The sequence below is a fragment of the Gammaproteobacteria bacterium genome, assembly GCA_022450155.1.
Lineage (GTDB): Bacteria > Pseudomonadota > Gammaproteobacteria > Arenicellales > UBA868 > REDSEA-S09-B13.
Map to the genome: position 1 here is coordinate 57,672 of JAKUQR010000005.1, position 98,296 is coordinate 155,967.

Annotated in this window: 92 protein-coding genes and 1 tRNA gene (1 of these 93 running past the window's edge); 36 read left to right on the top strand and 57 right to left on the bottom strand. The window is 51.8% G+C overall.

The genetic code is table 11. The features are described from left to right. Window positions 1-850 carry the beginning of an ATP-dependent zinc metalloprotease FtsH gene (gene ftsH / locus MK323_04025; protein MCH2481326.1) on the bottom strand. Its footprint begins 1,106 nt before the window's first position, so the window shows 850 of its 1,956 coding nt (coding positions 1-850); it begins with the start codon at window positions 848-850; its stop codon lies beyond the left edge, outside the window. Window positions 851-1,014: 164 nt separating this feature from the next. Beyond that, entirely contained in the window at window positions 1,015-1,584 is a 570-nt protein-coding gene (locus MK323_04030; protein ID MCH2481327.1) for an RlmE family RNA methyltransferase, read from the bottom strand. Between the two features lie 118 nt (window positions 1,585-1,702). Between MK323_04030 and MK323_04035 the strand changes: the two genes are divergently transcribed. Beyond that, window positions 1,703-2,017 carry a YhbY family RNA-binding protein gene (locus MK323_04035; GenBank protein MCH2481328.1) on the top strand — a complete coding sequence of 105 codons (315 nt, stop codon included), beginning with the start codon at window positions 1,703-1,705 and terminating at the stop codon, window positions 2,015-2,017. Between the two features lie 6 nt (window positions 2,018-2,023). Further along, window positions 2,024-2,794: an NRDE family protein gene (locus tag MK323_04040; GenBank protein MCH2481329.1), complete on the top strand. Its 771-nt coding sequence runs from the start codon at window positions 2,024-2,026 to the stop codon at window positions 2,792-2,794. Between the two features lie 31 nt (window positions 2,795-2,825). Here the strand turns inward: MK323_04040 and MK323_04045 are convergent, their stop codons facing one another. The 4 genes from MK323_04045 to MK323_04060 form a co-directional block, all read right to left on the bottom strand. Then, the gene (locus MK323_04045; GenBank protein ID MCH2481330.1) at window positions 2,826-3,209 is read right to left on the bottom strand and encodes a DUF192 domain-containing protein; all 384 of its coding nucleotides are present in this window, start codon (window positions 3,207-3,209) and stop codon (window positions 2,826-2,828) included. Window positions 3,210-3,324: 115 nt separating this feature from the next. Then, window positions 3,325-4,281 carry a Gfo/Idh/MocA family oxidoreductase gene (locus MK323_04050; protein ID MCH2481331.1) on the bottom strand — a complete coding sequence of 319 codons (957 nt, stop codon included), beginning with the start codon at window positions 4,279-4,281 and terminating at the stop codon, window positions 3,325-3,327. An 82-nt stretch (window positions 4,282-4,363) separates the two neighbouring features. Then, window positions 4,364-4,702, bottom strand: a complete 339-nt coding sequence (locus tag MK323_04055; GenBank protein MCH2481332.1) for a P-II family nitrogen regulator — start codon at window positions 4,700-4,702, stop codon at window positions 4,364-4,366. A gap of 48 nt (window positions 4,703-4,750) precedes the next feature. After that, entirely contained in the window at window positions 4,751-5,233 is a 483-nt protein-coding gene (locus tag MK323_04060; GenBank protein MCH2481333.1) for a peroxiredoxin, read from the bottom strand. A 241-nt stretch (window positions 5,234-5,474) separates the two neighbouring features. Here MK323_04060 and ltaE point away from each other — a divergent pair, with 241 nt between their 5' ends. Beyond that, the gene (ltaE, locus tag MK323_04065; protein MCH2481334.1) at window positions 5,475-6,443 is read left to right on the top strand and encodes a low-specificity L-threonine aldolase; all 969 of its coding nucleotides are present in this window, start codon (window positions 5,475-5,477) and stop codon (window positions 6,441-6,443) included. A 25-nt stretch (window positions 6,444-6,468) separates the two neighbouring features. Here ltaE and MK323_04070 read toward each other — a convergent pair whose 3' ends face one another. Further along, entirely contained in the window at window positions 6,469-9,933 is a 3,465-nt protein-coding gene (locus tag MK323_04070; GenBank protein MCH2481335.1) for an indolepyruvate ferredoxin oxidoreductase family protein, read from the bottom strand. A 142-nt stretch (window positions 9,934-10,075) separates the two neighbouring features. Here MK323_04070 and MK323_04075 point away from each other — a divergent pair, with 142 nt between their 5' ends. Beyond that, the gene (locus tag MK323_04075) at window positions 10,076-11,080 is read left to right on the top strand and encodes a GlxA family transcriptional regulator (protein MCH2481336.1); all 1,005 of its coding nucleotides are present in this window, start codon (window positions 10,076-10,078) and stop codon (window positions 11,078-11,080) included. 29 nt (window positions 11,081-11,109) lie between these two features. On the opposite strand, the gene tadA is transcribed toward MK323_04075, so the two are convergent. From tadA to guaB, 3 genes are all read right to left on the bottom strand, one after another. Further along, window positions 11,110-11,568, bottom strand: a complete 459-nt coding sequence (tadA, locus tag MK323_04080) for a tRNA adenosine(34) deaminase TadA (protein MCH2481337.1) — start codon at window positions 11,566-11,568, stop codon at window positions 11,110-11,112. Window positions 11,569-11,856: 288 nt separating this feature from the next. Continuing rightward, a complete protein-coding gene (gene guaA / locus MK323_04085; protein MCH2481338.1) occupies window positions 11,857-13,440 on the bottom strand; it encodes a glutamine-hydrolyzing GMP synthase in 1,584 nt (527 codons plus the stop codon). Window positions 13,441-13,476: 36 nt separating this feature from the next. Beyond that, window positions 13,477-14,943, bottom strand: a complete 1,467-nt coding sequence (guaB, locus tag MK323_04090) for an IMP dehydrogenase (GenBank protein MCH2481339.1) — start codon at window positions 14,941-14,943, stop codon at window positions 13,477-13,479. Window positions 14,944-15,045: 102 nt separating this feature from the next. Between guaB and MK323_04095 the strand changes: the two genes are divergently transcribed. Together MK323_04095 and xseA are read left to right on the top strand one after the other, a co-directional pair. Beyond that, complete coding sequence (locus MK323_04095; GenBank protein MCH2481340.1) at window positions 15,046-15,381, top strand: hypothetical protein; 336 nt, start codon at window positions 15,046-15,048, stop codon at window positions 15,379-15,381. An 87-nt stretch (window positions 15,382-15,468) separates the two neighbouring features. Continuing rightward, the gene (gene xseA / locus MK323_04100) at window positions 15,469-16,839 is read left to right on the top strand and encodes an exodeoxyribonuclease VII large subunit (protein ID MCH2481341.1); all 1,371 of its coding nucleotides are present in this window, start codon (window positions 15,469-15,471) and stop codon (window positions 16,837-16,839) included. Window positions 16,840-16,871: 32 nt separating this feature from the next. On the opposite strand, the gene der is transcribed toward xseA, so the two are convergent. The 11 genes from der to MK323_04155 form a co-directional block, all read right to left on the bottom strand. After that, window positions 16,872-18,242, bottom strand: a complete 1,371-nt coding sequence (gene der, locus MK323_04105; protein MCH2481342.1) for a ribosome biogenesis GTPase Der — start codon at window positions 18,240-18,242, stop codon at window positions 16,872-16,874. A 45-nt stretch (window positions 18,243-18,287) separates the two neighbouring features. Continuing rightward, window positions 18,288-19,433: an outer membrane protein assembly factor BamB gene (gene bamB / locus MK323_04110; protein MCH2481343.1), complete on the bottom strand. Its 1,146-nt coding sequence runs from the start codon at window positions 19,431-19,433 to the stop codon at window positions 18,288-18,290. Window positions 19,434-19,450: 17 nt separating this feature from the next. Then, on the bottom strand, window positions 19,451-20,116 hold the full coding sequence (locus MK323_04115; GenBank protein MCH2481344.1) for a tetratricopeptide repeat protein: 666 nt from the start codon (window positions 20,114-20,116) through the stop codon (window positions 19,451-19,453). Next, window positions 20,109-21,377, bottom strand: a complete 1,269-nt coding sequence (gene hisS / locus MK323_04120) for a histidine--tRNA ligase (protein ID MCH2481345.1) — start codon at window positions 21,375-21,377, stop codon at window positions 20,109-20,111. Before hisS ends, MK323_04115 begins: the two co-directional genes overlap by 8 nt. Window positions 21,378-21,410: 33 nt before the next feature. Beyond that, window positions 21,411-22,715 (bottom strand): DUF4115 domain-containing protein, encoded by a 1,305-nt coding sequence (locus MK323_04125; protein ID MCH2481346.1) that lies wholly within the window; start codon window positions 22,713-22,715, stop codon window positions 21,411-21,413. Between the two features lies 1 nt (window position 22,716). Beyond that, entirely contained in the window at window positions 22,717-23,487 is a 771-nt protein-coding gene (pilW, locus tag MK323_04130; GenBank protein MCH2481347.1) for a type IV pilus biogenesis/stability protein PilW, read from the bottom strand. Then, window positions 23,481-24,581, bottom strand: a complete 1,101-nt coding sequence (rlmN, locus tag MK323_04135; GenBank protein MCH2481348.1) for a 23S rRNA (adenine(2503)-C(2))-methyltransferase RlmN — start codon at window positions 24,579-24,581, stop codon at window positions 23,481-23,483. Before rlmN ends, pilW begins: the two co-directional genes overlap by 7 nt. 6 nt (window positions 24,582-24,587) lie before the next feature. Beyond that, window positions 24,588-25,016, bottom strand: coding sequence for a nucleoside-diphosphate kinase (gene ndk, locus MK323_04140; protein ID MCH2481349.1), 429 nt, complete (start codon window positions 25,014-25,016; stop codon window positions 24,588-24,590). Between the two features lie 146 nt (window positions 25,017-25,162). Next, entirely contained in the window at window positions 25,163-26,554 is a 1,392-nt protein-coding gene (gene mtaB / locus MK323_04145) for a tRNA (N(6)-L-threonylcarbamoyladenosine(37)-C(2))-methylthiotransferase MtaB (GenBank protein ID MCH2481350.1), read from the bottom strand. A 69-nt stretch (window positions 26,555-26,623) separates the two neighbouring features. Then, complete coding sequence (locus tag MK323_04150) at window positions 26,624-26,950, bottom strand: iron-sulfur cluster assembly accessory protein (protein ID MCH2481351.1); 327 nt, start codon at window positions 26,948-26,950, stop codon at window positions 26,624-26,626. A 104-nt stretch (window positions 26,951-27,054) separates the two neighbouring features. After that, entirely contained in the window at window positions 27,055-27,783 is a 729-nt protein-coding gene (locus MK323_04155) for an RNA methyltransferase (GenBank protein MCH2481352.1), read from the bottom strand. Between the two features lie 137 nt (window positions 27,784-27,920). On the opposite strand from MK323_04155, the gene MK323_04160 reads away from it, so the two are divergent. The 3 genes from MK323_04160 (at window position 27,921) to MK323_04170 (ending at window position 31,730) form a co-directional block, all read left to right on the top strand. Then, window positions 27,921-28,709, top strand: a complete 789-nt coding sequence (locus MK323_04160; protein MCH2481353.1) for an inositol monophosphatase — start codon at window positions 27,921-27,923, stop codon at window positions 28,707-28,709. Between the two features lie 8 nt (window positions 28,710-28,717). Next, on the top strand, window positions 28,718-31,309 hold the full coding sequence (gene mutS / locus MK323_04165) for a DNA mismatch repair protein MutS (protein MCH2481354.1): 2,592 nt from the start codon (window positions 28,718-28,720) through the stop codon (window positions 31,307-31,309). Window positions 31,310-31,406: 97 nt separating this feature from the next. Then, complete coding sequence (locus MK323_04170) at window positions 31,407-31,730, top strand: ferredoxin family protein (GenBank protein MCH2481355.1); 324 nt, start codon at window positions 31,407-31,409, stop codon at window positions 31,728-31,730. A gap of 45 nt (window positions 31,731-31,775) precedes the next feature. Here MK323_04170 and MK323_04175 read toward each other — a convergent pair whose 3' ends face one another. The 13 genes from MK323_04175 to queA all read right to left on the bottom strand — a co-directional run bounded on the left by MK323_04175 (window position 31,776) and on the right by queA (window position 43,113). Further along, the gene (locus MK323_04175; GenBank protein ID MCH2481356.1) at window positions 31,776-32,261 is read right to left on the bottom strand and encodes a YajQ family cyclic di-GMP-binding protein; all 486 of its coding nucleotides are present in this window, start codon (window positions 32,259-32,261) and stop codon (window positions 31,776-31,778) included. Window positions 32,262-32,355: 94 nt separating this feature from the next. Continuing rightward, the gene (locus tag MK323_04180; protein ID MCH2481357.1) at window positions 32,356-32,844 is read right to left on the bottom strand and encodes a phosphatidylglycerophosphatase A; all 489 of its coding nucleotides are present in this window, start codon (window positions 32,842-32,844) and stop codon (window positions 32,356-32,358) included. Next, a complete protein-coding gene (thiL, locus tag MK323_04185) occupies window positions 32,841-33,806 on the bottom strand; it encodes a thiamine-phosphate kinase (GenBank protein ID MCH2481358.1) in 966 nt (321 codons plus the stop codon). The genes MK323_04180 and thiL overlap by 4 nt, the downstream gene beginning before the upstream one ends. Then, the gene (gene nusB, locus MK323_04190) at window positions 33,785-34,264 is read right to left on the bottom strand and encodes a transcription antitermination factor NusB (GenBank protein ID MCH2481359.1); all 480 of its coding nucleotides are present in this window, start codon (window positions 34,262-34,264) and stop codon (window positions 33,785-33,787) included. Before nusB ends, thiL begins: the two co-directional genes overlap by 22 nt. Before the next feature lie 5 nt (window positions 34,265-34,269). After that, window positions 34,270-35,376: a 3,4-dihydroxy-2-butanone-4-phosphate synthase gene (ribB, locus tag MK323_04195; GenBank protein ID MCH2481360.1), complete on the bottom strand. Its 1,107-nt coding sequence runs from the start codon at window positions 35,374-35,376 to the stop codon at window positions 34,270-34,272. Between the two features lie 46 nt (window positions 35,377-35,422). Continuing rightward, window positions 35,423-36,028 (bottom strand): riboflavin synthase, encoded by a 606-nt coding sequence (locus MK323_04200; GenBank protein MCH2481361.1) that lies wholly within the window; start codon window positions 36,026-36,028, stop codon window positions 35,423-35,425. A gap of 3 nt (window positions 36,029-36,031) precedes the next feature. Further along, the gene (ribD, locus tag MK323_04205; protein MCH2481362.1) at window positions 36,032-37,126 is read right to left on the bottom strand and encodes a bifunctional diaminohydroxyphosphoribosylaminopyrimidine deaminase/5-amino-6-(5-phosphoribosylamino)uracil reductase RibD; all 1,095 of its coding nucleotides are present in this window, start codon (window positions 37,124-37,126) and stop codon (window positions 36,032-36,034) included. A gap of 11 nt (window positions 37,127-37,137) precedes the next feature. Then, the gene (gene nrdR, locus MK323_04210; protein MCH2481363.1) at window positions 37,138-37,656 is read right to left on the bottom strand and encodes a transcriptional regulator NrdR; all 519 of its coding nucleotides are present in this window, start codon (window positions 37,654-37,656) and stop codon (window positions 37,138-37,140) included. A 33-nt stretch (window positions 37,657-37,689) separates the two neighbouring features. Next, window positions 37,690-38,697 carry a protein translocase subunit SecF gene (secF, locus tag MK323_04215; GenBank protein ID MCH2481364.1) on the bottom strand — a complete coding sequence of 336 codons (1,008 nt, stop codon included), beginning with the start codon at window positions 38,695-38,697 and terminating at the stop codon, window positions 37,690-37,692. 11 nt (window positions 38,698-38,708) lie between these two features. Continuing rightward, entirely contained in the window at window positions 38,709-40,595 is a 1,887-nt protein-coding gene (gene secD, locus MK323_04220) for a protein translocase subunit SecD (GenBank protein MCH2481365.1), read from the bottom strand. A 6-nt stretch (window positions 40,596-40,601) separates the two neighbouring features. Then, a complete protein-coding gene (gene yajC / locus MK323_04225) occupies window positions 40,602-40,928 on the bottom strand; it encodes a preprotein translocase subunit YajC (GenBank protein MCH2481366.1) in 327 nt (108 codons plus the stop codon). Window positions 40,929-40,964: 36 nt separating this feature from the next. Next, window positions 40,965-42,080, bottom strand: a complete 1,116-nt coding sequence (gene tgt / locus MK323_04230; GenBank protein MCH2481367.1) for a tRNA guanosine(34) transglycosylase Tgt — start codon at window positions 42,078-42,080, stop codon at window positions 40,965-40,967. Next, complete coding sequence (queA, locus tag MK323_04235) at window positions 42,070-43,113, bottom strand: tRNA preQ1(34) S-adenosylmethionine ribosyltransferase-isomerase QueA (protein MCH2481368.1); 1,044 nt, start codon at window positions 43,111-43,113, stop codon at window positions 42,070-42,072. The genes tgt and queA overlap by 11 nt, the downstream gene beginning before the upstream one ends. A gap of 190 nt (window positions 43,114-43,303) precedes the next feature. Between queA and MK323_04240 the strand changes: the two genes are divergently transcribed. Next, window positions 43,304-44,257 (top strand): isopenicillin N synthase family oxygenase, encoded by a 954-nt coding sequence (locus MK323_04240; protein MCH2481369.1) that lies wholly within the window; start codon window positions 43,304-43,306, stop codon window positions 44,255-44,257. Window positions 44,258-44,288: 31 nt separating this feature from the next. Here the strand turns inward: MK323_04240 and MK323_04245 are convergent, their stop codons facing one another. Both MK323_04245 and MK323_04250 read right to left on the bottom strand, forming a co-directional pair. Beyond that, a complete protein-coding gene (locus tag MK323_04245) occupies window positions 44,289-45,407 on the bottom strand; it encodes a beta-lactamase family protein (GenBank protein MCH2481370.1) in 1,119 nt (372 codons plus the stop codon). Window positions 45,408-45,488: 81 nt separating this feature from the next. Next, a complete protein-coding gene (locus MK323_04250; protein ID MCH2481371.1) occupies window positions 45,489-46,454 on the bottom strand; it encodes a pyridoxal-phosphate dependent enzyme in 966 nt (321 codons plus the stop codon). A 136-nt stretch (window positions 46,455-46,590) separates the two neighbouring features. On the opposite strand from MK323_04250, the gene MK323_04255 reads away from it, so the two are divergent. From MK323_04255 to lipA, 9 genes are all read left to right on the top strand, one after another. Beyond that, window positions 46,591-46,677, top strand: a tRNA-Leu gene (locus MK323_04255). Window positions 46,678-46,825: 148 nt separating this feature from the next. Then, window positions 46,826-47,194 carry a VOC family protein gene (locus MK323_04260; GenBank protein MCH2481372.1) on the top strand — a complete coding sequence of 123 codons (369 nt, stop codon included), beginning with the start codon at window positions 46,826-46,828 and terminating at the stop codon, window positions 47,192-47,194. Window positions 47,195-47,235: 41 nt separating this feature from the next. Beyond that, on the top strand, window positions 47,236-48,168 hold the full coding sequence (locus MK323_04265) for a dihydrodipicolinate synthase family protein (GenBank protein MCH2481373.1): 933 nt from the start codon (window positions 47,236-47,238) through the stop codon (window positions 48,166-48,168). Between the two features lie 60 nt (window positions 48,169-48,228). Next, on the top strand, window positions 48,229-48,798 hold the full coding sequence (locus MK323_04270; GenBank protein MCH2481374.1) for a septation protein A: 570 nt from the start codon (window positions 48,229-48,231) through the stop codon (window positions 48,796-48,798). A gap of 69 nt (window positions 48,799-48,867) precedes the next feature. Then, on the top strand, window positions 48,868-49,134 hold the full coding sequence (locus MK323_04275) for a BolA family transcriptional regulator (GenBank protein ID MCH2481375.1): 267 nt from the start codon (window positions 48,868-48,870) through the stop codon (window positions 49,132-49,134). Window positions 49,135-49,192: 58 nt separating this feature from the next. Next, complete coding sequence (gcvT, locus tag MK323_04280; protein ID MCH2481376.1) at window positions 49,193-50,317, top strand: glycine cleavage system aminomethyltransferase GcvT; 1,125 nt, start codon at window positions 49,193-49,195, stop codon at window positions 50,315-50,317. A gap of 23 nt (window positions 50,318-50,340) precedes the next feature. Then, entirely contained in the window at window positions 50,341-50,718 is a 378-nt protein-coding gene (gene gcvH / locus MK323_04285) for a glycine cleavage system protein GcvH (protein MCH2481377.1), read from the top strand. Window positions 50,719-50,750: 32 nt separating this feature from the next. Beyond that, window positions 50,751-53,660, top strand: a complete 2,910-nt coding sequence (gene gcvP / locus MK323_04290) for an aminomethyl-transferring glycine dehydrogenase (GenBank protein MCH2481378.1) — start codon at window positions 50,751-50,753, stop codon at window positions 53,658-53,660. Between the two features lie 38 nt (window positions 53,661-53,698). After that, window positions 53,699-54,664, top strand: coding sequence for a lipoyl synthase (gene lipA / locus MK323_04295; protein ID MCH2481379.1), 966 nt, complete (start codon window positions 53,699-53,701; stop codon window positions 54,662-54,664). On the opposite strand, the gene MK323_04300 is transcribed toward lipA, so the two are convergent. The 4 genes from MK323_04300 to MK323_04315 all read right to left on the bottom strand — a co-directional run bounded on the left by MK323_04300 (window position 54,632) and on the right by MK323_04315 (window position 59,760). Beyond that, complete coding sequence (locus MK323_04300; GenBank protein MCH2481380.1) at window positions 54,632-55,837, bottom strand: PLP-dependent aspartate aminotransferase family protein; 1,206 nt, start codon at window positions 55,835-55,837, stop codon at window positions 54,632-54,634. The two genes, lipA and MK323_04300, sit on opposite strands and share 33 nt — an antisense overlap. Before the next feature lie 24 nt (window positions 55,838-55,861). Continuing rightward, window positions 55,862-56,461, bottom strand: coding sequence for an HNH endonuclease (locus tag MK323_04305; GenBank protein MCH2481381.1), 600 nt, complete (start codon window positions 56,459-56,461; stop codon window positions 55,862-55,864). Between the two features lie 204 nt (window positions 56,462-56,665). Continuing rightward, window positions 56,666-57,889 carry an MFS transporter gene (locus tag MK323_04310; protein MCH2481382.1) on the bottom strand — a complete coding sequence of 408 codons (1,224 nt, stop codon included), beginning with the start codon at window positions 57,887-57,889 and terminating at the stop codon, window positions 56,666-56,668. Between the two features lie 230 nt (window positions 57,890-58,119). Beyond that, on the bottom strand, window positions 58,120-59,760 hold the full coding sequence (locus MK323_04315; GenBank protein ID MCH2481383.1) for an ABC transporter ATP-binding protein: 1,641 nt from the start codon (window positions 59,758-59,760) through the stop codon (window positions 58,120-58,122). Between the two features lie 191 nt (window positions 59,761-59,951). On the opposite strand from MK323_04315, the gene MK323_04320 reads away from it, so the two are divergent. The 4 genes from MK323_04320 to MK323_04335 all read left to right on the top strand — a co-directional run bounded on the left by MK323_04320 (window position 59,952) and on the right by MK323_04335 (window position 64,427). After that, window positions 59,952-60,827, top strand: a complete 876-nt coding sequence (locus MK323_04320) for an alpha/beta hydrolase (protein ID MCH2481384.1) — start codon at window positions 59,952-59,954, stop codon at window positions 60,825-60,827. Between the two features lie 10 nt (window positions 60,828-60,837). Beyond that, window positions 60,838-62,118: a kynureninase gene (gene kynU / locus MK323_04325; protein ID MCH2481385.1), complete on the top strand. Its 1,281-nt coding sequence runs from the start codon at window positions 60,838-60,840 to the stop codon at window positions 62,116-62,118. Window positions 62,119-62,199: 81 nt separating this feature from the next. Next, window positions 62,200-63,303 (top strand): indoleamine 2,3-dioxygenase, encoded by a 1,104-nt coding sequence (locus MK323_04330; protein ID MCH2481386.1) that lies wholly within the window; start codon window positions 62,200-62,202, stop codon window positions 63,301-63,303. Window positions 63,304-63,335: 32 nt separating this feature from the next. After that, window positions 63,336-64,427 (top strand): aminotransferase class I/II-fold pyridoxal phosphate-dependent enzyme, encoded by a 1,092-nt coding sequence (locus MK323_04335; protein ID MCH2481387.1) that lies wholly within the window; start codon window positions 63,336-63,338, stop codon window positions 64,425-64,427. 27 nt (window positions 64,428-64,454) lie between these two features. Here the strand turns inward: MK323_04335 and MK323_04340 are convergent, their stop codons facing one another. The 3 genes from MK323_04340 to MK323_04350 all read right to left on the bottom strand — a co-directional run bounded on the left by MK323_04340 (window position 64,455) and on the right by MK323_04350 (window position 68,879). Next, entirely contained in the window at window positions 64,455-65,162 is a 708-nt protein-coding gene (locus MK323_04340; protein ID MCH2481388.1) for an SDR family oxidoreductase, read from the bottom strand. Between the two features lie 86 nt (window positions 65,163-65,248). Beyond that, window positions 65,249-66,376 carry a mandelate racemase/muconate lactonizing enzyme family protein gene (locus MK323_04345; GenBank protein MCH2481389.1) on the bottom strand — a complete coding sequence of 376 codons (1,128 nt, stop codon included), beginning with the start codon at window positions 66,374-66,376 and terminating at the stop codon, window positions 65,249-65,251. Window positions 66,377-66,467: 91 nt separating this feature from the next. Next, a complete protein-coding gene (locus MK323_04350) occupies window positions 66,468-68,879 on the bottom strand; it encodes a transketolase (GenBank protein MCH2481390.1) in 2,412 nt (803 codons plus the stop codon). Between the two features lie 129 nt (window positions 68,880-69,008). On the opposite strand from MK323_04350, the gene MK323_04355 reads away from it, so the two are divergent. The 6 genes from MK323_04355 to MK323_04380 all read left to right on the top strand — a co-directional run bounded on the left by MK323_04355 (window position 69,009) and on the right by MK323_04380 (window position 76,223). Next, on the top strand, window positions 69,009-69,482 hold the full coding sequence (locus MK323_04355; GenBank protein ID MCH2481391.1) for an Lrp/AsnC family transcriptional regulator: 474 nt from the start codon (window positions 69,009-69,011) through the stop codon (window positions 69,480-69,482). 43 nt (window positions 69,483-69,525) lie between these two features. Next, window positions 69,526-71,037: an acetyl-CoA acetyltransferase gene (locus MK323_04360; GenBank protein ID MCH2481392.1), complete on the top strand. Its 1,512-nt coding sequence runs from the start codon at window positions 69,526-69,528 to the stop codon at window positions 71,035-71,037. 9 nt (window positions 71,038-71,046) lie between these two features. Beyond that, a complete protein-coding gene (locus MK323_04365; GenBank protein ID MCH2481393.1) occupies window positions 71,047-72,024 on the top strand; it encodes an SMP-30/gluconolactonase/LRE family protein in 978 nt (325 codons plus the stop codon). Window positions 72,025-72,116: 92 nt separating this feature from the next. Next, the gene (locus MK323_04370; GenBank protein MCH2481394.1) at window positions 72,117-73,055 is read left to right on the top strand and encodes a hydroxymethylglutaryl-CoA lyase; all 939 of its coding nucleotides are present in this window, start codon (window positions 72,117-72,119) and stop codon (window positions 73,053-73,055) included. Window positions 73,056-73,074: 19 nt separating this feature from the next. Next, window positions 73,075-74,217, top strand: a complete 1,143-nt coding sequence (locus MK323_04375; protein ID MCH2481395.1) for a CoA transferase — start codon at window positions 73,075-73,077, stop codon at window positions 74,215-74,217. 125 nt (window positions 74,218-74,342) lie between these two features. Continuing rightward, window positions 74,343-76,223, top strand: a complete 1,881-nt coding sequence (locus tag MK323_04380) for an NAD(P)/FAD-dependent oxidoreductase (GenBank protein MCH2481396.1) — start codon at window positions 74,343-74,345, stop codon at window positions 76,221-76,223. Window positions 76,224-76,254: 31 nt separating this feature from the next. On the opposite strand, the gene MK323_04385 is transcribed toward MK323_04380, so the two are convergent. The 6 genes from MK323_04385 to MK323_04410 form a co-directional block, all read right to left on the bottom strand. Further along, the gene (locus tag MK323_04385; GenBank protein MCH2481397.1) at window positions 76,255-77,226 is read right to left on the bottom strand and encodes a 3-hydroxyacyl-CoA dehydrogenase NAD-binding domain-containing protein; all 972 of its coding nucleotides are present in this window, start codon (window positions 77,224-77,226) and stop codon (window positions 76,255-76,257) included. 62 nt (window positions 77,227-77,288) lie between these two features. After that, window positions 77,289-78,488: an acyl-CoA dehydrogenase family protein gene (locus tag MK323_04390; protein MCH2481398.1), complete on the bottom strand. Its 1,200-nt coding sequence runs from the start codon at window positions 78,486-78,488 to the stop codon at window positions 77,289-77,291. A gap of 71 nt (window positions 78,489-78,559) precedes the next feature. Then, a complete protein-coding gene (locus MK323_04395; GenBank protein ID MCH2481399.1) occupies window positions 78,560-80,668 on the bottom strand; it encodes a 3-hydroxyacyl-CoA dehydrogenase NAD-binding domain-containing protein in 2,109 nt (702 codons plus the stop codon). Window positions 80,669-80,778: 110 nt separating this feature from the next. Beyond that, a complete protein-coding gene (locus tag MK323_04400; protein MCH2481400.1) occupies window positions 80,779-81,609 on the bottom strand; it encodes an ABC transporter permease in 831 nt (276 codons plus the stop codon). Between the two features lie 3 nt (window positions 81,610-81,612). Continuing rightward, window positions 81,613-82,569 (bottom strand): ABC transporter permease, encoded by a 957-nt coding sequence (locus MK323_04405; protein ID MCH2481401.1) that lies wholly within the window; start codon window positions 82,567-82,569, stop codon window positions 81,613-81,615. A 31-nt stretch (window positions 82,570-82,600) separates the two neighbouring features. Beyond that, window positions 82,601-84,178 carry an ABC transporter substrate-binding protein gene (locus tag MK323_04410; GenBank protein MCH2481402.1) on the bottom strand — a complete coding sequence of 526 codons (1,578 nt, stop codon included), beginning with the start codon at window positions 84,176-84,178 and terminating at the stop codon, window positions 82,601-82,603. Window positions 84,179-84,373: 195 nt separating this feature from the next. Between MK323_04410 and MK323_04415 the strand changes: the two genes are divergently transcribed. After that, window positions 84,374-84,895, top strand: coding sequence for a hypothetical protein (locus tag MK323_04415; protein ID MCH2481403.1), 522 nt, complete (start codon window positions 84,374-84,376; stop codon window positions 84,893-84,895). Window positions 84,896-85,002: 107 nt separating this feature from the next. Here MK323_04415 and MK323_04420 read toward each other — a convergent pair whose 3' ends face one another. Continuing rightward, the gene (locus MK323_04420; protein ID MCH2481404.1) at window positions 85,003-85,671 is read right to left on the bottom strand and encodes an ureidoglycolate lyase; all 669 of its coding nucleotides are present in this window, start codon (window positions 85,669-85,671) and stop codon (window positions 85,003-85,005) included. 528 nt (window positions 85,672-86,199) lie between these two features. Here MK323_04420 and MK323_04425 point away from each other — a divergent pair. Continuing rightward, window positions 86,200-86,796, top strand: coding sequence for an HD domain-containing protein (locus MK323_04425; protein ID MCH2481405.1), 597 nt, complete (start codon window positions 86,200-86,202; stop codon window positions 86,794-86,796). Window positions 86,797-86,830: 34 nt separating this feature from the next. Then, window positions 86,831-87,670 (top strand): phytanoyl-CoA dioxygenase family protein, encoded by an 840-nt coding sequence (locus tag MK323_04430; protein ID MCH2481406.1) that lies wholly within the window; start codon window positions 86,831-86,833, stop codon window positions 87,668-87,670. 340 nt (window positions 87,671-88,010) lie between these two features. On the opposite strand, the gene MK323_04435 is transcribed toward MK323_04430, so the two are convergent. Then, window positions 88,011-88,871, bottom strand: a complete 861-nt coding sequence (locus MK323_04435; protein MCH2481407.1) for an endonuclease/exonuclease/phosphatase family protein — start codon at window positions 88,869-88,871, stop codon at window positions 88,011-88,013. Between the two features lie 293 nt (window positions 88,872-89,164). Between MK323_04435 and MK323_04440 the strand changes: the two genes are divergently transcribed. Beyond that, window positions 89,165-90,061: a phytanoyl-CoA dioxygenase family protein gene (locus MK323_04440; protein ID MCH2481408.1), complete on the top strand. Its 897-nt coding sequence runs from the start codon at window positions 89,165-89,167 to the stop codon at window positions 90,059-90,061. 45 nt (window positions 90,062-90,106) lie between these two features. On the opposite strand, the gene MK323_04445 is transcribed toward MK323_04440, so the two are convergent. Next, entirely contained in the window at window positions 90,107-90,907 is an 801-nt protein-coding gene (locus tag MK323_04445) for an enoyl-CoA hydratase (protein MCH2481409.1), read from the bottom strand. Window positions 90,908-91,047: 140 nt separating this feature from the next. Between MK323_04445 and MK323_04450 the strand changes: the two genes are divergently transcribed. Together MK323_04450 and MK323_04455 are read left to right on the top strand one after the other, a co-directional pair. Further along, window positions 91,048-91,368, top strand: coding sequence for a hypothetical protein (locus MK323_04450; protein ID MCH2481410.1), 321 nt, complete (start codon window positions 91,048-91,050; stop codon window positions 91,366-91,368). A gap of 57 nt (window positions 91,369-91,425) precedes the next feature. Further along, window positions 91,426-92,580, top strand: coding sequence for an acyl-CoA dehydrogenase family protein (locus tag MK323_04455; GenBank protein MCH2481411.1), 1,155 nt, complete (start codon window positions 91,426-91,428; stop codon window positions 92,578-92,580). Window positions 92,581-92,594: 14 nt separating this feature from the next. Here MK323_04455 and MK323_04460 read toward each other — a convergent pair whose 3' ends face one another. Continuing rightward, on the bottom strand, window positions 92,595-93,842 hold the full coding sequence (locus MK323_04460; GenBank protein MCH2481412.1) for an aminotransferase class V-fold PLP-dependent enzyme: 1,248 nt from the start codon (window positions 93,840-93,842) through the stop codon (window positions 92,595-92,597). A 229-nt stretch (window positions 93,843-94,071) separates the two neighbouring features. Between MK323_04460 and MK323_04465 the strand changes: the two genes are divergently transcribed. After that, on the top strand, window positions 94,072-94,545 hold the full coding sequence (locus tag MK323_04465) for a GNAT family N-acetyltransferase (GenBank protein MCH2481413.1): 474 nt from the start codon (window positions 94,072-94,074) through the stop codon (window positions 94,543-94,545). Window positions 94,546-94,659: 114 nt separating this feature from the next. Here the strand turns inward: MK323_04465 and MK323_04470 are convergent, their stop codons facing one another. The 4 genes from MK323_04470 to MK323_04485 all read right to left on the bottom strand — a co-directional run. Continuing rightward, window positions 94,660-95,382, bottom strand: coding sequence for an amino acid ABC transporter ATP-binding protein (locus MK323_04470; protein MCH2481414.1), 723 nt, complete (start codon window positions 95,380-95,382; stop codon window positions 94,660-94,662). Window positions 95,383-95,479: 97 nt separating this feature from the next. Further along, window positions 95,480-96,802, bottom strand: a complete 1,323-nt coding sequence (locus tag MK323_04475) for an amino acid ABC transporter permease (GenBank protein MCH2481415.1) — start codon at window positions 96,800-96,802, stop codon at window positions 95,480-95,482. A 1-nt stretch (window position 96,803) separates the two neighbouring features. Next, the gene (locus tag MK323_04480) at window positions 96,804-97,964 is read right to left on the bottom strand and encodes an ABC transporter permease subunit (GenBank protein MCH2481416.1); all 1,161 of its coding nucleotides are present in this window, start codon (window positions 97,962-97,964) and stop codon (window positions 96,804-96,806) included. Window positions 97,965-98,040: 76 nt separating this feature from the next. Continuing rightward, window positions 98,041-98,296 (bottom strand): amino acid ABC transporter substrate-binding protein (locus MK323_04485; GenBank protein MCH2481417.1); only part of this gene is annotated, 256 nt, incomplete at its 5' end.

Below are 98,296 nucleotides of genomic sequence, written 5' to 3' on the forward strand. Positions count from 1 at the left end.
CAACCAACAATTGATTAAGGGTTTGCTCCCGTTCATCATGTCCGCCACCGAGACCTGCACCGCGCTGCCGCCCAACTGCGTCGATTTCATCTATGAATATGATGCAAGGGGCGTTCTTCTTGCCCTGTTCAAACATATCTCTGACGCGGGACGCACCAACCCCGACGAACATCTCAACAAAATCAGAACCAGAAATCGTAAAAAACGGAACCTTTGCTTCACCCGCAATAGCCTTAGCGAGCAATGTTTTACCCGTGCCTGGACTGCCTGTCATCAACACCCCACTAGGAATTCGACCGCCCAGTTTTTGAAATCGAGAAGGATCACTCAAAAATTCAACCAGCTCCTGAACTTCTTCTTTAGCTTCGTCGACACCTGCAACATCGGCAAAGGTGATATTGTTTTTGTCTTCGGTCAGCATTTTGGCCTTACTTCGCCCAAACGACAGCGCGCCGCGCCCGCCCCCACCCTGCATCTGACGCATAAAGAATATCCACACACCAATCAGCAGTAGCAACGGAAACCAACTGATGAAAATCTGCATCAACAAGGAGGTGCTTTCTTCTTTTTGGGCCTTAATGGTGACATTGGCCTCGAGCAAATCGTTAACCAGTCCGGGGTCACCGGGTGAGTAGGTGACAAAACGCTGGCCAGCTCGAGTCCGGCCTTGGATCGAACTGCCGTTTATTGTTACCTGCTCGACACGACCTTGTTTTACATCGTGCAAAAACTCAGAATAATCCAGTTCCGCACTGGTACGACTGTCCCGGGGCGTGAAATTGTTGAACACCGCCATGAGTACCATTGCGATAACCAGCCAAAGTATAAGATTTTTTGTCAGATTGCCCATGAAAGGTTCACGTTATCCTTAGAAAAGAACGACTCAAAGCGAATAAAGCCCGCGTCGATCATTACGCTTTTCTGCCTGAAGTCGAATTTTGAGGGTTTTCACCCGTTTCTACAACTGTTTAGGCCACCATATCCAAACTTCTAGTGTCCTGATTTCTGCTCATCTCAACACTTTTCCGTGGGCCTTGAAGCCAGCAGGTAATATTCAGCGCTGTCAAGACGTGATGCCTGCGGTTTTCGCACAACCACTTTTCCAAATGAAGATGCTAACTCGCGACGGAAATCAGCCGTGCCTTCGCCTTCAAACACCTTGACCACAAACCTTCCGTTGGGCCCCAACGATTTCAGCGCGACCGACAATGCCAGTCGCGCCAAAACCAGGCTGTTTGCCTGATCGGCCGTTTTTATACCAGTCAAATTGGGGGCCATATCAGATAATACAAGCCCTACAGGTTGGTTTTTTAACCGTAATTCAAGTTCACAGTACAACGCATCGTCACCGATATCCCCCTGAATAAAAACCACACCATCTATGGGCACTATTGGCAGCAAATCTACCGCAAAGACTTTGCCCTCAACACCTACCTTTTTCGTTGCATACTGCGACCATCCTCCAGGCGCTGCGCCAAGGTCGAGAACAGTGTCACCGGACACGATCAGTCGATCCTTCTGATCGATTTCTGACAGTTTATACGCCGCCCGGGAACGGTAGCCTTCCTTTTGGGATTCCCTCACAAATGGATCACGCTGCTGCCGGTCTAGCCAATGTCTGCTTTTCAATTTCCGTCTGGCCACAAAGCAAGTCTTCACTGAGGTAGTCGAAACTCGGTCAAGCCTATACCATAACCCAGTAATGAAACTGACTGGAAACCAAATCAGACATTTAAGAGGCCTGGCTCACCACAAGCGGACGATCGTCACGGTTGGACTTTCAGGTCTTACCGAGAGCGTCATCGGAGAACTAGAGTCGGCCCTGAAGGCGCATGAACTCGTAAAAATACGATTGCCGACAGGCAATCGTCTAGAAAAACAAGCTGTGCTTCAGCAGTTGTGTACCAGTACTGCTGCGACATCGATACAACTCATCGGTCGAATCGGCATTATCTACCGATCCGGGGAACCTCCGGTCATATTGTTACCGGGGCGTAACCCCACCATCGCAAGCTGACAGTCAATGTGCCTGATCCTGGTCGCAAAAGGTGCTCACCCAAGCTATCCGCTGATTATCATTGCGAATAGGGAGGAGTATCACTCCCGGCCTACGCAAAGCTTATCTTTCTGGCACGACCATCCCACAATCGCTGCGGGGAGGGATCTCACGGCAGGTGGAACCTGGTTTGGCCTTAATCGCCAGGGCCTGTTCGCAGCGGTTACGAATTTTCACGAACCAACTGTTGCCGTGAAATCCGACTATTCACGTGGCATGCTGGTGCTCGACTGGCTTCGACAAAAGCCCGAATCAGCAGATTGTCGCCTTCAGAATCCTGGTCAACTTCAACGCTACCAGGGCGTCAACGTTATTTTCGGTAACATTGCTACCTTGTGGTGGGATTCAAACCGGGTCAGTGACCCTCGTCAGATTCCAGCTGGAATCACAGGGCTCAGTAATCATCTTTTAGATGAACCGTGGCATAAAATCACCTATGGCAAACAGGTCTTCAAAAATATCTTGAGCCGCAGTTTCAGATTGGATACGTTTTTTGAACTCCTGTCAGACCGCACACCGGCTAGAGGAACTGCTACCAGGGGCTCTGGCTTTTTACCCGATCTAACAGCAGCACAGTCCCCAATTTTTGTCAAAGGGCCACTTTACGGAACCCGCAGTTCAACGGTACTTCTGCTGAACCAACAGAACCAGGTTGAACTCGTTGAGCGGTCTTATGGCCCAGATGCGGAAATCCTGTGCGAAAATCGTCTCAATTTCCAGTTACAGCCCATCTCGTGAATACGCTGTTGTCCACCATAATCGGTGGTTGTCACTGATTTCTGTTCGATACCCGCATACGCCATAGACGTGGGTTTCGCCTGAGCTGGTCCAGGCGCCCCGCCGCTGTCTCAAGTGCGAATTGAAAAACTGTGTCGGAACGATAATATGTCGTCGACCGGTCAGATTCTTGGAGCGCCATACGTTGAATATTGATCACCTGCCTAAACACGTCTATAAACACAATATCCAACGGCAGTGCTACGCCACTCATGTGAAAGTTCGCCTTAACCGGCGCTGGAAAAACAAAAAGGAGAGACCGCTCAGTAACAAGGCCAGGACAGACCCCTTGGAATCCACGTCCTCTTTGCTCTGGAGTTTTTGCCACCCACGCCGCAAAGACTAACGGCTTCTCCTCTTCGGCAGAAAATTCCACCCAAACCTGCTTCATTGGCGTCCAAAACGAGGCGTCGTCAGAGCAGCCTGCGCCGATCGTTTGCCCAGCAACACCGCTAACCACTACGACATACAGCCCTATAATTGCTCTGCGCCTAAACAAGCGAATGAAGCGATCGCTCGATCTTTTCACGTACGTCGTAGGCGACCTTTAGAGCTCGTAATCCGTCACTGCCCGACACCAGCGGTTGCGCACCTTCTCTAACACAATCTATGAAGTGGGCCAACTCAGCATCCAGTGGCGGAGTCGGTTCAACCTGAATAGAAGAGTTAATAATCGGCGCGAACCCTCCGTCTGGTGGTTGTTCCCCAGGACGAGATATCTCGATCTGTTGATCCTCAAAATTCAAAGCAAGATAACAAGCATCAGCGAATACCCGAATCCGTCTGAATCTTTTTGCTGAGACCCTACTTGCAGTGACGTTCGCGATAGCACCATCCTCGAATTCAAGGCGCGCGTTCGCGATATCAACATGATTTGTCACAATCCTGGCACCAACTGCAGAAACGTACTTCAATTCTGATTGAACCAGTGAGAGCACGATGTCAATATCATGGATCATGAGATCAGTTACCACGTCAACATCTGTGGCTCTCTCCACAAATTCGCTCAACCTATGCACTTCTATAAAACGTGGGCGATCCAGTTCCTGATGGAGTCGGGTAACCCCGGCATTGAATCGTTCGAGGTGCCCTATCTGAAGTATCGTGCCAGTCTGCTGGGCTTCATTCACAATTGATCGGGCATCACTCAGGGTGTGCGCGACCGGCTTCTCCAACAATACGGGTATTCCTCTTGACAAGAAAGGCAGCGAGACCTCCCGATGACAGGTGGTTGGCACGACTACGCTGACAGCATCTATGGAATCGGCCAGCTGATCTACGTTGCTATAAAAGCTACAGCCGCATTCAGCTGAGACCTGCTTTCCCGCATCTGAGTCCACGTCGTTGACACCAATCAGGGCCGCACCGGGCAACCGGGCGTAGATCCGAGCATGTATAGAGCCAAGATATCCAACCCCGACTACTCCGATCTTTACCGGTTCAATCATCAATATTTCCAGGGATCAAGAAATCACGTACACACCGCGAAATCAACTGGTTTGGCCTTTAACCGTATCCCGCACAATACAGTCAAAGTGCATCTTGGTCGGTCTCACCCGTGCGGATGCGGTGTATCTGTTCAAGCTCGTAAACAAATATTTTTCCATCTCCAATTTTTTCTGTGCGAGCCGCGTTTATTATCGTTTCGACCACCTGGTCGACGATGGCCGTGTCGACCGCGACCTCTATTTTCATTTTTGGAATAAAGTCTACGACGTATTCTGCTCCCCTATATAGCTCTGTATGACCTTTTTGGCGACCGAAGCCTTTTACCTCGGTAATGGTCATACCTCTGATCCCGACCTGACCTAAAGCGTCACGTACATCATCAAGCTTGAAGGGTTTGATTATTGCGGTAACCAGTTTCATAGTCAGTTCCTTGGATTGGTAAATCTTTTAAAACAACTCTAGACTTTCCTACAACAGCGCCAAAATGCTTTTTGCATCGCTGACTTCGAACTTTCTGGGTTCCTCAACTTGCAGGTGTGTAACAACGCCGTCGTTCACGACCATCGCATACCGCAATGAGCGAACACCAAAGCCCGCACCGGACATATCGGAGTCCAGGCCGATAGCCCTGGTAAATTCTCCATTACCATCCGCCAGCATCATCACTTCCTCACCTGCCCCGTGAACATCTCCCCAGGCGGCCATCACCCATGCATCATTCACTGAAAGGCAGATAATGAGTTCCACACCGTTGGCACGAATTTGGTCGGATAACTCAATATATCCTGGCAGATGAAGCTTCGAACATGTAGGCGTAAATGCACCGGGTAGCGCAAACAACACCACCCGCTTATCCTGAAAGAGCTCACCAGTACGAACCGACTCCGGCCGTTCTTCACCCATAACCTTAAGTTCTACATCTGGAACTGGTGCACCAATCTGTATTGCCATTAAGCCCCCCTTTCTGTAAAAAATCCTATTAGCGCATAGTATCCACAATTGCCACCCCGCCTGCCAACAGACATCTTAATTGGATCTATGGATTCCGAACCCCATGCGATGGCACCACCGCTATGATAAATTACCTTTCGAAATCAGTTTGTTTACCGCCTCCAAAACTAAATTATGGTGTTTCGAATTGGATTCTGTAGTTGACCTGAGAAGCGATACTGTCACTAAGCCTAGTATTGGCATGCGTCAAGCTATGCTTAATGCTGATGTTGGCGATGACGTTTATGGGGAAGATCCGACGGCCGCCGCTCTAGAAGAGAAAGCAGCCGAACTATTGAAAACGGAATCTGCACTTTTTGTGACAAGCGGTACCCAGAGCAACCTCCTGGCTCTGCTGAGCCATTGCCAGCGTGGGGACGAATACATTGCGGGTAGCCAGGCACACAGTTACCTCGAAGAAGGTGGGGGTGGAGCCGTTTTGGCCAGTATCCAACCACAGCCAATTGAAAACAGTCACGACGGTACCATCGATTTGAACAAGGTCGAAGCTGCGATCAAACCAGATGACTTTCACTACGCAACGACCCGACTGTTCTGCCTGGAAAACACTTTTTATGGCCAACCTCTACCCATTACCTATCTGGAAGAGGCGGCCACTCTGGCCCGGCACCATGGATTGTCGTTGCATCTAGATGGTGCCCGCTTATTCAATGCGGCTATCAAACAAAATACGCCAGCACATGAAATTTCCCAACACTTCGATTCTATATCAGCCTGTCTTTCGAAAGGCCTGGGTGCCCCCATGGGATCAGTCCTCTGCGGAACCAGAAAATTCATTCAAGATGCCAGGCGCTGGAGAAAGATGCTGGGGGGCGGGTGGCGGCAAGCCGGAATCGTGGCATCGGCTGGACTCTACGCACTCGAGCACAATATTGAACGACTGGTCGACGACCACGAAAATGCGCTTCTCCTCTCAAGACTGCTCGAGGAAATCGATGGCTTGGCTATCGACAAGCCCAAAGAACGGACAAATATGGTCTTTGTAACCGTGCCCGAAGTGATTGTACCCGAGCTAACACCCCGACTTCGCCAGGCCGGCATTCTAATCACCTGCGAGAGTAACCCCGTCAGGTTGGTAACACATCTGGATATCGATAAGCCCGCGATCTATCGCTCAGTAGAAGCTTTCCGACACGCTTTAAGCCATTAGGTCCTGATTACGAAAAATTTATTCGTCAGGCAGCGTCCTCCACCTCAACTGGCTGCGCCTGAAACTTTAACCAGAGGTTTTCTGCCGTTGTCTGCGCTTTGCTTGCGTTAGCGCTTTTAATGTGCCCAAAACCTCGAATAGATAACGGCAGTAAAGCGATTTCAATCGCGACTTCGAGATTGGCAGCAGACAGTCCTGCACACAGATTATTCACTGTCTGCTCGTAATCCTTAATCAACTGTTGATCAAGCAACTTCTCCTTGCTGTACCGAAACGGGTCTAGCACGCTTCCGCGTATTCGGCGTAACGAAGTCATCAACCTGAATAGCGAGAATATCCAACCGCCAAACGCTCTTTTTTGAATCGCACCGTTTTTACGACTGAGTTTTGAGATGATAGGTGGGGCCAAATTCAGCTTTAGTCGATAGGGCCCCTCGAAGGTGCGCTTCAAGCTCTCCTTGAAGCTTTTATCCGTATACAAGCGAGCGACTTCATATTCGTCTTTAACAGCCAGCAATTTGTGATAGGCCTGTGCAGTCGCAAGTGTAAGTCGCAAATCAGTTCGTTCAATGCCGGATTCCACATTTTGCACGACATCCACCAACGCACGATAACGCCTGGCATATCCTTTGCTCTGATAAGTCACCAGGTGACTTTCCAGCCGCTCTACCGTTTGTGCAACAGTTTCGTCGATAGCAGCTGGCTGATTGGCAGGGAAAGATCCCAGCAAACGGGCAACTTCATCGGGATTTGCTACTGCTGCCCGGCCCATTCGGAATGCCTGAATATTCATCTCGACTGCCTGCCCGTTGAGCTCAATAGCTTTTTCAATCGCAACGGAAGGCACGGGTATACCCCCAAGCTGGTATCCAAATCCCAGAATCATCAAGTTTCCAGCAATCGATTCTCCAAAAGCTGCTGTAGCGGCCGCCGTTGAGTCGACCGTATGAAGAGATCTGCCAACACAATCTCGAATGGAGAATAACAGTTTCTCTAGTGGGAACTGTGTGTCGGGGTCCTTAATAAAATCACCAGACATCTGCTGATGGGTATTCACGACAGCTACTGTGCCCGTCCTCAATTTTCTTAAATTTTCAGCAGAAGCAGAGGTCACGATATCGCAACCAAGCAGAAGGTCCGCGCCACAATCAGCAACATGGGTGGCGCTGATATCCTCGGGCTTCTCTGCCAGAATAATATGGCTAGTAACGGCACCCCCTTTTTGCGCCAGTCCAGCCATATCCAACACGGAGCAACCCTTACCCGCGAGATGAGCCGCCATACCTAGTATTGCACCGACAGTTACGACACCCGTCCCTCCTATACCCGTAAGCAGAATACTGTAATGCCCGCTAATAGCGGTCACTTCTGGCTCCAGTAACAAAGACTCCGCCAGCGCCTGAAAACCAGTATTGCTACGCTCTTTTTTTAGAGTTCCCCCGATCACCGTTACAAAACTCGGGCAAAAACCGGACTGACAAGAATAATCCATATTACAGGTCGATTGATTGATCGCCCTTTTGCGCCCAAATTCTGTCTCGACAGGCACCAAGGCAACACAATTCGATTGAACCCCACAATCGCCACAGCCTTCGCAAACGGCTTCATTGATAAATAACCGTTTATCAGGAATCGCCATCTCACCCCGACGACGACGCCGACGTTTTTCAGCCGCACAGGTTTGGTCGTAAACAATCACACTGGTACCAGTAACCTCACGCATTTCGCGTTGTACCTGATCAAGATCGTCACGATGGTAAATTGTGGTATCCGGTGCCCATTGACTGGTTTTGGAGTATTTTTGCGGATCATCGGACACAACAGCGATGCGCTTGACACCCTCCGCATGGACTTGACGAGTAATGGTCGCCGGATCAACCTGACCGTCAACGCGCTGTCCCCCGGTCATCGCAACCGCATCGTTGTGCAGTATCTTGTATGTGATATTGACACCTGCCGTAACGCTGGCACGAATCGCTAGAATTCCTGAGTGAAAATAAGTGCCATCACCGATGTTTTGAAAGACGTGCTTCGTTTCACTGAATGGACTCTCCCCGATCCAACTGGACCCTTCCGCCCCCATCTGAGTAAACCCAACTGTGTTTCTATCCATCCATGCGGCCATAAAATGACAACCGATACCAGCCATTGCCCGACTTCCATCGGGCACCACGGTAGAACTGTTGTGAGGACACCCCGCACAGAAGTATGGTGTCCGTATCATCGCCGGAGAGGTTGAACAATCGCGTCGCTGTCTTTCTTTGAGAGTTTGAATCTGCGTGCTGAGATCCTCGTTGCCACTGATGTTGGCCAATCGCTCGCCGATCACCAGGGCTATATCCATGGCTTCCAGTCGCCCGTGCGCCGGAAATAAGGTTTGCCCGTTTTCAGTTCGTTTACCTACGATAACCGGGGCATTGGGGACACCGTAGAGAATCTCTCGAATTTGCTGTTCGACCAGACCTCGCTTTTCTTCAACAACGATAAGTCGTTTCAGGCCTTGCGTGAAGTCGCGAAGTCCGTGTGGCTCAAGGGGCCAGGACATTCCGACTTTATAGAGTTTCAAGCCCAGGGCCCTTGCGCGAGTTTCGTCGATATTCAGCTCTAATAACGCACGCCTAACATCCAGATAGGATTTACCCGTCGTCACAATCCCTGTATGGGCATCGTGGTCACCCAAAATCTGGCGATCGATTGGATTGGTGCGACCGAACGCCTCGACTGCCTCGAGTTTGTATCGGTGCAGCCTCTCCTCCTGTTCCAGAAATCCATCGGGCCAACGAATATGCAGCCCACCGCTGGGAAGAACAAAGTTTTCGGGCACCTCGGTTTGAATACGGTCAAACGAAACCGAGACAGAGGCGGATGCCTCTACTGTGTCATGTACGCACTTAAGACCTACCCAACAACCGCTGTAGCGAGATAATGACCAACCGTAGAGTCCGTAATCCAGAATATCCTGAACTCCAGCTGGATTGAGGATTGGTACCATCGCATTGACCAGCGAATACTCACTCTGGTGGGCGGTGGTCGACGATTCACAGGCATGGTCGTCCCCCACCAATAGTAGGACACCCCCGTGGCGGGAGGTCCCTGCTAAATTTCCGTGTCGTATCGCGTCACCCGAACGGTCCACGCCAGGACCTTTTGCGTACCACATCGCAAACACACCGTCATATAAACCATCACCTCCCAGACCGGCCTGCTGCGTCCCCCAGACTGCCGTTGCTCCCAGGTCTTCATTAACTGCTGGCGCAAACTTAACCCGGTGTTGGGTCAGGAATTCCTGGGCGAGGAATAGTTGCTGGTCTAGGCCACCAAGGGGAGAACCACGGTATCCCGTCACAAACCCCGCGGTATTCAGCCCGATAAGCTGATCTTTCTGAGACTGAAGCATTGGCAGCCGAACCAGGGCCTGAATCCCGGACACAAAGATCTGACCCTTTTCGAGCGTATACTTATCCTCAAGCGCAACGTCTCGTAGTTTCATCTGCCCTTCTCTGACTCATCCACCAACGAATAATAACAGCTTCATGATCGAACCACTTCCTTCTGAGCCTTGTATTTTCCGATCTCGATACGTTAAATACCACACTACTCTTATATCTTTAGGCCGCCAGTCCTGAATCTCGATGAGCACGCACCCCACGCCGACCAGATATGGATTTTTGTTGTGTCCGAACTTCACCCTGATCGCATTGTCTTCGGCTGTAGAGCCATTGCGCATGGCGAACAGAATCAGTGGACGCAGCCTCTACGAGTACACTCTTTTTAGCTTCGATGGCAAGGAGGTTAGATCGAGTGGCGGATTAGATCTAGCGCCGGTTTCAAAACTAACCGATCGCGAACAACTCGATGCGTTGTTTCTTTGCGCTGGAACAACACTCGATGGCGCCTGGGACCAGATCGTCGTCTCTCAGCTAACCCCTCTGACCCGACGCAAGATTATTATTGGTGGAATCTGTACAGGGAGCTATCTTCTGGCCCGTACTGGACTGCTTAACGGCTACCGATGCACCATCCACTGGGAAAACATCTTTGATATGCACGATGAATTTCCAGAACTGGTTGTGTCCTCGGAACTCTTTGAACTCGATCGGGAACGCTATACCTGCTCGGGTGGTACTGCACCACTAGATATGATGTTGACTCTCGTCGCCCGTGACCACGGTACCGAGTTGGCCACTTTAATTTCTGAGCAGTTTATCTGTGAGCGAATACGTGATTCTAAGGATCGGCAACGGATACCACTTCGCCAACGTTTCGGAGCTAGCCAACCTAAGTTAGTCGACGCGGTCGAACTGATGGAAAACAACATTGAAGAACCCATGAGCCTGGATGAACTCGCTCACCACGTCGGAATTTCCCGCCGACAGTTGGAGCGAATATTTCAGAAACATCTAAATTGCGTGCCCACCCGTTACTACCTGAACCTCCGTCTACGTAGAGCACGTGAACTGCTATTACGGACTCCAAGATCAATCGTCGATGTCGCCTTTTCCTGTGGGTTCGTCTCCGCACCACACTTCAGCAAATGCTATCGGGACTTTTTCGGAAAACCGCCGCGCGAAGAACGACAAGCCAAATCTCAGTCCAGTACAAACAACAGGCCGGCTTCCACCAGTTCCACGGTTTAATTCGATGTGACCACTCCGGAACTGAATGCCTATCGTCTCCGCAATGCAAAAAACTGCTCCAGTCGCTCACTACAGTCGGTCTCTAGTATTCCCGCAATAACTTGACATCGATGGTTAGTCAAGGGTGATTCAAGGAGGTTCATGGCCGAACCCGCAGCACCGATCTCCGAATCACGCGCACCAAAAACCAGATTACCGACGCGGGCGTGCAACAGAGCACCAGCACACATGGGGCATGGTTCAAGGGTAACGTACATTATCGTCTCAGGTAATCGGTAGTTTCCGATGCGAGCGCCCGCATCACGAAGCGCCATCACCTCTGCGTGTGCGGTCGGATCTGACAATCCAATTGATCGGTTGTGACCGCGACCAACAATCCGATCACCGGCTACCACAATAGCGCCTACCGGAATCTCCCCATTCACTGAGGCCACAGCAGCTTCTTCGAGCGCAACCCGCATCCATGACTCATGGTTTGGCTTAATCAAAGTAGACACAACGATTGATGGTCCTGAATAGACCGAACGCCTGATCCTGGATCAGGTCTGTTCCCTTACAGGGTAACAAGTTAGTCTTTATCACGACATGTATCATCGAGTACCGCCTGAATTGTTGGTCAACCCATCCGCCATTGTTGTATTGCAGATAATCGATTCTTCTAGAATTGACCCAGTCAACTTTACCCTTTGGAGATTTGCATCAGCACCAGATTTTGTTAAACATCACGCAAAACTGCCGCGGAAAAGCACTCAAGGTCACCATCGAATCTTCAACACCTATTCCCACTCTATAGTTGCGGGGGGCTTAGATGAGATATCGTAAGTCACTCGACTCACACCACGGACCTCGTTAATGATACGGGTGGAAACACGCGCCAACACCTCGTATGGAAGTCGCTTCCAGTCCGCAGTCATGAAATCAGTGGTTTCAACCGCACGAAGAGCAATCACGTACTCATATGACCGATTGTCTCCAACAACACCGACTGACCGTACTGGCAGAAAAACTGCAAATGCCTGACTTGTGGAATCGTATAGATTGCTCCTATGAAGCTCATCAAGGAATATAGCGTCCGCCTGGCGAAGGATATCGACATATTCTCGCCGGACCTCACCCAGAATTCTCACCCCCAGCCCAGGTCCCGGGAACGGATGCCGATGGACAATAGGTTGCGACAGTCCCAGTGCTACGCCCACCGCGCGCACCTCGTCTTTAAACAGTTCGCGCAGCGGTTCCAGCAGTTCAAGCTTTAGAGTATCCGGTATGCCACCCACATTGTGATGCGATTTGATTACCTTTGCCTTACCAGTGCCCGTACCTGCCGACTCGATCACATCAGGATAGATAGTACCCTGCGCCAGCCAGCAAATATTTTCTATTTTGTCTGCCTCTTCCTGGAAAATATCCACAAATACTCTGCCTATCATCTTTCTTTTGAACTCGGGATCCGTTATTCCAGACAAGGCTTCTAGAAATCGCTCTGAAGCATCCACCTGAACAATGCGCATACCGAAATCGTCCCTAAAGGTCTCCATAACCTGCTTGACCTCACCCTGACGTAGCAGTCCGTTATCCACAAAAATACAAGTCAACTGATCTCCAATCGCTCGATGGAGAAGCGCAGCGACAACTGAAGAATCCACACCACCGGATAACCCCAAAACCACCCCGTCTTCACCGACCTGGTCTCTGACTCTGAACAAGAGGTCATCAATGATATTTGCCGGCGTCCAATCACCGCCGCAGCCACAGATGTCCCGGACAAAACGTTTCATCATTGCCCGACCCTGTGTGGTATGGGTCACCTCAGGATGGAACTGGACCCCAAAGAACCTGCGATCGGAATCTGCGATCGCAGCCATCGGTGCGTTCTCGCTCACAGCCAGAACCCTAAAACCATCGGGCAGGGTGTTCACTCGGTCGCCGTGACTCATCCAGACTTTGAGAACACCTGTACCGTCGGAATCTAGGCGATCATGAAGACCGTCGATCAAAGGATTCGTCGATGTCAAGCGGATCTCTGCAAATCCGTACTCTCGTTGTTTTGCGGCTTCGACTTTACCGCCGAGCTGAGCAGCCATCGTCTGCATGCCGTAACAAATACCCAGAATCGGGCAATCCAGGTTGAACACTTCCTGATCGGCACGCGGTGTGTCACTTTCTGTGACCGTCGCCGGACCGCCTGACAAAACGACACCGGCCGGCCTGAAAGCTTTTATCCTGCTGATGTCTGCATCAAACGGCAAGATTTCACAGTAAACATTCAGTTCACGGATACCCCGAGCAATCAGCTGTGTGTACTGTGAACCGAAATCCAGAATCAGGATTTGCTGGGCATGCGGGTCGCTGGAGTGGTTCATCAGACCATCAGTCAGTTATGGTCTACCCCGAACGTGTCAGGTATCGCTACTGTAATTTGGTGCTTCTTTGACCACGGCGACATCGTGCACATGACTCTCTCGCATACCTGAATGGGTGATACGCACAAAACGACATCTGGTTCGCATTTTATTAAGGTCAGGGCAGCCGGTATATCCCATACTTGCGCGAAGACCACCGGCAAGTTGATGAACGATTGATGCCATCGGACCTTTGTATGGCACGCGACCTTCAATTCCTTCCGGTACGAGTTTAGCAACATCAGGTTCACCTTCCTGAAAATATCGGTCTTTTGACCCCTGTTCCATAGCACCCAGAGACCCCATCCCACGGTAACTTTTATAGGAGCGTCCTTGATACATCTCAATCTCCCCTGGAGATTCGTCTGTACCCGCGAAAAGACTGCCTATCATCGTGCAGTGGGCACCAGCAGCAATTGCCTTGGCGATATCACCGGAATAACGAATACCCCCATCGGCGATCAGCGGTATTCCTGACGTTACCAACCCTCTGACCACATCCTGTATTGCCGTAATCTGGGGAAGCCCTACGCCCGCGATGATTCGCGTGGTGCATATAGATCCTGGACCGATCCCTACTTTTACACCATCCGCACCAACTCCGGCCATCGCCAGCGCTGCATCCGCTGTCGCTATATTTCCGCCAACAACATCGACTTGGGGATATTCCCGCTTAATTAATGCTATTCGATCGAGCACACCTCTGGAATGCCCATGGGCCGTGTCCACAACGATTGCGTCGACACCCGCATCCACAAGTTTGTCTACCCGCTCCTGTGTATCTGCGCCTGTGCCTACAGCAGCGGCAACGCGCAATCGACCTTTCCCGTCCTTACTCGCAGTTGGATATTCGGTCTGCTTCTGTAGGTCTTTAACTGTGACCAGGCCTTTTAGTTCGAAATCATCATCTACCAGCAGGACTTTTTCTATTCGGTGTTCATGCAGCAAGTGTTTGATTTCACCCTTACCGGCACCCTCCGGCGCAGTAATCAGTTTATCTCTGGACGTCATTACCGCCGTAATCGGCTGGTCAAAACGTGTTTCAAATCTGAGATCTCGGCTGGTCACTATGCCCGTCAACCGCCCCGAAGCATCGAGAACCGGGACACCCGATATCTTCATTTTCTGAGTAAGATCTATAACCTCTCGAACGGTCACTGTCTCAGCGACACAGATAGGGTCTGTAATCACCCCACTTTCAAACTTTTTCACGATAGACACCTGGGCGGCTTGTGCATCAGGACTCAGATTCCGGTGCACAACACCTATCCCGCCCTGCTGAGCTATACATATGGCGGTTTCCGATTCGGTCACCGTGTCCATCGCCGCGGTGACCAGTGGCAAGCTGAGGGCGATATTGCGGCTAAATGGCGTGCTCAAACTGACGTCCCGAGGTAGAACTTCCGAAAAAGAAGGGACAAGGAGGACATCGTCAAAGGTAAGCGCAAGTTCCATGTCTTCCATCAGCGGATTATAGGAGTTGACTTTCCACGGGTAAACCTTGCGGGGTCTGTGTAACTCAATACCGACGCCAAGCAGCAGTTATCTGCTCGATAAGACTACTGAATGAATCGATTACGCGATCTTCTCCTAGTTTCGTTCATTGCATCACTGAGCCTGGTATTTACACCGGTATACGCCGGCAGCAATGCTGCTGAAACCATAACCCAGGCAGAACAGGATTTGAAATCTGCCACTCGCGCCGGTGCGGTATGGCGTCTCGTTGACAAAGCAACTGGATCTGGCGCTGTAGGGATTGATAAACTCCTGAAGCTTGCCAAAAAGAAGCTTGATGAAGGCCATAACGATGAAGCAAAACGACTGGCTGCTCTCGTATCGTGGGCCGCGCTGTCTGGAATCAGCCAGGCCAAGTCACAGGAACAGGCAAAACCACTTTACTAACCTCACTGATCAGTTGTTGCCAAAAAGCCGGCAAAGCCGGCTTTTTTATTTGTTGAGTTTCATCGATCAACAATTCACAATGCTCCAATGTTGATCGACCATGTCTTTAGTGTTTCCGAATTCACTCGATCAATCCGCGACCTTCTAGAAGAATCCTATCCAGAAGTCTGGGTACGGGGTGAGATCTCGAATCTTGCAACCCCAAGGTCAGGCCATGCGTATTTTTCACTGAAAGACGAGGACTCACAAGTGAGATGCGCTTTGTTCCGCACTCACCGACTTCGACTTGCTTTGCCACTTGAGGAAGGCACTGCTGTGTTAATCCGAGGCAAGCCTTCGATCTATCTTGGTCGAGGCGACTTCCAGATTATTGTCGATTACGTCGAACCTGCCGGCGAGGGAGAACTTCGAAGGCGATTCGAACAGCTCAAGGCTGAACTCGAACGACAAGGTTTATTTGATGAAAATATAAAGCGAGCGTTGCCCTCCATACCCAACAAGATCGGCGTAATCACGTCTCCTACCGGCGCAGCAGTACACGACATTTTAACGACGCTGGAACGCAGGTTTGCGATGGCAAAAGTTCTCGTGCTGCCAGTTGCTGTGCAAGGCGATAATGCAGTTCCTGCTATCGTCAACGCATTGAATCAAATACGACAAATTCGGAGTTGTGAAATTGTGATCCTTGCTCGAGGCGGGGGCAGTCTTGAAGACCTGTGGGCTTTTAACGAAGCAACTATCGTTCACGCGATTCGCGCCTGCCCCGTTCCTGTGGTTACTGGAATTGGCCACGAAACAGACTTTACACTCGCTGATTTTGCTGCCGACTTTCGAGCCGCAACGCCGACAGCGGCTGCAGAAGCAGTGACGCCCGATAGAAACGAGTTATCCGCTCGTTTAGCTGGTTTGGGCAATCGAATATCTCTGACGATGCTCAGAATATTACAGGATCGCGGACAGCAACTAGATGCCGCAGCAGGACGACTGCACCACCCCAAGACTCGTCTCAACGGCCAGCGTTACCAACTTCTTGCCCAACAGGCCAGGCTTCAGTCGGCTGTCCGCGAACCCCTCCACGGCTACCGCTTGGCTCTGACACAGATAATTCAGCGACTGCACGTCAATTCACCCGTTGCTACCATCAGATCAAATCAAGTTGGCTTTCAGGCATTTTTACGCCGTCTGCAACGTTCGGGCACAACCATCACAGCCTTACATCGGCAACAGGTCGGTACCTCTGAAGGCGCACTTGAGATTCTCAACCCAAGACGAACACTAGGGCGGGGCTACGCGATCGTAAAACGTCTAACCGATGGTACGATAGTGACTTCAGCGGCTGATACCACCCCTGGGGATGCGCTAATTACGGAGTTACGCCAGGGTAGCGTTAGCAGCACCGTGACAGGCATCAGCACAGACTTGACCGACCCCACCAGTCACCACACGGACTCAGACTGAACTGGCAAATCAGGCTCTAGCTTGTACTTCTTTTACCTTGCTTGACCACGAATTCTGGATGATTTTTGTCTTCCGGATGTCCGCCTACCAGCGGAATAAGGGTTCTTTGATGTTCGCAGTTCAAGCCGAACCCGTGTACCCACCAGTTCAAATGCTTTACCAAAAGTACTTGCGATGTATCGTAGGTAGTTCGCTGGCAACTGTTCAAGCATATTGCCATGTAACACGACGGTTGGTGGGTTTTTGCCGCCCTGGTGGGCATACTTGATCTTTACCGGACGGCCCTGCCGCAAAGGTGGAGCGTGACGTGTCATGGCCTCTCTTAACACAGCATTGAGCCGGGAAGTTGGCATCTCAATCCAATTGGAGCGCAAAGCGGCCATCACTGATTTGACCACATCGGTAACTCCACTGCCATACAACGCGGAGATATAGAGTGTATGGTGTTCGGGCAAGAATGGAAATCGCCGATCCAACGTCCGACGGAGATAATTTTTGTCCCGACGTTCCATTCCATCCCATTTATTGACAACCAGCACCACACTCCGGCCACTCGCCTGGATCAGGCCAGCGATTGTGAGGTCCTGTTCTAGTACCCCTTGCCGGCCGTCAAGAATATGCACGACAACCTGCGAATCCGCTATCGCCTGAAGGGTCTTCACCACAGAAAATTTCTCCAGCGACTGTGTGACTCTGGAGCGACGACGTACACCTGCCGTATCAATCAACATTAATGGCTGATCGAATCTATCTAAGGCAACTTCGATACTATCCCGCGTGGTGCCCGGTTCGTCAGTGACGATTACTCTTTTTTCCGACAGCAACGCATTCGTTAACGTAGATTTACCGACATTGGGTCGCCCAATGAGCGCTACACGCGGACGATCAGATTGTTCAGGCTTATGTTCTACGCTCGGAAACTCAGTCTCCAGCAACATAAGAAGATCGACAACACCAAAACCTGTTCTTGCCGATACCGCTCTTGGGATCCCTAAACCAAGTTCATTAAACTCGGCTGAAACGATGTCCGGCTCCAGGTCCTCCACTTTGTTGACGACCACGAAAACCTTTTGGCCACTTTGCCGCAACCGTTTCGCTATTTCAAATTCCTCGGGTACAGCACCAGCACGCCCATCTGTCAAAAACAGCAGAGCGTCGGCTTCACCTAATACGTGCTCGATCTGCTCTTGAACCGCGATTTCGATCGCACCACCTCTGGTCGTAAGACCACCAGTATCAACAACCAAGCACCGTAAACGACCCTGAAGACACATTCCATAAATCCTGTCTCGAGTCACACCGGGTTGATCATCTACCAATGCTTTGCGACTGCGGGTCAGTCGATTAAACAGCGTCGACTTACCCACGTTGGGTCGGCCAATGAGTGCGATAACCGGGAGCATCGTATTTCACCTTCACCAAGTGGAAGGTGTTAAAAATTGTTTTCCTCAGCTGCCCTCGTCAAGCAGCCAGGCTGTAATCGTACCTTGTTCTGACAATGTATAAAATCCTTCGAAATCCTGACTGACTGACGTTGCCATAATTGCGCCAGCACGGACTCGACCTCGACCCTTTAGCTGACCTGTGTTTACATCCATTACATGAACATAACCCTGATAGTCGCCGGCCACACAATACTTAGAACCTGGAATCGCGATAGGATTCGTTACCCCTCTGCCCTTGAGTCGATCCTGCTTCCATACCTCGATACCAGTCTTTTGGTCAAGTGCCACCACAACACCGTCATCCAGTGTTATTAGCAATTCATTGTCACTGACAGCCAGGTTCCTTAAGGTAGATCTTGGCATCTTCCACTCTACTTTTTGAGCCGTTAAGGAAATCGCATACACCTTATCCTGGTAGGCGGCCACAAACAGCCGGTTACCTGCTATCAGAGGATCTGCATCAATATCGATCAGGCGGTCTATCTGATTGGACCCCCGAGGACGGGAAATCGGCGTTTTCCAGAGCTCCCGCCCAGATTCGGTGTCTATCCCGGACAAGTGACCACTGGCGTAACCAACCACTACAATTTCATCAACCTGGACAGGCACAGACAGCCCTCGAACACTGAGCGAAGGTACATTATTTCTTAAACGCCAACTAACCGTGCCGGAGTTCTTGTCCAGACCGATAACTTGGCCGTCCCCTGTCCGAACAATGATACGCTCGTCTGCGACGATGGGCCGCGCAAGCACTTCTGCGCCAACAGTAGACTGCCACAGCAAATTTCCGTCAGTCGCATCTAGGACCAGCAGTTGCCCCTCCGTCGAAGCCACGACCACAATTCCATGTCCGAACCCGACCCCTGCTGAAATCTCCAATTCCGAATCCACCTGCCAGACAACAATGCCCGTAGCAGCATCCAAGGCGTAAACCTTACCCCCCGGTTCTGCCGCGAATATTCGTGACCCCTCGACTAATGGCTGCAGCAGAATATTGGCCGAATCGTAGGATTCCCCAGTATCAAATCGCCAGATGGGTGCCACCTTGAAAGAGGATTGCTCGGGTACAACTGCAGGTGGCGGGCCTTCACGCATAAAATGAATCGGGCGCGGTGCACAGCCGACCACCACTGTGACCACAATGGTCACGGCTAACAACTGCTTAATCACTGGTTGCTACCGATACTACCCGCATAGTTTCGTTTGGACGTGAGTAAGGCCCTGGAGGAAGATGCCGGTGCAAGTGCCTGAAGCGCTCGATCGTAGGCCTCCGCGGCGTCAGAGTACTTGTGCTGCGCAACAAGAATATCGCCGAGAACTTCCGGGTACTCGGACTCAAAACCACCGACATCGTCTGTGGTTACCAACTCTTGTGCCCGAACCAGGTCACCCGCTAACAATGTCACTCGGGCCAGCCGAAGCCGAGCGAGCTGACGCATCGCTGGATCGTTTGACTTTGTCATGACATGGGTGAGTGCTTCCATGGCATTCGAAAGCTCGTTATTTTTTATCGCCAGTTTTGCGATCATCAGGTAGGCCATATCGACATATGGTGTGGACCGGTAGTCCTTAGCGAGCATCTGTGCTCGATCTTGTGCCTGCTCGACCGAACCGGATTCATCGTATGCCAGCATTTCCTGGAACACGTCAGATGCCGATAAAGCACGATTCTCGGTATACACCTGCCAACCTTTGAAACCGCCAACTCCAGCGACACCGATAGCGACTCCCGCCACCATTCCCATGCCATTCTTCTTCCACCACGCTCTTAGTTTTTGAGTGTCATCATCTTCGGCAACATGAATTTCCAGTATTTTGTCGTTCTCAGCCATCATCACCCTCGCTCGTTACTTTTGCTTCACTCAACCTACAACAAACATAATTAGCGAGTTCCGACTCGTTGACCTGAGTCTGGTCACCAGACTCACGCAATGATTTAACGGTGGCATAGCCGTTCGTAAACTCGTCATCGCCAATCACAACGAGTAATTGAGCACCACTCTGATCCGCCCGCCGAAGTTGACGTTTAACCGCCCCACCCCCGCAATTAACGACAGTATGTATTCCAGTATCGCGAAGCTTCTCGGCAGTCTTCAAGGCGTAACTCATCGTATGACTCCCAATAACGCACACCCAGACATCGGGTTGATTGTTCACGGTGGAGCCCGCAATGTTCTCGTAAACCTCGACCAAACGTTCAACACCACACGCAAATCCTGCAGCCGGTACGGGTTGACCACCCAGTTGCAACACCAGACCATCATAGCGGCCGCCAGCACACACGGCGTTCTGTGCTCCAAGCAAATCAGTTGTCCATTCAAATACAGGTCCCGTGTAATAGTCCAGCCCCCGAACTAATCGGCTGTTGACTTCAAACTCAATCCCGTTCTCAGACAAAATAGTTTGCAAAAGCGAAAAGTCGTCTTTCGACTGACCGTCAATAAAACTGAGTAGATCCGGAGCCTCAGCCAATATCTGCCTGGTCTGCGGGACCTTACTGTCCAGTATGCGTAGCGGATTTCGATCAAGTCGCCGTTGGCTGTCTGGATCAAGATCATCTCGGTGTCGATCGAGATAGGATTTGAGCGCCTCACGGTACAACCCACGCGCCTCCGGGTCTCCCAGGGTGTTAATCTCGAGCGTCAACCGACTGAGTCCGAGTTGCCGCCAAAGCCTAGTCCCGACCATCATGATTTCAGCATCAATATCCGGGCCTGACCATCCCAAGGCCTCGATTCCAAACTGCTGAAACTGCCGATAGCGACCTTTCTGAGGTCGTTCCCGCCGAAACATCGGCCCCATGTACCAAAGCCGGTGGTGTTGATTGTGCAAAAACCCATGCTCGATTCCAGCCCGCACACAGGCCGCAGTCGCCTCGGGTCTCAGAGTCAAGCTGTCGCCGCTGATATCATCAAACGTATACATTTCTTTTTCAACGATATCGGTCTGTTCACCAATTGATCGCTTGAAAAGCTCCGTCCGCTCAAGCAGTGGCGTCCGTATTTCTCGGTACCCATATGAATTGACAACCTCACGAATTGCGCTTTCTACCCGGTACCAGACATCGGATCGCCCTGGCAGCAGATCATTCATACCGCGCACAGAATTGATCTTCTCCACCTGGAGCTATTCTCCCCGACCTTGGTTTGTGATGGCCCTATGCTTGCCACCGATCTGAGTGATGCCGACTTGAAAACGGATTTGCCCACCATTATCAGGAGATGGGATCTCGACCACCTTTCCGTCATAGAGCACCCGGACGCCTTCGGACACACGCAAGCGAACATCGAATGGGGGCGTTCCAGATAGCGTGACTACTTTACCCGATGGCAAATAGCGCCGAAGGAGTTCATCACCTTCACCATCATACACTATGACCTGACTACCGCGTTTAAGCACAATGGTGATCTTGTGCCTCGACTGAGCCACGACTCCGGGCAAACCGGACTCCCGACCTGCGAGGACTTTGGACTGCTTTAGCTTAATCCCCTCTACTGGCGTCTCTGAAGTGTCGAATCCGCTACTGCCGGCAGGAGTGGATTCTGCTCGTGACAATCTTACCTGTGCTACAAAACCCGTCTGCACCAGTACGTCTGCAACGGGATTGATTGCCGACCGCTCCGGAGCCACGTTTGTTTGTAAAATCTGCTTTTTGCTTTGTTTCTTCTTTACGCTTGTATTCCGCGATAGATCAGTCGTAGTCGGGCGTACGGCTATTTGTTTAGAATCCGGTGTCGGGGAAACAGTCTGGTCGTTACGCATCGCTACTGAATCATCACCCACTGTCTGCTGTGACTCGCCCAACCTTGTACCAGCAGTTGATTCAGCTTCGCCAATCTTGTTGTTATTTGTCACAGAAGATGGTGCAACCTGTATCACGCCAATGACTTTTCCCTCCTCCGTCACCGTCGAGCCTTTATTCGAGACCGACTCAGCCTCACTGGTTTTCTCAGATCGCGTGTCGACTGGAACAGGTTCCTTCTGAATCTTTGCCAGTTCATCGTTGAGTTCGTTGCTGGCGAGATCAATTCTCTCGACATCGCCGGATCTCTTTAGATAGGCACCATAAAGCCCACCCACAACAACGATCATCACGACGACAGTGACTACCCAGCGATAATGAATCGCAATGGGCTGCCGGTGGTTAATATTTTCTGTGATCGTACCCGGTCCATCTTGGGTCGGCGGCAGAAACTTTTCATGCTGCTGTATGGCACTTTCGACATTGACGTTGACCAGTTTTCCATAGCTGCGTAAATAACCGACCACATACGTCCATCCAGCCAACTGATCGTAGTCGTCGTTTTCAAGCGCCTGAATAATATAGGGCAGCAAATTAAGTTCATCCGCGACCTCTTTCTCGCTCCAGCCATAAAGCTGACGAGCACTGCGCAATAGCTCACCGGGTGTAGAGCCAGTCCTGTCACCCATATCAGCCACCTTGAGCACCCGAAATCAGCTGTTTCACTTCAGCAGCTTGCGGGCTATCGGGATAAGACGTACGCAGCAGGTACGCATAGTGCTCCACCAGCGAGTCGGACCCAAGCTCCCTCTCGTTGTTCACTGCCAGCAGCAAACTGTCCGGGGTGGGATTACCCAGTTCAAAATACCGTTCCAGAAAACCACGCGCCGACAGGTGCCGGCCCAGTCTAAAACTCACGGCAGCAGTTTCGTACAACACAGGGCCATTTACTGGTTGAACCCGCAAAACCTTGGCGAGATGCTCGTAAGCCTGCTCATGCCGACCACTTAGATTCATACACACCCCTATCCGGTAGTGGCTGATATATCGACTGGGATTGAACGGGTCATTCAACGCAGTTGTCAGTTGGTCTATGCCCTCCAAATGAAGCCCCAAGGTGCATAGATAACTGCCGAAGTCGTTTCTGACCCGATAGTTACCTGGATCAGCAACAATTGCGTGTTCATAATGTTCACGGGCCAACGTTGTATGCCCGAGTTTCAACTTCAGCAAGGCCATCGCGTGGTGTGCACCCGAATGACCCGGACCGAGCGCCAATGCATATTCCAGCGCTTCTTGCGCAGCAGCCAAACGCCCCTGCTGGAGATATGCAAGACCCAGGCGTGTATGGAGATCAACTCGTTGAGGCACGCTCCATGTTTTCGATCCTTGGTCGTCAGTAACACAACCTGTGAGGAGGATGATGACGACGGTCAAGGCTGCAACGTTTAACTTCAACATTGTGCTATCGCCTGTTCGTGTTTCCAGCGTCTTCTGGTTCGATCTGTAAAATGGCCAGCGAGCTGCCCACAGGCAGCCTCGATATCCTTACCCCGAGTGCGTCGTGTGACCGTCATTAAACCAGAGGATAATAGAATCCTCCGGAAAGCATCTATTGTACTTTGATCACTACATTCATATTCTATTCCAGCCGATTTATTGAAAGGAATAAGATTGATTTTTGCTGGCAGGCCATACAACAATCGGGCCAGTGCTTGCGCCTCCCCTGCTGAATCATTGACACCCTTAAGCATTACGTATTCAAAAGTTACTTGGCGTTTGTTTCCGCCAGCTGCATAACGACGACAAGATTGCAACAGCTGTTCTATCGGATACTTCTGGTTCAATGGAACAAGCTCGTCTCGGAGTTTGTTATTTGTCGCATGCAACGACACTGCCAGACTTACAGGACAGTCCAGAGCAAGTCTCTCTAACGCGGGCACCACGCCCGCCGTGCTTAAAGTGATTCGCCGGCGCGACATGCCAAACGAAAGATCATCCAGCATCAAATGCAACGCGGCAACAACCGCGTCATAGTTCAATAAAGGCTCACCCATCCCCATCATCACAACATTGGTTACTGGCCTATCCCCGTAGCCAAGTGCCTGCAAATCCGTCTTAACGACCAGCAGCTGTCCAATGATTTCGGCGGTGGTAAGATTCCGACTAAATCCCTGCCTGGCGGTGGCACAGAACGTGCAGTTAAGCGAGCAACCCACCTGGGCAGATACACATAAGGTACCGCGGTCGTCTTCAGGGATGAAGACAGTCTCGATACAGTTGCCATCTTCAAGTCGCAGCAACCATTTTCGAGTGCTGTCTGAAGATTGCCGGACTGTAACTGTTTCAGGAACAGAGATCTGCGCCAACTGCTGGAGCTGATCCCGCAAAACCTTGCTCAAATCGGTCATCTGAGAAAAGTCATTTACCCCGCGTTGATAGACCCACCGCAGCACCTGGCGGGCATGAAACTCACGAGCACCCAGACTCGCGAAGAAACTCTGCATTTCGATGCGAGCCATGCCGATCAGGTTTTGACGTTCAGGCTCAGTCATTACATTTCAATTGCGACTGCAAATGTCAGACGGATCAAAAAAGTAATTGATCTCCTGTAGGGCTGTGGTCAGCCCGTCAGATCCATGAACAGCGTTCGCCTGTACTGACTCTGCAAAGTCGGCACGGATGGTTCCGGCCGTGGCTTCTGCCGGATTGGTGGCACCCATCACGCCGCGGTTTTGTTGGATGGCCGCTTCACCCTCTAGGACCTGAACGATTACCGGACCCGAAATCATGTACTCAACCAGTTCACCGTAGAACGGTCTATCCTTATGCACGGCGTAAAAGGTCTCTGCTTGCTCACGACTCAAATGCATCATTCGGCAGGCAACGATTTTGAGTCCTGCCGATTCAAAACGATCCATAATCTTGCCGATTACATTCTTAGCAACAGCATCAGGTTTTATGATGGATAGGGTCTGCTCAATCGTCATTGAATACTCCGGCTTGGTGGGGTGAATTGGGTTAAATTGGGTTGGCTGACTGTGTTGCGCTTCCATCCAAGTTTACCGACACAAAACACGGAACCAGAAGTCGTTAGCGGGCACTACTGACAGCATCGCGTAACTCTATGATTTTATTACCTGCGTATAACCTCGGCAATCAAAGTATCGGCTTGCACTGCGATGACACTAACGTTGACAAATTCACCGATGTCGCCGGTGCAGACATCTACTTTAACCGGCATATAGTTGGCTAACCGTGCGTTATAACCAGGCATCGGCCGGGTTGACGAACGCTCAATCAAAGCCTCGCTCGATCGACCAGACCATGAACGGAGTGCGCGATGGCGCCATTTCGCGCTCTCTACCCTGATCAAACTGGCGCGTTCACGTCGCAGCTCGAGAGGCACCTGGGCAGGAATGCGTGATGCAGGTGTACCGTCACGGAGCGAATAGGGAAATACATGGGGATAGAGGATCTGCAGATCCTCTACTGCGTTGACAGTATCCCGAAACTGTTCATTCGTTTCGGTCGGGAATCCGACCATCAGGTCTGCGCCTAGCACCAAATCCGGTACCATTTCTTGTGCCCTTATTACACGCTCGTACAATAGTTCTCGACTGTAACGCCGTTTCATACGTTTGAGAATCAACGTATTGGCGCTTTGAATCGACACATGAAGATAAGGGCAGAATCTCCCGCCAGACGACAATTGTTCTAGCAGTTCATCCGTAATGTGGTGAGGGTCAATCGAGCTCAGTCGAACTCTGAAATCCCCGCTCAGATCATCTATTTTCTTGAGCAGTCTTACCAGCCCAGCACCTTGAACTTCCGCCGGATCATTTGTCTCTGAAGTACGAAACGATCCCAGGTCAACACCGCAAATTACGATTTCATGGTGCCCCTGGGATATGAGCTGCTCAACCTGCTCAAGTACTGCAGAAACCTCAAATGAACGGCTAGGACCCCGCGCTTTATGAATGACGCAAAAAGTACATGAATGATCACACCCCTGCTGTACCTGAACGAAGGCCCTCGTCTGGTCATCATAACGGGGCACCAACTCCGGCGGCATGCAAGACCCGTTACCCAGACCGTAGTCAGAATACTTGTCCGCTTGGTCCTGCAGATCGCTGCTTACCGTGTTTGCACGCAAAATCTCAGGGATGCTGAATTTCGCGTCGTTTCCCACGACCAGATCAACCCCATCGATTTCTGTGAGTTCGTTTGGGGCGAGTTGCGCGTAGCACCCTGTTACAACGACTTTGGCACTGGGGTTACGCCGTAGCACCCGCCGTATCTCTTGGCGGGTCTGGCGGTCGGCTTCTCGAGTTACGGTACAGGAATTAATGACATATAAATCGGCTTCCTGGCTCGAATCCACCATTGTCCAGTGATCACGAATCAGCCCCTGCGCGATAATATGAGACTCGTAAACATTGATTTTACAACCTAAGGTCTTCACAGCCGCGCGGCGACCGGTCGCGTTTAGACTATCAGGCACAGCAGATTCAACCCGCGTCGTCATGACAGTAATACCGTAAAGAGAAAGGGCGCCGCGGCGCCCTCAACGAAAGAATTCGGAGCGGATACTGGGTCAGTCGACTGTAAAGCTCTCGCCACAGCCACATTCATCTTTTGCATTGGGGTTTTTGAACTTGAAAACCGCTGACAAACCGTCTGCCTGATAATCTATCTCCGTGCCGTCGAGGTACTTGACACTGTCACTATCTACGATGACGTTAACCCCTTGGCTCACGTATATACTGTCCTTTTCGTCGATTTTATCCGCATAGTCCACAACATAGGCCAGACCGGAACAACCTGTCGTTTTTACACCCAATCTAAGTCCTTCGCCGTAGCCGCGTACGCTGAGATATTCCCGTACACGAGTTGCAGCTGCTTTGGTCAATGTTATCGTCATGGCTTAATTTTCTTCTTTGTTGCTGAGAGCCAATTTGCCTCGGACTCGCATATTTCCCAGCATTACAGTCGTTAGTCTAACATGCAACGACTGCCTCATGGTCCCTAATCCTTACGACAGTAGCACTGAATCGAGGTCAATATGCCACGCAAAATATTGACCTCATCCTCGCGCAGAGGCGTACGACTGAATATACGCTTTACCTTGCGTAACAGTTTCTGGGAAGGCGTTTTTAGAAATCCTGTTTCAATGAGCATATCTTCCAGATGCTTGTAAAATCCTTGAACCTCTGACGAGGTAGCCAGTCGTTCTTGATCGGAAACTAATTCTGTTTTGTGAGCATCCGGTTCAAAAGTTTTCTTAAGCTCGTACACCATGATCATAACCGACGCTGCCAGATTAATTGACGCAAACCCCTCTTCCACCGGAATGCGAACATGATACTGGCAACGTTCAAGCTCACTATTAGTCAAACCAGAAGCTTCTTGACCGAATACGAAGGCTATTTGATCTGTCAAGACTCGCTCTCTTACTTTGGCCATGACAGCTTTGGGGGAAAACTCAACCCAACCCACCGATCGTTGCCGTGCGGTCGTACCAATCACAAGTCCACAGTCGGCCACCGCATCATCCAGGCTTTCGCAGACTGTTGCACGTTCGAGTAGATGATCGGCGCCGGCGGCGCGAACCGTAGCTTCGCCCGATGGAAACGTTTGTGGTGCAACGAGATAAAGGCGATCAAGACCCATGTTCGCCATTGCTCGGGCAGTGGCACCGATGTTACCAGGATGGGTCGTGTTAACCAGAACGATTCTTATTCGGTCGAGTCTCATATACCACCTCGTTTGATGTTTAGAGCATATACCGCCAGGGCTACAATCCGTTATCCTGTATTCATCAGCAACAATCAGCCCTCCCGGCCAAAATTGCTGTCTACAGAGACCAGTCAGCAATTAAAGGAAACCAATCCATGCATCAAAGGCTTAATCATCCAATGCTCAACACTGCCATCCGAGCTGCACGACAATCGGGGCGTATTATTCTAATGCACTACAATCGCCTTGATCGCCTCGAGGTAACCTCCAAGGGTCGTAATGACTATGTCAGTCAGGCCGATACCGAAGCTGAGGAAGCCGCATTAGAAATCCTAACCAGCGCGTATCCAGAGCATGGTGTCCTCGCCGAAGAAAGCGGCATACGGGAAGGAGGTGACTACACATGGGTCGTTGACCCACTGGACGGGACCACCAATTTCCTCCATGGGTTCCCACAGTTTTCGGTCTCCATAGCTGTGCTACGCGGTCAAACAATCGAACATGGGGTTGTTTATGATCCACTTAGAAATGAGCTGTTTACCTCAACTCGAGGCCAAGGGGCTCAGCTTAACGAACGGAGAATACGCGTCAGTTCTGTTGCCCGACTTGAGCAATGCTTGCTCGGCACTGGGTTTCCTTTTCGGGAAATAGAAAACTTTGACCATTGGATGAAGACGTTTCGGAAGCTAACTATGAAAACGTCCGGAGTCCGGCGAGCAGGATCAGCAGCACTGGATCTTGCTTATGTTGCTGCAGGGCGGCTCGATGGGTTTTGGGAATTCGGATTGCAGCCCTGGGATTGTGCCGCAGGGGCGCTGCTGATTCGTGAGGCCGGTGGCCTGGTGTCTGACATGGACGGCGACCAGCAATTTCTCGAAAATGGAAACGTAACGGCAGGTAACCCCCGAATTTTTGACGACCTGCTGAAATCATTACGTCCATAGACACTCCAATGGTAAAAGCTCGTGACTCGACCCAGAGTGGGCATACACCCATGATGCGCCAGTATCTGGAGATCAAATCGTTACACCCCGATACACTGGTCTTTTATCGTATGGGTGATTTTTACGAACTGTTCTATGCAGACGCAGAGAAAGCATCCCGCCTGCTCGATATTACGCTAACAACCCGAGGTCAATCAGCAGGCCGGCCCATTCCCATGGCTGGCGTACCTGCCCACAGTGTTGACCAGTACCTGACCCGCCTGCTTCGACAGCGTGAGCCTGTCGCCATTTGCGAGCAAGTTGGTGTTGCAGGCAAAAGCAAAGGTCCTGTGGAGCGAAAGGTTATTCGGGTCATAACGCCGGGTACACTGACCGACGAGAACCTGCTTGATGAACGGCTGGAAAACAGCATTGCAGCAGTCTATGTGGACGGGTCCAAATGTGGTTTAGCAGTATTGGAAGTCTCAAGCGGGCGTTTCTACGCCTGTGAACTGCCAGATCCCACGGAATTGTCCAACGAACTTGAACGTACGGCACCAGCTGAATTGCTATACCCAGAAGAGGCTGATCCCGATCTGTACCCCCGGATCAAGTCAATATCTTCCCGCAACATCCCCTCCTGGTACTATGATCTGAACCGTGCCAGTCAACGCTTGTGTGAGGTCTTTGGCACTCATGACCTGAAAGCTTTTGGTAGCAATGATTATCCGACTGCAACATCAGCTGCCGGCGCGCTGGTGCAATACGTACAAGATGTCCATGAAAATGCATTGGCACATGTCGACGGCTTAAAAATAGAGAACTACTCCAATCATGTTCTGCTCGATGCCTCAACACGCAGAAACCTAGAAGTTGAAAGATCCCATGGAGCCGGCGGCCAATCGCTGCTCCATCTTTTTGATCGTTGTGCAACCAGCATGGGTAGCCGACAACTCCGGCGTTGGATAACCCGACCCACAAGAGATCGTCACGAACTTAATATCAGGAATGACTCAGTCGAGGAGCTCCTCGACAACCGTACAGCAGAAATTTTTGAGCAACTCAGGCAAATTGGTGATCTAGAGAGAATTCTGTCACGAGTTGCCATAGGCTCGGCACGGCCGTTTGACTTGGTTAGGCTCAGGCAAGGTTACCGCGCGCTGCCGGAATTGGTCGATAAGCTTAAGAATTACAACAGTGAGCGACTGATTCAAATTTCCAGACTGGCTGGTCCCGAACCCGAAACTCTCGGGCTGCTAGACCGAGCCATTGATGACGAACCTGCGGCACAATTGCGCGATGGCGGAGTGATCCGTACCGGATTCGACCGGGAGCTTGATGAACTCCGAGAGTTGCAAACCTCGAGTACAGCGCGGCTGCTTGAATTCGAAAAAATGGAGCAGGAAAATTCAGCAATTCGTGGTCTGAAAGTAAAATTCAACCGGGTACACGGTTACTACATAGAAATACCAAGATCCCGAACCGATGATGCGCCAGCTCATTATCACCGCAAGCAAACGCTCAAAAACGTTGAACGTTATTCGACTGACGAACTGAAGTCGTTCGAAGATCGATTGCTGGGCGCCAAAGAAAAAGGGCTGGCCCGTGAGCGTCTGCTTTACGACCGAGTATTAACCCAACTGCAGCCGGCTATATCGCGGCTACAGCGCGGTGCACAGGCACTCTCAGAGCTAGACGTTCTGGATACGTTTGCAAGACGAGCAGAAGAACTTAGATTGTGCCGTCCTCAGTTGACCTCTGAGTCTGTACTGCAGATAAAGGCAGGGCGCCATCCAGTAGTCGAACACAGCCAGGATGAACCATTTATCAACAATGATCTCGAACTGGGCCCGCACAACCGGATGCTGATGATTACCGGACCAAACATGGGTGGGAAAAGCACCTATATGAGACAGACCGCCTTGATCGTTCTACTTGCACACACCGGAAGTTTCGTACCCGCAGATGAGGCAATAATAGGCCCGGTCAGCCAAATTTTTACACGCATAGGGGCGTCTGACGACCTTACTGGGGGTCGCTCGACCTTCATGGTCGAAATGACTGAGATGGCCTACATCCTTCGCAACGCCACTCGTGACAGTCTTGTGCTGGTAGATGAAATCGGCCGAGGTACCAGCACGTTCGATGGTCTTGCCCTGGCCTGGTCCTGTGCACTTGACTTGGCTGAAAGGGTTCAAAGTTTCTCCCTTTTCTCTACCCACTATTTTGAGTTGACCTCGCTTCCTGAATCATCCGGGAATATGGACAATGTTCATTTAGATGCCATTGAACACGACGGCAAGGTAGTCTTTCTCTACAAAGTCAAACCTGGGCCAGCAAACCAGAGCTATGGTCTTCAGGTTGCTCGATTGGCTGGAATCCCAGAATCGATCCTGATTGACGCGAAACAGCGACTGTCTAATCTGGAACAAGGGCACTTGCAGGACATCTCAAAGCAAACTGATCAGCTAACGATATTTTCAGACCCTGACCGTGAGCCACTGAAGCGTCTCCGCCAGTACCTTGAGAGAATCGACCCCGAATCAATCAGCCCTCGAGACGCCCTGGACCGATTGTATGAGCTTCGTCGACTTTTAGAACAGAACGGTTCAGGCGTTTAGTGGTTTACGATCTACTCAAAGTTACCTAGAATTGCCCTGAACAACGCGGCGCCCGCGTTTAGCAGGCAGCTGTGACAGCCAAGACCGGAGAATTTTTATGACTTACGTAGTCGTCGATTCGTGTATCCGCTGCAAATTGACTGATTGTGTTGAAGTGTGTCCCGTCGACTGTTTTCACGAAGGGCCCAACTTCCTTGTGATTGATCCAGAAGAGTGTATCGACTGCAGTCTGTGTGAACCAGAATGCCCGGTAAATGCCATCTACGCCGAAGAAGACCTGCCTAAAGACCAACAGGAGTTTATGGCTCTGAATGTCGAACTGTCCGCTTTGTGGCCAGTCATTACAGAGATGAAGGACCCGCCCGCTGACGCTGATCAGTGGCGTGAGGTAACTGGGAAACTACAATACCTGGAGCGCTGACATTAATGCTGCTACGACCATAGCGTTAAAACATAAAAAGCAGTCTCAGTCTCGAAAATTCGTATATTGCAGAGGCACCGGGGTATCCTCGTTCTTCAAAAACGATATCACTGTCTGCAGATCATCGCGCTTCTTACCCGTAACCCGAATCTGTTGGCCCTGGATCGCTGCCTGGACTTTTAGTTTCTGGACTTTTATTTGTTTAACCAGCGACTTAGCCAGTTCGGTATCGATCCCGTGTCGGATCTGAATCTTTTGCTGTGCCTTCCCCCCACCCCGCTCCTCAACCTGCCCTCTCTCAAGACAACCCACATCAACCCCACGCTTGGAGAGTTTAAGTTCGAGGATATCCAGAGCCTGGCCAACTTTGTACTCGTCATCCGCAAGGACCGTTAACACAGATTCCGCCTGTTCAATCTGGGCATCACTGCCTTTGAAGTCATAACGATTTTTTATCTCCCGATTGGCTTGGTCAACAGCATTCTGGACCTCATGCCACACCACTTCGCTCACAATATCAAATGACGGCATTTCAATCTCCTCTAACTATTCCGGCGTATGCTCAGCTTCCGATACCGGTTCATCGTATTATCCATGACCATGCACTGTTAGCGAAATTCAGATGTCAAGAAAATATATTAACCCTGATGATCAACTGAAGCAGAGCATTGGTCATGAGACCAGCAATCAGATCGTCGCCCACAATACCCAACCCACCTGAAAACCTCCGCTCAACGGCATTAATCGGGGGCGGCTTGAAAATATCGAGCGCACGGAACAGTACAAATCCGGCCAGCAAGGACCATGGTGTTAAGGGTACAAACGCCATCGCAACGAGGAATCCCGCCATCTCATCGACTACGATAGAAGGATCGTCGGTACCGTCCATCTGCTTTTCAGCCACAGCAGCCACATACACAGCGCCCAGAACAAACACCAGCAAAAAGATCAGAAATACCTCGACTGACCAAACAAGCTGAAGGCACACCAATGGAACCGCCACGGCAGTTCCCACCGTACCGGGCGCAACCGGCGAACAGCCTGCGCCAAATCCGCGCGCCAGCAGGACGGCCGTTCGATTGTGGAGTTCTGACATGTCGCTCGTACCAGTCATGACCACTCGTGACGGTAACCCGCCCAAATCCCCGTTAAATCGTGATTATCTGTTCCCGTTAACGCTATACCTGCGTGCGACCGGACCGATCCAATACAAGTGAGGTTGATGTTGCACTTGTCTTTCAATTGCTCAATCGGCAATCGCTGTGCTGGATTCGCTGTAAAGCAGATTTCGTAGTCGTCACCGCCGGTCAGCGCTTTTTGCCGAGCTAAAGATTCGCCACAAGCGCCGATAGCCTGCGGAGACAGTGGCAAACACGATGTGTCGACGCTCGCACCCAGCGTTCCACTTTCCTTAAGAATATGACCCAGATCCGCAAGCAAGCCGTCTGAGATGTCGATGCCCGCAGTGGCGATCGCACCAAGCGCAAGCCCCAGTTCTACTCTCGGTTTCGGCCGATTTAATCTGCCAACCAGGTAGCCCCTGTCATTGTCGCTCGCCCCAAGTACACCGCGCACCAGATCTAACCCGATAGCTGCATCCCCCAGCGTGCCTGAAACCCACACCTGATCACCCGCCTGTGCACCATTCCGCCTCAGTGCTGTCCCCGACTGCACTTGGCCGCCGACAGTGGCACTCACACAAAGTGGGCCTCTAGCAGTATCTCCTCCGATAAGTTCTACGCCAAATTCTGTCGCCAGTGAAAACAACCCCGTGCTGAATCCCTCCAACCAGCTTTCGTTCGCATCGGGCAACACCAGGTTCAGCAAAAACCAGCGTGGGGTGGCCCCCATCGCGGCAATGTCACTCAGATTGACCGCCAACAGTTTAAAACCCAGATCATGTGGAGTTGTTCCTTCAGGGAAATGTACACCCTCAACCAGGGTATCGGTCACAAGCACCAAATTTTTGTCGGTATCAGCTTTGACAACAGCACCATCGTCACCGATACCCACGACAACTTCTGAAGATCTACTGTCGCGGCGGAAGAATTGCTCTATGAGTCTGAATTCGTCCATTCTCGGCTGGTGACTTCATTGTCTTTTTCACTGCTGGATTCCACTACAGGCTTCTGGTTTACCAGAGCATCCAGAACCCCATTGACAAACCGAAATCCTTCCTCCGAACCGAACACACGTGACAACTCGATCGCCTCGTTAAGCACCACTTTCCGAGGAACATCAGGACGAAACAGCAGTTCGTACGTCGACAGCCTCAAAATTGCCCGCTCGACAGGATCAATCGAAGCCAGTTCCCTGGAAATGTATCGTTCAAGCTGGCTGTCTAGCAGCTGGCACTGACGCGGGACGTTTTCGATAAGATGCTTAAAATAGGAACGCTGAACGCCGACAAATGCCTCGTCATTGATGAAAGCATCTTCGATCTCACCAACGGATTGACCCGTGATATCCCACTGGTAGAGCGCCTGAACGGCGTTTCTTCTTGCCAGGTGGCGACTGTTATGTTTAATGGCCATGAACCCTACGGTTGCGATACATAGCCGACAACCTCCAGACCGAAACCCGAAATGGCATGAGTACGAAGTGGCGTTCCGAGTACCTTGACCATGCCGACATTCAGATCGGCTAGGATCTGACTGCCGGCGCCGAGCATCCTTAATTCCCGCCCTTCACCATCAGCGCCTACTTCTCCTCGCAGACGTTGATCGAGTGTTGTGGTGTCATCGGCATAAGCCAGCAGAACAAGTACACCTCCACCCTCCCCTGCAATACGTTCAAGGGCCGCATCTACTGACCACCTTCCAACCCCGCGGGCTTCCGCAAGCATGTCATAGACGCCCCGATGAGTCTGTACGCGAACCATAGCCGGAACATCAGGCCTAATTTCGCCACTCACCAGAGCGAGGTGGACATGCCTCAGTTCCACATCTTCGTAGATAATCGCGCGGAAAACACCATGACGTGTCTCTACTCTGTTTTCTGATACCCGCCAAACTGTGGGTTCATTCTTGAGTCGATAGCGGATCAGATCAGCAATAGCCCCAATGCGCAGTCCGTGTTTTCCACCGAACCCAACCAGGTCCGGCAAACGCGCCATGGAGCCGTCCGGATTCAGAATTTCGCAGATCACACTCGCGGGCTCAAAACCGCACAGTCGGGCCAGGTCTACGCCCGCCTCGGTATGCCCGGCCCGCGTCAACACACCTCCCGGCTGCGCCATCACAGGAAATATGTGCCCCGGAGTAACAATATCATCGGCAGAGGCTGCCTCACTGACCGCGGTGTGAATGGTGGTCGTCCGATCCGCCGCCGAAATACCTGTGGTGACACCTTTGGCTGCTTCGATTGAAACGGTGAAATTAGTCGAATAGCGTGAATTGTTGTCTCGAACCATCAAAGGCAAATTGAGACGCCGACACCGTTCTTCAGTGAGAGTCAGACATATCAAGCCGCGGCCATAGGAGGCCATAAAATTAATGTCATCAGCCGTGACACACCCCGCCGCTATAACGAGATCGCCTTCATTTTCACGATCCTCATCATCGACAAGGATGACCATTTTCCCGTCTTTATAGTCCTCAAGGATTTCCTCGATAGGACTCACTGAAATCTCTTTATTCGCTGTCATGGTTTCTTTCAAAGGTCAAGTCTGCCAGCACAGGCGGGCTCGATCACTAAGAGCAGTGCCGCAACCGATCCAGATAACGAGCGACCAGGTCTGCTTCCAGATGAACGCAATCACCCACTGAGCGCTCACCAAGCGTCGTCACCTCCAAGGTATGAGGCACAACGTTTACATCAAATTTCACAGCACTGGTCAGATCGTGCACGCCATTTACAGTAAGGCTGACACCATCGACTGTTATAGAGCCCTTTTCTGCCATGTAGGGTGCAATATCCCGATCACCACTGAAGGTCATTCGGACAGATCGGGCTGAGTCTTCACGCGACTCCAGATATCCGACACCATCAATGTGCCCCGTCACAAGATGGCCCCCATAACGGTCATTAAACATCATTGCGCGTTCGAGATTAACCATCGTACCGGTCTGGAGTAAATCCAGCGTCGACCGTTCCAGCGTTTCGACTGAAACATCGAATGTAACGAGTGTCTCGTTAATATTTACGACCGTTAGGCAAACACCGCTGACAGAAATGCTTTCGCCTAATTCCAGATCAGTAGCGCATAAGCCCTCGACGTTGACCTGAATCGACAGGTCTCCATCATGGTGCATCAGATCAGTAACCTTCCCCTGCGCAGCTACGATGCCGGTAAACATTGCTTACCCCGTGCCATCAGTACGGCCATAAGTCACCTTTAGGTCCCGCCCCAGACGAGAGATGTTCTTGATCTCTAACCGTACCCGGTTCTCGATATTGCGAATGCCGCGAATGACAAACATACCTCGGCCGCTAGTGCTCAGTATATCCGGAGAACTGTAGACAATGATCTCGTCGACCATATCCCTGGCAATAAATGCGCCTGCGACGCCTGCACCAGCTTCAACCATGACTTCGTTAACCTGCTTCTCTGCCAGCAACGTGAGCAATTGATCAAGATCTACCCGTCCATCGTTACCGACCATCTGAATGCATTCAGTTCGGTTATCAAAACTGTAATCAGCTGCCGGCTGAGCTGAAGTCACAACCAATACCGGCCCATCAACACTGAATAACTCAGCCCCCGGTTCCAGGCGCGCATTTCCATCCAGCACAACGCGCAAGGGTTGTTTGACTGGCTCATCCACCCGCGCATTCAGCCTCGGATCGTCCTCAATCACCGTCCCAATACCAGTAACCAGAGCACAACTCTGCGCTCGATAGTGATGGACATCCCGCCTGGCCTCTTCAGAGGTGATCCACTTGCTGCTGCCATCCATAGCGGCGGTTCTTCCATCCATCGTCGCGGCAACCTTGACACGCACCAATGGTCGACCTTTGAGCATACGCAATTCGAAGCCCGGATTAAGGGACCTCGCTTCGGATTCACAAACGCCTGAAAGCACCTCTACGCCGGACTGCTGCAAACTTTGAATTCCCTTTCCGGCGACCTTTGGATTAGGATCGATAGCTGCAACGACAATCCGTTCTATACCTGCTTTCATCAATTCCGCAACACACGGACCTGTTCGTCCTGTGTGATTACATGGCTCTAAGGACACATACAGTTGTGCACCGCGTGCTGCGGCTCCAGCGTTTTCAAGCGCAACGATCTCGGCATGCGGCCCGCCCGCCTGTGCATGCCAGCCTTCACCGACAATTACATCGTCCTTGACGATGACACACCCCACCCTGGGATTGGGTTTGCTCGTATACAGGCCCTTTTTGGCTAAGGCGAGGGCCAGCCTCATGTAGTGTTTGTCCTGATCGTTTTGCATAGGACCGCGTCTCATGCTTTCTTGACCGACTCGCCAGTACCAAGCAATGAAAGCTGGTCGGTGTCTATCTCTTGTTCTTTTGCGTGCCGCAAACGCTCGACCTCATCTGCAAACGCTGAAACATCCTCAAAACTACGATAAACAGACGCGTACCTGACATAAGCCACCTCGTCTATTTCGCGCAGGCTTTCCATGACAAACTGACCAATCAACGAGGACCGCACTTCCCGCTCGCCAGACAGCCTCATCGATTTCGAGATTCCCAGCAGTAAGGATTCGATATGATCCTGGCCGACGGGTCGTTTTTCCAGCGCCCGCATTATTCCGCGTCTCAACTTCTCCTCGTCCCACGCCTCACATCTGCCATCACTCTTGATCACCCGAGGCTGTTCTACTTCAAGACGTTCAAATGTCGTGAAACGATGATCGCAGTGCTGGCAGGCCCGGCGTCTGCGCACGGTATCACCCCCGTCACTCAGTCGCGAATCGATGACGCGTGTAGCGTCTGATGTGCAGCTGGGGCAGCGCAAGTTGGCCCCGATCGGAGCAGAAGCACCGCTGCATCAGGGCAGCGACTCTGCTTCCTCTCCTTCTTTCTTGGCCAAACGCATGTCTTCGCGCGTAATACGCAACCCGAGCACCACTGGGCTTGCGACGAAAATAGACGAATATGTTCCAACCAGTATGCCGATGAATAGAGCCACTGCAAAACCTTTGATAATCTCCCCACCAATCAGGATAAGCGTGACCACGACCAGCAGGGTCGTCAACGAGGTCAGCACCGTTCGTCTGAGAGTCTGATTAATCGCACTGTTCATGATTTCGACAATCGTTCCTTTTCGCATCTTGCGAAAATTTTCCCGAATCCGGTCAAAGACAACAATTGTGTCATTCAGCGAATAACCGATTACTGCGAGAACCGCGGCCAGTACCGGTAACGTAAATTCCAGCCCCAGCAGCGAGAAAAGCCCGACCGTGACCACAACGTCGTGGACAAGTGCGATCACCGCTCCCAATGCAAATCGCCATTCAAAGCGCCAGGCCACATAGGCCAGTATGCCAATCAGCGCGTACAGCATTGCCAGTCCTCCCTTTTCAGTCAATTCGCTGCCGACCTGTGGACCCACGAACTCAACTCGCCTCATCTGCACTGTGCACTCCCCCGTCTTGCCATTCTGGAATACACAGCGCTGACTCGCGTTCTCCGAGGACTGGGCAAGCGTCTCACCGTAGGGCATTCTCAGCGAAGACATAATGAGGCTGCTGGTTTCTGCTGCATCGGCTTCAGGGTTAGCCGGCAGTTTGATCAACATATCCCTGGATGTCCCAAAATACTGGACAGTGACGTTGTCGATACCCGAGCGCCGGAGATTTTTGCGCACTTCCTCGGCACTGACGGAATTGCTGTACGAAACCTCGACCAGAGTCCCGCCGGTAAAGTCGATGCCAAGATTCAGGCCTCTGAAAAACAACGACGAAAAACCAATCACAATGATCACAATGGAGATGACTGCCGCAATTCGGCGCCGGCCGATAAAATCTATCCGGGTATCTCGTTTAAGAAATTCCAAGCTCTTAACCCTCAGATCGCAAGGCTATTGACCCGCTTTCGACCGTACATCAGGTTAGCCAGTCCACGAGTTACGAAAATCGCAGTGAACATGGAGGTTAATATCCCGATACTCAATGTGACCGCAAACCCTTTGATCGGACCAGTCCCGAAATTGAACAGCACGATTGCCGCAATTAAGGTCGTAATGTTTGCATCGACAATGGTAGAGAGCGCACGATCGTAGCCGAGATGTATGCTGGCTTGCGGGGTATTGCCGTTCCGAAGCTCCTCCCTGATGCGTTCAAATATAAGCACATTCGCGTCCACAGCCATCCCGACGGTCAACACAATCCCCGCTACCCCGGGAAGCGTAAGGGTAGCCTGAAACATGGACAGTACCGCAACAATCAAGACCAAATTCAGACCCAGGGCGACATTCGCAAACAAACCAAAGGCCCGGTAATACAACAGCATAAACACGAGAACCAGCACAAACCCAATAACCACCGAAAGAAACCCCTGCTCAATGTTCGCCCGGCCAAGGCTGGGACCTACGGTCCGCTCTTCTATGATTTCCACAGGTGCTGCCAGCGAACCAGCTCGCAGCATTAGCGCCAGGTCGCGTGCTTCCGTGACACTGTCCAGGCCTTCGATCTGGAATCGTTTGCCCAGTTGATCTCTGATTACTGGTGCGGTAATGACTTCTTCGATACGCTCCCTGACTCGAACGGGTCTCCCCTGCTGATCCGTCACGACTTGGCCATCGGCACTGATCTTGGCGCGTGAACGCGTTTCAATATAGACGACTGCCATCCGCTTACCAATATTGTCTCCTGTTATCCGCTGGTTGATGCGGGACCCGACCGCATCAAGGGTGATGCTGACGATGGGACTTCCATTCTGAGTATCGATACTGGCCGCTGCATCGGCGATGTTCTCGCCCGAGTAGATCACCCTTTTTTTCAGTAGAATCGATCGACCATCGCGCAACTTGTAGAGCCTCGATCCCGGTGGCGTCTTTCCATTCAGAGCCGCCTCGAGGCTGTGCTCTTCGTCGACCAGCATCATTTCTAGTGTCGCCGTTCGTCCAAGAATGCGTTTCGCCCTCGCTGTATCCTGAACCCCGGGCAACTGAACCACGATCCGCCTGTCGCCTTGTCTTTGAACGACGGGTTCAGCAACGCCTAACTCATCGATCCGGTTCCTGAGCGCAGTGATATTTTGTGTCAGCGCGAATTCTGAAAGATCCTGTACCTCGGACTCGCTGAGACGCACAGTCAAAAGCTTCTCGCCCTGAACTTCGGCATCATCCACCACAAGCCCGGAAAACTCCCGTTGGATAAATTTCTGGGCTTCCTGTAGGCGGGAAACGTCGCGTAGCCATATATCAATGGTACCGTCCGGCCTATTGCGCACTTCCTTGTAACGCAGTTTTTCCTTTCGAAGCGCGGCCCGGATATCCGCAACGTAACGCTCTTGCGCCCGCCGCGCAACACTGTTCATATCGACTTCCATCAGGAAGTGAACCCCCCCTCTCAGATCAAGCCCCAGGTACATTGGCTTAGCCCCAACGCTTGTAAAGAGATCGGGCGCCGCCGGAAGTAGCGTCAGCGCTACCGTGTAACGATTCCCCAGTTCCCGTTCGAGCATGTCACGGACCCTAAGCTGATCATCGGGTGTAGCAAGTCGAACACTGATACCCCTATCGTCTTTGCGAATGGATCTATACGCCGATCCACTCGCATCAACCAATGACTGAATCTGTGCAAGATCGGACGACGTTAAGGTTGCACCGCGGGACCCCCTGATTTGTATACCCAAATCATTACCGAACATATTCGGTAAAGCATAAAAGAGGCCAGGGATGACCACCACAGCGATGATCAGCCACTTCCACCATGGATAGTGGTTCCGCATTTCGTACTAGGAACCGCCTGCAGAACCCTTGGGAATCATCTGAGCGATTGACGGCCGTTGCACTTTAACGTTCACTCCCTTGGCAATCTCCAGGGTCACAAAATTATTGTCAAGATCAATCACCCTGCCGAGCAACCCGCCACTAGTTGCAACGTCATCGCCTTTCTTGACTGATGCTACCATTTCTTTATGCTGCTTGGAGCGTTTCTGCTGCGGTCTTATCAATAGAAAGTAAAACAATACAAAAATGACCACCAAGGGCAGTAGACTTAGGTAACCGCTACCGCCGTCGCCACCCACCTGAGCCCATGCATCAGAAATGAGAAAACTCATCAAATTTATCCATTAGGTCGTTGGAAAAGCGTGTGATTATGCCACATCCTGTCCAGGTCCGAGATAACGCAAGAGGAAGCCTCTGTGGAAACTTTCAAACCGTTGCTCCTCGATAGACAGGCGAATCTCCCGCATCAACTGCCCGAAGAACCACAAGTTATGTATCGTACACAACCGCTGGCCCAACCCCTCGTTGTTGACGAACAAGTGCCGGAGATAGCTGCGGGAGTAAGCTGAACAGCAAGCGCAGCCGCAGGTCTCGTCTATCGGTCGCGTATCCTGCCGGTGGCGGGCATTTTTCAATTTAACCACGCCATCCCAGGTATACAGCCAACCATTGCGAGCATTTCGGGTGGGTAGCACACAATCAAAGATATCGACGCCGGCTGCAACACCTGTCAACAGGTCTTCGGGCTTTCCAACCCCCATCAGGTAGCGGGGGGCGTTGGCGGGCATCAGCGGCACACAATCATCCAGGATCTCATACATTTTCGTCTTAGGCTCGCCCACCGACAGGCCACCAAGTGCATAGCCATCAAAACCCAGTGATACCAAGGACTCCAGCGAACTTGATCTAAGTTCTGGAAAGACGCTGCCCTGTGCGATACCAAACAACAACTGCTTGCCGCCGGAGTGTGCTTCCCGACACCGCGCAGCCCAACGCATTGACAGGTCCATCGATTTTTTTGCGTCTTCGTAAGTCACCGGATAGTCGGTGCACTCGTCAAATGTCATCGCGATGTCCGAACCCAGTCCCTGTTGTACTTGCATCGACTGTTCGGGCCCGAGAAACACGGTTGAGCCGTCAAATGGTGATCGGAACGTAACGCCTTGTTCGTTGATTCGTCGATGCTCGGCCAGGCTCCAGACCTGAAAACCGCCAGAGTCGGTCAGGATCGGACCGTCCCAACTCATAAAATCGTGAAGCGTGCCGTGCTGCGCAATGACTTGAACACCCGGCCTGAGCATGAGATGAAATGTATTACCTAATATGATCTGAGCACCGCTGGCAGCTACTTCATCCGGTGTAACGGTTTTGACCGCTCCACGAGTACCTACCGGCATAAATAGCGGTGTATCGACTCGTCCCCTATCGAGAACCAGCACCGATCGTCGGGCCCTACCGTCGCGTGTCAAAACTTCAAACTTCATCCAGGTTTTCCGCCTTATTCAAAATCATACAATCTCCATAACTGAAAAATCGATATCTCTGCTTCAGCGCATGTTCATAGACCTCTCGAATCCTATCGATGCCCAAAAACGCACTGACCATAATCAGCAGCGATGACCGAGGCAAGTGAAAGTTAGTCAGCAGAACGTCCACTGTCCGAAACCGGTACCCGGGATAAATATATAAGTCAGTCTCACCTTCAAACGGTAGCAGCTGACCATTTTGGGAGGCCGTCTCCAGCGCTCGCACAACGGTCGTTCCCACACCGACCACCCGACTTCCATTACGCCTAGTCCGATTAACGACTCGAACCAGCGCCTGGTCGACCTTGAGCCACTCTTTATGCATTCTATGATCCTCAATGACCTTTGAACGGACTGGCTGGAAGGTGCCACTGCCCACATGAAGCGTAAGAAAGCCTATTTTCACCCCTGCCGTCTCTAGTCGGTCCATTAACCCCCCATCGAAATGAAGCCCGGCGGTGGGCGCCGCCACAGCGCCGGATTCTGCAGCAAACACGGTTTGATAACGGTCATAATCCTGTGAATTGGGTTGTCGCCGTATATAGGGCGGTAAGGGTAAAGAACCGTCGGCGGACAAAATTTTGTCGAAGACCGCACCCTCCAACGCTATCAATTGATAAAAATCTGAAGTACGCGACTGAACCTGCAACCGGTACCCACTTGAGGTTAGGAACTCCGACCCGGCCCGAACCAGGTTACTAGACCGAATCATTGCGAGGCAACGACTAGGGCCCAGTAGTCGTTCAACAACTATTTCCACCCGGCCGCCGCTGCCTGCCTTCACGGCACTGAGCCTGGCCTTGAATACCCGGGTATCGTTAAACACCAGAAGGTCCCCGGGTTCGAGCAAGCCTGGAAGATCTCGAACATGCTTGTCCGTCAGTCGACCCTCGCGTGTAACGGTCAGCAGGCGACTGTCTGAACGTCCGTAAAGAGGTTCCTGCGCGATGAGTTCATTCGGTAAGTCATACTCAAAGTTCTCTAACAACATGATTCGGCCTATATTGTCTACCGGTTAAAATTTAGGCTTGATCAATTCTCGTACTCGGCACAGAACAGTTACAACGACTGCGTCGTCGACGTTGAACTGGTTAGACCCCATCGTCTATGACGAAATATAGTGAGGTACACTTTATGTCACGCTCAAGTTCTTGCATTTACTAGTCGGAGCTCTTGTCATCTTGAATCCTTCGCTACCAATTGTCGACATTCGTTCTGGAACATCACCTATCGACGACCCAAGTGTCGCCCAACAACTGGATATGGCCCTTCAAAAACACGGCTTTTGCTACATCTCAGGTCATAACATAGCGACCGACAATATTGAAACGATATTCGACGCAACCCATCGCTTTCACGCGCTTCCAGAACCAGCCAAACAAAGCATCAAAATCAACCCATTTCACCGTGGCTACATTGGCTTCAACACCAGCACAGCTGTCACTTCTTCTGTTGAAAAACCAATCCGACCCAACTATTCCGAATCCTTTATGGCCATGCAGCCAGTCTTTCCTGATCACGCCCGATGGGGGACCGCGATTTTTGGGCCGAACCAATGGCCCAAACCTTTAATGCCAGCATTCAAAACCGAAGTCGAAAACTATTATGACGCAATGGAATACCTCGCTCTTGAGTTGGTCCAAAGACTTGCAGTGGCGCTAGGACAAGATCAACTTATTTTCGATCAAGCATTCGATGATCCAACGGTCTTTCTAAGATTACTTCACTATCCTGCTGTAGCCGATTCAACGGCTGCGGACGGGTACGGTTCGGCACCACACACGGACCATGGATTTCTAACCCTCGTCTCTCAGGACCTTACCGGGGGACTGGAAGTACTCACCAGGGATAATCAATGGATACCAGCTGTACCGATTCCTGACACCTTTGTACTCAATGTTGCAGATATGCTGTCGTACTGGTCTGGTGGTCGTTGGCCTTCAACTCCTCATCGGGTTTCATTGAGCCCCAAGGAACGCTACTCGGTAGCATTCTTTTTCGATCCTACCTTTGAGACACAAGTGCGGCCATTTCCGTCGCTCACCCGATCGGGCGGCAATGATTCGCCGGTTCATTACGGTAACTACCTTATGCATCGATTCAATAACAACTACGACTACCGTTCCACACACTAACTAATTTGAACACCAAACAACTGGCCGCAGATTATGGGTGTACGATCGAATCCATCACCAACGCTGTAAAGTCGTTCATCGATCCAGCGTCGATCCAACGTACTACGACCACGAGATCATAATCAGGATCGATCCAGACATAATTTGCGCCAGCGCCATACGCGAATACACTTGACTCGCCCGCACCTGCGTACAAGCTCCGGTTGGAGTTCAACCACCAGAGAAAACCATAGTTTAGATTCAGTGGACACGGCGCAAATAGAGGGCCTAAGCAATGCTCGGGCAGAATCTCCACATCACCCCAACGACCATGTCGGCTGATCAACAGACCCATGCGGGCATGATCTAAAGAGCTGATCCATAGACCCCCACCCCAATGGGCACCACCTGAAACACTCTGCACTAATCGACCCTTAATTTCGATGTAGGAATTCCTGTATCCGTGCCACTCCCAACTGTGACTTGCATCAATAGGATCCATGATGTTTTTGCGCAAAACATCTGAGAGCGACGTTTCAAACAATCGGGTTAGGCACAACGCAACTAAATTTACCCGAACATCGTTGTATTCCCAGTAACCGCCTGGTTCCATCAACTGACGAGGCTGCCCCTTTTGACTGTGGTTCGCATCCGGTCCGACTTGTCGATTCCGATCTACCTGATCCGGCTTTGACCACAAGGTACCTTCCCATTCACTTGTCTGCTGTAGGAGGTGACGCCAGGTGATTGCATTATTGTGATCCGAAGAAAACTCTTTCAACGAATCGTAGTCGCCTGCCAGATCGTCAAAATTTCTGATAAGACCATCTCGATATGCAATCGCAGCGCAAAGGCCTATATAACTTTTCGTCGCACTGAAAGTCGGGTCTACCCGCTCGATATCTCCCCACGACGCTACTATTTGTCCATGTCTAACAATCAAGCCTGCGGGTCCTCCGCGCGGCTTGAGTGGACCCAAGATCTCATTCCAGGGTGGAGGCTCTGAACTCGCAATCGCTTTTTGTTCTGATAGATCGTACAGCCAATCGGATTCATGCTGGCAGGCGAATTCAACCGCATGGTGAAGACCTGCCGCATTTATACCGATCGACGCCGGCTGGCAGCGTAACCAACTGTCAGCGGCGGGTGGCAGATAGTTCTCGGCGGTCAATTTTCTCAGCAAACTTCTGCAAAAGGCCGTATTGACACTATCTGCTCAACCTGTTCTGGTTCCATTTTCTGAATCGCCTCGTTAAAGGCTCAGCAGAGTCTGTACTATTTCTGCAGTCACATTACCCCCGGTTACAGCGGCGACTGTAGTGCGATCCTGATCAACTTTGCCGGAAAGAAAAGCGGCAGGCGCAACAGCGCCAGCAGGTTCTACCAAAAGCTTTCCCCGATAAAGTAACGACCTAAATGATGCAGCTATATCTTTTTCCGAAACCAGAACCACATCATCTAAATATTCCTGAAGATGATGGAATGGATACGCACCTGGAAACCGGGCGGACAACCCATCCGCAATGGTATCCCAGTGACTAAGCGTTACAGGTTCGCCAGCTTTCCTCGACAAAAAGTACGCATTTGCACCTTCAGGCTGAACACCAATAATCCTGACGCGTGGTGAGCTCAGTTTCACCGCTGTCGCAATTCCGGCAGCTACACCGCCGCTCGAGACCGGCACGAGTATTTGTTCTACTCCCGGGGCATCCTCAATTACTTCGAGGCCTATGCTGCCGTGACCCGCGACTACTGGCGGGTACTCCCATGTATCTATTGAGGTCATATCTCGATCGCTAGCGATAGCCTCGACTGTTGGCTGCCGATTCAGTGCGTCCCGGCCACAGAAAACAACTTCAGCACCGAGTTCTTGAGTGGCTGATACTTTATAAGTGCTGGTCTGGTCGAGCATCACCACGACCACGGACACGCCCAGCTGGGCACCCGCAAATGCGAAGGCTTGCGCGAAATTGCCCGAAGAAGCGAGTACGATACCCCGCTTCCGTTCCAATTCGCTGAGAGACCTAATCACATTGAAAGCAGCACGAACTTTATATGCACCGGTCACCTGAAGACATTCGGCTTTGAGGAACAGTTTTTCATGGCCAATATCACGTGGCTCAGGTGCCAGCGGTAATACTGGCGTTCTTCGAACAACAGAAGGCAACGCATCCCGTGCCGCCTCAATATCATGCAAAGTTGTCAAAGTTACTTTCATCTCAGAGAGAATACCCTTCTACCGTAGCTCTGCCAATGTTCCGACCACACTTAACGATTCTATATTGTTAAGCAACCGGATTGAATTTTATGACGTCAGTACGAAGAAAGCGCTAGAATTTGCGAAAGGGGAATAGGCCGGAGTGGTGAAATTGGTATACACGAGGGATTCAAAATCCCTTGCACGAAAGTGCGTGCCGGTTCGAGTCCGGCCTCCGGTACCAATTCAGCGATCGATTTATGGCCATGCCCAATTGAGCAAATAGTTAGTTACCTTGTTTGCCAGGATTTGGTTATAACTGTGATTGTCGTTGCTAAGTTTCAGATTACTGAAACCACATCTACCTAAAACACGAACCGTGGATGACACTTATGAAGGGATACATAACAGTTGGCACCAATGATCTGACACGCTCGGCAGCATTCTATGAAGCTTTGTTTGAGGAACTCGGTTTTTCCCGACAACGTGAATACCCCGGAAAGGCTGTCTACTTTGGCACCGAGGATGATGTTCAGTTGGTAGTAATTACGCCGGCTGACGGCCGACCCGCCACGGCGGGTAATGGCACGATGGTTGCATTGAATGTCGACAGTCAGGAACAAGTCCAGCGACTGCATGCTCGTGCTATTGATCTAGGCGCAAGCGATGAAGGCGCGCCAGGGCCGAGAGGCAGCGACACATTTTATGGTGCTTATTTCCGCGACCCGGACGGCAACAAGATTGCCTTCTATCTGCGTTGAAATGTCCCCTGGGACAAAACCAGACTAGGCAAAACGACACTATGAACCCCATCCAAGCTGAATCTAACCCGAGAAACAGGTTTGCGGGCGTGTTCCCGGCCAACCCGACACCTGTCACGGATAACGGCGACATTCATGAGAAGGGCCTGAGGGCTGTTTTAGAAGACAACATGGCCTACGGTGTTCACGGTTTCTGGGTCGCTGGAACATCGGGTGAAGGCCCTTTATTGTCCGATGCGCAAAGGGACACTGTGGCCAGAATTGCCGGAGAGACTACCCGGGGCCGCGCCTTATCGATAATGCACGTCGGCGCGATCACTACCCATAGCGCTAAAAAAGGGGCACAAAGTGCTGCGCGGGGCGGTTGTGCAGCCATAGCTTGTCTTCCGCCCTTTCTGATACGCGCAAGTAATTCCTCCATCATCGATCACTATAAGGCCGTGGCAGACAGTGCTGAGGGGCTACCACTTTTCGCCTACAATCTCCCACAATTGACTCGGGTGGAATTCGATCGAAACCTGATGGAATCTCTGCGCAGTGAAGTACCCAGTCTGATCGGCCTCAAACATTCGGCCCACGATCTATCGATGATTCGACACTGGCTCGATATGGGACTGGCGTGCTTTTCCGGGTTCGGCCATTTGCCACTGCCTGCATTGGCCATGGGTGCTGTCGGCACTGTTGACGCGCCTTTATCAATCTCACCCTGGTTGTACGTCGAACTGTACGACGCGTGGAAAGCAGGGGACCTGGACACGGCCAGAGCTAAACAGCAGGAGATCCAAGCGGTTGCAAACCTGACAGCGCGCTACGACGCTGTCTCAGATGTCGGCAAAACAATTCTTGGGCAGCGCCTGGGTATCGACTGTGGTCGAGCCATCCTCCCCAATAACCGCCTGACCAGTGATCAATGCCGTGATGTGCTCGAAACTGCAAAATCTATGGGGATTCTTCGTACTGATGTCGCCGCTTAATGGTGGTGCAACGTTCCACCTCAGACGAGTACTAGGACACTACAGATTCAACACTCAGTCATGAAATTCCTATTCGATATTTTTCCCTTAGTGCTTTTTTTTGGCGCCTATAAGGTGTACGGCATTTACGTCGCAACAGCGACCGCTATCGTCGCCAGTATCGCTCAAGTTTCAGTATTTTGGTGGCGAAATCGGCGGTTTGAAACCATGCATCTGATCACCCTAGGTGTGATTGTTCTGTTTGGCGGCCTTACTCTTTTCTTTAGAGACGATACCTTCATCAAGTGGAAACCAAGTATCATCAACTGGCTATTTTCAGTGCTTATCCTGGGCAGTCTGTTGACTGGCCGACGGACAGCACTGGAGGCTCTGCTGGGTGCAAGCTTGACCCTGCCCGACAGAATATGGCGCAATGTCAATCTCAGCTGGGGTCTTTTCTTCTTGATCGTTGGACTGCTGAATGTATACATCGCCTTTTATTATCGCCCGGAACTCAGCGAACAGGTTCGGACTGATTTCTGGGTCAACTTTAAGGTCTTTGGTCTGATGGGGCTGACCCTGGTATTTGCCATGGGCCAGATGCTGTGTATTGCAAAATACCTAAAACCAGAACACGACGAGAATCTGTAATTACACATGGCACACTCGACCGATGATCCTCAGCCAACGGCCGATACCGGCCTGACGGAAAACGCCCTCATGAAAAGTGCTGAGATGGTCCGTGAGCGACTGTACCAGGATCTGGCGGCAGATTTTGTTGAGGTAGAGGATCAGAGTCATCTCCACGCAGGTCACTCTGGCGCTGCAGCTGGAGGTCGCCACTTTGAGGTGGTCGTGGTTTCAAAAGCGTTCGAAGGACTGGCAACTCTGGCACGACACCGACTCGTTTATCAGGCAATGGGAGATGCCATGGCACAGGACATTCATGCCCTGAGTATAAAAGCCTATGCGCCCGGCGAAGTCTAGAAAGATATATTGGATTGCCCCTAATCATCCTTTTTCAAGATGATGACTGACATCTCGGGTGGATAAAGCAAGTACAGTGGCGAATACAACGCCCCTTTATGCGTTACATTGTGAACTCGATGCCAAGATCGTTGAGTTCGCGAACTACCAGATGCCCCTCAATTACCCATCCGGCATCATCAAAGAACACCGTCACGTTCGCGAATCTGCAGGTCTGTTCGATGTCTCTCACATGGGTCAGATCAAAGTCACCGGCGATAGTGCTGCCGAATTACTTGAATCGCTACTGCCCACCGATCTCAGCCACCTCGATGTCGGGCGTCAGCGCTACAGCTTCTTAACGCTGGACACAGGTGGAATTCTTGATGACCTGATGATTTCAAGATTTGAAGACCACTATCTTCTGGTCGTCAACGCATCAAACAAACACCAGGACTTCAACCATATCGCCGGTAGGCTTCCAGCAGACTGTACAGCTGAGCTCTTGGATAATCGTTCTCTCCTGGCACTACAGGGCCCTCTCGCCAGAGAGGTCATGTCACGGTTGTGCCCAGATCTTACGACCATGCGATTTATGGATACTATGGACGCTGAGATCGAAGGCATTAAATGTCAGGCATTCTGTAGCGGCTATACAGGCGAAGATGGTTTCGAGCTTGCGACAAATAAGGACGATGCATTGAAGCTTGCCCAGTTACTGCTCGATCAAACCGAAGTGCAACCCGCGGGACTCGGTGCTCGGGATTGCTTGCGCCTGGAAGCGGGCTTATGTCTGCATGGCAATGACATTCACCCAAACATCACACCAGTAGCGGCGGGTCTGTCCTGGGCAATCCCCGCAAGCCGCCGGAAAGGTGGCTCCAAATCTGGTGGCTTCCCGGGTTCGGAGCCCATATTGCTGGAACTCGAAAATGGCCCCTCACTCACCCGGGTGGGGATTCAGCCTGAGGGGCGGGCACCCGTGCGCGCGCACTCTGAAATCGTAAACCCAACAGGTGAACCAGTCGGCGAGGTTTCCAGCGGGAGTTATGGGCCGACCGTCGGCAGACCGATCGCGATGGGTTATGTCAGATCCACTTGCAGCGCGGTTGGCACCGATCTTCGGGCCATCGTGCGAGGTAAGCCTCTTAGCGTTAAGATTTGCCCCTTACCTTTTATAAAACATAACTACAGACGACACTAAATTACTACAGGAGCTGATCCAGTATGAGCGATCTACGATATACGAACGACCACGAATGGGCGCGCCTGGTAGGTGACCTTGTGACCGTCGGAATTACAGACTATGCACAGGATCAACTGGGGGAGCTGGTTTACGTTGAGCTTCCAGCCGTTGGCACGGCCGTTAATCAGGGCGATGAGGCCGCCGTTATCGAATCTGTGAAGGCCGCCGGAGACGTCAAGTCACCGGTCACGGGAACGATCCTTGAAGTCAATGATTCACTCAACGATGCACCCGAATCAGTTAATGACGACCCTACAGGTGAAGGCTGGTTTTACAAAATAAAAATAGCAGACACTTCAGAGTTAGATAGCTTGTTGTCCGAGTCAGCCTATAACACCATGATTTCTGAACTAACCTGATCCGCCGCGCTTGAATTATCTAAGGGGGAACAATGCAAAAGCTGCGTAAAAGTCTTGACGATCTCGAGATTCCTCGAGATTTCATTCGTCGCCACATAGGTCCTAGTCAGTCGGATATTGACCAGATGCTGGCGGTTACGGGACATGAATCACTGGAACAACTGATCGACCTCGCAGTGCCTGCCTCTATCGTGAGTGAACGACCTTTGAATCTGCCGCCCACTCGAAGCGAGCGTGCTACCAGCACCTACCTCCGACACATGCGACACAGGAACCGCGTATTCGTATCGATGATCGGGTGCGGCTACCACGGCACGATTATGCCACCAGTCATCAAGCGCAATGTGCTTGAGAACCCAGACTGGTATACCGCCTATACCCCCTACCAAGCTGAAGTCAGTCAGGGCCGCTTGGAAGTGCTGCTAGGTTTTCAGCAGATGGTCATGGACCTGACGGGTATGGAGATCGCCAACGCTTCTTTACTGGATGAAGCTACTGCAGCTGCAGAGGCAATGACCATGGCGCGGAGGATCTCAAAGAGCCGCTCCAATGTCTTTTTCGTCGATACTGACTGTCATCCTCAGACCCTTGCTGTAATACGAACAAGAGCTCACTTTCTCGGTTACGAAGTCGTCGTCGGCAACCCATACACAGAGCTCGAGATCAGAGAATTTTTCGGCGTTCTCATTCAGTACCCGGCATCTACCGGGTGTCTGAACAACCCTACTGAAGCCATCTCCCAAGCCCACAAAAAAGGCGCATTGGCTGTTGTCGCAAGTGATCTGCTTGCGCTGACTCTAATTAAATCTCCAGGTGAAATGGGCGCAGACATTGTTGTCGGAAATTCACAACGGTTTGGCGTTCCCATGGGATACGGCGGCCCACATGCCGCGTTTTTTTCCACTCGTGAAGAATACAAACGATCCACACCGGGACGCATCATTGGGGTCTCAATTGATGCTCAAGGACATCCGGCGCTGCGTATGGCACTACAGACACGAGAACAACACATCAGGCGTGAAAAAGCGACCAGTAATATCTGCACGGCTCAGGTGCTGCTTGCCAATATTGCCACCTTATATGCGATGTACCACGGCCCAGAAGGGCTCAAGGATATCGCTAGGAGGGTCCATCGTATGACGCGGATCCTAGCGGCCGGCTTGACCGAACTGGGTTACCCGCTTGTAGATGACGCGTACTTTGACACCGTCAAAGTACGCGTTCCAGGCCTTGCTGGCCGAATAGCTGCCAAGGCCCGCGAATCACAAATCAATCTGCGCTACATCGATGCAGATCATCTCGGCATCACATTAGACGAAACAACCAAACGGAAAAATATTTTGAGCCTTTGGCGAGTATTCCATACTGGCGCTGACCGAATGTTGAGTATTGAACGCTTTGATGACGTGGTCACTGAGGCCGTACCCCAGGAGCTCTTGCGTAGAAGTAGTTTCATGGAGCATGAGATATTTCATCGTTATCACTCTGAAACCGAGATGATGCGCTATATGCGCCGAACTGCGAGCAAGGACATCAGTCTTGGTAGGTCTATGATTCCGTTGGGGTCATGCACCATGAAACTAAACGCCACATCCCAAATGCTGCCACTGTCCTATCGTGATTTTTCAAATCTGCATCCGTTTGCACCACTCGACCAAACTCAGGGCTATCAGCAGTTGTTTGAGGAACTCGAGGAGATGCTGTGCGAGATCACCGGCTTCCACGCCATTTCTCTGCAACCCAACGCAGGGTCACAGGGCGAATACGCCGGGCTCCTTTGTATACGGGCCTACCTCCAGAGCCAAGGAGAGGGGCATCGAAATATATGCCTGATTCCCTCGTCTGCTCACGGAACCAATCCTGCCAGCGCAATCTTGGCTGGCATGAAGGTTGTTATCATACGTTGTGACAATAATGGGAATGTAGATCTTAAAGACCTCTCCGATAAAACCGCTTTTCATAGAGATAGCCTGGCAGCCTTGATGATCACCTATCCGTCCACTCATGGCGTTTTTGAAGAATCAATCCAGGAGATCTGCCAGATTGTCCACCGCTCGGGTGGTCAGGTCTATATGGATGGTGCTAATTTGAATGCCCTAGTCGGTATCTGCAGACCCGGTGAGATTGGGGCAGATGTTGCGCACATAAACCTGCACAAGACTTTTGCTATACCGCATGGCGGTGGCGGACCGGGAATGGGTCCAATTGGCGTGCTCAGTCACCTGGCCCCATTTCTACCAGATCACCCCCTCGTTGAGGGAGTTAATCCTGCAGCAGGCGGCAAAACAACGATCGGTACGGTATCAGCGGCTCCCTGGGGGTCAGCTTCCATTCTCCCGATCTCCTGGGCATACATTGCTATGCTGGGTGCTTCGGGCGTCCGTAGATCCACCGAACTGGCTATATTGAATGCCAACTACATAGCCAAGCGCTTGAACGAGCATTACCCCGTTGTGTACACAGGTCCCGGGGGATTAGTCGCTCATGAGTGCATCGTAGACTTGTCTGGAATAAAGGCCCAATCTGGAATCACTGTTGAAGACGTGGCCAAGCGATTGGTTGACTATGGATTTCACGCGCCCACCATGTCCTGGCCGGTTGCGGACTCCTTTATGATTGAGCCCACCGAAAGCGAATCTTTGGCCGAACTCGATAGATTCTGTGAGGCTCTGATCTCGATTCGACAGGAGATATCAGACATCGAAGCCGGTAAAGCTGATCCCGAAAACAATCTTCTAAAAAACGCCCCGCATGCTCAGCATTTGTTGACAGAGGAAGATTGGAATCGACCCTATTCCTGGAAGCAAGCGTTCTTTCCATCACCGCATACCCGCCAGGATAAGTACTGGCCTCCTGTGGGCCGGGTGGATAATGTCTATGGTGACAAAAATCTTGTCTGTAGTTGCCCCCCAATCGAACACTACGACCAGGAAGCTGCATGAACATAAGCCAAGGCCGAAAACAACTCGGCGCGGAAAAGATGTCTCGATTACGTGTAAAATTTGCAGCCAGCAAACGAGCCGAACTGCTGCCTAAACCGCCGTGGATCAGAGCGCAGTTCCCCGGCACTCCTGAAGTTGTACGCCTTAAAACAATACTGCGAGAAAACAACCTCTACACAGTCTGCGAAGAAGCCAGCTGTCCGAATCTTGGGGAATGTTTTAGCAACGGCACTGCCACGTTTATGATCATGGGGGACATCTGCACCCGGCGTTGCCCTTTTTGTGATGTCGCTCATGGGCGGCCCGGTTCTCTTGACGCAGATGAACCTTCCAACCTTGCACGAACTGTTAAGACGATGGGACTTGACCATGTGGTCATCACATCGGTTGATCGGGATGACCTGCGCGATGGCGGTGCCAGCCATTTCAGAAAATGCATCGACGCTATTCGGACGGTGAGTCCCGAAACAACAGTCGAAATACTGACACCAGATTTCCGGGGTCGCGCAATTAAAGCCATCGAGCAGCTTGCTGCTTCACCGCCCGACATTTTTAATCACAACCTGGAAACGGTACCCCGACTGTACAAACGGGTAAGACCCGGTGCCGACTATGACCACTCATTGGGACTATTGAAAGATTTTGGGAAATGCTGCCCTGATTTACCGACCAAGTCGGGACTTATGCTCGGTGTTGGAGAGTCGATGCCTGAGGTAGAGGCTGTGATGCAAGATATGAGAGATCACGGTGTGCAACTACTGACACTAGGTCAGTATCTACAGCCCAGCCTTGATCATCTACCGGTAGAACGTTATGTCACTCCGGAAGAGTTTCTAGATTTGGCCGCACTTGGAAGCCGGATGGGCTTTGGTCACGTTGCCTCGGGACCGATGGTACGCTCTTCCTACCATGCTGACCGACAAGCACGACGGTTTATCAGCCCGGAGTCGACAAACACCCAATTTGTCGATTCAACCCAGAATCTGAGCGAGGTCGTCACATAAATCTTCAGGATCTTCCAGCCCCACGGAAATTCTGAATACACCGTCACCGGCAAACGCCCGGTAAGCGTCCAGTGCTCTTCCTTCAAGCGCATAACTTGATTGCATCAGATCGTCGGTGCCTAGCCAGTAGATCAGACTGCGATGATGGCCTAATGACACTGCATAGTGAAATATCTTCAGGTCAGACATCATGCGCTCTGCCAGGCCAGGACCGTCATCAATCTGTACTGACACCATTCCAGAGTAATTATCCATCTGGCGAACGGCCAGATCGAATTGAGGGTGACTGGAAAGTCCGGGATACAACACCTTTTTAACCTTTGGATGCCCTTCCAGAAATTTCGCCACATGGGTGGCGTTTGTCTGATGCGCTTGCATTCTCATAGGCAGAGTCGCCAGCCCTCTGTTGATCAGCCAAGCATTAAATGGACTGATTACGCCGCCCATATAGATCTGACCATCCGTTTCGACACTCTTTAACGCATCTCGTCGACCAAGGACCGCACCGCCCATGGCATCACCATGTCCGCAACAATATTTCGTCAGCGAATGAACAACGTAGTCTGCACCCAACTTCAGCGGACGAGTCGCGACTGGTGAAGCAAAAGTCGAGTCAACCGCGAACTCTGCGCCAACTGAATGGGCGAGTTCTGCAACTGCTCGAATATCGGTTAGACGCAGTGTCGGATTCGCGGGTGTTTCTGCCCAGACCAGCTTGACACCTGGCGTAATTGACCGAGCCGCTACTTCTTGATCAGAAAGATCGGCCAAAACGACTTCCACGCCCAGTCGGGTCAACATCTTTCTGGCTAACTCTGCCGTTCCCGGATAGTTGCTGTCACTCATCACCAGTCGGTCGCCCTGGCTGAGCGTACTCAACAGTAACGCCGAAGTCGCTGCCATACCCGACGCAAAACATCGGCAGGCCTCGGCCTCTTCCAGCGCCGCCAGTTTGTCCTGAAGGACCGTGACCGTAGGGTTGTCCCAGCGACTATAGACATAAGGCGCGTCTTCAGGCTTGTCCTGAGCCGAGAAACTGACGGGTTCATCAATAACAAACGTGCTTGACATCACGATATTCGGCGCAGACGCACCGGTCGTTGGATCTGGTGATTCACCAGAGTGCACGGCGCGCGTCATGAAGCCCCTGGTCAGGCTGTTATCTTTACCCATGGCCATGCACGTTCAAGGCAATACTCAACTGATCTCTCCAATACGTTCGTGAAGGGGGCTGTTTCGGGGGAAATGGGACAAAAGAAATTCCATCTGGTCCGCCAGGATCTGCCTACCGGAAAGATAGACGTATTCGGCGTGGGTTGGGATAAATGGCACTGCCAGTAGCTCGTGTCCGAATTCTTCAGGCGTCTGATCGCCTTTTCTATGATTGCAACGTCTGCAGGCCGTCACTACATTCTGCCAGACGTCCGCACCGCCCCGGCTGAGTGGCCGTACGTGATCTCTTGATAACTCAGTAGGGGAAAACTGCACCCCGCAATAAAGACATAGATGAGCATCGCGCCTGAACAATGCCTTGTTGACTAACGGCGGTGCGTACAAAGGATGACGCCGTAGATGGGCTCTCGATTGCCCCAGCGTACAGATGATTGAGTGAACTTCGAGCGTACTCCGGCGCCCGGTTTTCGCATTTATCCCGCCGCGTACAACGTACAAAGAAGAACCCATCGGGTAAAGTATCTGTTCTAGGCAATGGAGCTTCACCGTCTCTTCAAATCCAATCCATTCGATCGGCATTCCTGAAACATCTGTGCGCAGTATCCGCAGACTCGTTTCAATCATCCCTTAACTCCCCAGGTTACGCGTATTACTGTGCGTTAAGTAACCCCCAGAATCAACTACCCAGATTTCGGTATTTGGCTAACCAGATACTTCAACTAAAAGACGGTTCCGACATACTGTTTTAGACTTTGAATCCTACCAATACCTGGTTTACAGCCGGCACAGAGATCGATATGTCTGGTATTGTGCAGCGCATTTCGCTAATCATCCAACCGTCCTGACCGCGCGCCGGAGAGGTTTTTCATTGATCGGTGCATGAAGAACCGCAGCAACGATTGCCAGGATGATAGCAGCCCGCCATACCGTATCATAAGTACCCGTCAGATCATGAAGATAGCCCCCGAGCCACACCCCAATGAACCCCCCCAATTGATGACTCAGAAATACAACCGAAAACAGCGTCGCCATATACCGTACTCCAAATATTCGGGTAACGACACCAGTGGTCAGCGGCACTGTGGACAGCCAAAGCAAGCCCATCGCACAGGCAAATAAATAAAGCGTAAATTCTGTTTTAGGCAATAACAGCAAGGCCGTTATAACCAATGCTCGTGCGGCATAAATGAAACTCAATCCATTTGAATTACTGTGCCGTTGACCATACAGACCTACAGCAATCGAACCTATAATATTGAACACACCGATCAGCGCCAGACACCAGGCTGCAACATTGCCTGACAAACCCAGATCGGCAACATACGCCGGTAAGTGAATCATGATAAACGACACGTGAAATCCGCAGACAAAGAAGCCGACGGTCAATAGTACATAGCCGCGGTGGCGAAAAGCTTCCCCCAGCGCCGCTTTAAGCGTCAGATCAATCGTGTCGGGCTCATCGAGTGTTGGGCGATTGGGCAACAACAGGGCCAGCGGAATAATACACAGGGTACACGCGCCCATAATCAACAACCCATTGCTCCAGCCGAACTGACCAATCATGCCCTGGGCAAACGGTGAAAACACTATCTGCCCCACTGAACCTGCCGCAGTGCCCAAACCCATCACCAGAGACCGTCTTTCCGGACCCACTGCCCGGACCATTGCCGCAATCGCTAGAGTAAAAGACGTGCATGCGATTCCAGCACCTGATAGAACGCCACCGGTCAGATACAGCATGCCGCCGGTATCTGATATGGCCATTCCCCAGAACCCAAGTGCATAAATTACAGCCCCGCCTGCTATCACCCACACGGAGCCATAACGATCGACAGCAGCGCCGGCAATGGGCAGGCAGATTCCCCATGCGATGTTCTGCAGAGCCATCGCCAACGCATAGGTCTCGCGATTCCAGCCCAGCTCAACCGTCATTGGATCAAGGAACAGACCCATCCCGGAACGGGCACCAAAGCCAACTGCCGATATCAAACACCCGGCAACCAGTACGATCGCTGGTGTTTTCCAGGTCTGACGATTTTCGGTCGCTATCACGAATCCATAAACCCTGTCAGGTTGGACAGGCCGCATAGTACACCGTCAAATACCACCAGAATGAAAAGGCCGGTAATTGGCTTGACCACAGTAGACAAAGAACGCTTGAGAGCCGTCCAAATAGATGTAGGCTATTTGATTTTTAGCTTGGTGAAGCTCGGTAGCCGAATCCGCTTAAACGTCACCACTATAAGATAACCTATCAACAATGCATTGAACGATTCTAATCGTCAGTTCACCTTATCAGGTGTCGGCGCTAGACCCTGCGCTCGACGGTCCATCAACTGATCCAGCCAGTCTGGATCCATTTCAGGCACCGAAGAGAGCAGCAGTTCCGTATAGGGCTCGTGCGGCGGCGCCAGAATCTGGTCTTTGCCACCTTGCTCGACTATACGCCCCTTATACATAACCACGATATCATCAGCGATGGCCTTCACCGTTGCCAGGTCATGAGTGATAAACAGATAAGACAACTGAAGACGATTCTGCAGGCTCTGCAGAAGCTCCAGTATTCCCTCAGCAACAAGCTGATCGAGCGCAGAGGTAACCTCATCACAGATGATGAGGTCTGGTTCAGCGGCCAGGGCGCGAGCAATGCAGATCCTTTGTTTTTCTCCGCCTGACAACTGGTTTGGGAACCGGTCTACAAAACTTTCCGGCAGTTCAATCTGCTCCAGCAGCTCAACGGTGCGATCCATTTTCTTTTGACCGGTCATTGCAAGATAAAACTCCAACGGCCGGCCAATTATTTCCCTGACCCGCTGACGCGGATTGAGTGCGATATCGGGCATCTGGTAGATCATCTGGATCGAACGCAGTGCATCTTTACTTCGGTCGCCAAGAGCAGCCGATAGTGATTCACCCTTAAAAGTGACTGAACCAGACTGTGGCGGAAGCAGTCCTGTAATGACACGCGCGAGTGTACTTTTGCCACTTCCCGATTCGCCAACCACAGCGACAGTCTTGCCCTGCTCGACCCCGATACTGATATCTTCAAGTACATACTCGGTCGCACTGGGATAGCGCGCAACAACGTTGTCTACTGCAAGTATTTGGCTTTCAACCTGTTGTAGCGTTTTATCCTCCCTTAGGCTGCGGACAGACAACAGGCGTTTTGTATAGTCCTCTGTGGGGTGGGCCAGGAGGCGCCGTGCGTCACCCTCTTCTACCAAATTACCATAACGAAGCACCATTATTCTGTCCGCCAGTTGTGCCACCACGGCCAGGTCGTGCGTAATGTAAATTGCAGAAACCCCCCTTGCACGAACTGCTTCCTTGATGGCGGCCAGTACCTCGATCTGGGTCGTCACATCCAACGCTGTCGTTGGTTCATCAAACACAACAATCTCGGGTTCACAACCCATTGCCATGGCTGTCATCGCACGCTGCAGTTGGCCACCTGACACCTGATGAGGGAATCGTTCTCCGATCGAATCAGGGTCTGGAAGATCCAGCTGGCGATAAAGGCTGCGCCCCTTCGCTTTGGCCTCCGTTCGATTCATCTTGCCGTGCTGCACTGGAGACTCGAGGAACTGCTCTAGCAGGCGATGTGCTGGGTTAAAAGCAGCCGCTGCGCTTTGCGCAACATAGCTGACACGATTGCCACGCAAATTTCGCAGTTGCTTTTCGGGCAGTGTTGTCAGTTCAAGTCCATCGAATTTGATCGACCCGGATACGATCCGGCACCCAGGTTTTGTATATCCGAGTGCTGCCAGACCCAAGGTTGATTTACCGGCACCGGATTCACCAATTAACCCAACAATTTCACCCTTTTCCAAGGCAAGGCTCAGCCCATTGACGATAGGCCTCCATTCGCCATCGATCTCAGCTTCGATAACAACGTTTTTCATTTCCAGCAAATTGATCGACATTCACCACTCCATCGTCACCTGCGACCGGGCAGCCCAGCATCGTTTTATAAGCGCTGGCTGAACACCTTACCCGGCCGATGGGAAAAAGCAACCCCGCGCCGACCCCGGCTTCAGGATACTTTCTATACAATTGGTCCTTTGTACAACCCTCGGTAGCCTAGAATGCGGGTCCCTCGAGCTGGCATTGAATTTTGAATTGGAAGAGCCTGTCTCCTGAGGAACTAGAGCGGGAATACTCACCGAGCAGTATGGTGGGCGACATTGAGCCATTCATATCGTGGTACACCACCGAGTCCCAACGGGTACGAGATAACTACGAGGAACGCCTGATTACAAACCTGGCCTATGGTGCTAATCCGGAAGAACAACTGGATCTTTTCCTACCAGCCACGCCAGCCAACTCCGGAAATCTACCTCTGCTGGTTTTTGTTCATGGGGGTTACTGGAAAACACTCTCCAAAGATGACCACAGTTTTCTTGCCAGCGCCTGGACAGCAGCCGGCTACGCTTTTGCGAGCATCAACTATGGACTTGCGCCAGATTCAAGTCTTTCTCAGATGATTTCACGTTGCAGACGTGCACTGAACTGGCTCGGTGAAAACAGCCGAAACTACGGCTTTAAAAAAAGAAGGATTCATGTCATGGGACATTCGGCAGGTGCCCATCTTCTGGCCTGCGCAATCAGTCCGCGTATCCAGGATCACGACCACTCAGCGCTTCTCGCTCGACCTCAACGCGCAATCCTTATCGGTGGTATCTATGACCTCGAGCCGATTTCTCAAACCTACGTCAACGAACCACTGGGATTATCGATTGAAAGCGCTAGAGCACTCAGTCCACAGTTTTATGATACCGATCCGCTTGTCTCTCTGGACATCGTCTATGCAGAACATGAGACTAAAGAGTTTATAAGACAATCCAAAGATTATGCTGACAAATGCTCAAGAATTACCGCCGATACAAAACTCAGAGAAGTCCAGGGTCGACATCATTTTGACATTATGTGCGACATTGCTCGTACCGACACTGTGATCTTTCAGCAGTTGTCAGCATATCCGGAAAAGTGAGGTCGACCAGATGACAACTCCGTCTCTTGACACATTGCGCAGCAGTCAGAGTTCCGGTCTGGCAGACGCCCGTAAACAAGACGAACTTGATCCCTGCTCCAGCATCAGGGAGCTTTTTGATTTACCACCTGACCTGGTTTATCTCGATGGTAACTCGCTTGGCGCAATGCCTAGGATGGTACCAGAGAAGATCCTTGAAGCTGTCACCGATGGCTGGCGTACTGGGCTAATCCGAAGTTGGAACGATCGGAACTGGCACGTACTGCCTTTGACTCTCGGCGATCGACTGGCTCCTCTGATGGGTGCCAATGCCGGGGAAGTACTGGTGGTCGATTCTACTTCAATCAATCTGTTTAAAACGTTGTCAGCCGCCCTAGAAATGCGCCCAGGCAGAACAGAGATCGTGTCGGAGCGCCATAATTTTCCGTCCGACCTTCATATCATTCAGGGTGCAATCAGGCACTATTTCCCCCAACACAAACTTGTTGAAGGGAAGGAAAGTGATGGATCCATAGTTGAACTGATCAACCCATCCACCGCAGTGGTGACTCTTACCCACGTCAGTTACCGTACGGGAATGATTCGCGACATGAACCGAATCACACAGGCGGCGCAACAGGCCGGCGCGCTGGTTATCTGGGATCTGGCGCACACACTCGGTACAGTACCCGTTGATTTGAATGCAGCTAATGTCGATTTCGCGGTAGGCTGTACATACAAGTACCTTAATGCCGGGCCCGGCGGACCTGCATACCTTTTCGTCGCCGATCGGCACATTGCACACGCTGAGAATCCATTGACAGGTTGGCAGGCCCATACCGATCCATTTTCTTTTGACACGCGCTTCAAGCCGGCAAGCAGTATAGATAAATTTCGTTGCGGAACACCTGCGGTTCTTTCCTATATCGCTCTAGAATCCAGTCTGGATATATTTGAACAGCTGGATATGCACGCCATTCGTGAAAAATCAAAACAGTTGACGACCCTGTTTGTCGACCTGGTGGAATCATTCTGCAGTGCATATCCCCTGCAGCTGGTAAGCCCACGTGACAGCGATCAAAGAGGTAGCCAGGTCTCGTTCAGTCACCCCGAAGGGTGGCCAATCATGCAGGCACTGATCGCCCATAGGGTCATCGGCGATTTCAGAGCGCCGGACCTGCTGCGATTCGGGTTTGCTCCGTTGTACACGAGGTACGAAGACGTTTGGCTGGCGGCATCGATGCTGTTCCATATTCTCCAGACCGAATGCTGGAAGGACCCGATCTATGCGGCTCCAAAACTTGTTACCTAAACGATTATTTACGAACAATCGAGCAAAATATCGTCAACCCGGCTTACCCTAGGACAGGGTGTAAAATATTCCGGATAACCAATGCCTGATCTCTATAACATCGATCCTGTCAATGGATTTCTGCCGGCACAAGCACCCCTTGAGCTGCTACCTGACGAATTTGAGATCTGGGAATCAACGGCTCGAGAGTTCTCTGGATTACTGAATGCCAGCATTTTCAGAGCCTGTGCTGAAGCCATGCCGGTCATTGACGATATCTCCTCTCTCCACACGCCAATGGAACTGGAACGAGCTATGCTCCTGTTGTCTGTATTTGGCCATGGCTTTGTCTGGCAGGGTTACGAGTCCTCTGGTTATGTGCCTGAAAATATTGCGATTCCCTGGACTCTGGTTGCTGACCGGCTGAACCGACCACCGGCTCTCGCCCATGCGTCGTTGGTTCTGAATAACTGGAAACGTCTGGATCCCAACGGCCCCATCAGCCTGGGCAATCTGAGCACATTAATTCAGTTTCATGGCGGCCTTGACGAGTCATGGTTCTACCTGGTCACAACCGAGATTGAGGCCATCGGCGCAAGCGTTCTCAGAGAATTCGATCTTATCCAGAGGGCTCTGCCGCCTAATGACTTCGAACAGATCGAATGCTCACTCCAAGTCGTTCGAAAACACCTGATCGCATTGAACGCCACATTGGACCGTATGTATGAACACTGCGACCCTTATATTTTCTACAACAGGGTAAGACCTTTTCTGGCTTCATTCGAATCCATCGAGTACAGGGGCTGTAAGCAGAATCCAAGGAACTACTTTGGCGGCAGTGCCGCCCAGAGCTCTTTGCTTCAAGCTATAGATGCAATGTTCGGTATCACACACAAAGAAGAACCATCGCGGACCTATCTGATCAGAATGCGCTCCTACATGCCCACCGGGCATGCTGCGTATATCAATGCACTGGAAGCTGACAGGCCGCTGGTTGGTGCCATTGAGCGACATGATGGGTGTCGGCACATCTACACAGCATGCGTTGAAGCACTGATTGATTTTCGTCAGTCCCATCTTAAGATGGTGACAAAATATGTGTCATCACAGATGTCGCAAACAGGCCCCGGCCACACTGGTACCGGCGGTACCGACCCCGTGGTGTTCTTGAAGCAGGTAGCTAAAGATACCGCACCGTTTGGCTAAGCGACCTTTAGTTTGAACATGAAATAGTTGCCATGGCCAGAAAGATCCCGCTAGAAAGATTCGATGATTTGCCGGTGATGGCGCCGCAAATTCTGCAGGAACCCGATAACCGGCCGAGCCCCGATTTTGTTCGCCTGAATCTGAACGAAAACCCGCTCCCCCCCTCTCCCAACGCCATAGCAGCGATGCGCGAAGCCATTGGCGTGTCGAACCGGTACCCGGATCATTCCTGTTCGGCGCTGGCCAAGATCATCTCAGTACGGACAGGAATAAGCCCGGAACGGATTGTGTTTGGGAATGGGAGCGGGGAAATGCTTTTTGCCGCTGCCGCTATTGCCGTCGAGAATGGTGATCAGGCCGTTCTGCCAGTGCCGACCTTTGCCCCAGTTGGCAAAAACGTACGACTCGCCGGTGGTAAAGTGATCACAGTACCGGTACTGGAAAACGGATCCAACAACGTAGATGCTATGCTGGCTGCTGTCAGCGAACAGACTGCCCTGGTCTATTTGTGTACCCCCAACAGTCCAACAGGCGGGATGATTGATGCGGACCAAGTCCGGCTTGCGGCCGAGCGAGTACCCGACCAATGCCTGTTGATGGTGGACGAGGCCTATCATGAGTTTGCCGCCTGGGAAGGCGGCCCCGATGTACTTTCCTTGTTAGCCACTCGCAGCGGTCCGTGGGTGGTCATCCGAACCTTCTCTAAGGCATACGGACTGTCCGGGGCCAGAATTGGTTATGCCATCACGGGCAGTCCAAGCCTGGCGATCGGGTTCTCGAAAATTCGCATAGGCTTTAATGTCAATCGGATCGCCCTGGCCGGTGCCTGTGCAGCAATGCTGGACCAAAACTATCTTGAGATGGTCCTCGACACCGTCAGCCGCGAGAGACAACGCCTTTCCTTGGCACTGCAAGAATTCAAACTCCGCGTATATCCTTCTGCCGCAAATTTCTTGTTGGCCCGCGCTGATAGTTCATCCGAATCGATTGTAGAGCGGCTGGCTGAAAAAGCCATACTTGTCCAGTATCTGCCCTGGCCGGACGAAAACGGATCTCTCAGAATCACAATCGGCATTTCCGCTGAGAACGACGCTCTTCTGAACGCGCTGGCGGATATTCTGTGATTGAAAGGGTCAACGGAACCCAGCTGGTCAGCTGAGCAGCCAACCGCCGTCGACATCGACTGTCGTCCCAGTCACAAAATCGTTCTGAATCGCGAAAACTATACCGTTCGCGACTTCATCCGCAGTACCTGCCCGGGGAATCATGTGATCGGCCGTTGCAGAATTCAGCTTGTTCGACCGCTCAGAGCTTTCTGGGCCGAACATCGGCGTATCAATAATACCCGGGGAAACGCTATTGATTCGCCGCGGTGCAAGTTCTGCCGCAACACCCCGGCAAAATGCCTCTACAGCACCGCCTACTGAACTCAGTGCGATCTGCCCTGGCTTGGTTTTGCGTGCAGGGGCTCCACTCACGAGCACAATCGTACCCTCGCGGGTCATGTACTCTACACCCAGACGAACAGCATTGGTGTAACCCCAAAGTTTGGCAAAGGAAGCCTGATAAGCGTCAAGGTCCATCTCGAGAAAAGGACCAGCAGCTCTCGACCCCCCTGTGGCTGCACACACTAAAATATCAAACGTTGACCACTCCTTAAACAGCGCTACAAGACCGGCTCGGTCCAGAACACTGCAAGCGCGGAGTTCGACTCCGTTGGCAACATCACCCTTAGCCTTATCGGGTTGACGACTGACCGCGACCACCTTCGTGCCGAGTCCTGAAAGTCGATTGGCCGTCGCCAGACCAATACCGGAGGTCCCACCCAGTATGATCGCCGTTTTTCCCTTCACGTCCATTTTTTTCTCCCCATTGTTACTCGCCAAAGAATTAAATCAATCCGTCCACTGTGTCTATGACTGATCCCGCAATATCACCTGCACAGTCACAGGATTGACGTGCCATATTTCTGGATTGCATCGTCCGACAACGTCAGGCCAATTCCAGGATCGGGGTTGAGCGTCAGCCAACCGTCCTCTATTTTCGGCGGATTAACGAACAGCTCAGCCTGCAGCGGATCACGCTCCGGATCAGTGAACGATTCCACAATACAGCCCGAAGGGCTCGAAGCAACCAGTGGCGCGTGGATGAAACAATCGTGATGTGGCGCGATCTGCACATGGTTCAGTTCACACAGTGCTGCCATTTTGCGCCCCTGAGTAAAACCGCCAAACATAGTACAGTCAAACTGCAGAATCTGGATAGCCTGTTCTTCAAGCAGAGCCCGGCATCCGTAACTGGTTAATTCACTCTCTCCGGCAGACAACGGGATATTCGTTCTCTGTGCCAACAGCTTTAATTCCCTGCGATCGTCCTGCCAGCGCACAGGCTCCTCAAGCCACCGTGGTTTCACCGGTAACATGGCCTCGGCTGCTGCAATAGCAGTTTCGAGATCCCAGGCCCGGTTCACGTCGACCATCAGATCTCGATCATCACCGATAACATCACGCACAACTTCCAGTCGCTCTATGTCTTCCGACACCGACAACCCGCCAACCTTTGCCTTGAACCCCCTGTGTCCCTGCTCTTTCAGTTTGTGAAGCTCATCACGCAACTCTGATTCGTCTTTTCCATCTCGATAGTAAGCACAAGTCACATAGCACGGTACTGAATTTCGATAGCCGCCAAACAGCTGGTACAGTGGTAGGCCAGCTGTTTTGCCGACGATGTCCCAGCAGGCAATATCGACGGCCGCTGTGATCTTTATCAGTGCATCCCTGCTCCAACCACTTTCATACGCTTTTCTTTGTGAAGTCAAAGCAAAGAGCCGCTCGTAAAGTCTTTCAGGTGCCAGTGGGTCCGCACCTACAATCTCGTCCGCGATCCCGGATTTGAAAGCCGAAATCACCGGCTCCACGGTGCTATAGCAGGTCGCTAAGCCGAAGCCAGAAACGCCTTCATCAGTCGCAAGTCGGACCAGTAATTCATTTGCCCGAGGCACAACGAAGTGACTTACCCAATGTGGGCGACCATCGTCAGGTGCTTGCAGAACGTATGCTTTGATCTGAGTCACTCGCATTGTCAGTGCCACTCAGGTTAAGTCGTCAGTATTAACGGCGAATCGGCGTTCCATATTCTCGAGAATCCGTGTAAACAATCTGAGCTTACGACGAATCCAGACTAGCTGAAAGGATCGATTGTGCATCGAGCCGGTAGGCCTGGTAAAGCTCAGTCAGCGTGCCCGATTCCCCATATCGATCGACCCCCAACCCGCACACACGGTGCCCCGCAACCGCACCGAGCCAAGTCAGCACCGACGGATGCCCATCTGTAATCGTCACGATACGGACACTCGATCCAATCGCGGAGAGTAGTTTTTCGATCTGTGCGCGACACGTTCTTGATCCCCGGCGCCGTACACGTTGTGCTTGTATCCAGCCCCGGTGAAGACGATCTGCTGAAGTAATGGCAAGCACCGCAGTCGAGCCGGGAGATCGGCGGTTGAGTTCGTCGCAACTCTCGATTACCTGGGGTACGACCGCACCGATGTATGCAATCACAACAGAACAGGAAGATTGCGGAGGCACCAGCCAGTATCCCCCATCTATAATCTCAGACGTCAGCGTATCGTCAATCTCTCGCTCTAACTGCTCTATACGACGTGTCGTAAGGCGTAAGTACACAGATCCACCGCGACGGTCATCAAGCAGATCAGCATCTGTGTCAGTGACTTCCGACTCAGTGAGTTCTAGTTGTAAATATGAAAATGCAAACCCCATAATCATTGAAAGCTCGTCAGTGAACGCTGGCTCGAATGATGCCAAACCTGGCTTACTCATCCCGATCAGAGGTGTCCCAATAGACTGATGAGCGCCGCCTTCTGGCGCCAACGAGATACCTGAAGGTGTGGCGACCAACAGAAAACGTGCGTCCTGGTAACAAGCATAGTTCAATGCATCCAGGCCCCTTTCGATAAACGGATCGTAGATCGTGCCCACCGGTAACAGGCGTTCTCCGAAGATCGAATGAGAAAGCCCCGCAGCAGCGAGGAGAAGAAACAGGTTGTTTTCAGCAATACCAAGCTCAATATGCTGTCCCGTTGGCGATGCCCGCCATCTATGCATGGTTTGCAGTTCCTCTACGGTAAACATGTCTGTCTGACCATTGACATGGAACAACCCGCGCCGGTTTACCCACCCACTTAGATTGGTTGACACTGTCACGTCGGGCGACACAGTAATGATCCTTTGGGCGAGTTCAGTATCCTGCCTGGCTAAACTCGCCAGTATTCGGCCAAATGCGTCCTGGGTCGATATTTCGCGCCCATCCGGTCGTGGAAAGGGATCAGGCACCGCGACCACAGGTGAAGTTTTTCGCCTTTGGTTTACCGTGTAAAAAGGCACCTTATCTAGGAACAAGCGCAATTCGGACCCCGACACACCTGTCCCCGCCGATGGCGACCACTCTTCTCCGTCATCGATACTATGGTCAGACTTCAGGTGCTTTATCTGGTCAGACGTCAGCATTCCGGCGTGATTGTCTTTGTGGCCAGCCAGTGGCAGTCCGAACCCTTTAATGGTATAGGCGAAAAAACAGATTGGTCGGTCGCTCTTTACCCCCTCAAACGCCTCCAGCATGCTTTCGATACAGTGACCACCAAGATTGGTCATCAAGGTATTCAGTACACGATCGTCATACCGTGCCAACAATTCAGACACGCCGGGGCGAGACCCAATGTCCGCCTGAAGTACTTCTCGCCAAGCTTCACCACCTTTGTACACCAAGGTGGAGTATTTGGAATTAGGGCAAGAATCTATCCACTGCCGTAAAGCATCGCCGCCGGGTAGCTGAAATGCCCTGTGCAGGAGTTTCCCGTACTTGATCGTTACCACCTCCCATCCCATACTGACAAACAGCCGATGGAAACGTGTTAACAAGCGATCTGAAATTACAGCATCCAGACTCTGGCGGTTATAGTCGACGATCCACCACAGATCACGCACGCTGTGCTTCCAGCCTTCGAGCAGCGCTTCATAGATGTTGCCTTCATCGAGTTCAGCATCACCCAACACACAAACCATTCTGCTTCTCGAGCTGCGCCATGAATGCGCCTCCAAGTAGTCCTGAATGAGAGCGGCGAAACTTGTCATCGCCACACCCAAACCCACCGAGCCTGTCGAAAAATCAACGTCATCGCTGTCCTTTGTGCGTGAAGGGTAGGACTGCGCGCCCCCAAGCGCCCTAAACCGGGCAAGGTGATCTTTATCTTGCTTTCCAAACAGATACTGAATGGCGTGGAAAACAGGACTGCCGTGAGGCTTAACCGCAACCCGATCTTCTGGCTTCAAAACTGCAAAGTAAAGGGCAGTCATTATGGTCACCATGGAAGCACAGGACGCCTGGTGACCACCCACCTTTAGTTCCCCATCACCTTCTCTAATATGGTTGGCGTGGTGAATCATCCAGGTGGACAACCACAACACCTTTTTTTCAAGGACCTTGAGGAAATGCAGTCGGTCTGGCGAGTTGCCAGTTGACGGTGGCTCATCGTCCGGATCGAACGGGATCGTTTGCATGTGGGTGAATTACGTAGCTTGTGAGTCTGTACAATATATTGCGTCTAAAGAGATTTTTTCTACTTTTTTTCCTGCTATATTAATTAAATCCGCATTCTTATGCCTAATATTCTCCCTTAGAGAAATAACATGCCCTATAGCTTTGACACCACTGACCGCCGTATTCTCGAGGTCATTCAGGAAGAGGCTCGTATTTCGAATACCGAACTGGCTGATCGCGTCGGACTTTCGCCGTCGCCGTGCTGGCGAAGGGTCCGTACGCTTGAGGCTACTGGTGTCATTGAGCGTTACGTGACCTTGGTGAATGCAAAAGCCGTCGGCCTGCCAATCACTGTATTTGCGACGGTCACCCTCGAAAAACAGGTCGAGTCCGCGCTGGGATCTTTCGAGAAGGCGGTAACGGAGCGACCGGAAGTCATGGAGTGCAATCTTATGACAGGAGAGTTCGACTACCTGCTTAGAGTAGTAGTACCAGACCTTGCCGCTTACGAACGCTTCCTGATGGATCATTTGACGCGAATCAAGGGAATCGCCAGTATCAAGTCCAGTTTTTCACTCAAACAAGTCAGTTATAAAACTGCGCTACCACTACCTGACCCATGACAACCGGCCTGAAAACTTACCACAGACACATAACGCTTCAACTGTGAAACTCCTTGATCCCGTAATTGTCGGCGTTGCTCAGGTTTCACAACGCGAAGACGACCCTCTGGTAGCACGATCGCCACTGGAACTTATGGTCGACGCGGTATCCCGCGCAGCTCTGGATAGCGGCTGTCCGGAGATTCTGAAATCCATCGACTCTGTCCGGGTGGTCCGGGGAATGTGGGGCTACCAGAATCCAGCCCAGTGCATAGCCGACAGACTCGACTTATCACAGGTCGAAACCGGACTCACGTCACTCGGCGGCAACTATGTACAGACACTGGCGAATCAGAGTTTTCTCGATATCCAATCAGGACACTTGGATACCATCGTACTCGCTGGCGCTGAATGTGGTCGCACGCAATCGCGGGCAAGGTCGGCCGGCCTGACGCTGGACTGGAACCCTGTCTCCGTTACACCCGGGCAAGATCCAACAGGTAGCGACCGGGGGGACACAGAGCCGGATTTCTTTATCGGCAGCCATTTGAATACCCGCCACGAAGCTGAACTCCAGCGTGGAATTCGACACCCCATCCAGTACTACCCCCTGTTTGAGATTGCCTTACGGTCAGCAGCGGGTGAAACCGTGTCGGAGCATCTCGAAAAAATCGCCGGGCTTTGGGCTCGTTTTAGCGCTACTGCAAAAAACAACCCAGATGCATGGATTCAACGTGAGTTTTCAGCGTGCGAGATCGCTACCCCCACTGAATTTAATCGACCAGTGTCACTGCCTTATCCCAAGCTGATGAATTCAAATAACAACGTTGATCAGGGTGCCGCTCTCATTGTGACGTCGTCGGCGCGGGCCAGACAGCTCGGTATTCCAAGCAACCAGTGGATCTACCCGCATGCCTCGACCGAGGCATGGGATCACCTGCACGTGTCCGAACGGGACGATCTGCATTCTTCGCCGGCCATACGCCTTGCGGCTTCACGGTTGTTTGAATTGACGAATCTCGATTCCGAGAGTTTTGAATATATCGACCTTTACAGCTGTTTTCCCTCCGCAGTACAAATCGCTGCAAACGAGATCGGACTGAGTCTCGACCGGCCACTGACTGTAACTGGCGGTCTGACATTTGCCGGTGGCCCTTGGAACAATTATGTCATGCACGCAATCGCACGTACGGCTACCTTGTTGCGATCAAACCCCGAGGCCCTGGCCCTTGTTACGGCCAATGGCGGGCTGCTGACAAAACATGCACTGTGTATCTATTCCGGCGTGCCACCCGAACGGCCATTCAATTGGGCCAATGTCCAACAAGATGTGGACAACCTGTACCGAAGACCCATCAAAACCAACCATGAGGGAGAAGTCACGATAGAGACCTATACAGTCATGTATGAAAACCATTCACCATCTGTGGCACACGTCGCATGCCTGCTGGATAACGGACAGAGAACCTGGGCAAATGTTCTGGACCCGGACACCATTGCCGATATGATCACCTCAGAATACTGTGGTTGTTCCGGGAAAATCGGTATCAGTGGTAATTTTGCCCCTTACAGCTAACTTAGTGTTGTGATTACTCGTGTAGAGCGCATCAGTTGTGACCAGATCACTTTTGCGGGTCAGGGACTCGTACGACCAGAATGTGTCATAGCAACCTGCAAGGGTGATCTCTATGCGAGTCACGCAGGGGGGGGTATCACCCATATCGCACCCACAGGTGGAGCTAGCGTTTATCTTGCCAACAACTGCGAAAAGCCCGGTGATTTTCTTCCAAACGGTTACTCGCTCCGGCCTGATGGTTCTTTTCTTATCGCCAACCTGGGGCAGTCAGGCGGTGTTTACGTGCTCGACCGAGACGGTTCACTGCAGGTTTTCGTCAGTGAAGTCGACGGGTTGACCCTGCCGGCGACCAATTTCGCCAACCTTGATCGAGAAGGTAGGACCTGGATTTCTGTAAGCACCAGCGCAATTGACCGGGAACAATCGTTTAACAAAACCGTTGCAGACGGATTTATTGCGCTGGTTGATCGCTCTGGCGCCCGGGTTGTCGCCGACGGAATTGGATTCACAAATGAAAATAAGGTTGATCCTTCCGGTCACTGGCTTTATGTCCATGAAACCATGGGGAGGTCGTTATTGAGATTCCCAATAAGAGCAAATGGTGATCTGGGACCGCGCCAAACAGTGACTGAATACGGCCCAGGCGTATACCCTGACGGTTTCGAGTTCGACAGTGAAGGTGGCATCTGGTGCGCCAGTGTACTCAGTAATCGAATCATTCGCTTAGACCCGGACGGCGTTCAGCAGATGATCATCGATGCCGGTGACCCTGACCTGGTCGAGCGTGCTGAGTCAGCCTATCAGAGCAATACGTTTTCCCGTTCACTGATAAGTGAGGGCCTGCATAGTCCGCTCGGAAACTGTGCGAGCTTGTGCTTTGGCGGTGATGACCTTAAGACTGTTTTCGTAGGCAGTCTTCACCTGGACAGAATAGCCAGCTTTCGCTCACCGGTTGCGGGAGCACCACCACCCCACTGGCTGTTCTAGACTCAGTTAATGAAGGCGTATACAGACTCTCCTTGCAAGCCGACAGACCTCATGGTAGAAATGATTCGAGCGAATAATGGAGCGCATTCCTGATGACAAGACCGACAAAAGTCGAAGTGACTGAAGTAGGCCCGCGTGATGGCCTGCAGGCAGAGCCTGTGTTTGTTGCGACCGAATCAAAAATTCAACTCGTCAACAACCTGATCGATGCTGGTGTGCCTCGCATCGAATTCTCATCCTTCGTTTCACCCCGTGCAGTTCCCCAACTCACCGATGTCGTTGAAGTGTTTGAAGGTATCAACAAAACCAGCTCAACAATACTCGCTGCCCTGGTACCTAATGCCAAGGGTGCAGCGCGCGCGGCCGATACGGGTATTGACGAAATTATCGTTTTCCTGTCAGCCTCAGAAAGTCACAATAAGAAAAACGTCAACCGTTCGGTCGAGGAATCCTTGGTTGGATTTGAAGAAGTCGCACGGATTGCCGCTGATGCGAATATTCCAGTCCAAGGGGTCATTGCGACCGCGTTTGGCTGCCCTTTTGAAGGCGACGTGCCCATCGATCAACTTGGCCTCATCGCTCAACGCTACAGTAAGCTCGAATTCAAGGGTATCGGACTGGGCGACACCACCGGCATGGCCACACCGCCAATCGTAAGACGCGCGGTTAAATATCTTCAGGATACGGTACCGGAGCTACCGATTGGGCTTCACTTCCATAACACTCGGGGTCTGGGGTTGGTCAATGTGATGGCCGGGCTCGATGAAGGTATTGACCAGTTCGATGCCTCATTTGGCGGTATCGGCGGCTGCCCTTTTGCACCAAAAGCAACCGGCAATATCTGCACTGAAGATTTGGTCTACATGCTGCACGAAATGAACATCGATACGGGTGTCGATCTACAAGCTCTAATGGCTATTGCCACCAAGGTAGAAGCAATCGTGGGGCATGACCTGCCCGGGCAGGTCATGAAGGCGGGACCCCGTCTTGACCTGCACTCGACGAGTTCTGTTGCGACCGCACAAGGCTGATTAACCTCAGGGAACCTCTGTGCCACTTAAAAGTCTACGGGTTATCGATCTCACTCGGATCCTCGCAGGTCCATTCTGTACACAACTTCTTGCTGACCTGGGTGCCGACGTCATCAAGATTGAGGGGCCACGAGGGGACCCTGTTCGCCAACAAGGAATCATGGTTGATGGTCTGAGTTGGTATTTCGCCCAGTTCAATCGAAACAAAAAATCCGTAGTACTGGACCTGTACGGAGACAGTGACAAAAACACATTGTCCCGTCTTCTAGAAACGGCAGATGTTCTGGTTGAGAATTTCCGTCCTGGCGTTCTTTCCGATATGGGGTTCGGACCAGGCGAACTAGAAATTCTTAACCCGAGACTGATTCATGCCAGCGTAAACGGATACGGCACCACCGGGCCTTATGCCGATCGCCCTTCATTTGATTTTATCGCCCAGGCTATGAGTGGTTTTATGAGCGTGAATGGCCCGCCCGACGGAGAACCGCAGCGCGCCGCTCCGCCGATAAGCGATCTGGTTGCTGGACTGTACTGCGCATTTGGGATTCTGGCCGCACTGCACGAGCGAGAAAGCAGTGGGGTCGGTCAACAGGTAGAGTCCAGCCTGACCGGCGGCCTCATCAGTATGTTGGCCTATCTCTCTGCTGAATATTTTGCAACGGGCGAGATACCCAAACGGACCGGCAATGACCACCCTATCGTGTCGCCGTATGGATTATTCCGTGCCAAAGACGGGATGATTGCAGTCGCGCCATCAACCGATGTGTATGTTGGGAAATTCCTCAGCGCGCTTGGCCTCGAACAGCTGCTGTCAGACCCGCACTATGCCACCAACTCTGACAGACTCCTTAATCGGGATGCTCTGTCAGAACGCATCAACAAGGTCACCTGTTGCCAGTCGGTGAACCACTGGATCAAGGCCATCAACCATGCGGGCTGCCCATGTGGAAGAGTGTTGGATCTGGCTGAAGTTTTCGAAGATCCACAGGTCCTGGCACAAGACATGGTCCTCAACGTCCCACATCCGGGCCACGGTAACGTCAGGATGACCGGCTTCCCGGTCAAGCTCTCAAGAACGCCGGCGGGTATTCAGCGTCCGGCACCGGATCTGGGTGCAGATACCAAAGAAATACTCGATAAACTCGACTCACGGCCCCTCTAGGGTAGGCAGCCACAACTAGAGACAACGCTTCACAATACACCACCCGCTAAACCTTCAGCAGCTGAATTCCAAACGTGTCGATACCAACTCATGCGACCTACGGTCGGGCGGCTTTAGCAGGTGCAATGCCCGATGCCGACCTCAGGGTATTGTTGATGAGCCTCGTTCATCAGACAGGGGATACGCACTGGCTGGATCCACCTTACACACCAAGTCGTGACGTACGCCTGATTGCCGATCCATCCGCCGGCTTGCCTGAGTCTGTGCAAACTGACCTACGCGCACGCGCCATAGAAATTTTTTCGCACTCCAGTTCTGGACCGGCCCTAACAGATCTTGATGATTCCCTGATGATCAGAATGATGAGTACCTGCCTGGGCGAAGCGGTACCACCTGAGTATGCGCCTGCCATGCGCGACGAGCTTGGCTTTACTGATCGAGACATTCACTGGTCTGAACCACCAGAGAAAAACAAGCTGGCCGATCGAGAGGTGTTGATCGTGGGTGCTGGCGTAAACGGTATTGTGCTGGGCGCTAAACTGGGCCAACTCGGTATCGAGTACACCATCGTGGAGAAAAACAAGGATGTGGGTGGCACCTGGCTGGAAAATTCTTATCCGGGTTGCGGAGTCGACACACCTAATCATGCCTACTCACTCTCATTTGGTCAGCGCTACCGCTGGAGTCGATATTTTGCGTTACGTGATGAGATCCAGGACTATCTGAAGCGTTGTGCCAACGAATTTAGCGTTCGAAGTCATATACGTTTCCAAACAACCTTGATGAGCGCTCGATGGATCGAGTCTGACCAGTGCTGGGAAGCTGAGCTTGAAGGGCCTGCTGGCAAAGATCGTTTTCGCAGTGGATTTCTGGTCAGCGCAATCGGCCAGTTCAACCAGCCCCGGAAGCCAACTATCCCCGGTTGGGAATCCTTTCAGGGAGACGCATTTCACAGTGCACACTGGCCGGCAGATTTAGATGTTACAAACCAGCGTGTCAGCATTATAGGCACCGGCGCTTCTGCAATGCAGATTGCACCGTCGATTGCCAAACAGGTGGAAAGCCTCATGATCTACCAGCGTACGCCACAGTGGGTCAGACCCATACCGGGTTATGGCGAGTCGATTCCACCGGGCGCGCAGTGGCTGCTGGAATACCTTCCATACTATGTTGAGTGGTTTCGATTCACGATGTTCTGGCGCTATGGAGATGGCCTGTTACCATTTCTGCGAAAAGATCCCAAATGGCCCCATCCCGAGCGCGCACTCAACCGGGTTAATGACAGGCACCGCCAGGAAATGGTTGACTTTATGGCGGTCCAGCTCAAGGACCATCCGGATCTCGCGGCCTGTTGTCTTCCTGACTATCCCGCCTACGGCAAAAGAATACTACTGGACAATGGCTGGTACCACGCACTGACCCTGCCCCAGGTTCAACTCATTACCGATCCCATTGATCAGATTACAGCATCAGGAATCTCCACAACAGATGGTGTTCACAGAACCACCGATGTCCTGATTTACGCGATTGGCTTTGAGATGATGCAGATGGCTTCACGCCTGCGTATAAAGGGCCGGGGCGGTATTGATCTTAAAGACACCTGGGACGGTGACAATCCGACGGCCTATCTGGGGATGACGGTTCCGGGTTATCCCAACTTTTTTTGCCTGCTGGGACCAAATACCGGTCTGGGTCATGGTGGCAGCGCTATGTTCCAGGCTGAGTGCCAGACCCGCTATGTCACTGCCTGTCTGGTCAGAATGATTGAGGAAAACCTCGCCTCTCTGGACGTGCGTCGTGACGCGCACGACAGCTATGTTGAACGAGTCGACAAAGAACACCAACAGATGATTTGGTCACATCCTGGCATGACAACCTATTACCGTAATGCCAGGGGTCGAGTGGTAACCGTGATGCCCTGGAGACTGGTCGACTACTGGGAGATGACGCGCGAAGCCGATCTAGCCAATTATCACGTTGAACACCAAACTTGCACTACCGGGTAGCGATCACCTGCCTACAGCCAGTTAAACTCAGTTACTGCGGCATATCCGGCCAGCCATCCTGACCTGGTGGAAACCAGAATTCGTCGACGGCTCTCTGGATTGCCACAAGGCAACGATCTCGGCGACGCTCAAACTCTTTGATCGAGCGGCCAGCCTGAATCGCCTCACAACCGGCTGCGGTGGCGTTCACCAGCTTCTCCGTAAAGTCCGGCGCCGGCAAATTCGTCCAGCGGTTTGCCACCTCCGGCGCCCAATGCGCCATTGAATATCGAATACCCCCGTCACCACCGGCCAGATGAAACGTCAACATAGGGCCCAGGAATGCCCAACGCAAACCAGGCCCGCCAGTTATCGCAGCATCGATCTCAGCGGGCGTACAGATCCCCGCCTCGATCATGTACAGCGCCTCGTGGAAAAGCGCCTGTTGCAGCCGGTCGGAGATGTAACCATCGATTTCAACCGGCGCCTGAAGGGGTCGCATTCCAAGCGATCGATAGAATCCACCACCGGCACGCAAGGTATCCTCAGTGGTTGCCTGGCCACCTACTATTTCCACTAAAGGCAGTAAATAAACAGGATGGAAAGGATGCCCGATCATGACCCGTTGCGGATATTTTGTCTTTTCCTGTAGCAGGCTCGGCCGAATACCAGACGAACTGGAAGCAATGACGACATCAGGCGGGAGGAGTTGATCGACCTGGGTAATTAGCTTGACTTTAAGCACCTCATCGTCTGGGGCATTTTCCTGAACGTAGTCGGCGACGGACAATGCGGCCTCTAAGGAAGTTTCAAATTTCAGCCGACTCCGATCTGCCCCGGACTGCAGCCCCACTTCTTTCAAAATGGGCCACGCACTATCCACGTTGGCAAACAGCGTGGCCTCAGCCGAGGGATCAGGGTCCCATGCAACCACGTCCAGACCATGGGCAAGACAACGAGCGGCCCAACCGCTGCCAATGAGACCCGTGCCCAGCAAAACAACTGTATTGATCGGCTCACGCATTGGTTTGATCTCTGAGTTCTACTGACAAAATACTCACTGGAGCACCAACAAGTCAGCTGGTATCAATACTGTTTGAGTTCCAGGCGAGCAATCTGATTTCGATGCACTTCATCTGGCCCGTCGGCTAAGCGCAGCAAGCGTGCGGTTGCATAAGCATGCCCCAGACCAAAGTCATCGGAGAGGCCAGCACCGCCGTGTGCCTGAATCGCCCAGTCCACAACCTGACAGGCCATATTGGGCGCTGCCACTTTAATCATCGCAATTTCTTTGCGCGCTTCTTTGTTGCCATACTGGTCCATCTTGTGGGCGGTATAAAGTGTCAGCAAACGATTTTGGTCTATCATAATCCGGGCTTCAGCGATGCGTTCCTGGGTGACAGTCTGATCAGCAATAGGGCGGCCAAATGCCACGCGGGTTTTCACCCGGCGGCACATGGCCTCGAGCGCACGCTCGGCTAAACCGATCAAACGCATGCAGTGATGAATGCGGCCGGGACCAAGACGACCCTGAGCGATCTCAAAACCTCGGCCTTCTCCAAGCAACATATTCGATGCGGGCACCCGAACATTCTCAAATAACACCTCGGCATGACCATGGGGTGCATCATCAAAACCCAGCACGGGGAGGTGCCGGAGCACCTTAACGCCAGGCGCCGACATCGGAATGAGAATCATCGACTGCTGTCGATAGCGGTCCTCGTTATCAGGATCTGTCTTACCCATAAATATCAGGATCTTACAGCGGGGATCGTTCGCGCCTGAGGTCCACCATTTGCGCCCGTTGACCACATAATTGTCTCCGTCCCTGCGAATTTCAGACTGAATATTAGTCGCATCGGACGAGGCGACATCGGGTTCGGTCATCGCAAATGCCGAGCGGATCTCTCCAGCCAGCAAAGGCACCAACCATTCTTTTTGTTGCTCGGGTGTACCGTAACGCGATAACACCTCCATGTTTCCGGTATCCGGCGCAGAGCAGTTGAAGACCTCAGGGGCATAGGGGGAACGCCCCATCACTTCACATAACGGTGCATAGTCGTAATTACTGAGGCCGGCGCCCAGTTCACTTTCTGGCAAAAACAGGTTCCATAGGCCAACCTCCCTCGCTTTGATCTTCAATCCCTCTACGATCTCAGTGGGCTGCCAACGCTCTCCTGTTGATAATTCTTTCTTAATTGGGGTTTCGTTAGGATAAATATGCTCATCCATGAATTCTGACAACTGTCTGTGGAGTTCCGTACTCCGCTGAGATTTTTCTATCATGGTTAACTTCCCTCAGTCAAATCAAGCAATTAATACTTTCAACCCTTCAACAAGCTGAATCACAAACCTTTTTACTGATTTCCCGCATCATAGGATTCGAAAGACTCACCGTCATCAGCCAGCTTCTCCAGTAATCGCGACAGTTTCCAGTGATCAAGTATCGACTGTTCTGAATAGCGGCCTATACCCTCTGCGACAACGTCAAGTCCAACTACACCCGCCCAGTGCATGGGCCCGCCGCGCCATACTGGAAAACCGTACCCGTTCAAATAGACCAGATCGATGTCACTGGCCCGAAGTGCAATTCCTTCTTCAAGAACAGTGGCACCAATATTAATTAAGGGATACAGACACCGTTCAAGTATCTCCTGGTCATCAAAGTCTCGTGGGCCCACACCAAAATGACGTGCAGCTTGTTCTGCCAAATCATTTACCTCCGAGTCCGGTACTGGGACTCTGCTGTCCTTCTCGTATGTGTAGTAGCCTCTGCCTGTCTTCTGGCCAAATCGACCCATTTCACAGAGTCTGTTGGATACAAACGCACCGGGAACATCAACAGCGACACCATTTCCAGCTGCTTTTCGTTTGGCCCAGCCTATATCGAGGCCAGCCAGGTCCGATACCGCAAGTGGGCCCATCGCCATGCCGAACTCATACATCACGCGGTCGATGTGTTCGGGTGCGGCACCTTCTTCAACCATAATCGCAGCCTCTCCAAAATACCCTTCGAGCATCCGATTGCCGATAAAACCGTGACAGACACCGGACACGATCGGCAGTTTCCCCATCTTGCGCCCGAGATCTAATACACTCATCAGAACTGCTTTGTCTACACTGTCTGTACGCACGACCTCGAGCAGTCTCATTACGTTTGCCGGGCTGAAAAAATGTGTACCCAGTACATTGCCTTTGCGTTCAGGGATGCTATCTGCGATCTCGTTTACATCCAGATAGGAAGTATTCGTTGTGAGCACGGCCGTCGGCTTGACACATTGATTTAAACGCCCGAAAAGCTCTTTTTTTACGGTCATTTCCTCGTAAATAGCTTCGATGACAATGTCAGCGTCAACCAGGTCATCGAGTGTCGTCGACCCCGTAACCAGCGCCAGCCTTTCGTCCATCTTTTCTTGTGTGAGTCTTCCTTTACCGACAGTTGCTGCGTAATTCTGCCTGATGATCGACAGCCCTTTGTCCAATAACCCAGCGTCCTGTTCCACCACGGTCACCGGAATACCGGCGTTGGCAAAATTCATGGTGATACCACCCCCCATGGTGCCAGCCCCAACCACTCCTGCACTGCCAAACTGATTTCGCTCAACATTTTTGCCCACTCCGGGTATTTTTCCAGCGGCTCGTTCGGCAAAAAAGACATGGCGCATCGCCTTTGATTCATCTGACGCCACGCAAACTTCAAATATCTCTCGCTCACGTGCTAACCCCTCATCAAATGGCAACTCAACTGCCGCTTCGACACACTCGATACAGGCATACGGTGCTCGCATACCACGCGCCCGGCGTTTGATCTGTAGTCGCTTAGTCTGAAATAAGTCCGAATCCTCTACTTCGACGTTCCGGTCCCGTGCTAACTGATGTGGGCTGCTTGTTTGACCGGCCTCGCGTGCAAATGCCAATGCACCTTCGACAAGCTCTGTCTCTATAAGCCGGTCACAAATCCCCAGCGACACAGCCTGCTGAGCGGTTACCGGGTCACCCGATACGATCATATCCAATGCTGCCTTGGCACCAGCCAGTCGGGGCAGTCGCTGTGTGCCTCCGGCGCCGGGGGGTATCCCGAGTTTGACCTCCGGTTGACCGACCCTTGCTTGCGGCACAATGACCCGGTAATGACAGCACATTGCAAGCTCAAGCCCGCCACCGAGTGCATGTCCGTGAATTGCAGCAACGACTGGTTTTGAACTTTGCTCTAAGGCACGGATGACGTCGCCGAGCTTGGGCTCATCGTCAGGCCAGGGTTTCGAAAAATAGCGTATATCGGCACCCGCAATAAAACCTCGCCCTTCGCCGACCAGTACCACCGCCACGATATCCGAATCAGTATTCGCTTGGTTTAGACCGGTGATAATGCCGCCTGGCACTCCAGGACTCAACGCATTAACGGGAGGATTGTCGACTGTGATCACTGCCACGTCCTCTTGAGCTTCATATCTGACCAGCGTCATTTCACACTCCTCGCGTATTGTGAATACAAACTTTCATTATGGGTTGGGGGTGCTCAGTCTTTCCACAGAATGAAAGCAGATAATCGTTACGTTTGAAAAGCCGATTGCGGTCAGTCGCTTCTCAATCCGCTCGACTTATGCAACAACCAGTCAACGACAAAATTAACGGCCACCGTGAGAACTGCGATGCAAGCTGCCGGCAGAAGTGGTGTTATGTCGTCGTAATTAATCAGTGTGGCGTTGTCTCGGACCATTGACCCCCAATCTGCGGTCGGGGGTTGTATCCCCAGCCCCAGAAAGCTCAACGCGGCAATAAACAAAAACACGAAACAGAATCGAAGACCGAATTCTGCCAGCAGCGGCGCCATGATATTCGGGAGAATCTCTTTGCGGATAACCCACCACAGGCCCTCCCCTCGAAGGTGGGCAACTTCAACGAAATCCATCACCGCTACATTCATTGCCGATGCCCGGGTGATGCGGTACACACGGGTACTGTCCAACACAGCGATTACCAGCACCAAAGTCGGGATAGAGGTTCCAAGAATTGTGAGAATCAACAACGCGAAAACCAAGCCGGGTATAGCCATAAGAGCATCAACAATTCGACTGATAATTGTATCGTACCAACCGCCGAGTATCGCCACGAGCATCCCGGTTACCCCCCCAATAGCGAACGCGATGACGACAGCGGCCAACGCAATACCGATTGTATTGCGAGCGCCGAAGATGAGCCTAGATAACATATCTCGACCGAGATTGTCCGTCCCAAGAGGATACTTCTCAGACCACAGTTCGTAAGCTCCGCCCAGTATTTCTGTCTCACTGTAAGGTGCGATGATTGGCGCAAATATGGCGACGACCAGATAAGCTGTTATCGTCACGAGCCCCAGCTTTGCACTCAACGGCGCCTCGAGGAAGCTTCTAAAAATTCCCTGCATGATCTATCGTGGATGCAACAATCGGGGGTTGGTGACTATAGAGACGATGTCTGCGAAAAGATTCAGTAGAATATAAACGCCGGCAAAAATCATCGAACAGGCCTGTACCACCGGCACATCCCGCTTGGATACACTGTCCACCAGCAACTGCCCGAGTCCAGGATAGACAAACACGACCTCCACCACGACCACGCCGACGACCAGGTAGGCTAAATTCAGCGCGACGACGTTCACGACAGGCCCCCAGGCATTGGGCAACGCATGGTGCAGGATCACACGGATCGGGCGCACCCCTTTCAACTGGGCCATTTCAATATAAGGACTGGAAAGCAGATTGATAATTGCCGCGCGGGTCATGCGCATCATATGGGCCACCACCACCAAGGTGAGGGTCGCAGCCGGCAAGAGGCTTCGAAAGAGGCGATCACCCAGTGGTAGATCCTTACTGATATTGGAAATACCCGGAAACCAGCCTGCCTTGACGGACAGGAACAAAATTAGGATATAAGCGACAAAGAATTCCGGGAACGATATCGATATCAGCGTAAACAGATTGACTCCACGATCGAACACACTGTTTCGATACAGTGCAGCCAGCATACCCAGGATAAGTGAAAGCGGGATCGCAATAGCGGCAGCAAATCCACCGAGAAACAGAGTGTTCGACAACCGGCGACCGACCAGTTCCGAGATCTCTCGTTTGTTGGCGAGCGACTTCCCCATATCACCGGTCAACATGCCTTTGAGCCAGTCGAAGTAGCGTTCCGGCGCAGGTCGATCTATCCCGAGCTCGGCTCTGAACGCAGCCACAGTCTCGGGCGTCGCAGATTGGCCCAGAATCGCCTGCGTGATGTCTCCAGGCAACAGCTCGACCACGAAAGCAATAAAAATTGAAACGATAAACAAGGTCAGGAGGCCCAGCGCAATACGCTGGGCCACCACCTTTAACAAACTAAACAATGCTTATTTTCCCAATCTATCTAACTAGAGATCAGGCAAACCACCACCGCTCCAGAAACTTGGTGCCATCCATGTCCCAGTTACCGGCCAGCGGGCCGTGCTGTACTTTGTCCGCCATGGCAAAAACGTAGTTGGCAAACATCGGTACCACCACGCCACCTTGGTCACGGACGATCTGCTGCATCGTGAAGTACATCTGCCGGCGTATTTCCTGATTAGTCTCTGCCCGGGCTTCGATCAGTAAATGATCGAAAAGCTCATGGGCCCAGAACGTATCGTTCCAGGAGCCTCCACCCTTGTAGGCAGTGCTGAACATCCAGTCCTCGGTAGGACGTCCGCCCCAGTAGCAAGCGCCCCAAGGTTTCTTCATCCAGACGTTAGACCAGTAGCCGTCGTTAGGCTCACGAACAACCTCGATATCGATACCGGCCACGGCAGCGGATTCCCGATACAGCACCGCTGCGTCCACTGCGCCGGGAAAGGCTGCGTCGGCTGCTGACAACTGCACCTTGATATTGCCACCCGCTTTGCTGGCATAGAACTTGGCCTTGTCTGGGTCATAGGTTCGCTGTTCGAGCGTCGCTGCATGAAAGGGGTTGGAGGGTGCGATGGGGTGATCATTGCCAACAACACCATGGCCATACAGCACCTTTTCTACGACCTCGACCCGGTTGATCGCGTGCTTGAGTGCCATGCGCACGTTATTGTCATCAAACGGCGCGGTATCGGTGCGCATCGGGAACGTGTAGTGCTTCGTGCCTGTGGTCTCCTCAACTTTAATGCCCGGTTTGCGAGCCAACAAATGTGCGGTCTTTAGGTCCACCCGGTCCATCACATCCACTTCACCGGTTGTCAGGGCATTGGTCCTGGCGGTCGGGTCGATGATTGACAGCAGTTCGACCTCATCGAAGTGGCCACGTCCTTCCTTCCAGTAGTTCGGATTACGGGTAAAGAAGCTCCGAACACCAGGTTCGTAGTCCTGCAGCAGGTAGCCGCCAGTACCAATACCGTCGGTGGCATCGATCTTGCCGTCTTTTGAAGGCTTGATGGAAATGTGGTAATCGCCGGCAATGTAAGAAAAGTCTGAGTTGCCTCCCGTCAATTCAAAGATCACCTTGTGCTTACCATCAGCTCGCATGCTGTCGACCTGTTCCAGCAGAGATTTGGCTGGCGACTTGGTCTCACCCATGTGGTGCTGAAACGACGCAATCACGTCATCAGAATCCAAGCTCTTGCCGTTGTGAAATTCGACCCCCTTACGCAGGTTGAAGACCCAGGTTTTGGCGCCATTCGCGACCTCCCAGCTTTCGGCCAGTTCGGGCACCATGGCACCGGTTTCATCCACCTCTCCCAGATGGTTCTGTATGGCGTAGTTGACTACCGACATATAGCCGTTCTCGTAAGTCGCCGGGTCTAAAGAATCGGTGGTGGAACCGTGAGCAAGCGCTGCACGAATCCGGCCCCCTTTTTGAGGGCCTGCAACTGCATCGCCGCTGTACATTGCCGGTAGTACAGCAGTTGCACTGATAGCAGACATCCGTGACAGAAACTCTCGTCGAGTAATCTGTCCACGGTTCAGTTTTTTCTTCAATCGTTCAATTTCGGACATGAGATCCTCCTCAGCTTGTGTGTCTTAGAGTCAATTATTTATGGCAGACCGGGCGGATTAGCCACACCTGGTTGCTCTTCGCGATTATAGAACCAAAAAAGGCATACACCAACGCGGAGGCGTCATCTCGATGCCCCAAAATGACTGACTGCTTTGAACCTCTTGTTTTAGCGCGGAGAATTACACTGTTCTCTCGTGTTCGCACAACGCGTCAGCCCGATTCGAGGGTACGGCCATCGACCTAGCCCGTGTAGCGGCACAGCGACAGCCGTTAATGAGTTGCAGTTTATCCGAGCTGATATTTCACAGCGACTGCACGATGATCCGACGGCAGCTAGCTTCTGGAGTCTGTACCTCGACGATTGGTTACACATTGCGGTCTTTAATTTTACGGTTGACGGGGCAGGCAGCCAACAGATCATGGGGTATCGTGAGTCGAGTTACTTGCCATGGGCGGAGAAAATGGTGGTGGTGCTGGAAGACGAAGAGGAGCACTATGAAAATGGTGTAGAGAATCTACGCGAATTCTCCGTGGTACCCGAACAGCTTGCGAAGTTCCAACGGGTCTATAACAACATGCTGCCAGTCGCACTCAAGCGTGCTTTTGGTCGACCTGACGGTCCAGACCACGAGTTCTGTTTGCGTACCGGTTTGAAAAGACACTCAACCGAAGACGTAATTAATCGATACTTGACCGAGATGCGTAGGTATTTGTAGCCAGTGGGCCTGAAATTTCCGCCACTTGAACGTTTCGCTGTGGAAAACGTAGAGTTACTCTTTTCGACGCGAAAGATATTGGCATCATTGCAGTAGCGGATTTTTCGTTAGTTGGATCCGCTGCAAATGTCCAGGGGAACAGACAGATAGATGCCGAATTCCTGTCCGACATCGCAGCTCACGCGCGCGTGGACGCGGCCCTGCCGGTCGAGAAAACGCTGCCGATCATGAACCGGGAAGATGCCCTCGTGCCAGATGCCGGGATGAATGTACAATCCTTTGGAACCATCACACCAAAAGGCGACGACCTTCTCTGGCGCCAGATCATCGCCGGGTAGAGCTGCCGGCATGACAAAGGGCTGATTGTCGAGCGGGTGGAACATCTGCCCACCGTCAGGGTGATAATTCATGTGCCACAGCAATACTTTTTCACGGGGGCAGGTCGGTGCGTCACTCGAGGCTTTTTGAGGATCGGTAGACCATCCCAAAACATAGTCGCCGTTTACCGCTTCATTCGAGCCGTAAAGAACATCGCCCCGCCATTCTCCGTGAAAGATCCCTTCCACGAAGCCGGCTTCAGCTCCGGTTCCTTCATCCACCGGCCGCCAGCCTTGTGCGGGCCAGCGGGCAATCTCAATTTCAAAACTTTGCGGATCATCAACCAGGCAACCATAGCCCTTTAATGAATCTTCCGTTGCAACAATCAGCGGGACCTCAAAGAGCTCCAGAGAGGGTTTTTCCGAAGCCTCAAATATATAGGTTGGAGCGGACTGCATCATTGGATCCCCGGGAAGGCATGTGAGCTCAACCAGCGCGGATTATACGCCGCGCCGCTGGAAGCCGGTACGCTCATGCCCGAGGAGTACCTACTCAAGTGCTTTCAAGTTGAGGTTTGGGAAGGTCTTGATCCCTGAAAACAACCATTGGGAATATCAGAAAACATTGGGGAAGTTGGCTCCCCAGGCTAGACTCGAACCAGCGACATATGGATTAACCGTCCACCGTTCTAACCACCGCTAAAACTAAAAACGCCCAACAAGTAAGCATAAACCTAAACTCTGATCCTGTGCTTGTAGGCTGTTTGAGGTCGTTTCTCGAAAGAAATGACATCTAGATTAGCGACAATTTAGCGACAGTACAAAATAACCGGGAATAAGCAGAAGGGTCACCAAACGAGGCGGTAGCACTATTTGGTATGATTTGGGAATCTAATCGAAAGAATTAACTCATATGAAATACAAGAGCAGTCTCCCGATTAAACCTACCGAGTGAAACGATTGGTGCCAAATTCAGAAGAACGATCGATGCCCAACGAAAATACCCAAGAATTGACGTCCCGTAACATCGTGGCGTTCATCGCAGACATTATCGAGAGACGTGGTGGAGAAGCCTATCTGGGTGAACCGGTCACCACGGCCGAACACATGCTGCAGGGGGCAACATTGGCCGAGCAGGGCGATCAACCCGACGAAATTATTGCCGGTGCGCTACTGCACGACATTGGTCATTTCACGAGCGAGTTCGGCACCTTTAGTATGGATGACACAGAAGATCGCTATCACGAGGCAGCGGGCGCACGGGTTCTGGAACCGTTTTTCCCAGCAACAATCGTTGATTGTGTTCGTCACCATGTCGCCGCCAAACGCTACCTGTGCGCGACCAGGCCAAAGTACATTGATCGGTTGTCACCGGCGTCCGTCCACTCCTTAAATCTGCAGGGCGGCCCAATGAGCAACGATGAAGTCGAAGCATTCGAGAAAAATCCGAATCTCAAACAGATCATACAGGTTCGCCACCTGGATGACTCAGGTAAACGCGAGGATGGAGAAACGTACCCTTTCTCGCATTTCGTTCCACTCCTACAGCGGCTCGTTGATCAACACTTGGGCAACAAGGCCTGAGAATTTCGACACCGCGGCCCGGCAGAGGTAGCCCATGGATCCCGTTAGCCTGAGTGATTCTTATCGTCGTGACGGTTTGATACGAAGTTTCGATGTCCTGAATGATGACGAAGTTCAATCAATCAAACTGAGACTACAGACGTTCATTTCCGAAAACCAACATAACCCGAACTTCCCTGACTGGGTGTATTCGAAATCCTACCTTGCCTTACGATGGGTTGCCGATCTGGCGTTCCACCCCGTTATCCTCGATCACGTTGTGGCCCTAATCGGTGGTGACATTCTACTTTGGGATTCATTCATCCCCACAAAGGCGCCGCAATCTAAAGGATACTTCGGCTGGCATCAGGATGCGACCTACTGGCCCCTGGAACCTGCAGGCGAAATGGTAGCGGTATGGTTGGCGGTCAGCGATGTGAGCCTGGAAAACGGTGGAATGAGGGCTATTCCAGGTAGCCATACGCGAGGTCAACTCCCGCACAACGCAACGGGTGATACCTCGTCCATGCTCCGCCGCGGACAGCGCATTGACGGTGCAATTGATGATCAAAGTGCGATTGAAATTTCGCTCCGTGCAGGGCAGGCAAGCATTCATCATCCGTTGACCATTCATGGGTCCGGGGACAACACCTCCAGCCAGTGGCGATATGGCATCGGGTTCAACTACGTTTCAGCCAACACCAAGGTCAAAAATGGTCATTTTGAATCGGGGCTTCTTGTACGAGGCCGTCCTCCTACGAATGGGCTCCGATTGGAGACAATGCCCGACGACGACCTGAGCCATACCGCGCTGGCGGCATATGGAGACGCTCTTTCGAGTTCTAGCAAACGCTATGCGGATACTCAGCATCAAGTCGGCAGTACTCATAGATAAAATACTCGAAGGTTCCCTAACCGCCGATTAGCACCTCGAAAATCAGAAATCTGTTGGAGGATTTACCGCTCCTTACTGACGGTGACAATCTGTCTGGGGTTGCTTTTCCAATACAGTCAACCCAATAAAAGTGTGGATCAATTTGTTGCGGACCTGGCGGATTAGCCACACCTTGTTGCTGTTCGTCATTATAGATTCTAAATAGTCATACACCAGTGCTCGGATTCAGTTCAAACTAAAAACGATGCCTGATTGCGTTTAGTCCCCTCGTTACAAAGGGGACAACAACACCAATCCCAGTAAGACTACTCGCTGTAACAATTTTTTTTCAGGCTTTGGTTCAATCAAAGTCGTATATCACAGCAACTGCACGATGATCTGACGGAAACGGCGATACAACCAAATCGGCGTCGCGGCAGCTTTCGCCAATGATCGAGGCGCTAATCGGGTCAAGACCCGGCCCAGCATGGTAAACGAAGTCGATCCGATCATGTACCTCATCTTCTGCACGCTCACTGCCGCCAACACCCAGACCGGGAACGCTCGTCCACGTATACCCAGGATGGCGACAAACATCGGGAAACACCACTCTGTATGCATCCTCCATACCGCTATCAGCCACCCGCTTGGAGCACGGCCACGCCATCTCTAGCCCAAAGTGATGACCCTCACGTGCAGATGCCAGCGTCCAGTCCAAGTGTGACGGCTCGTTGAAGTCCCCGCACAGCAGCACCCTTTCTCCTGCCTCTATCAACGGCTGAATCTCTAACAACGCTGCGAGCAACTCCTGCTCTCGCGTCTCCCTGGCTTCGTCGAGGACCTCCTCCTTTCGGGTATAGCGTTTATCTCGGACTCGGTAAGGCTGATAAGGGGTCGACGTTAAGTGCAGACCAAACACGCAAACCGACCGCTGCGCATCAAGTTCCAATCGCACGCCATCAGCAAACGTCTCTAGAATTGGATAACGGCTCAGAACAGCAACACTCTCCCAGTAAGGTGGGGCAGCGACGATGTGACATGCGTATCCCAACAAGTCAGCAAGTGGCTCTGCGTTTCCCCATTGTTCGCACACCACCACGACATCGGCCTGAGCCAAACGAATGACGGCAGCTGTCTGTTCAAGCGGTTGACCCAGGTGAGTACCGCCGTACAGTATATTGAAACTCATCAAACAAAATTGATCACCAGGTTTTTCTAACATAAGTTTGTTCCTTTCATGATGGATCTTCCAGACTGGTTAGACGAGCCAATGTTAACGCTATCCCATTTTACTCCTACGATTTGGCACCATGAGTCCAACAGGATCAATGGATTTAGGCGACCTCTTCCGCAAGGTTATCTGACCCACCACACTGAGGCTGAACCGCCCCCCTTCGCGTTCTTTGACAATCAATCGCAATAATTACATATTCCGGTTAAGACAATTTCGCATCGCGATATGGACCATCGGGCAAGCATCTGCTCAGTCAACACAAGCTTAAGGAGTGTAAAGACATGGCCCCGGAAGAAGTCTTGAAAAATGAGCCCCAGTTTGTTTCTCGTGAACAGCAGAAATCCTATTTTGAAAATGGGTATCTGCTGATCGAGAACGCGATAGACAGCCAAACCCTATGCAAACTGCAAGACACCACAGCACGAGTCATAGACGATAGTCGCCAAGTAACCCAATCCGATGCCACGTGGGACCTCGAGCCCGGACATTGCTCGGATAACCCGCGTCTACGGCGTCTAACAAGCCCAAACGACTATAACGACGACTATTGGGCCTATGCGTCGTCTGAGGCGATTACTGATATTCTCTCGGACCTCATTGGCCCCGACATTAAGTTTCACCACTCGAAGCTTAATTTTAAGTGGGCCGGTGGTGGTGAAGAAGTCAAATGGCATCAAGACATCAGCTTCTGGCCGCACACCAACTACACCCCGTGCACAGTGGGCCTTTATCTGGAAGACTGCAATGACGAACAAGGCCCCTTGGGTATCATTGCTGGCAGTCACAAAGGCCCCCTGTTCGATCAGTACAATAAAGACAACCAATGGATGGGATGCTTGTCCGACGAAGACCTCATGCGACTCGATATGTCGCGTGAAACCTATCTTCCCGGTCCTGCCGGGTCGATCACTATACATAACTGTCGAACGGTGCATGGCTCGAATATCAACCACACAGACAGACCAAGACCCTTGCTGCTGAATGCTTATGCGGCCGCGAATGCAATGACTTATACTTTTAATCCCGCTCGCTCAAAATACGATCAGCAGATTGTCCGAGGTCAGGCTGCACGCTGGGCTCGACACGACCCCGAACCCTGCCTGCTGCCACCAGACTGGTCCGGTGGCTACACATCTATCTTTACACTACAGCAACAGGATAAAAGCCATACGATGTAGTTGTACCGATGATGAGTGCCGGGATGTTTCGGATCGACTAAAACTCTACTGACCTGAAAACTCTGGCGCCCGTTTTTCCAAAAACGCTTGCGCAGCTTGCTTGTGGTCCTCTGTTTCAAAGGTCCGGATCATGTGGATAGCTTCGCAGTCCAGCACATCGCCTAGAGAGCCTTTAAGCGCCGCATTGAGGTTCTTTTTCATATAACCCACGGCAAGAGTTGGCAACGCTGCCAGTTCTGCTGCGTAGCTGTTCGCTTCCTGCTCCAGATGATCTGCGGTGGCCACCCGGTTCACAATACCAAGCTCCAGAGCCTCCTGCCCAAGTAAAACCCGCCCTGTGAAATAAAGCTCACGGGCTTTTGCAACCCCTACAAGGTACGTTAGAAAATAGCTGCCACCAAAATCTCCCGACAGCCCGACCTTTGAAAATGCTGTTGTTAGCTTTGCATCTTTCGCGGCGATGCGAAGATCACAGGCCAGGGCCAACGACAACCCCGCACCTGCCGCCGGACCCGGTATAACCGCGAGCGTGGGCTTTGGCATTTCATGCAGTAAGCGGCTGACTTCCATTCGACTCCGCAGGTCATGAACCCTGTCCTCGAAAGCTACTGTCTTTTGGCCGCCAGACGAAACTGCGGCAAACCGTTTGACGTCACCACCCGCGCAAAAAGCGCGACCTGCGCCCGTCAATACCACAACGCGGACGGCAGGATCTGCGGCAAAACGGGGCAAGGCCTCTCTCAGCCCCGCCATCATTTCGGGTGTCAGTGCGTTTCGAGATTCCGGCCTATTCATTGTCAGGGTCGCGATACCCCTGTTCTGCATCTCTTGCAGTTCCTCGGTCATTGGTATGCTCCGAATAGATTATTCTGATGTCTAAATTACTCGTCTTTCTAACCTAATTGTACCCAGAATTTGCCTATCAGCTGCCGCCGTCTGGTTACCTGAACGTGGCATACTATGTGGCCACTTTTGCGGAGTCTTTCATGAAGCGTTTTCATATAGCCCTTGCGGTGGGTGACCTCGACAGTTCGATAGCGGATTACTCCACACACCTCGGACCAACCCCGACGGTCGTTGTGTCTAAAAAATATGCGATGTGGCGCACCGATACCCTCAATTTTTCAATCAATCAGATTCCCGGCCGGGCCGGCCAGCTCCGTCATGTCGGTTTTGAAGATGAAACCGTACAGGGGTTTTCCAGTGATTACGACGCCAATGGCCTGGAGTGGGAACTCTTTTCACCACAACCACAGAATCAGAAAATCATTGAAATGTACGGTGAACCCGCGCAAGAACACTGCTGACACTATCGGGTATTCAACAACGCCCCCGGACACACTTGAGCGTAAAAGAGAGTTATCGTGATAAGAGATCAGAACATCCTCGATCAACTCCTGGAAACAGTCACTCGTTTTGTATCACAAGAGCTTATTCCCCATGAGGCTCAAGTCGCCGAACAAAATGAGATTCCAGCTGAACTGGTGGATAAAATGGCTGAGCTCGGTCTTTTTGGACTGTCAATCCCTACAGCCTATGGCGGTCTTGGACTGACAATGGAAGAAGAGTGTCTCGTCGCACTGGAGCTCGGGCAGACATCGCCGGCCTTCCGCACTGTGGTGGGGACTAATATTGGCATAGGCAGCCAGGGGCTTATCATGGATGGGCGTCCGGACCAAAAAGATTACTGGCTTCCGCGACTGGCCAGTGGAGAGGTCATCTCCAGTTTCGCGCTCACTGAGCCCGAGGCAGGCTCGGATGCAGGGTCTATCCGCACCACAGCTGTCCGGGATGGCGATTGCTATCGTCTCAATGGCACTAAAAGATACATCACGAATGCTGACAAAGCGGGCCTGTTCACTCTCATGGCAAGAACTGATCCTGAGAGCCAGGGCAGCAGAGGCGTGTCGGCATTTCTGATCCCTGCCCAGACGCCAGGCCTGAGCATCGGCCTACCGGAAAAAAAGATGGGGCAACACGGCACACATGTATGTGATGTCGTGCTGAACGATGCTGAGGTACCTGCATCGGCATTACTCGGCACTGAAGAAGGTAAAGGGTTCATCACCGCGATGAAGGTGCTCGAACGGGGCCGCCTGCATATCTCGGCCGTTTGTGTTGGTATAGCAGATAGACTGATTGATGAATCAACACACTATGCGGCGAAGCGCAAACAGTTCGGGCAGGCAATAGGTGAATTTCAGCTGGTACAGGGCATGCTTGCCGATATGAAAACAGAATGGTATGCCGGTAGATCGATGGTCATCGATGCGGCCCGTAAAAAAGACCTCGGTGAAGCGGTGGCGACAGAAAGCTCCTGTTGCAAATATTTTTGCTCAGAAATGGTTGGACGTGTTGCGGACCACGCTGTGCAGATATTTGGCGGCGCTGGATATATTGCCGACTACGGGATCGAACGCTTTTATCGCGACGTACGTATATTCAGGCTCTACGAGGGCACAAGCCAGATTCAGCAGCTGATTATCGCCCGGAACATGCTGCGCGAGTTAACCGACTGACACCAGGCCCGGGCCTAGTGCCCACGACCCAGTTCCAGCTGTAATGCTTCTGTCAGTTGTCGATACTGCGATAACGCATTGTACAACTGGGTTGAAATTCTGAGGTAACGTCCAGCCGGTGAAGGCCACGCTGACAAGGAAACCTCAATCCCGTATTGACGCCTCAAAATCTGCTTGAGAGGGTCGATAACATGGTAATCGGTGAAAGTTGTTTCCACTGACCCAGGCAGGCAGATAGTTGCCAACGAACCAATCATGTCTACCGGGCAAGGCAACTCCAGACCCAACTCCTGACAGATCAGATCGCGGGCTTCGACCGCAAGCGCTCGATTTCTTACCATTATGCCAGCCCACCCCTCGTTGGAGATACCATCCATGTAGTCAATGAGCGCCGGCAGGGTAAGAAACCCAGTCAGGTCGCGGGTGCCTATCCAGTCGAATTCCAAACGAAATCGCGTGCTCTCCCCGACTGGCCTATTCATACCATGGCTGATTGTCAGTGGATGAAGGTTTGACTGATGCTCCGACCTGACATAAAGAAAAGCCGTGCCCTTTGGCGCACACATCCACTTGTGGCAATTGCCCGTATAGTAATCCGCCCCCAGCTCAGCCAGTCTGAGCGGCAACATGCCGGGTGCGTGCGCCCCATCGACCAGAACTTGAATGCCGCGTTGTTGTACTGCAGGAACAATGTCCTCAAGCGGCATTATCAGTGCAGTTGGACTTGTAATATGATCAATTAACAGAATGCGTGTACGCGACGTACATCCCTTCAGTATTCTCTCGATGACTTCATTCGAATCGGAACCGGGAAACGGCAAATTAATCAGATCAACTTCGGCGCCCGTTCTCTCGGCAAAAAAACGAGCTGCATTGGAACAAGCGTTATAACCGTGGTCAGTTATCAGAACACGATCGCCGGCAATCAGGTTTAGATTTGACAGGACTGTAGTGACACCCATTGTTGCATTGTCTACAAATACTAGATCTGACGCCGGTGCCCCCAAGAATAATCCTAACGCCTCACGAGCAGTCTCCAGCAAGTCAGGCAGATCTTGCTCAAAAAACCGCAGCGTGTTGTATTCCATTTGCTGACGCAGCTGCGTCTGTTGCTCGAGGATTCGGTTCGGGCATGCACCGAATGAACCGTGATTCAGATGGAGGACATCCGGATCGAGCGACCATAGATCCGGACGGTATAGAACTTCTTCGGTCATATCTGCCCCGGTGTATTTTCCGGCTGCCGCTGTTTCTCGGGCCATTCAGTAACGAGTCACTGTTGTCGATTTCAAGCTCGGACCCGGTGTTGCGTTTTATGTGAAAGCATTCACTTATTCATTTCACTCATAATTTTACCAACAAAAAGTTTCGACAATACGGTGTCCGTTGAGGCAGCACTCTCTTACCGGACCAGGATAGCCTACGTATTCGAAATAGAACCAGCTTACCCGGACCTGAACCCGTGCCGTTGACTGCGATATCATCTGGTTTATGACCACTCCTGAGGACATCACCGTAGTCCGTACAGACCCGCGCCAGCCTGAAAACAGAGCCCTGATCGAGTCGCTGGATAACTACATGTTGGCGCTATACCCGGCAGAAAGCACCCACCGAATCGACCTGACTACTCTGGCCTCGGAGAATGCTCGCTTTTATTCTGCTCTGCTAAACGCTACCGTGGTCGGTTGCGGCGGTATTCTACTTGCACCCGGTTACGCTGAAATCAAGCGCATTTTTGTATCACCCCAAGCCCGGGGTCTGGGCATCGGTCGCAGGTTACTGACGGCATTGGAAACAGAAGCGCGATCTCTTGATTTTGCTCTGCTACGGCTCGAAACAGGTATCTACCAGCTTGAAGCACTGGCCCTGTTTGAAGTTATGGGATTTACAACCTGTTCAAGTTTTGGCAACTACCCGCCCGATGACCCAAACAGTATTTTTATGGAAAAACGCTTGGGCACTTGAATGCCAGAATGTCCATGATATCGCCAACACTGCCGAGAATCATGCTAACCCCAACAACAGAATCCAATTCACGGGGCATGGCAACCCAAGAAACAACCCGCTTAGACTAGGTACTCAAAGAATCTGTGACAGGAACAGTTTTGTTCTTTCGTTCTGAGGATTATTAAAGAATTCCTGGGGCACGTTCTGCTCCACGATCTGTCCTTCATCCATAAAGATAATTCGATCGGCGACTCGGTCTGCAAACCCCATTTCGTGGGTGACCACCAACATCGTCATGCCTGATTCTGCCAGCTCGATCATCGTGTCCAATACTTCCTTGATCATCTCCGGATCAAGTGCCGACGTTGGCTCGTCAAACAGCATTACCTTGGGCTGCATTGCCAGGGCCCTGGCAATGGCGACACGTTGTTGCTGACCACCGGAGAGCTGGCCTGGATATTTGTCGGCCTGTTCGGGAATATGAACCCGATTAAGGTATTCCATCGCCAACTTTTCGGCTTCCGACTTAGCCATCTTCTGTACCCAGTGAGGTGACAAGGCGCAGTTCTGGAGCACCGTCAGATGTGGGAATAGATTGAATGACTGAAACACCATGCCCACTTCGGATCGTACCTTGTCGACATTCTTGAGATTTTCATCCAGTTTTACACCCGTTACCTCGATATCACCCTCTTGATGCTCTTCGAGTCGGTTGATACACCGGATAAGCGTCGACTTGCCAGACCCGGACGGTCCGCAAATGACGATACGTTCGCCGGTATGCACGTCCAGATCGATGCCGTTCAGCGCCTGAAAGTCACCAAAATATTTGCTTACCTTTTTTAGGGATATGATTACTTCCGAAGAAACTACAGAGGCTACGTGACCTTCCTGCTCGCTGACTGAGGGTTGATTATCCATGTTCTACTCCGTATCCGATCTTGGTATCTTTCTATTTGTACTGTCCACCCAACTTACGCTCTAAGCGTTGACTATAACGTGACATCGTAAAGCAGCAAACAAAAAAGATAACAGCTGTTAACAGAAACGGTTCGTGAAATTCGCCACGCCACGGTACATCGTTACTCATGGCTCTCGTCATCGCAAGAATATCAAACATACCCACGATGAACACCAGTGTTGTATCTTTGAACAGTCCAATAAAGTTGCCGACTATATTGGGTATCATAAATTTAAGAGCCTGCGGCATGACCACAAGGCCCATCGACTGCCAATACCCCAAACCAATCGAACTCGCCGCTTCGTATTGACCTTTGGGAATCGCCTGTAAGCCGCTTCGCACCACCTCCGCCATATAACAAGAGGAAAATAGGCAGACCGCTGGGATGACCTGGGTCAGTTTGTTCAACTCGAAACCCTCGGGCATAAACAGCGGAAACATGGCCGTTGCCATAAACAATATGGTAATCAGAGGCACTGAGCGGAACACTTCAATAAATGTCACAGTCAACGCTTTGATAACTGGTAGTCGTGAACGACGACCAAGCGCCAAAATAATGCCAGCAGGTAGTCCCACCGTAATACCGAACCCGGATATCACCAATGTGAGAAAAAATCCACCGATCCGTACCGAGGCCACATGATCCAGACCCCAGCCCCGTATCAGATACCCTACGATCACCGCCAGGACAGCGAACAGAGCCATCAGGGCATAGGTGTGCTGTTTTTCTGGAATTATTCGATCGACCAGTTTCCAACGCAGTGTGTCGGCCAGGGACACCCTGAAAACCTTGTCACCTACCCAGTCAGTGGTGTTGTAAACCAAATTTATAATCGTCAATGGCACCATAAAACTCATGAACCAAGAACGTTCGCCACCCAGAAAAAGATAAGCCGCCAGGAAAGGATAAAGGCCGATTGCCCCGGCAGCGATCAGAAATTTTCGCTTGACACCAGGCACCCAGAGAGGAATCAACCAAATGATGAGGATCAGAAACCCAAGAATAACCCGCCACTGTCCGTCCTTATAGCGCCCGAACATAATGTTGTTGAACCACACACGCACTCCTGCCCAGCAGGCGCCAAGTATGGGGATCCCGTTCTCATCCTTACCCAATATTGCAAAACATTCCCGCCGGTCCTTCGCTTCCCAAACACCATTGAGTATCGCCCATGAAAAAATACCCCAAACGACGTTGTAGATGAGCACGATGCAGACGATCGATAGAATAGTATTGATCCAGGAGCTGAAGAGGTTCTCGCGCGCCCAACGCGCTGAGCGGACCGCGATACTGCTTGTGGCTGCTTGATTCACCCTATCGCTCTACCAGCTGCACGCTTTTGTTGTAGACATTCAGGAATGCCGAAATTGTTAAACTGACCGAGCCGTAGAACAGCATTGTCAGCGCGACAATTTCGATCGCGTAACCGGATTGATTTAGTGATGTCTGCATGAACAGTGCGGTAATCTCCGAATAGCCGATCGCGACCGCTAGAGACGAGTTCTTCACGACGTTCATCCAGTGACTGATCATCGTGGGTACGATCGCACGCAGAGCCTGGGGTATGATTACCAAACGCAGCGCCAGGCCCCGAGTCAAACCAATCGATAGTGCGGCCTCTGTCTGCCCTTTATTCACAGATAATATGCCGGCACGCACGGACTCAGCCATGTAGGCACTGTGGTAAACCGAAAGTGCGATCACCAGGGTGATAAAGGCCGGTGGCACACGCCAACCACCCCTTAAGTTGAATCCTTTAAGAATCGGCACTTCCCATCCGATTGGCTGGCCGGCAATGAAATAGGCTACGACCGGGACAACCACAATTATGCCCAGGCCCCAGGAGTATTTCGGTATGACGCGACCGGTTGAATTTTGCACTTTACGCGCATGTCGGAACAATACGACCACCGCAATGATTGCAATGACAATTCCCGCGGCAACTAGTCCGCTCCCCGAATCAAAAAATGCCGAGGGACCATAAAAACCACGATTATTGAGGAAGAATATGTCTAGGTAGAAAACATCAAAACTCTTTTTAGGCTTAGGCAAAAATGCAAGTAACAAAAGATACCAGTAAATGATCTGGAGTAACAAGGGCGTGTTTCTTAAGATCTCCACGTAGGCCGCAGCAACTTTTGCCACCAGCCAGTTTGAAGACAAACGAAGAATGCCGACAAAAAATCCGAGTGCCGTCGTTCCGATAATCCCCAAGCAAGCGACCAACAATGAGTTAAGAATCGCAACCAGGTAAACCCTGCCGTAGGTATCCCCGGCTTTATAGTCGATCATGTGAAAGTCGGTATCAAAACCGGCGGTGATCCATAAGAAATCAAATCCGGTTTTCATGTCGCGGGCAGTCATGTTCTCGTTGGTGTTCGTGTACAGGTAGAACACCCCCCAGGCGACAAGCGAAAACGTCAGAACCTGAAAGAATACGGCTCTGATCTTTTCGTTATAGATGAGATTTAGCATAGAAATGGCTGTACAAAAGGGCATGCGCGATGAGCGCATGCCCTTTGTTTTACGACTTACTTATAACGATTGCCGATTAACGGAAAGGCGGCGAATACATCAGGCCACCCTGGTTCCAAAGCGCGTTTTGAGAACCGGCTCTGGTGATACCAATGCCGCGTTCACCACCACCCATGTAGGCTTCGTAAACTTCAGCATAGTTTCCGACCTGGCTGACAATGTCATAGGCCCAATCTTTGCTCAGCCCCAAACCTTCGTGCAGATTGCCTTCAACACCAAGCATACGCTTGATTTCGGCATTCGTAGTCGAAGATCTGACGCTTTCCACATTA

What these genes read in the sequence shown, in the direction of transcription:
- MK323_04035 (MCH2481328.1), top strand. Translation starts at nt 1,703, where the DNA reads ATGAAACTGACTGGAAACCAAATCAGACATTTAAGAGGCCTGGCTCAC.
- MK323_04040 (MCH2481329.1), top strand. Translation starts at nt 2,024, where the DNA reads ATGTGCCTGATCCTGGTCGCAAAAGGTGCTCACCCAAGCTATCCGCTG.
- MK323_04050 (MCH2481331.1), bottom strand. Translation starts at nt 4,281, where the DNA reads ATGATTGAACCGGTAAAGATCGGAGTAGTCGGGGTTGGATATCTTGGC.
- MK323_04055 (MCH2481332.1), bottom strand. Translation starts at nt 4,702, where the DNA reads ATGAAACTGGTTACCGCAATAATCAAACCCTTCAAGCTTGATGATGTA.
- MK323_04060 (MCH2481333.1), bottom strand. Translation starts at nt 5,233, where the DNA reads ATGGCAATACAGATTGGTGCACCAGTTCCAGATGTAGAACTTAAGGTT.
- ltaE (MCH2481334.1), top strand. Translation starts at nt 5,475, where the DNA reads ATGCGTCAAGCTATGCTTAATGCTGATGTTGGCGATGACGTTTATGGG.
- MK323_04070 (MCH2481335.1), bottom strand. Translation starts at nt 9,933, where the DNA reads ATGAAACTACGAGACGTTGCGCTTGAGGATAAGTATACGCTCGAAAAG.
- MK323_04075 (MCH2481336.1), top strand. Translation starts at nt 10,076, where the DNA reads ATGAGCACGCACCCCACGCCGACCAGATATGGATTTTTGTTGTGTCCG.
- guaA (MCH2481338.1), bottom strand. Translation starts at nt 13,440, where the DNA reads ATGAACCACTCCAGCGACCCGCATGCCCAGCAAATCCTGATTCTGGAT.
- guaB (MCH2481339.1), bottom strand. Translation starts at nt 14,943, where the DNA reads ATGGAAGACATGGAACTTGCGCTTACCTTTGACGATGTCCTCCTTGTC.
- MK323_04095 (MCH2481340.1), top strand. Translation starts at nt 15,046, where the DNA reads ATGAATCGATTACGCGATCTTCTCCTAGTTTCGTTCATTGCATCACTG.
- xseA (MCH2481341.1), top strand. Translation starts at nt 15,469, where the DNA reads ATGTTGATCGACCATGTCTTTAGTGTTTCCGAATTCACTCGATCAATC.
- der (MCH2481342.1), bottom strand. Translation starts at nt 18,242, where the DNA reads ATGCTCCCGGTTATCGCACTCATTGGCCGACCCAACGTGGGTAAGTCG.
- MK323_04115 (MCH2481344.1), bottom strand. Translation starts at nt 20,116, where the DNA reads ATGGCTGAGAACGACAAAATACTGGAAATTCATGTTGCCGAAGATGAT.
- hisS (MCH2481345.1), bottom strand. Translation starts at nt 21,377, where the DNA reads ATGAATGATCTGCTGCCAGGGCGATCCGATGTCTGGTACCGGGTAGAA.
- MK323_04125 (MCH2481346.1), bottom strand. Translation starts at nt 22,715, where the DNA reads ATGGGTGACAGGACTGGCTCTACACCCGGTGAGCTATTGCGCAGTGCT.
- pilW (MCH2481347.1), bottom strand. Translation starts at nt 23,487, where the DNA reads ATGTTGAAGTTAAACGTTGCAGCCTTGACCGTCGTCATCATCCTCCTC.
- rlmN (MCH2481348.1), bottom strand. Translation starts at nt 24,581, where the DNA reads ATGACTGAGCCTGAACGTCAAAACCTGATCGGCATGGCTCGCATCGAA.
- ndk (MCH2481349.1), bottom strand. Translation starts at nt 25,016, where the DNA reads ATGACGATTGAGCAGACCCTATCCATCATAAAACCTGATGCTGTTGCT.
- mtaB (MCH2481350.1), bottom strand. Translation starts at nt 26,554, where the DNA reads ATGACGACGCGGGTTGAATCTGCTGTGCCTGATAGTCTAAACGCGACC.
- MK323_04150 (MCH2481351.1), bottom strand. Translation starts at nt 26,950, where the DNA reads ATGACGATAACATTGACCAAAGCAGCTGCAACTCGTGTACGGGAATAT.
- MK323_04155 (MCH2481352.1), bottom strand. Translation starts at nt 27,783, where the DNA reads ATGAGACTCGACCGAATAAGAATCGTTCTGGTTAACACGACCCATCCT.
- MK323_04160 (MCH2481353.1), top strand. Translation starts at nt 27,921, where the DNA reads ATGCATCAAAGGCTTAATCATCCAATGCTCAACACTGCCATCCGAGCT.
- mutS (MCH2481354.1), top strand. Translation starts at nt 28,718, where the DNA reads ATGGTAAAAGCTCGTGACTCGACCCAGAGTGGGCATACACCCATGATG.
- MK323_04170 (MCH2481355.1), top strand. Translation starts at nt 31,407, where the DNA reads ATGACTTACGTAGTCGTCGATTCGTGTATCCGCTGCAAATTGACTGAT.
- MK323_04175 (MCH2481356.1), bottom strand. Translation starts at nt 32,261, where the DNA reads ATGCCGTCATTTGATATTGTGAGCGAAGTGGTGTGGCATGAGGTCCAG.
- MK323_04180 (MCH2481357.1), bottom strand. Translation starts at nt 32,844, where the DNA reads ATGACTGGTACGAGCGACATGTCAGAACTCCACAATCGAACGGCCGTC.
- thiL (MCH2481358.1), bottom strand. Translation starts at nt 33,806, where the DNA reads ATGGACGAATTCAGACTCATAGAGCAATTCTTCCGCCGCGACAGTAGA.
- nusB (MCH2481359.1), bottom strand. Translation starts at nt 34,264, where the DNA reads ATGGCCATTAAACATAACAGTCGCCACCTGGCAAGAAGAAACGCCGTT.
- ribB (MCH2481360.1), bottom strand. Translation starts at nt 35,376, where the DNA reads ATGACAGCGAATAAAGAGATTTCAGTGAGTCCTATCGAGGAAATCCTT.
- MK323_04200 (MCH2481361.1), bottom strand. Translation starts at nt 36,028, where the DNA reads ATGTTTACCGGCATCGTAGCTGCGCAGGGGAAGGTTACTGATCTGATG.
- ribD (MCH2481362.1), bottom strand. Translation starts at nt 37,126, where the DNA reads ATGCAAAACGATCAGGACAAACACTACATGAGGCTGGCCCTCGCCTTA.
- secD (MCH2481365.1), bottom strand. Translation starts at nt 40,595, where the DNA reads ATGCGGAACCACTATCCATGGTGGAAGTGGCTGATCATCGCTGTGGTG.
- yajC (MCH2481366.1), bottom strand. Translation starts at nt 40,928, where the DNA reads ATGAGTTTTCTCATTTCTGATGCATGGGCTCAGGTGGGTGGCGACGGC.
- tgt (MCH2481367.1), bottom strand. Translation starts at nt 42,080, where the DNA reads ATGAAGTTTGAAGTTTTGACACGCGACGGTAGGGCCCGACGATCGGTG.
- queA (MCH2481368.1), bottom strand. Translation starts at nt 43,113, where the DNA reads ATGTTGTTAGAGAACTTTGAGTATGACTTACCGAATGAACTCATCGCG.
- MK323_04250 (MCH2481371.1), bottom strand. Translation starts at nt 46,454, where the DNA reads ATGAAAGTAACTTTGACAACTTTGCATGATATTGAGGCGGCACGGGAT.
- MK323_04260 (MCH2481372.1), top strand. Translation starts at nt 46,826, where the DNA reads ATGAAGGGATACATAACAGTTGGCACCAATGATCTGACACGCTCGGCA.
- MK323_04265 (MCH2481373.1), top strand. Translation starts at nt 47,236, where the DNA reads ATGAACCCCATCCAAGCTGAATCTAACCCGAGAAACAGGTTTGCGGGC.
- MK323_04270 (MCH2481374.1), top strand. Translation starts at nt 48,229, where the DNA reads ATGAAATTCCTATTCGATATTTTTCCCTTAGTGCTTTTTTTTGGCGCC.
- MK323_04275 (MCH2481375.1), top strand. Translation starts at nt 48,868, where the DNA reads ATGAAAAGTGCTGAGATGGTCCGTGAGCGACTGTACCAGGATCTGGCG.
- gcvH (MCH2481377.1), top strand. Translation starts at nt 50,341, where the DNA reads ATGAGCGATCTACGATATACGAACGACCACGAATGGGCGCGCCTGGTA.
- gcvP (MCH2481378.1), top strand. Translation starts at nt 50,751, where the DNA reads ATGCAAAAGCTGCGTAAAAGTCTTGACGATCTCGAGATTCCTCGAGAT.
- lipA (MCH2481379.1), top strand. Translation starts at nt 53,699, where the DNA reads ATGTCTCGATTACGTGTAAAATTTGCAGCCAGCAAACGAGCCGAACTG.
- MK323_04300 (MCH2481380.1), bottom strand. Translation starts at nt 55,837, where the DNA reads ATGGGTAAAGATAACAGCCTGACCAGGGGCTTCATGACGCGCGCCGTG.
- MK323_04305 (MCH2481381.1), bottom strand. Translation starts at nt 56,461, where the DNA reads ATGATTGAAACGAGTCTGCGGATACTGCGCACAGATGTTTCAGGAATG.
- MK323_04315 (MCH2481383.1), bottom strand. Translation starts at nt 59,760, where the DNA reads ATGTCGATCAATTTGCTGGAAATGAAAAACGTTGTTATCGAAGCTGAG.
- kynU (MCH2481385.1), top strand. Translation starts at nt 60,838, where the DNA reads ATGACAACTCCGTCTCTTGACACATTGCGCAGCAGTCAGAGTTCCGGT.
- MK323_04330 (MCH2481386.1), top strand. Translation starts at nt 62,200, where the DNA reads ATGCCTGATCTCTATAACATCGATCCTGTCAATGGATTTCTGCCGGCA.
- MK323_04335 (MCH2481387.1), top strand. Translation starts at nt 63,336, where the DNA reads ATGGCCAGAAAGATCCCGCTAGAAAGATTCGATGATTTGCCGGTGATG.
- MK323_04340 (MCH2481388.1), bottom strand. Translation starts at nt 65,162, where the DNA reads ATGGACGTGAAGGGAAAAACGGCGATCATACTGGGTGGGACCTCCGGT.
- MK323_04350 (MCH2481390.1), bottom strand. Translation starts at nt 68,879, where the DNA reads ATGCAAACGATCCCGTTCGATCCGGACGATGAGCCACCGTCAACTGGC.
- MK323_04355 (MCH2481391.1), top strand. Translation starts at nt 69,009, where the DNA reads ATGCCCTATAGCTTTGACACCACTGACCGCCGTATTCTCGAGGTCATT.
- MK323_04370 (MCH2481394.1), top strand. Translation starts at nt 72,117, where the DNA reads ATGACAAGACCGACAAAAGTCGAAGTGACTGAAGTAGGCCCGCGTGAT.
- MK323_04380 (MCH2481396.1), top strand. Translation starts at nt 74,343, where the DNA reads ATGCCCGATGCCGACCTCAGGGTATTGTTGATGAGCCTCGTTCATCAG.
- MK323_04385 (MCH2481397.1), bottom strand. Translation starts at nt 77,226, where the DNA reads ATGCGTGAGCCGATCAATACAGTTGTTTTGCTGGGCACGGGTCTCATT.
- MK323_04390 (MCH2481398.1), bottom strand. Translation starts at nt 78,488, where the DNA reads ATGATAGAAAAATCTCAGCGGAGTACGGAACTCCACAGACAGTTGTCA.
- MK323_04395 (MCH2481399.1), bottom strand. Translation starts at nt 80,668, where the DNA reads ATGACGCTGGTCAGATATGAAGCTCAAGAGGACGTGGCAGTGATCACA.
- MK323_04400 (MCH2481400.1), bottom strand. Translation starts at nt 81,609, where the DNA reads ATGCAGGGAATTTTTAGAAGCTTCCTCGAGGCGCCGTTGAGTGCAAAG.
- MK323_04410 (MCH2481402.1), bottom strand. Translation starts at nt 84,178, where the DNA reads ATGTCCGAAATTGAACGATTGAAGAAAAAACTGAACCGTGGACAGATT.
- MK323_04420 (MCH2481404.1), bottom strand. Translation starts at nt 85,671, where the DNA reads ATGCAGTCCGCTCCAACCTATATATTTGAGGCTTCGGAAAAACCCTCT.
- MK323_04425 (MCH2481405.1), top strand. Translation starts at nt 86,200, where the DNA reads ATGCCCAACGAAAATACCCAAGAATTGACGTCCCGTAACATCGTGGCG.
- MK323_04430 (MCH2481406.1), top strand. Translation starts at nt 86,831, where the DNA reads ATGGATCCCGTTAGCCTGAGTGATTCTTATCGTCGTGACGGTTTGATA.
- MK323_04435 (MCH2481407.1), bottom strand. Translation starts at nt 88,871, where the DNA reads ATGTTAGAAAAACCTGGTGATCAATTTTGTTTGATGAGTTTCAATATA.
- MK323_04440 (MCH2481408.1), top strand. Translation starts at nt 89,165, where the DNA reads ATGGCCCCGGAAGAAGTCTTGAAAAATGAGCCCCAGTTTGTTTCTCGT.
- MK323_04445 (MCH2481409.1), bottom strand. Translation starts at nt 90,907, where the DNA reads ATGACCGAGGAACTGCAAGAGATGCAGAACAGGGGTATCGCGACCCTG.
- MK323_04450 (MCH2481410.1), top strand. Translation starts at nt 91,048, where the DNA reads ATGAAGCGTTTTCATATAGCCCTTGCGGTGGGTGACCTCGACAGTTCG.
- MK323_04460 (MCH2481412.1), bottom strand. Translation starts at nt 93,842, where the DNA reads ATGGCCCGAGAAACAGCGGCAGCCGGAAAATACACCGGGGCAGATATG.
- MK323_04465 (MCH2481413.1), top strand. Translation starts at nt 94,072, where the DNA reads ATGACCACTCCTGAGGACATCACCGTAGTCCGTACAGACCCGCGCCAG.
- MK323_04480 (MCH2481416.1), bottom strand. Translation starts at nt 97,964, where the DNA reads ATGCTAAATCTCATCTATAACGAAAAGATCAGAGCCGTATTCTTTCAG.